The organism is Pirellulales bacterium (assembly GCA_019694455.1).
GTDB lineage: Bacteria > Planctomycetota > Planctomycetia > Pirellulales > JAEUIK01 > JAIBBY01.
Genome location: JAIBBY010000022.1, coordinates 1 through 81,523, shown reverse-complemented (window position 1 = coordinate 81,523; position 81,523 = coordinate 1). Strand labels below are relative to the sequence as shown.

The following is an 81,523-nucleotide window of genomic DNA, read 5'->3' as shown; positions in this document are numbered from 1 at the left end:
GTCGAACTGATCTCGCCGATCGCCATGGACGATGGCGTTCGCTTCGCCATTCGCGAAGGCGGCAAGACGGTCGGTTCGGGCGTGGTCACCAAGATCTTGGAGTAAACGACAACGCGCGATGGGAGCGTCGCCGCCACCGCGGGGCGATGCTTCGTTAGCAGAAAACCAACGCGGCCCGGCGACGGGCCGCGTCTTTTGGCCCCCGCCGGGCCGAGCTAGGGGTGTAGCTCAATTGGCAGAGCGCCGGTCTCCAAAACCGGAGGTTGCGAGTTCGATTCCCGCCGCCCCTGTTGGCCGCTTGCGGTCGTTGGGTTGGGATGCCCGCGACGTGAACAAGTTGGCTTAAGTTAGGACAACGAGTGCGGGCCACGCCCGCAGGTGGAGCTGATGGCTTCCAAGGACGAAACAATCGCTGGCAATCCGATTCTGCGTGCGCTGTTCCAAACGGGACTCTACAAGCGCAGTCAGGGTCGGATGATGCGGCAGATGACCTTTGCGGCGCTAGCCTTGGGATGCGCGCTGGGCTGTTGGCGACTCATGGTTTATCTGGAGCCGTCCGGCCGTCGCGAATTGCAATACCTGGTGCCGGCCGCGCTCTTGGCGCTCGGTCTGTGGATTTGCTACCGCGCGGTGAACGTGCCGCAATTCGCTGACTTTTTGATTGCGGTGGAAGCCGAGATGAACAAGGTATCGTGGCCCACGCGCGACGTGCTGTTCCGCAGCACGTTCGTGGTGATGTTCACGATCTTCTTTTTGGCTCTCACACTGTTCTTGTACGACTTTTTTTGGAGCTATCTGCTGACGTTCCTCGGCGTGACTTCCTGAGCCGAGCGCGGCGCAGCGGATCGTAGTGCAAGCCCATACGTATGGAAGGGGAATCGAACGTGATCGACGAGTCGCAAACCACGCCGGGCGAGGAGCCACGAGCCGCTGCGACACCGTCGGAGGAGATCGGCGCGATGAGCAGCGCTGAACCTCAGGCGGTCGACGCCGCGCGCGAACCCCAGGTCGAAGCCGAGTCGGCGGCGCCCGAGATCGTCGAGACTGTGGCCGCGGAGCCGGCGGCGAAGCCCACCAAACCAGCCAAGGCGACAAAATCCGCCAAGCCTACCCCCTTGCCGGAGCCCGATGAGCCGGAAGGCGATCCAAACAACAAAGATTGGTACATCCTCAAGGTGCAGAGCAACCGCGAGGACACCATTGCCGACGGGTTACAGCGCCGCGTGGCGATTGCCGGACTGCAAGACTATTTCGGGGAGATCATCGTCCCCACCGAGATGGTCACCGAGTTCAAGAACGGCAAAAAGAAGGTCGTCAAACGCAAGTTGTATCCGGGCTACATCGTCATTCACATGTCGATCACCGAGGAAACCTGGTTCCTCGTCCGCGATACCCCCGGCATCGGCGACTTCACGGGATCGGGCGGCAAGCCAATTCCCATGCTGCCGCATGAAGTCTCCAAGCTGATCGCCAAGGAAGAAGAAAAGACCGAGGAGCAGCCGCGGCTGAAGATCAGCTTCAAATCGGGCGATCGCGTGAAGATCAACGAAGGCACCTTCGAGAACTTCGAGGGAGAGGTCGACAACATCGACCAAACCAACGGTCGCGTGACGGTGATGATCAACATTTTCGGCCGCTCGACCCCTGTGGAACTCGAATATTGGCAGATCGAATCGATCTGACGCGCGCAGCAAACCACCATCGAACCCAGCGCCGCGCAATGCGGCAATAGCACGAATCCGAGAGCAAAATGGCCAAGCAACTTGTCGCGGAAGTGAAATTTCAGGTCCCTGGCGGACAGGCGACTCCAGCGCCGCCGGTCGGCACCGCTCTGGGCCGGCACGGCATCAATCTGGGCCAGTTCGTCTCGCAATTCAACGAGCGCACTCGCGATGCGGGCGGCATGCCGATCCCCGTGGTCGTGCGGGTCTTCAATGATCGCAGCTTTGACTTCGTGACCAAGAGCCCACCGGCGGCCGCGCTACTCAAGCAGGCGGCGGGCATTGCCAAGGGATCGGGGGTGCCCAACAAAGACAAAGTCGGCACGGTCACCCGCGCCCAGGTGGAAGAAATCGTGAAGACCAAGATGGCCGACCTCAACTCGCGCGACGTCGATCATGCCCGCCGCATGGTCGAGGGCACTGCCCGCAGCATGGGCCTGAACGTCGAAGGTTGACCAGCCCGTTTCGCACACTCAATCGATCTATTTCAGCGACTCATAGAACAAGCACAACTCATGGCCAAACAATCAAAACGCATGAAGGGCCTGGTTAAGAAGGCGCCTCCCAAGACCACGATGGCGCTGCCCCAGGCCGTCGCCTTGCTGAAGCAATTCAACAACACCAAGTTCGATCAAACCGTCGAAGTCGCCATGCGACTGGGGGTCGACGCCAAGCAGGCCGATCAGATCGTGCGCGGCTCGGTCGTGTTGCCGCACGGCATTGGCAAGAGCCTGCGGGTGGTCGTGTTCGCCAAGGGGGATCTGGCCGACCAGGCCAAGGCCGCCGGCGCGACCGAAGTTGGCGCCGAGGATCTGGCCAAGAAGATTCGCGAAGGTTGGACCGACTTCGACGTCTGCATCGCCGCTCCCGACATGATGGGGCTGGTGGGTCCGCTGGGTAAAGTGCTCGGTCCGCGCGGCCTGATGCCGTCGCCGCGCGCCGGCACTGTCACTCCGGAAATCTCCAAGACCGTCAACGAGTACAAGGCCGGCAAGGTCGAGTTCCGCAACGACGCCGGCGGTGTGGTGCATGGCGTGGCGGGCAAGCTGAGCTTCGACGCCGACAAGTTGGCCGAAAACATCCGCGCCTTCATCGACTACGTCTTGAACATCAAGCCGACGGCGATCAAGGGCCAGTATGTGAAGAGCATTACCATCAGCGCCACGATGAGCCCAGGCATTGGGGTGGCGGCCTGATCCGATTGTAGGGAAGACCATGAACGAAGCTCGCGCCGCGATGGCCAGTTGGCCCCTTGCCGACGAGCGACGAAACAGTAAAGTGCGTGTCCCATGAGCAAATACGTAAAAGAACTAATGACCGGCGATCTGCGCGAGCGGCTCGACGGAATCCAGGATTGCCTGCTGGTGAGCGTCGCCGGTATGGACGCCAATCGTAGCCACCGGCTGCGAATGGAGTTGCGCGGCAAGCAAATGCACCTGATGGTGATCAAGAACAGCTTGGCGCGCCGTGCTGTCGAAGGCACGTCGCTCGCGCCGGCGTTTCACGGACTGGCCGGGCCCGCCGCCGTCGTCTGGGGCGGAACCGACATTGTCGATCTGGCCAAAGAAATCACGCGCCTGGCCGCGGACAAGCAGTACGACAAGTTGCACGCCCGTGGCGGCGTGATGGACGGCGCGCCGCTGTCGGCGGGCGAGGTCGAGCAGGTCAGCAAATGGCCCAGCCGCGAAGAGCAACTGTCGATACTGGTCGGCCAGATCTTGGGACCAGGCGCCACGCTAGCGGCTCAACTCACCAGCGTGGGCGGCGCGCTAGCCAGCCAAATCAAAGAGAAGGCTGCTGGCGCCGAGGCCGCTACCGAACCGGCGGCCGAAACTGCGGCCGATCCACCGCCGGCTGCTGCTGATGCCCCTGCGCCCGAGGCAGGGGCCTAACCCAGGCGGCCCGTGCGCGGGGCGGCAACCCACCAAGCAATCCATTCAACCACTTCACCATAAGCTACTTCAACATCGGCCCAACCATCGACGAGTCGCCAGCCGATTCGTGCCGCGCGGGCAAGAGAGCGAGAAAGGACGAGGACCCCCATGGCCACTGATTCCGCGACCAAAGAATTTTCCACCTCCGCCAAGGAGCTTGGCGACCGCATTGTCGGTCTCACGCTCAAGGAAGCGAAGGAGTTGAGCGACTACCTCGAAGACGTACATGGCATCAAGGCCGCCGCTGGCGGTGGCGTGATGATGATGGCCCCCGGCGCTGGCGCGGGTGGCGGCGCGGCCCCGGCCGCCGAGGAAAAGACCGAGTTCGATGTTGTTCTCGAAGCCCACGGCGACAAGAAGATCAACGTCATCAAGGTGGTGCGAGCGGCCACGGGTCTGGGCCTGAAAGAGGCCAAGGATCTGGTCGAAGGCGCCCCGAGCAAGGTGAAGGAAGGCATGTCGAAGGAAGACGCCGCCAAGCTCAAGAAGGAGCTGGAGGAAAACGGCGCCACCGTCTCCATCAAATAGCCGTTTGGCAGCATCCTGCGTGCCGAACACGAAAAATGTTTGAGCATAAGGGTTGTTTTTGTTGGAACATTCGTAACAATTGACGTTGCGTCCTTAATTAGGCCGGCGGCCACGGAAGCGGCGTCGTTGGCCTAGGTAGACCCGCTTGGCTTGTTGCGCCCGCAATATGGATGGGCTTATTTTCGCTGGCGCGCTGCGCTGGAGCGAACAACCGACTTGCAGGCCGCAGGTCGATTGTTCCGCGTCGAAGGCGTGTGCGGTGGCGATATGGCCCTGCGCCCCTCGAACTGTGTCTGCGCCTTCCTCTCCCGCGGCAGTGGCTTTGGTTGGGACCACTGGCTGCGGTTCACGTTGGTCTTGCTCGGCCCTTCGGCTGACTTGGTCCGTTAGATCTTAAGGAGCGAGATTTCCATGCCAGTTCCGGCAGAACGTCGCATTCGTCCGCAAGAGATTCGTCGGTTTGGCTCGGGGCTCGAGAGCTTCTCGATTCCTGATCTCACGGAAATTCAAACCAAGAGCTACGACACCTTTTTGCAATTCGAGGTCCCGCAGGAAAAGCGAAAGGACCACGGCATCGAAGGGGTGCTGCGCGAAATCTTTCCGATCGAAAGTTACGACAAGACGCTGCGCCTGGAATATCTGCGCTACGAGCTAGGCAAGCCGCGCTACGAGCCCGACGAGTGCCGCCAGTTGCGGCTCACCTATGGCCGCCCCTTCAAGGTCTGGCTGCGGCTCACCAAAGAGCAGCCGATTGAAGAAGAGGTTTATCTCGGCGACATGCCAATCATGTTGGGCGGCGGCGAGTTCATCATCAACGGCGCCGAGCGCGTCGTCGTCAGCCAGTTGCATCGCAGCCCCGGCATCGACTTCGTCAGCGAGCTCGAAGGGGGCGACAAGCGCATGCACAGCTGCCGCATCATCCCCGAGCGCGGCAGTTGGATCGAACTGAACGTCACCAAGAAGGACAGCCTGAGCGTTCGCATCGACCAGAGCGGCAAATTCTCGGCCATGACCCTGCTGCGGGCGATGGATTCCAAGTCCGGCACCAACGCCGAACTCATCCGCATGTTCTACGACACCTCGACCGAGACGATTCACGACGGTCGCAGCGTCGGCAAGATCGAAGGCAAGATCGCCGTCAACGACATCGTATATCCCGCCAACTCCGATCGGGCGGGCGAGGTGCTTGTCGAGGCGGGGCAGCGAATCACCAAGAACGCGGCCGAACTGATCTGCTCGTCGGGCTTGTCCAGCGTCGAGGTGATGCCCAACGTCAAGGATCCGCTGATCTTCAATAGCCTGGCCGAAGACGCGACCAACAGCCACGAGGAAGCGCTGCTCAAAATTTATCAGCGCTTGCGGCCCGGCAATCCGCCGCAATTGGAAAAGGCCCGCGCCCTGTTCCACGAAAAGTTCTTCGACACCAACCGCTACCGGTTGGGGCGCGTCGGACGCTTCCGCATCAATCGCAAGCTGGGGCTCACCGTCAACGAAAACGAAATGACGCTGCGGCCAGAGGATTTGATGGCGTCCATCAAATACCTGCTGAATCTGCGCAGCAACGACGACGCCTCGGAAGTGGACGACATCGACCACCTCGGCAATCGCCGCCTGCGCACCATCGACGAGTTGGCGGCCGACGAATTGCGCAAAGGCTTCTTGAAGCTGCGCCGCACCGTGCAGGAGCGGATGAGCCTCAAGGACATCGAGGACATGACGCCGCGCAGTCTGATCAATCCCAAAAGCGTCTCGGCGGCGATCGAATACTTCTTTGGCCGCGGCGAATTGTCGCAAGTGGTCGATCAGACCAATCCACTGTCGATGCTCACCCACGAGCGTCGCTTGTCGGCCCTGGGCCCAGGCGGTTTGAACCGCAAGCGCGCCGGCTTCGAAGTCCGCGACGTGCACATTTCGCACTACGGGCGCATTTGCCCGATCGAAACGCCGGAAGGCACGAACATCGGTTTGATCTCCAGCTTGGCCATCTATTCGACGGTCGACGAGTACGGCTTTTTGGTCACTCCCTATCGCGAAGTGAACAAGGGCAAGCTCACCGAGGAAGTAGTCTGGCTCCGCGCGGATCAAGAAGCCGAAGCCTTCGTGGCCCCGGCCGACGCGCCGATCGAAAAAGGCAAAATCCAGGGCGACACGATCATTGCCCGACATCGCGCCGACTTCGAGATGGTGCCGGTCGACAAGGTGCAATACATCGATGTGGCGCCGTGCCAAATGGTGGGCGTCTCCGCCAGCCTGATTCCCTTCTTGGAGCACGACGACGCCAACCGCGCGCTCATGGGATCGAACATGCAGCGGCAAGCCGTGCCGCTGCTCTTGGCCGAGCCGCCGATCGTCGCCACTGGCATGGAACGCGATGTCGCCCGTAACTCGGGCATGCTTGTTCGCGCCCGCCGCAAGGGGACGATCACGCACGTCGACGCCTCGCGGATCGAAATTGGCGACGATGTGTACCCGCTGCGCAAGTTCGTCGGACTCAATGAGCGAACCTGCCAAAACCAAAAGCCGATCATCAAAGTGGGCCAAAAGGTGGAAAAAGGCGAGGTGATCGCCGACGGCGCCGCCACCTTCCACGGCGAGCTGGCCCTGGGCCGCAATGTGCTGGTGGGCTTCATGTCGTGGGACGGCTTCAACTACGAGGACGCCATCATCATCAGCGAAGAGCTGGTGCAAAACGACACCTACACCTCGATTCACATCGAGGAGTTCGACATCGAGATTCGCGAGACCAAGCTGGGCCGCGAAGAATTCACCCGCGATATTCCCAATGTCAGCGAAAAGGCGCTGCGCAATCTCGATGAGAGCGGCATTGTGCAGATCGGCACTTATGTGCGGCCGGGCGATATCCTGGTCGGTAAGGTGTCTCCCAAGAGCAAGACCGAGCTGACGCCGGAAGAAAAGCTGCTGCACGCCATCTTTGGCCGCGCCGGCGAAGACGTGAAGAACGATTCGCTCGAAGTGCCCTCGGGCGTCGAGGGAATCGTGATCGACACGCAAAAGTTCTCGCGCCGCATGAGCCTTTCGGACGACGAGCGCCGGCAGTTCGAAAAGGCCCTCAAAGACGCCGAGGCCGAAGGCAACAGCAAGATCGCCCAGATCTTTGGCGAGATGGTGGGCGAGATCGAAAAGGTGCTCCAGCGTCAGCTCACCGACGAAGACGGCAACGCCATGGTGCGCGACCAAGAGTCCAAGTTCGTGGCCGAGCAGGCGGGCCGGTTCCGCTTGGACAACATCGAAATCCGCAGTCCGCAGCGTAAAGCGGATGTGGAAAAGCTCTATAAGACGATGTGGCCGCAAGTGGAGCTGGCCATCGACGAGCGCGACCGCAAGCTCAACTCGATGAAGCGCGGCGACGAGCTGCGCAGCGGCGTGCTGCAAATGGTCAAGGTCTACATCGCCACCAAGCGCGTGGTGAGCGTGGGCGACAAAATGGCCGGCCGGCACGGCAACAAAGGCGTGGTGGCCAAAATCCTGCCCCGCGAGGATATGCCGTTTCTGGCCGATGGCACTTCGCTGCAGATCATGCTCAACCCGCTCGGCGTGCCTAGCCGTATGAACGTGGGTCAGATTCTCGAAACGCACCTCGGTTGGGCGGGCGCCAAGCTCGGCTTTCAGGCGATTACGCCAGTGTTCGACGGCGCCAGCGAAGGCGAAATCAACGAGTGTCTCGACGTGGCCAAGCTGCCCAAGCACGGCAAGTCGCGACTCTACGATGGCCGCACCGGCGAGCCGATGGAGCAAGAAACCACGGTGGGCTACATCTACATGATGAAGCTGCACCACCTGGTCGACGACAAGGTGCACGCCCGATCGACCGGTCCTTACTCGCTCATTACTCAGCAGCCGTTGGGCGGCAAGGCGCGGTTTGGCGGCCAGCGCTTTGGCGAAATGGAAGTCTGGGCGCTGGAAGCCTACGGCGCCGCGTACATCCTGCAAGAACTGCTCACCGTCAAGAGCGACGACGTCGAAGGCCGCACCAAGATTTACGAATCGATGGTCAAGGGCGAGAACACGCTCGAGGCCGGCACGCCGGCGAGCTTCGACGTGCTCACCAACGAAATCCGTGGACTGGCCCTCAACATGCAGTTGGAAAAGCGCCGCGTTTAGTCGTACCGTCCCCTTGCCACTACCTACCGAACACGCCACCGCAAGGTGAACTCCCTCCCAGGAGAATATCAGTGAGTATCGCCGAAGGCTCTTACGATCGCATCAACGACTACGCCTCCGTCAAAATCAGCCTCGCGCGCCCGCACGACATTCGTAGCTGGTCGTTCGGCGAGGTGAAGAAGCCCGAAACGATCAACTATCGCACCTACCGTCCTGAAAAAGACGGCTTGTTCTGCGAGCGCATCTTTGGCCCGGAAAAAGACTGGGAATGCGCCTGCGGCAAATACCGCGGCATGAAGTACAAGGGCATGATCTGCGATCGCTGCGGCGTGAAGATCACGCACAGCCGCGTGCGCCGCAAGCGGATGGGCCACATCGAACTGGCGGCCCCGGTCGTGCATATCTGGTTCTTCAAGGCGATGCCCAGCCGGTTGGGTAATTTGCTCGACATGAAGACCACCAGCATGGAAAAGGTGATCTACTTTCAAGACTACGTCGTCATCGATCCCAAGGACACGCCGCTGAAGGAGCGTCAGCTTCTCACCGAAGAGGAGTACCGCAGCGCCCGCGAGCAATACGGCGAAGGCTCATTTGAAGCCGACATGGGCGCCGAGGCGGTGCGCAAGCTGCTGATGAAGCTCGAGCTGGTGCAGCTCTCCAAGGATCTGCGCGTGGCGCTCAACGAGACCGGCTCCAAGCAAAAGCAAAAGGACTACATCAACCGACTCAAGATCGTCGAGTCGATTCGCGATAGCGACAACCGCCCCGAGTGGATGGTGCTCGACGTCATTCCGGTGATTCCCCCCGATCTGCGCCCGCTGGTGCTGTTGGATTCCGGCAACTTTGCCACCAGCGATCTGAACGACTTGTATCGTCGTATCATCAACCGCAACAACCGCCTCAAGAAGCTGGTCGACCTCAACGCCCCCGAGGTCATTATTCGCAACGAGAAGCGCATGTTGCAGCAATCGGTCGACGCGCTGTTCGACAACAACCGCTGCAAGCGACCGGTGCTCGGCTCCAGCAATCGCCCGCTCAAGTCGCTCACCGACATGATCAAGGGCAAGCAAGGGCGCTTCCGCGAAAACCTGCTCGGCAAACGCGTTGACTACTCGGCGCGCAGCGTCATCGTGGTGGGTCCGAGCCTGCGACTGCACCAGTGCGGCCTGCCCAAAAAGATCGCGCTGGAGCTGTATCAACCGTTCATCATCCGCCGCTTGCGCGAGCTTGGTCACGCCGACACGATCAAGAGCGCCAAGAAGATGCTCGAGCGCAAAGACGAGGAAGTCTGGGATATCCTCGAAGAGGTGATTCACAATCATCCCGTGATGCTCAATCGCGCTCCCACCTTGCACCGCATGGGCATTCAGGCCTTTGAGCCGGTGCTGGTCGAAGGCAACGCGATCAAGTTGCATCCGCTGGTGTGCAAAGGCTTCAACGCCGACTTCGACGGCGACCAGATGGCGGTGCATTTGCCGCTATCGATCGAGGCCCAGGTCGAGGCGCACACGCTGCTGATGTCGACCAACAACATCTTCAGCCCCGCCAACGGCGCGCCGATCATCAGCCCCTCGCAAGACATCGTGATGGGTTGCTACTACATGACCATGGGCGTCCCGGTCGCCAAGGGCGACAACATGGTCTTCAGCTCGCTCAACGAGGTGCAGCTAGCGCACTCGCTGGGCGTGGTGCACACGCACGCCAAGATTCGCGTCAAGCTGCCGCCAACACGGCGGCTGAAGACCGAGGGAGACGCCGAGCCGGCACCGCCAGGCCAGATCATCACCACCACGGTGGGCCGCGTGATCTTCAACATGCACCTGCCGCAGGGCATGCCGTTTTACAACATTCCGATGCGGTCCAGCGAGTTGTCGAAGGTCATCTCCGACTGCTACCAAATGCTGGGTCGCCGCAAGACCATCGATCTGCTCGACGAAATGAACCACATGGGTTTCCGCTGGAGCACCCAGAGCGGTTTGTCGTTCGCCACCGATGATCTGATCACCCCCCCCACCAAGGCCAAGATCATCGCCGAGGCGGAAAAGAACGTCCTCAAGATTCACAAGCTGTACCAACGCGGCGTGATCACCGAGGGTGAGCGTTACAACCAGATTCTCGACGCCTGGACCCACGCCCGCGAACGCATCACCACCGAGATGATGGCCGAGCTGGAAACCGACTACCGCAGCGATGGCTACGTCAATCCGATCTTCCTCATGGCCCACTCCGGCGCCCGCGGCGGCGTCGAGCAGATTCGCCAATTGGCGGGCATGCGCGGTTTGATGGCCAAGCCGTCCGGCAAGATTATCGAAACGCCGATCAAGGCCAACTTCCGCGAGGGGCTCACCGTGCTGGAGTACTTCAGCTCCACTCACGGCGCCCGCAAGGGTTTGGCCGACACGGCGCTCAAGACGGCCGACTCGGGTTATCTCACCCGCAAGTTGGCCGACGTGGCGCAAAACGTGGTCATCACCATGCACGATTGCGGCACCACGCAAGGCATCACCAAGGGGGTGATCTACCGAGGTGAAAAGGTCGAAGTGCGGCTGGCCGACTCCATCCGCGGCCGCGTTAGCCGGCAGAACATCGTCAACCCCATCACCGACGAGGTGATTGTCGGCGAAAACGATCTGATCACCGCCGAGGTTGCTCGGCGCATCGAGGAACTGGGGCTGGAACGTATCCAAGTCCGCAGCGCCATGACCTGCGACGCTTCGCTCGGCGTGTGCCGATTGTGCTACGGCATGGACCTGTCCACCGGGTCGCTGGTGGAAGAGGGCATGGCGGTCGGCATCATCGCCGCGCAAAGCATCGGCGAGCCGGGCACCCAGCTCACCATGCGCACGTTCCACATCGGCGGCACCGCCGCTCGCGCGGTGGAAGAGAGCGAACTGCGCTCCAAGAAGGCGGGCGCCGTGCAATGCACGCGGCTCAAGGTGGTGCGCAACGACCAAGGTCAGCAAATCGTGCTCAGTCGCAACGGCGAAATCGTGATCCTCGATCCCAAGGGCCGAGAGCTGGAAAAGTACGAGATTCCCGCTGGCGCCACCCTCCTGGTCGAGGAGAACCAAGAGGTGCAGCCCGGCACGGTGCTCTGCCAATGGGACCCCCACTCGATCCCGATCCTCGGCGAGGTTGGCGGCCGCGTCCGCTTCGAGGACATCATCGAGGGCGAAACCATGCGAGCCGAAAAAGACCCCAGCGGTCACGTCCGCCGCATGATCATGGAGCACAAGGGAGACCTGCACCCGCAGATCATTCTCGAAGACACCAGCGGCAAGATTCTCGACTTCTACTACCTGCCGGAAAAGGCGAATCTCGAAGTCGAGGAAGGGCAACTAATCTCCCCCGGCACCTTGCTCGCCAAGCAAGCTCGCGAAGTCTCCGGTACGCAGGACATCACCGGCGGTCTGCCGCGCGTGACCGAAATCTTCGAGGCGCGCAAACCCAAAGACCCCGCCGTCATCGCCGAGATCGACGGCACGGTGGAACTGCTGGGCGAACGCCGCCGCGGCAAGCGAACGATCATCGTGCGCAGCGAGTCGGGCATCGAGCGTGAGCATCTGGTTTCGCACGGCAAGCACTTGCGAGTGCATGCCGGCGACTTTGTGCGGGCCGGCGAGGCGCTGGTCGACGGTCCTTTGGTGCCGCACGACATCTTGCGGATCTCGGGCGAAGAAGCCGTGCAGCAGTATCTCACCCGCGAAATCCAGAACGTCTATCGCAGCCAGCGCGTGGAAATCAACGACAAGCACATCGAGATCATCGTGGCGCAAATGTTGCGCAAGGTGAAGATCGAGTCGGTCGGCGACACCAGTCTGCTGCCGGGCAGCATCATGGACAAGTTCGAGTTCCGCGCGGCCAACCAAAAGCTGCAGCAGTGTGTGCGCATCTCCGAAAAGGGAGATGGCGATTTCGAAGTCGGCGCCATTGTGCCCAAGGACGCGCTGGAGCAGGTGAACGCCCAGATCGAAACGTTGGGCGGCGAGAATGTGCGCGGCGCGCGGCCCAAGCCGGCCACTGCCAGCACGCAACTCCTCGGCATCACCAAGGCGGCGGTGCAAAGCGCCAGCTTCATCTCGGCCGCCAGTTTCCAGGAGACCACCAAGGTGCTCACCGAGGCGGCTTTGGCCGGCAAGGTCGACAAGCTGGTGGGGCTCAAGGAAAACGTGATTCTCGGTCACCTCATTCCCGCCGGCACCGGCTTCCGCTCGTATCAAGAGTCGGAAGTTCGGATTCGGCCCGAGGCCTTGCAGGCGATTGCCGCCGAGAAGTCGAGCTTGCTGGAACGCGAGTTCCCGCTGCTGGCCGACGGCGCCGAGACCGACAATGGGCAAAAGTCGACCGCCGGCGACGGCACGGCCGCCTTGGAAGCGATTTTCCGCGGAGCGGAGCCGCAGCCCGGCGCCAATCCCTAGTTCGACCGACCGGATCCTCGCTTGACAGGCGGCCCGGTTCCGATAGTTTATTTGATTCGCGCGAGTTTCGGCCCCCGGTCCGACCCGCGCCGGCAATCGGTTCGTCCGCTACCGACATGCGGTCCTGCGGGCGCAAAAGAAAACTGCGAGAGATGAATGCCCACGATCAACCAATTGGTGCGTAAACGACGCAAGAAGCCGCGGCGGTTCAGCAAATCGCCAGTGCTCGAGTCGTGCCCGCAAAAGCGCGGCGTCTGCCTTCAGGTGAAGACCATGACGCCGAAGAAGCCGAATTCCGCGCTCCGCAAGATTGCCCGCGTCCGGCTCTCCAATGGCAAAGAAGTGACTGTCTATATCCCGGGCGAAGGCCACACGCTGCAAGAACACTCCATCGTGCTGGTCCGCGGCGGTCGCGTTCGCGATCTGCCGGGGGTGCGCTATCAGGTGGTTCGCGGCGCCCTCGACACGCTCGGCGTGCAAGGTCGCAAGCAGTCGCGTAGCCGCTACGGCGCCAAGAAGTCGTAGCCTCCCGTCTGACTAATTAACATTCTGCCTCGAAAACACGCAGGACTTCCCTCATGGGCTCCATTACCGCCAGCCGCAAGTCGCTTCGCCCCGACCCCCGCTTCGACTCGTTGCTGGTTTCCAAATTCGTCAATTGCCTCATGTGGGACGGCGAAAAGAGCACCGCGCAGCGCGTTTTCTACGATGCGATGGATCAAATTCACGAGCGCTCGGGCAACAACCCGATCGACGTGTTCAATCAGGCGATCGAGAACGTCAAGCCAGAAGTGGAAGTGCGCAGCCGCCGCGTCGGCGGCGCCGCCTACCAGGTGCCAATGCAGGTGAATCGCAATCGTCAGCTTTCGCTGGCGATCCGCTGGATTCTCCTGGCCGTGCGTGAGAAGAAGGGTCGCCCCTCCTCGCAGAAGCTGGCCGACGAGTTGTTGGCCGCGTACAAGCGCGAAGGCGCCGCCTACACGCGCCGCGAGAATGTGCATCGCATGGCCGACGCCAACAAGGCGTTCGCGCATTTCGCCTGGTAAGCTCGAACATTCGCACGCCGCGCCGGATTGCAATTCCCGCGCGGCGTTTCTTTTGCGCCCCGCCAACATCAACTGAGGTTGCCGACAAAACGCAAGTCCACAGTCTGGCGCCGCGAGTCTTGAAAGGGGATTCTCCCTGGGCAGCAGGCGCCGGCCGCCTCGCCACACCCTCCAACCCCTGCCTGGCCTCGTCATGGCTCGCGATCTCAAGCAAATTCGCAACATCGGCATCATCGCCCATATCGACGCCGGCAAGACCACCGTCACCGAGCGGATGCTCTTTTACACCGGCGCCACCCACAAGATGGGAGAGGTCGACAAAGGGACCACCATCACCGACTTCGACCCCGAGGAGCAGCAGCGCGGCATCACCATCAACGCGGCCTGCGTCACCTTTCAGTGGAAAGACGTGGCCGTGAACCTGATCGACACGCCCGGGCATGTCGATTTCACCGCCGAGGTCGAGCGCAGCCTGCGCGTGCTGGATGGCGGCGTGGTGGTGTTCAGCGCCCGCGAAGGGGTCGAGGCGCAGAGCGAAACGGTCTGGCGCCAGGCCGACAAATACGGCGTGCCGCGGATCGCGTTCATCAATAAGCTCGATCGCGAAGGCGCCGACTTCGAGGGAACGCTCGACGAGATTCGCGAACGCCTGGAAGCGAACCCCGTCGCCGTGCAGATACCGGTCGGCGCGGGCCCGCCCCATCAAGCCAACGCCTTTCGCGGCATCATCGACCTGGTGGAGATGAAGCTGCTCACGTTTCCGCCCGAGACCAACGGCGCGCGGGTCGAGACGGCTGAAATTCCGGCCGACATGATCGACGAGGCGCAGCTCTGGCGCGAGCAGCTAGAAGAACAGCTCTTCAACTTTTCCAACGAATTGGCCGAACTCGTGCTGGCCCAGGAGCCGGCGCCGCCAACGCTCATTCGGCAAGTGCTCCGCGACGCGGCGCTGCACCGCCTGGCGGTGCCGGTGTTCTGCGGCTCCGCGCTCGATCACATTGGGGTGCAGCCACTGCTCGACGGCGTGGCCGACTACCTGCCCAGCCCGCTCGACGTGCCGCCGGTCGAAGGCGTCAATCCCAAGAAGAAGGGCGCCGTCGAACGCCGCAAACCGTCTCCCGACGAACCATTTTGCGGGCTGGTGTTCAAGATCGAAGCGGCCCGCCACGGCGATCTGCATTTTGTGCGCGTGTACTCCGGGCAACTCAAAGGCAACTCGCGTGTCTACAACCCCGGCAAGGACAAGAAAGAGAACGTCAGCCAGTTGTGGCACATCCAGGCCGATCGCCGCGCGCAGGTCGAAACGGTCGAGGCGGGAGACATTGTCGGCGTGATCGGCCTGCGCGCCAGCATCACCGGCGACACCATCTGCGATTCGCAGCACCCCATCTTGCTGGAGACGATTCAGTTTCCGGAAACGGTGATCTCGATGGCCATCGAGCCAGAAAGCTCCGCCGAGCGCAAAAAGCTTTCCGACACGCTGGAGATGATGAAGCGGCAAGATCCCACGTTTCGCGCCAAGGAGAACGAAGACACCGGCCAAACGCTCATCAGCGGCATGGGCGAGTTGCACTTGGAGATCATCAAGAACCGCTTGCTCCGCGACTACAACCTGAACGTGCGCGTCCACAAGCCACGCGTCAGTTATCGCGAAACCATCGAACGCGCGACCGAAGTGGTTGGCGAATGCCAGCGTCAACAAGCGGGCCAAACGCTGTACGCGCAGGTGAAGCTGCGCATCGCGCCTCTCACCCTGGGCGAAAAGCCGATCGTCGTCGACGCGACCGGCGCGGCCGAGGAGCAGATTCCGGAACTCTGGATGCCGGCGGTGATGGAAGTGCTGCGCGAGCAAGCGGCGGGGGGCGGGTCGCTGGGCTATCCGCTGATGAAGACGCATTTCACCGTCGTTGGCGGCGACTGGCGCGAAGGCGAGTCCAGCGAACTGGCCTTTCGCATCGCCACGGCCGACGCCTTTCAAAAGGCGATTCGCGGCGCCGGCGTGGTGCTGCTGGAACCGATCATGAAGCTGGAGATCACCACGCCCGAGGACAACTTGGGCGACTTTGTCAGCGACTTGCAGCAGCGGCGGGCGATCATCCATCGCACTCAAATGCGCGGCAAAAACGCGCTCGTCGAGGCCGAGGCCCCGTTGGCCAACTTGTTCGGTTATTCCAGCGCCATGCGGGGGCTCAGCCAGGGACGCGCAAGCTGCTCCATGGAGCCAGCGGCCTACGGACCCGCCCCGCCCGAGGTCCTCAAGGAATTTTTGTGAGTATTCCCTGCGAGCAGCGGTATTTCTTGCAATTTGCAGGCGTTGACAGTCTATCGGGGAACCCTTAACATTTTTGATTCGCCCATGAGCGTGGGCCCCATGCAGTGGGAAGTTTTCGCAAGTTGGCCCGCTGCGGGCTTGGTTGAAAGTCGTGTTGGGAGCGTATTGTGGCTGGTCATTCGAGTGAGACGATTCGCATCCGTATGGAAGCCTACGATCATGCCGTGCTCGATCAAAGCGCGGCCGAGATCGTCGATACGGCCAAGCGAACCGGCTCAGAAGTGCATGGCCCCATTCCGCTGCCCACACGCATCGAGCGCTACACCGTCTTGTCGAGTCCGCACGTCGACAAAAAGGCGCGGCAGCAGTTCGAGATTCGCACGCACAAGCGGCTGATCGACATCGTGCGATCGACCGCCAAAACGATCGAAGCGCTCAACAAGCTCAGCTTGCCCGCGGGCGTGGATATCAAGATCAAGGCTTCCAGCAGGCATTAATCAAAATACTCCAGGCGCCAGAGCGCGATCGGGCCAGAACCTGGGCCCGCGTGCTTCAGTCGCTTGGTTGCTGCGGCAATCGGGTGGTTTTCGCAGATATGAAATGGAAGCTCGACGGGTAACGAGAGGCATTGCCTCTGGGTCCCGCGAGCAGCGCAAAAGTCGAGGCAACGACGATGGCGATCGGATTGCTCGGCCGTAAGGTCGGGATGACTCAGATATTTGACGAGACCGGCGAGGCGATCCCGGTCACGGTATTGGCTGCCGGTCCCTGTCATGTCCTCCAGTTGCGCACCGCCGACAGCGATGGATATGCCGCCGTTCAATTGGGCTTTCTTGATAAGCCCCGCCGCTTGGCCAGTCGCAGCGAGCGCGGCCATGTCGCCAAGCTCGATAGCAAGCAACAAAAGCGCCGCTCCGCTGCGGGCGCGACTGCCGTGGCCAAGGCCGACTGCGAGCCCAAACGATTCATTCGCGAGATCACCGGCGAAGTGGGCGACGTGCAGGTTGGCCAGGAACTCAAGGTCAACGTCTTTGAGGGGGTCGCCGCCGTCGATGTGATCGGCACCTCCAAGGGGCGCGGCACCGCCGGCGTGATGAAGCGGCACAATTTCAGCGGCCAGCGCGCGTCGCACGGCGTCAAGAAGGTGCATCGCCACGCGGGCTCGATCGGCCAAAGCCAGTTTCCGGGGCACGTGCAAAAGGGGCGTCGCATGGCCGGCCAGTACGGCAACGCGCAGTGCACGGTGCGCAACCTGAAGGTGGTGCGGATCGACGCCGACAACAACCTGCTGTTGGTCCGTGGCGCGGTGCCGGGGCCGAACGGCGGGTACGTCCTCATTCGCGAGTCGAACAAGCTATAGGCAAGGCGATTGGCGCACCGGCGCTGATCGAAGGGATAGGATCGAGCGAGTCATGGCAAGTCTGCCCATTTTTGATCGAACTGGTCGCGAGGTTGGCAAGTACGACCTCGACCCCGCGCAGCTCGCGCCGCGCGTCAATCGGCAGCTCCTGCACGACGCCGTGGTCATGTATCAGGCGAACCTGCGACAAGGCAGCCACCGCACCAAGACCCGCGCCGAGGTGGCCGGGTCGACCAAGAAGCTGTATCGCCAAAAGGGGACGGGCAACGCCCGCGCCGGCTCGCGGCGCAGCGGCACGCGTCGCGGCGGCGGTCACATCTTCGCCTTGCGTCCGCGCGATTATGGCTACCGGTTGCCCCGCAAGGCGCTGCAGTTGGCCACGCGGATGGCCCTGGCCTCCAAGCTGCGCGACGAGCAGGTGGTGGTGATCGACGATCTCAAATTCGAGTCGCCCCGCACCAAAGACATGGCGCTGGTGCTCAAGGCGCTCAAGATCGACGGCAATCGCGTGCTGGTCGCCACCGCCGATCACGACGTCAACGTGTACAAGAGCGCTCGCAACATCGAGCAGGTGTCGGTCTCGCCGGCCGCTGATCTCAACGCCTACACCGTGCTTGCGGCGCGGCGGCTGCTGATTACTCGCGCCGCGCTCGACGCGATTCGCGACAAGGCCGCGCAGGCTTCGACTGGCGCCAAGGCGACTGCATAGAACAAACGAGGAAGTCATGGCCAAAGAGCAAGCAACCCCCACCGCGGCGCCGCCGGCTCCACCCGAGTCGCTGGCCGGCGTGCAACTCAAGTCGCATCAAGTGCTGTTGCGCCCGCTGGTCACCGAGAAGGGCATGCACCGCTCGACGCGGCAAAACGCCTACTCCTTTCGGGTCAATCCGTTGGCGACTAAAGAAGACATTCGCCGCGCCGTCGAAGAACTGTTCAACGTCAAGGTATTGGGCGTCAACACGCAGAACCGCAAGGGCAAGCCGCGTCGCAATCGTTTTCGCGTGGGGCGCACCGGCGATTGGAAGAAGGCGATTGTCAAGCTCCACTCCGAGCACCGCATCGACTTCTTCTAAACACTGACACACGTAGACAGAGATCACACTGCCATGGGCATCCGTCGCTACAACCCCACATCGCCAGGCCGCCGCGGCGCGTCGGTGAGCGATTTTGCCGACCTGACTCCCGGCGCCAAGCCGGAGAAGAGCCTGCTGCGCCCGCTCAAGAAGACCGGTGGCCGCAACAACCAAGGCAAAGTCACCGCCCGTCATCGCGGCGGCGGCCACAAGCGAGCCTACCGCCTGGTGGACTTCAAACGCGATAAAGACGGCGTGCCGGCTCGCGTCGACTCGATCCAGTACGATCCCAATCGCTCGGCCCGCATCGCCTTGTTGCACTATGTCGACGGCGAGAAGCGCTACATCCTGGCCCCGCAGGGCCTGGTGGTCGGCGCCACGGTGCAAAGCGGCGCCGAAGCGCCCCCAAACGTCGGCAATAGCCTGCCGATGAGCGCTATCCCGCTCGGCCTGACAATTCACAACATCGAGATGAAGCCCGGTCGCGGCGGACAAATCTGCCGCTCCGCCGGCGCCAGCGCCGTGTTGGCGGCCCGCGACGCGAACTGGGCTCAGATCACGCTGCCCAGCGGCGAAATCCGCCGCATCCCAGCGATCTGCCGTGCCACCATCGGCGCCATCGGCAACGCCGATCACATGAACATCACGCTTGGCAAGGCAGGGCGCAAGCGCTGGCTGGGCCGCCGCCCGCATGTGCGCGGCACTGCCATGAACCCCATCGATCACCCGCACGGCGGTGGCGAGGGACGCACCAAGGGTGGACGGCATCCGGTGAGTCCCACGGGCAAGCCCACCAAGGGCGGCAGCACCCGCAAGCGTCGCAAGCCGTCGAACGCCGCGATTGTGCGACGTCGCCGCTCGCGTCGTTACGGCATTATCAAGATTGGCTAACTTTGGCAGTGATTACCAAATCAAGAAGCACTGACGGTCGAGAGTTGAGAAAGTCTCGTCCCTAGGCAAAACAGTCGGCAAACAGGAATCTCATGGGAAGGTCGTTAAAAAAGGGCCCGTACGTCGACGCGAAGTTGTACCTCAAGGTCGACCGCCTCAACTCGGATGGCGCCAAGCGCGAGCTCAAGACCTGGGCCCGGGCCTGCACCATTGTGCCGGAGTTTGTCGGCCATACTTTCTTGGTGCACAACGGCAAGGTGCATCAAAAGGTGTTCGTCACCGAGGAAATGGTCGGGCATAAGCTGGGCGAGTTCGCCCCCACCCGAACCTTCCGCGGCCACGGCACGAAGGGCAAGAAGTAGCAGATAACCGCGTCCGCCTGCCGGACCGCGCTGAGGAAATCGATCATGGCATACGAAGCAACACACCGATTCGCCCGCATGAGCGCCCAAAAGGTGCGGCCGTTGGCGAACTTGATTCGCGGCAAGTCCGCCGACGACGCGCTGAACATTCTGCGCTATCAGCCGCAGCGCGGCGCGCGGCTGCTGGAAAAGGTCCTCAAAAGCGCGCTGGGCAACGCCGAGGATCAACGAGCTGCCAACCCCAATCACCTGGTCGTGATCGACGCTCGCGTCGATGGCGGCCCCATGTTCAAGCGCATTCGACCGCGTGCCCGCGGCATGGCTTTTATGATCAAAAAGCGCACCTGCCACATCAAAGTGGCGCTCGACGCCAAGTAGTTTCGACGCCCAATCGTTTCATTCATACCTCGCCGACCGGCATTCACACTCGCCAAGAAAACCGAGCTAAGCATGGGCCAAAAAGTCAATCCACGCGGCTTTCGCGTCGGCATCATGGAAGGCTGGAAGAGCCGCTGGTATGCCTCCAAGAAGGAGTTCAGCGAGCTACTGATCGAGGATTTCAAGATCCGCAAGTTCATCAAAGGCAAGTATCGCTTCGCCGGCATTCCGCAAATCCAGATCGAGCGCACCCGCGACGAGGTGAAGGTGATCCTGTTCACCGCGCGGCCCGGCGTGCTCATTGGCCGCAAGGGCCAGGAGGTCGAACGGTTGCAAGAAGAGTTGCAGGGCCTGATCGGCCGCCGTGTGAACATCAAGATCGAGGAGATCACGCGCCCCGAGATCTACGCCCAACTGGTGGCTGAGGACATCGCCGACCAATTGGCCAAACGCTCCAGCTTTCGCCGCACCATGAAGCGGGCGATGGAGCAAACCATGGACGCGGGCGCTAAAGGCATCAAGATTCAACTCGCCGGCCGCTTGGGCGGCGCCGAAATGGCTCGCTGCGAAAAGCAGAGCGCCGGGTCCATTCCGCTGTCCACGTTGCGGGCAAAAATCGATTACGGTTTCACCGAGGCCAAGACGCCGCAGGGGCATATCGGCGTGCAGGTGTGGGTGAACCAAGGCATGTATCAAGACGAGGAGACGGCTCATGGCGCTGATGCCCAAGAGGGTCAAGCACCGAAAAAGCCAAAGAGGACGTATAAGAGGTGACGCGCAGCGTGGCAACCGGGTCGTCTTTGGCGACTTTGGTTTGCAAGCCACGCAAGGCGGTTATCTCAGCGCGCAGACCATCGAGGCCGGCCGTATCGCGGCGCAGCAATATCTGCGCACCGAGGGTCGCCTTTATATCCGCGTGTTTCCGCACAAGCCCATCACCTCCATCCCCCTGGAAACCCGCATGGGTAAAGGCAAGGGAGAGCCGGAGTATTGGGCCGCGGTGATTCGTCCGGGAACCGTGCTGTACGAGATCGGTGGCGTGTCGGAAGAAGCCGCGCGGCTGTGCCTGCAGCGGCTCGCGCACAAGATGCCGATGTCGGTGCGGTTCCTCAAGCGTCGTCCCATGCATGGAGCCTAGCCGCCAATGAGCAAAGCCAGCGAATTGCGAGAAATGAGCGACGAGCAACTGGGCCTGATGCTCCAGGAGACGTCGGAAACGCTGTTTCGACTGCGCATCCAGTCGCAGACCGAAAAGCTCGACGCCCCCAGCGAACTGCGCAAGCATCGCCGCCTGATTGCCCGCATCCATACCGTCAAAAACCAGCGCGCCCGGCAGCAGGCCGCGCAGAACTAACCGAAGGAAACAGCTTGCCGCGACGGCAAGTTGGCAGGAACCGCAAGCCATGCCCAAGCGAATTTTGATCGGCGTCGTCACCAGCGATAAGGCGACCAAGACCCGGCGCGTGGAGATTCAGCGCTTGGTGAAGGATCCGCAGTACGGCAAGTACGTGCGGCGGCGCACCGTTTGCCATGTGCATGACGAAAACAATGAGTCCGCGCAGGGCGACACGGTGGAGATCGTCGAGACGCAGCCGCGCAGCCGCACCAAGTGCTGGGATCTGGTCCGCGTGGTCGCCAAGAACCGCGGGGTGGACATTGCCGCCATGCGGGCCGCCGCCCGTGCCAAGACAGAGTCGGAAATCGAGTCGGCTTAGCAGCGCCCCCGCCAGACCCAGGCAAGATTTTAGGTAGTCAACCATGATTCAGATGCAAACCCGGCTCGATGTGGCCGACAACACCGGCGCCAAGGAAGTCATGTGCTTCAAGGTGCTCGGCGGCACCCACCGTCGCACGGCCGGGCTGGGCGATATCGTCGTGTGCAGCGTCAAGAGCGTGATCGCCGGCTCCGACATCAAGAAGGGGGCCGTGGTCAAGGGGGTCATCGTCCGCTGTCGCAAACCAACGCGGCGCAAGGACGGCAGCTATGTGCGGTTCGACTCCAACGCCCTAGTAATCATCGACAACGACAAAAATCCTCGCGGCACCCGCATCTTCGGCGCGGTGGCCCGTGAGCTCCGCGACCGCAATTTCATGAAGATCGTCAGCCTGGCGAGCGAGGTGGTGTGATGCATCTACGAGTCGAAGACATGGTCGAGGTTCGCACCGGCGACGATCGCGGCACGCGCGCCCGCATCTTGAAGGTGCTTCCCGACGCCGGCAAGGTGGTGGTCGAAGGGGTCAACCGCGTTTACAAGCACGTTCGCCGCAGCCAGCGGAACCCGCAGGGCGGCCGCTTGTCGAAGGAAATGCCGATCCGCGTGGCCAATGTGCTGCTGGTCTGCAAGTCGTGCGGCGCCGCGACGCGCACCGGCGCCCGGTATCTGGACGACGGCAGCAAAGAGCGGTTTTGCAAGTCGTGCGGCGCGGGCAATGGCCAGGTCGCCCCCGCCCGAGCCCGTTACGCGAAATCGGCGAAGAAATAAGAGGATACGAACGTGGCTGCCAAAGAGAAGCAAGACAAACCCAAGGCCGAGAAGGCCGACAAGCCCAAGAAGACCAAGGGGGGCGACGAGCCCGTCTCGGCCAGCACCGCCGTGCCGCGGCTGAAGCAGAAGTACCTGCAAGAGGTGCTACCGGCGTTGGCCGAGAAGTTTGGCCGCACCAATGTGCTGTCGCTGCCGCATCTCGAAAAGATCTCCGTCAACATGGGCGTCGGCGCCGCGATCACCGAAAAGAAATATCTCGAAGAGGCGCAAGCGGCGCTCACCCAAATCTGCGGCCAAAAGGCGATTATCACCAAGGCCCGCCAATCGATCGCCGGCTTCAAGCTCCGCGAAGATCAGCCAATCGGTTGCAAGGTCACGCTCCGCGGCAATCGCATGTGGGAGTTCTTGGATCGTTTGGTCTCGCTGGCGCTGCCGCGTGTGCGCGACTTTCGCGGTGTGAACCCCAACGCCTTCGACGGCCACGGCAACTACAGCATCGGCCTCTCCGAGCAATTGGTGTTCCCCGAACTGAATCCTGACAAGTACACCCGCCAGCAAGGCATGAACATCACGCTGGTGTTTTCCACCAACAGCAACGACGAATCGCGCGAGGCGCTGCGGCTGTTGGGACTTCCGTTCCGCACGGCCGACCAATCGGCTGGCGCGGCGTAGCATTGTTCCGTTTCTGATTAGCCCGAATATCCTTTACCGCTGGATTGACAGGAAGCCGCATGGCGAGCAAGTCAAAGATCGCGAAAGCCAAGCAGACGCCCAAGTTTTCCACCCGGCGCGTCTCGCGGTGCAAACTATGTGGCCGGCCTCGTGCCGTGTATCGCAAGTTCGGCGTGTGCCGCATTTGCTTCAAGAACTTGGCGAACGAAGGCCTGATTCCTGGCGTTAAGAAGTCGAGCTGGTAAGCGCTGGCGCGCAAAGCAAGAGGATCCAGATTCCTATGATGACCGACCCTATCTCCGACATGTTGACCCGCATTCGGAATGCGGTGCGTGTCGAGCGTCCTGCCGTCGAGATGCCGCTGTCGAAGGTCAAGCGGGGTGTGGCCGAAGTGCTCAAGCGCGAAGGCTACATCTGGGATTTCGAGGAGGTCGAATCGGCGCCCGCGCGGCAACTGCGGATTCACCTCAAGTACGGACCCAACGGCGAACGCCTGATTCGTCATATTCGCCGCGTCAGCAAGCCCGGCCGTCGCATTTACAGCCGCTCGGCCGAGCTGAAGCCCGTCCTCAACGGCCTGGGCATCCGCATCATCAGCTCCAGCCGCGGCGTGATCAGCGATCGCGAGGCGCGCCAGCGCAACCTGGGCGGCGAAGTCCTCTGCGAACTTTGGTAGTCCCCGAAACGCGAAGCATCCCCCTCCGGTTAAACCGACCACGAATCAATAGCCTGCCGAGCCACGAATCATGTCACGCATTGGAAAACTGCCGGTTGCCGTGCCCGACGGCGTCAAAGTCCAACTCACCGACAGGTTGATCCAGGTCGAAGGCGCCAAGGGCAAACTGGAATTCGCCCATCGTCCCGAGGTGAAGGTGGCTTACGACCAGGCCGCCAAGACGATTACCGTCACCCGCGAGAACAACGAGCGGTTGTCGCGCGCCCTGCACGGCCTGACCCGCGCCTTGATCCAAAACATGGTGCAAGGCGTGTCGAAAGGGTATGAAAAGAAGCTGGAAATCGTCGGCGTCGGCTACCTGGGAGCGATCTCGGGCAACGTCCTGCAAATTCGCGCCGGCTACGCCAACGAAGTTCACAAGCAGATCCCCGCAGGGCTCAAGGTGACCTGCCCCGATCAAACGCACGTCGTGATTCAAGGCGCCGACAAGCAGTTGGTGGGCCAGTTCGCGGCCGAAGTGCGTGCGATTCGCAAACCAGAACCGTACAAAGGCAAGGGCATCCGCTACGACGGCGAACAGGTCCGTCGCAAGGCCGGCAAGGCGACGATCAAATAACGTCCCGCTGGCGCGAGTCGACGGCCCCGATGTCACGAGAGCGAAGGTAAACCGCAGTGAACCACGAAAAAACAATTGCCAAGCAACGCCAGCGCCGCCGTTTCCGCGTGCGCAAGACAATTCGCGGAGACGAGCAGCGCCCGCGCTTGACCATCCACCGCAGTCATCAACACATTTACGCTCAAATCATCGACGACGATGGCGGCCGCACCTTGGCGGCGGCCAGCAGCATCGAGAAGGATGTGCGCGGCGGCCTCAAGTACGGCGGCAACAAAGACGCCGCGCAGGCGATTGGCCGCTTGGTGGCGGAGCGCGCCCTGGCCGCGGGCGTCAAGCAGGTGAAGTTCGATCGCCGCGAATACAAATATCATGGCCGCGTGGCGGCCCTGGCCGAAGCCGCCCGCGAGGCGGGACTCAGTTTCTAACCGTTCGACAAGAATTGGAGCGCGACCCAGCGTGGCTAACGAAACAACACGTGGCGAGTTGATTGACAAAGTGGTGAAGATCCGCCGCTGCGCCGCCGTGGTCAAAGGCGGTCGCCGGTTCAGCTTCGCCGCCATGGTCGTGGTCGGCAACGGCCGCGGCAAGGTCGGCTGGGGCTACGGCAAGGCGAACGAAGTCCCCCCGTCGGTCGAAAAGGCGGTCAAGGACGGCAGCCGCAGCATGAAAGAAATCACGCTGGCCGGCGCCACCATTCCGCATGCCGTCAAGGGACGCTACGGCGCCGCCCAGGTCGTGCTCCTGCCCGCCAGCCCCGGCACCGGCGTCTTCGCCGGCGCCAGTGTTCGCGCGGTGTGCGAGGCGGCTGGCATCCACGACATCCTGACCAAGAGCTTCGGCTCCAACAACCCCATCAATCTCGTCAAAGCCACGCTCGACGCGCTGCATCAACTGCGGTCGCCGCAAGACATCGAGCGCCTGCGCGGAGTTTCGCTGGCATGAACATTCACGACGTCCATCAAAAGATCAAAAAGAACAAAAAGCCGCAGCGGCTCGGTCGCGGCGAAAGCTCCGGCACCGGCAAGACCGCCGGCCGCGGCCACAAGGGCCAAGGCCAATTGGCGGGCTGGACCGCCCATCCGGCCTTCGAAGGCGGCCAGATGCCGTTGGTGCGCCGCATTCCCAAACGCGGTTTCAACAACCAATGGGCGCGGATCGTCGTCAGCGTCAACTTGGGCGAGCTCGACGAGTTGTTCTCGGCGGGCGAAGAGGTCACCCCCGAGACCCTCAAGGCAAAAGGCCGCTTGAAGGTCCGCTACGAACTGCTCAAAATTCTTGGCAATGGTCAATTGACCAAGAAGCTCAAGATCTCGGCCCATCGCTTCAGCGCGGCGGCCGCCGAAAAGATCAAGCACGCCGGCGGCGAAGCGGTCATTCTGCCCGGCCCAGCGCCGGTCAAGCGTCCCGAAAAAAGCAAAGGCAAAGCCAAGCGGGCGGCTGCCAGCAAGTAGTCGCGCGGGTCGTGCCCCGATGGATCAGGGCTCGTGACCGCTTGCGCAGCGCGCGAAACGGACTAGAACTATGTGGGAAAAAGTTCGCGTCATCTTCACGATTCCTGAGTTGCGGCAGAAGATTCTGCTCACGCTCCTCTTCTTGGCGATCTATCGCGTGGGCTGGTTCATCCCGCTCCCGATCGTCAACCAGGAGGTGATGCGCAACTTCTTCAAGAACGCCGGCAACCAAGGCGTCGGCGCCATGCTGCAGCAGGTGGCGGTGTTCAGCGCCAGCCAGTTGAGCGAGGCCACCATCTTCGGCCTTGGCATCATGCCGTACATCTCGGCGTCGATTATCTTTCAACTCCTCGGCAGCGTGTGGGCTCCGCTCGAACGGCTGCAAAAAGAGGGGGAAACCGGCCGCAAAAAGATCAACGAGTACACCCGCTACGCCACCGTGGCCATCTGCCTGGTGCAAAGCTGGTTCTATGTCGCCTGGCTCGTGCGTTCCAATTTCGTGCGGGCGGAGTTTCTCACCTCCGGCGGACATCTTTGGTTTAGTTGGACCATCGTGGCGGTGGCCACCATGACTGCCGGCACCGTGTTCCTCATGTGGCTCGGCGAGCAGATCGACGAGTTCGGCATCGGCAACGGCATCAGCTTGCTCATCATGGCCGGCATTCTTGCCCGCATGCCGCAGGCTGGCTACGACCTGATTGCGCCCATTTTGCAAAATGGCATTCAGCTAACCGGCGGTGGCGTGGGCGAAATGGGGGTCGAAACCCTGATCGTGCTCGCCGTGCTGTTTGTCGGCGTCATCATGGGCGTGGTGTTCATCACGCAGGGTCAGCGCCGCATTCCCACCCAAAGCGCCAAGCATGTGCGCGGACGCCGGGTGTTTGGCGGCGGTCGGCAGTATCTGCCGCTGCGGGTCAATCAATCAGGCGTCATGCCGATCATCTTCGCCAGCAGTCTGTTGATGTTTCCGCAGATCATCTTCGCCACGCTGTATCAGAATTTTCCGAACAGCGGCCTGCTGGCCGGGCTCAACGACGCCTTCTCGCGCGGCACCTCGTTCTTTTACAACGTGCTGTACATCGTGCTCATCTACTTCTTCTGCTACTTCTGGACGGCCATCACCTTCAACCCCAAGGACATGGCCAACAACCTCAAGGATTTTGGCACGTTCATCCCGGGATATCGGCCGGGCAAACGCACTGGCGACTACCTCGAAAAGGTGATGATCCGCATCACGTATGTGGGCGCCGGATTTTTGGCCCTAGTCGCCATCTTGCCGACCATCGTCTCCAGTTCGCTGGGCGTGCCGTTTCAGATCGCCAGCTTTTACGGAGGAACCGGCTTGCTGATCGCGGTGAGCGTCGCTTTCGATCTGGTGCAAAAGATCGATAGCCACCTCGTGATGAGAAACTACCGAGGCCTTCTGGAAAAGTAGCCGCCGGACGCCGGTCAAAGCCGGCGTCGCAGGCTCCGAGAGTGCGCCCATGCGGATAGTCTTCATCGGTCCGCCCGGAGCCGGAAAAGGTACCCAATCGGCCAACATGATTCGCGAGCTCGGGATCCTGCACCTGAGCACCGGCGAAATGTTGCGCAAGGCTCAACAAGAAAAAACCCGGCTCGGCCGGCTGGCTAGCGACTACATCAACACCGGGCAACTGGTGCCCGATCCCTTGATTTTGCAACTCATTGGCGAGCGGTTGGTGCAACCCGATTGTCAGCGCGGCTATCTGCTCGACGGCTTTCCGCGTACCCTGGGGCAGGCCAAAGCGCTCGACGAATACCTGCATCAGCAGGGCACTCCGTTGGATGTGGTGATCGAACTGGTGGTCGACGAGGCCGAGTTGACGCGCCGACTGTCAGACCGCGGTCGGTCCGACGACAACCCCGAGATCATTCGCCAACGGCTCCGCTCTTTCCAGGATCAAACCCGTCCCTTGATTCGTTACTACTCCGACAAAGGATTGATGGAGGCGATCGACGCCATCGGTACGACGGAAGAAGTCTTTCAGCGCATCATGCAAGCTATCCAACGCCACACACCCACCGCCTAGAAAACAAACGCCCCCTACCGTGCATACCCTTCGTTCCCCACGCGAGATCGCGCTGATGCGCAAGGCCGGCCTGGTGGTCTGGCAGGCCCACCAGATCGCCCGCGAGATGGTCCGCCCCGGCGTCACCACCGGCGCAATCGACGCCGCCATCGACGAGCACATTGTCAACTGCGGCGGCATTCCGCTCTTCAAAGGGGTGCCGGGCAAAATCCCGTTCCCCGCCGCCTCGTGCATCTCGGTCAACGACGAAGTGGTGCATGGCATTCCCGGTCCGCGCCAGCTCAAAGAAGGAGACATCGTTAGCATCGACATCGGGGTGAAGTTCGATGGCTGGTGCGGCGACTCCGCCTACACCCATCCGGTGGGCCAGGTGGCGCCAGACGTGGCGCGGCTCTTGGACATCACCAAAGGCGCTTTGCAGGTGGCCATTGAAAAGATGGCCACCGCCAAGGTATGGAGCGAGGTGGCCGGCGAGATGGAACGCTATGTCAAAGACGCCAACTTCTCGGTGGTCGAATGTTTCGTCGGCCACGGGATTGGCCGCGACATGCACGAAGACCCGCAGGTGCCAAACTTTGTCAGCGGCTCGCTGCGTCGCAACGGCGATTTCAAGCTGGAGCCGGGGTTGGTGATCGCCGTCGAGCCGATGGTCAACATGGGGGGCAAACGCGTCAAGGCGCTCGCCGACCATTGGACCCAGTCGACTCACGACGGCAAGCCGAGCGCCCACTTCGAACACACGATTGCGATGACGCAAAACGGCCCCTACGTGCTCACCGGCCCCCCCGATCAGCCGGCGCCGTGAGGGTCTAGCGCCGCCAAATGGCGGGACAGCAAAAGCCGCCAGCGAAAACCAACCGGCGGGGAGCAAAAATCACGCCGTAGTGCCTTGCGTTGGAACGGCCAGGACTCATATACTTAGGTGCTTTCGACCTAGCCACTAGAGCGGTCAAGGATTGCGGTCATGAAGGTTCGCGCAAGCGTCAAGCGGATTTGTGAGCATTGCAAGATCGTGCGCCGGCGCGGCGTGGTCTTTGTGGTCTGCAACAATCCACGTCATAAGCAGCGTCAGGGTTAAGATTTAGCGCTTTTTGGCGCCACTAGGGATGCATCGCGGCCCCGCCGCGTAGGGAGAATCGGTTCATGCCTCGTCTGATGGGTGTAGATATCCCGAACGACAAGCCCGCTTGGGTGTCGCTCACGTACCTGTATGGCGTTGGTCCCAAGTCGGCGCTAGAGCTCTGCCAAAAGGCCGGAGTCAATCCGCAGGCCCATGCCCGCGAACTGGCCGAAGACGAGCTGGCCCGCATCTCGGTGCTGCTCGACAAAGATTACACCGTCGAAGGCCAGTTGCGTCGTCAACTGGCGCAGAACATCGCGCGGCTGCGCGACATCAACTGCTATCGCGGCATCCGGCATCGTCGTGGTTTGCCGGTGCGCGGCCAACGAACCAAGACCAACGCCCGTACCCGCAAGGGCCCCAAGAAGACCGTGGCCGGCAAGAAGGGCGTGAAGGACCTCCGCTAATCGCGGCCAGGTTCGGCAAGTTTTAGCGAAGTCATCACACAGGGAGTTCAATCGAGTGGGTAAGGCAGCAGCGAGCTCGGCCGGCGCCAAACGTCGCAAGACGCGGCGCAACGTCACCGCCGGCATCGCCTACATCAAGGCGACCTTCAACAACACCACGGTCACCATCACCGACACCAAGGGCGACACCTTGTGCTGGTCGAGCGCCGGCACGGCGGGCTACAAGGGAAGCCGCAAGAGCACTCCCTTCGCCGGCCAGATGGCCGCGCAGCAAGCCGCTGAAAAGGCCTCCAAGTTCGGCGTCAAAGAATTGGACGTGCGCGTGCGCGGGCCAGGTTCCGGACGCGAGAGCGCCATCACCGCGCTACAGGCCGCGGGCATGACCATCCGCTCGATCGAAGATATCACCCCGCTGCCGCACAACGGTTGTCGCCCTCCCAAGAAGCGCCGCGTCTAAACTCCGCTATTTCGCCGCGCGGCAAACACGCTCGCCGGCCCGCATTACACCCCACAACTCACCTTTGCAGTCGATCAAGGTTTAGGTACTCATGGCTCGTCACGTTGGTCCGGTTTGCCGGCTCTGTCGCCGCGAAGGCCTCAAGCTGTTTCTCAAAGGCAATCGCTGCGACACCCCCAAATGCGCGGTCGAGCGCCGCAGCTCGCCCCCCGGCATGAACCAGTCGCGTCGCGCCAAGCTCACCGACTACGGCGTGCACCTGCGCGAAAAGCAGAAGGTCAAGCATTACTACGGCGTGCTGGAGCGCCAGTTCCGCACCTATGTCACCATGGCCGAGCGCTCCAAAGGCAACACCGGCAGCACGCTGATGAGCCTGCTCGAGCGCCGCCTGGACAACATCATCCATCGCCTCGGTTGGGGGCTGAGCCGCGCTCAGGCCCGCCAGTTGGTCAATCACGGCCATGTTACGATCAACGGCCGCCGGGTCGACATCCCCAGTTATCTGGTCCGCGCCGGAGACGTGATTCGCGTCAAAAATCGCCCCAAGAGCGTGCAATTCGTGCAGTCGAACATGGCCGAGAATCAGCGCCAGGTGCCCGACTTCTTGAGCGTGATCGAAGGCGACCTGCCCGAGGGAATTGTCACTCGCCTGCCCGACGCCGAAGACGTGTCGCTGCCGGTGCAAACGCAGTTGATCGTCGAGTTGGTGTCGCGCTAGTCAACACGCCCCGCGACGAACCGCACACAACGCCCGTTACAAACAACACACAGTCTGGCCCCGCCTGGGAGGCGCGGCCATTCGCCTTTGCAAATGGAGACGGTCCATGCGTATTCGATGGCGTGGTCTCGAACTGCCCAGTCAAGTCGCCGCCGAGCGCGCGACGTTGTCGTCGACCTATGGCAAGTTTGTCGCCGAGCCGTTCGAACGCGGCTTCGGATCGACCATCGGCAATAGCCTGCGCCGCGTGCTCTTGTCCAGCCTGGAGGGGAGCGCCGTCACGCAGATCAAGATCCACGGCGCCCAGCACGAGTTCACCACCCTGCCGGGCGTGGTCGAGGATATGACCGACATCGTCCTCAACTGCAAGTCGCTGATCTTCAAGAACTACAGCGAACAGACCAAGGTGGTGCGGATCGAAAAGAACACCAAGGGGCTGGTCACCGGCGCCGACGTCAAGACCGACGAGGCGGTGGAGGTGATCAACAAAGACCACGTGATCGCCACCCTCACGCAGGACATCCCCTTTGTGATGGAGATGGTGGTCGAGAATGGCCGCGGCTACGAGGCGGTGGCCGAGCGCGACCAGCAATCGCAAGAGATCGGCATCATTCCGGTTGACGCCGTCTTTAGCCCGGTGATCCGCGTCCGCTACGAGGTGGAAGAAACCCGCGTGGGTCAAAAGACCAACTACGACAAGCTGACGCTCGAAATCTGGACCAACGGCACCGTGACGCCCGAGATGGCGCTGGTGGAGGCGGCCAAGATTTTGCGCAAGCACATCAACCCGTTCGTGCAGTACGCCGAGTTGGGCCCCTCGGTCCATGCCGAGCCGCGCCGCGGCGGCGCCGGCGACGCCGCGCTCGAGGCCAAGCTGGGCATGAGCCTCTCCGAGCTCAACCTCTCGGTCCGCGCGATGAACTGCCTCGAGTCCGAGAACATCCACAGCCTCCGCGATCTGGTGCAGCGGGCAGAGGAGCAACTCCTCGAAGTGCGCAATTTCGGCGATACCACGCTCAACGAAGTCAAGGAAAAGCTGACCGACCTGGGCCTGCGGCTCGGCATGCGTGTCCCGGCCGGGTCGCGCTGATCGACATCAGCATTCCGCCTAAGTTAAAAATCACAGTCCGCGAAATTATCCGACGGGATCGATCGCCATGAGACATCGCAGAAAAGGCCGAGTGCTCGGCCGCTCCCCCAGCCATCGCAAGGCCATGTACCGCAACATGGCGTCCAGCCTGCTGCTCACCGAGCTCGAGCCGATCGGCCTCGATAACGATCCCAAGATCAAGGGTCGCATTGTCACCACGCTGCCCAAGGCCAAGGAAATTCGGCCTTACGTGGAAAAGTGCGTGACGATCGCGCGCCGTGCGCTGCCGCACCTGGAGAAGGCGGGCCAGTTCGCCGCCAAGGACGAGCGCGGCACGCAAGGCTGGAAGGCCTGGCGCGAGAGCGATCAACACGCCAAGTGGGTCGCCGCCATGGCTCCGGTGGTCGCCGCCCGGCGCCGCGCCCTGCGGTTGTTGGGCAACAAAGACGCCGTGCGCGTCTTGTTCGATTCGGTGGCGCCCCGCTTCGTCGATCGGCCCGGAGGTTACACCCGCATCCTCAAACTCGCCAAGCCGCGGCTGGGCGATGCCGGCGCGCGGGCGATCATCGAGTTTGTCGGTGTCCGCGATCGCGTCACGCAGCGCGCCCCGGCGCCAAAGTTCGAAGGCGAAACGGCCGACGCCCGGTAGTCCTGCCGTGGCGCCGCCAACACGCGAGTCACGGATGACTTGGCACGCGGCTCAAACCGGCTTCGACTTCACCGCCGCCATCCGGCGAGTCTGCGACGATCTGACCAGTCGCCTGCCCGAGCTGGCGCACATCGACGTCGCGCGGGTGGCCATCGCCTGGAGTCGCGCCCGCAACGGCCGCGCGCACGGCCTGCAAGCCTCGCTCACGCCGCTGCGCTTCGCCGGCGGCGAATTGCAATCGCTCCGCGGTCGCCGGCGCTGGACGCTGCAGCGCCTCTTTGACCCCGCGGGCGCCGAGTATCTTTACATCCTGCGGTTCTACCTGCCGCGCTTCTTGCAGCAACCGCTGGCCGAAAAACTCTGCACCATCGTGCATGAGTTGTGGCACATCGGCCCCGCCTTCGATGGCGACCTGCGGCGCTTCGCCGGCCGCTGCTACGCCCACAGCCGAAGCGAGCGCGACTACGACGACCTGTGCCGCGCCCTGGTGGAAAAGTGGCTGCGCCTCGCGCCCCCGGCGGAGCTTTATGACTGGCTCGCCGACGACTTCGCCGCCCTCTGCCGCCGCCACCAGCGCGTGACCGGGCAGGTCATTCCCGCGCCGAAGCTCATTCGGCTTTAGGGGTTAAGCCAAGCGGTCACATCCCGCGCTCCGTTGAGCCATTGGCGGTCTTGGCCGACGGACGCGCTGGAATCTCGTTGCTGGCTGAATGGCCCACAATTAAGATCGCTTTGACTTGGTTTGGCCAATTTTCTCGTCTTTCTGGTGATATTTCATGTGGGAATTTTTCACGAAACATACACGACGATTGACGCGCAGTCGCGACCGTGTTGAAGCCCACATGACCTTTGGCCAGACCTCGCTCGGTCGCAGCCTGTCGCGCACGGGCCTGTTGCTCAAAAAGCAGCTTTGGATTTGGCCGATCGTGGCAGTTTTCCTTTTGGCGATCGTCGGCTACGTGATTAACCGTTCGATCCACCAAACGATGGAGGACAGCCTGCGGTCGGAGTTGCAAGCCCTCATGAATATCGAGCGCTCCATGCTCGAAAAGTGGTTCGCGGTGCAGGAATCGAGCGCCGTGGGGTTGGCCAACAACACGGATGTCCGCAAACACGTGAATCAATTGCTCACGGCCGCCGATCAACCTGCTCCCAGCGCTCCCGACCAGGCCGCCAGCTCCGCTGGCAACAGCGAAGCGCGACTGCAATTGGAAAAGGAGTTAGAGCCGGGCATGTCCGCCCACGACTTCGTCGCATTCATGGTGGCCGATCGCGAGTTGCGCATCGTGGCGGCGACCGCCACCGAACTCGTCGGGCAAGTCATTCCGCAATACGCCGGTTTTCTTGCGCGCACGCTGGATGGAGAGCCGACCGTCTCCAATCCCATGCCCAGCGTAGTGGTCCTCAAGGACGCTACGGGGCGCACACGAACCGGAACGCCCACGATGTTCGTATGCGCGCCGATCCGCAACGATAGTTTTCAAGTCGTCGGCGTGTTGGCGTTTCGCATTCGCCCGGAGAAGGAATTTACTTCGATTCTGCAGCTTGGCCGGATTGGTCAAACGGGTGAAACCTATGCCGTCAACAAGGACGGCTTGATGGTCTCGAATAGCCGGTTTGACGAAACTCTGATTCTGCTGGGCCTTTTGCCCGATGAGGATTTGGCCGCGTCAATCTTGAATCTGCAGGTTCGCGATCCCGGTGGCGACATGACCCAGGGATTTCGCCCCAAGGTCCGGCGGCGAGAGTTGCCGCTTACCAAGATCTGCGCCGCGGCCGTGGCCGGCACGTCGGGAATCGATATGCAGGGCTATCGCGACTATCGAGGGTCATATTCGGTGGGCGTTTGGTCCTGGTTGCCCAAGTACCAGTTGGGGCTCATCACCGAAGTTGACACCGGCGAGGCCTATCGTCCGTTGGCGATCTTGAAGCGGGCGTTCTTCGCGATGTTCGCTCTGCTGGGACTGGGGGCGCTGGCGATTTTCGTGTTCACGATCATTGTGGCGCGTCTCCAACGCAAAGCCCAGAAGGCCACCATCGAAGCCAAGCAACTAGGACAATACCGCCTGTTGGAGAAGATTGGCGCCGGCGCGATGGGGGTCGTCTACATGGGGCAACACGCCATGCTCCGCCGCGCCACGGCGATCAAACTGCTCGATGTGGAACGGGTCAACGAGGCGTCGATCAAGCGGTTTGAACGCGAGGTGCAGATCACCTGCAAACTCAACAACCCGCACACCGTCGCGATTTTTGATTACGGTCGAACTCCGGAGGGCGTGTTTTATTACGCGATGGAGTACCTCGACGGACTCAATCTCCAAACCTTGGTCGAACAGTACGGTCCCCAGCCCGAGGGTCGTGTCGTCAGCATTTTGCGCCAAATCTGCGCCTCGCTTTTCGAAGCGCACTCGCTGGGTCTGGTGCATCGCGATATCAAGCCGGCGAACATCATGCTCAATCGCCGTGGCGCCGAGCCCGATGTGGTCAAGGTGCTCGACTTCGGCCTCGTCAAAGCCATCGACGAAGAGAAGGAAGGGCGCGAGGGCGGCAGCGAGATGTCTGGCACGCCGCTCTACATGTCGCCCGAATCCATCCAAACGCCAGATTCGGTCGATGCTTGCAGCGACCTGTATGCCGTGGGCGCGGTGGGTTACTTCCTGGTGACCGGTCAAACGGCGTTCAGCGCCCAAACGCTCCGCGAGCTTTGCCAACAGCACCTCACGGCGATCCCCGAGTCCCCCTCACGGCGATTGGGTCGGTCGATCTCCGCCGAACTCGAGCATGCGATCCTGGCCTGTCTGGAAAAGAGTCGCGCCAAGCGACCGCAGACGGCGCGCGATCTGGCGGCAATGCTCAATCGTGTCGCTTCGAATTGGTCATTGGACGACGCGGAGGCTTGGTGGAGTCGTCACGAACGCGGTCAAGCGCGCCCTCCACAATCTTCGGCCGCCACCGGCCAGGAAACCGCCGCTAATCGGAACGCGGCGACCGCCGCTTCTGGCAGCACCTCGTTCACGACAGAGGTGGGAACCGCGTCCTCCAGTTTTGACCAGACCGCGTTTTTTGAGCCGCCCGATGCGCGTCCAAAAGACAACTAGCCACGCCCACTGATTTCGACATTTCCCAATTCTGGAAAAAAGCCGTGCGCGGCGGCGCGAGCGCTGCCGCTTCGTCGCCGATCTCGATCTGCGTTCGCGTCAGCGAAATCGCCGTGAGCGACGCCACCAAAAGAATATAGAGAACGGTTGTTTTGCCACTGCCTTTGGTCTCTGCCTTGTCTCCCAGCACGCGCGCTAGTCCCACGATGCCGACCAGCAGCAGCACCCCGTCGCCGGTCAGCCACCACGCCGCCCCCACCGCCAGCGCGGCCAGCAACCTCTGGGCGCGCGACATGGCGTGAAAGCCTCGCCCGCCGTCCAGCGAGCCAAGCGGCATCAGATTAAACAGGTTGATCCACGCTCCCACGCCCGCGATCGCGGCAAACACCGGCAATTCGGTCGCGCGCCACAGGCCCAGCGCCACCAGTGCGGCCCCCAGTCCGTAGATGGGCCCCGCCAGGCCGATCGCCGCGTCCTCCTTGGGATTGACCACCTGCTGCTGCATCCGAATCAACGCGCCCAGCCCCGGGATGAACATCGGCGCGCCGGCGCGAAATCCATAACGCCGCAGCGCAAAGACGTGCCCCATCTCATGCACATAGATCGACAGCACCATCCCCAGCGCAAACTTCCAGCCCCACATCGTCCAATACGCGCCCAGCGACAGGAGCATGGTGAACAGCGTGGTTCCCTTGGTGAGCCCCAGCAACAGCGCTTTGAGCTTCCACAACAGCAAGCCCAGCGCGCCCACGCCCGCCGCCAATCGTAGCGCGGGTGACTGGCGTTCGGCCGACGCGGCCCCGCTGCCGCGCTCGATGCGACTGCCCAATTCCGTGATCTTCGCCGCGACCACCTGATGTTGCCGCGAATCCGCCGGCAGCAATTCCAAGGCCTCGCGCCAGGCGGCCATGGCGGCGGTCGCATCGCCGCGGTCGCTGGCGGCGTTCGCGGCCAGTGCGAGTTCAGACAGCCGATCGGCGTATACCAGGCGACCGCAGCCAGGGCAGGCCCGCATCGCCGGCGCCAATTCACTGCCGCACTGTCGGCAGATCGCCACGATTTCGGCGGGAATCGTCAAGGCGATTCTCCAGCGGCCGCAATATCATCCGCAGGCGTCGGGCCCAACTGATAGGGTCCGGAGATCGCCAGCGGGCGGCGCGCATTGAACTTCCACGCCTCCCACAGCGCGAAGCCTACGATCAACAGTCCAATCGGGTTCTCGGCGCCGCTCAGCACCGGCACGGCCAGCGAAAACAAAAAGGCCAGCGCCGCAATCATCGCCAGTGCGGTCACCAATTCGCCGGCGGTTATCGGCCGTTCATCCGCTACTGGGGGCGCTGCGGCCGCTGCGTCTTTGGCCGCTTGATTCGCGGCGGGCGCGTCGACCTCCACTGCCGCCGCAGCATCGCCTGCGGCTTGTTGTTCATTGGCAGCTTGGGCCATCGGATCGGCGGGCAGCGCATTAGGGTCAGCCGCCGCTTGGTTCTCTGGCGCGGCGCTGAAGGCCGCCTCGAAAATGTCGGGCATGTAGTTCGCCGCGATGCAGCAGTAGGTGATCGTCACCGCCAGCAGTTGATATCCCAAACCGCCTTGGTTTCTCGAACCCCAACGCACTCCCTTGCCCACCATGTAGCCCACCACCACGGCGATCAAGCCGACTTCGATCTGGGCAAGGCGCCGCACAGCGAACCATACGATCATGCCGACAAGGCCCGCTGCCAGTCCCATGACCGACGCCTTCGCAAACCGGCCGATCCTGGTGCCGGCGACCGGGGCGTTCAACTGCTCGCGGCAAGCGGGGCAGACCATCGAGTCGGCGATGGCGTAATACGTGTCGGCGATGGGCTGGTCGCAGAGAAAACAGTTCCGACTGCGCGATTCGGCCGACCCTTCATCGCCCGCCGGTTCGACAGTGTGGAATTGCAGTTCGTTAGCCGAGTCCACAGGCGGCGACGAGTCCGGCATATTTACCCCGATCATGGTTGGCGCGGCGCTACCAATAACGCCTTGGCCGAGTGGCGCGCCAGTGTGCGCGCCGGCCGACGGGCGAACGGAGCGTAGCCAAGAATATATACCAGCTCCGCGCGCCCCGCCAATCCGCGGGCAAATCCGTATTGCCGAACTGTAGCAACGGCCAGCCGGCGCTATGCCGCCGCCGACTTTGGCCGCAGTAGCAGCGTCACCAACAGCGACGAGGCCTCGAGCGCCCGCAAGGCGTGCGGCTCGCGCGCGGCGAGGTACAGCATGCTGCCAGCGATCAGCTCCACCGTCTTGCCCATCGTCGTGAAGGCGATGCGCCCTTCCAGGCACTGCGCGGTCATTTCGTCGGGCGCCTGATGCGTGGCGATCTCATGTCCCGCCGGCAGCGCCAGCCGAATCACCTCCAGCGCGTCGGTTTTCACCAAGGTGACCGTCTGCTGCTTACTCAGCCCCGCTCCCCACGGGCGAACGTCGATCAAGTTGCCCGCTTGGGCGTGCTCGATGGCCATCACTCTGACTCCGAAATGAATGTCCCGTTTTTAGCCCTGCCACGAAGATCACCAAAGCCACCGCCCCAAAGAAGAAGATGGTGTCCCCCGGCACCCGCATCCAGCGCAGGTTTTGCATGATCGGCGTCTGCATGAAGTCGCCGCTGCGAGCATACCAATAGCCTTTGTCCACCGAGGCCCAGGTTTGCATCAGGCCGACCGGCAACAAGCTCAGCACGCACATGGCGAACAGGCCGATGTTGAGCGACCAGAACGAGAACCGCAGCAGGCCGTCTTTCCATTCCACGCCCGGGATCAGCGCCCGCAGGCAGACCAGCATCAGGCCGATGCCCAACAGGCCATACACCCCGAACAGCGCGGCGTGACCGTGGACCGGCGTGGTGTTCAGCCCTTGCATGTAATAGAGGGCGATCGGCGGGTTGATCATGAAGCCAAACAGGCCAGCGCCCACCATGTTCCAGAAGGCGACCGCCACGAAAAAGTAGATCGGCCATTTGTAGCGTTGCACCCACGGCGTGACGCTCGAGCGGCGCAGGTCTTCCATCGCGTCAAAGCCCACCAAGGTGAGCGGCACCACCTCTAGCGCGCTGAACACCGAACCCCAGGCCAGCGCCACCGTCGGCGTGCCCGCGAAGTACAGGTGATGGCAGGTGCCGATGATGCCGCCCGCGAGAAAGATGGTGGCCGAGAGCAAGGCGGCCGCGGCGGCGATGCCGGGGCGCACCAGGCCCAGCCGCATGAAGAAGAACGCGATGACCGTGGTGGCGAAGACTTCGAAGAACCCTTCCACCCACAGATGCACCACCCACCAGCGCCAATATTCGACGATGGTCAAATGCGTGTGCTGTCCCCAGGTCAAGCCGGCGCCATAAAAGAGCGCAATGGCCGCGGTCGCCACCAACAGCAGCGAGACAAGCTGCTTTTGCCCCCCCTCGCCGCGCACGGCAGGCCACAACACGCGCACCATCAGCACCAGCCACAGCAACAGCCCCACCATGAGCGCCAGTTGCCATACGCGCCCCAGTTCGACGTATTCATACCCCTGATGCCCCAAATAGAACGAAACTTTATCGGACAGGTGGTTGTGTACGCTCAACCATTCGCCGGTCAGCGAGCCCACCACCACCAATAGCAGCGCCAAGAACAGCACGTTCACGCCGAGCGCCTGCCCCTTGGGCTCGACGCCGCTGACCAACGGGCCAATGAACAGCCCCGCCCCCAGCCAGGCGGTGGCGATCCAGAACAAACCAATCTGCACGTGCCAAGTACGGGCAACGCTATACGGCAGGAACTTGGATAGCGGAAAACCGTAGAAGCCGTCCCCTTCCACGCCGTAGTGCGCCACGAGCACACCCATGAGCATCTGCACCAGAATCAACGCTGCGACAATCCAAAAGTATTTCACCGTCGCGCGCTGCGAATCGGTGGCCTTCCAGCCACCCAAAGGATCGGTGTCTGGCAGCCGCGGCTCGGCCTCTTCCGAACGCCGAGCGGCGTACCACCACACCATGCCGGAAATGCCCGCCAACAGCACAATGATGCTCACGCCGGTCCACACCACCGACTCGCCAGTGGGGCGGTTGCCTACCAAGGGTTCGTAAGGCCAGTTGTGGGTGTAGGTGATGTGATCGTTGGGCCGGTTGGTGGTTGCGGCCCAGGAGGTCCAAAAGAAAAACGCCGCCAGGTTGCGCAAGCGCGTCGGATCGGTCACCGCGCCAACCGGAATGGCATAGTCGGACTCACCTTCGGAGAACACCTGGGAGTAGTGCTCCAGGTTGTTCTGGAACGCGGCGGCGCGGACCGGGTCGATCGTCACATCGCCAGTCGCGGGATCGTAGGTGTTTTTGCGGATCGAAGACTCCAGGCGGCCCTGCAACAGCGCCTTGTGCTCGGCCGACAATTCGTTGTAGGGCTTCTTGAATTCGTCGTTGGCCCAGCGGTTAAGAATGAACTCCGCCTCGCGATGGAGCCAATCGGCGGTCCAGTCGGGCGCCGTGTAGCTGCCGTGCCCCCAGATGGAGCCGACCTGCATGCCCCCCATCGACTGCCATACGTTTTGGCCCGCGGTGATTTCGCCCGGCTGGATCAACACGGTCCCCTCGGTGGTGACCACCCGCTGTGGGATGGGCGGCGCTTCTTGATAGATCCGCGTGCCAATCCAACCGAGCACCAAGAACGACAGCACCATCACGAGAGTGAAACCAATCCACAGTCGTCGCATTTACTGGACCTTTCCTAGCTTTTTCTGTACTCGCGTCACTGCGAGGTTGAAGATGTTTGACGGCCTAGAACGTCAAAGATGGGACAGTCCACGATCGCTGCTTGATGTTGGCATTCGGCCAACACGCCGGCCAGCTTTTGGCGCATCGCGTCGAGCTCGTCGATCTTCTGGTTGATGTCGGCCAGCCTGGCCTCCGCTAACGCCCGCACATGCACGCAGCGCGAGTTGGCGTCGAACCACAATCGCAGCAGCTCGCGAATTTCACTCAGCGAGAAACCCAACTGCTTGCTTTGCCGGATGAACTGCAAACGCTGCACCGCGGCGTCGTCGTACTGCCGATAGCCCGAGGGGCGACGCGCTGGCGCCGCTAGCAAACCCTCTTTCTCGTAGTAGCGAATGGTCTCGATGCCCACGCCCGAAAGGCGTGCGACGTCGCCGATTTTCAAGAAACGCACCGTAAAACCTCCTGCATGTGGAGATTATGGACTGTGGAGTATACTCCAGGGTCAATAGCCTCCCGGCCAGAAAGTTTCTGATTTGCGTTTTTTATAAGCCTATTGGACCACGGGTGTTGCCGCGCCGAGGCGCGCAGCGGCTATTTTTGCCGCGGCGCCGATTTATGCGGTCGCAAAGACAATGCGGTGCCGGTAGCTGCCGGTCGCGGGGTCGAGCTCGATCAGGCGGCCTCCCCGTTCCAGGTCGCCATAGCCAGACCAACCAGACACCCGGCCATAGACCAGTTCCACGCCTTCCCAATCGCCGCAGTAGTCGTTCTGGTGATCGTGGCCGCTGAAGATGGCGCGGACACGCTGCGCGTTCTTCAGCCTGGTGAAGGTGCCTCCCTGGTCGCTCTCGAAACAAACCCGCTCGCCAAAGATGCCGCGAAACGCATGCGCGTCTTGCAATTTATGGAACTCGACCACCGGGATATGAATCATCGCCACGGCCGGGCAGGCGATCTCGCGCTCGCGGTCGCGTTCTAGTTGGCGGCCGTACCAGTCAAGCTGGCGCCGGCTCACGTGCTTGCTGCCCGCGCGAGAACCCGAGTCAAAGCAATAGATCGTCCACATGGGGCGCTCGGCGCCCGGCGCCACCACATCCAGCCGGTACGAGTACTCGCGGTGGTCATCGGCGTCGAAGTAGCCGAAGGTCGCCTGCTTGAGACGCTGGCGATAATCCTCGGTCGAGACGGCGCCAATATCGTGATTGCCGAGCGAATGCGCCCACGGCACGCCCAGCCCATCCATAAAATCGATCGCCTCATAGCTCACGCGCGGGCCTTGATCGTTGTTGACAAAGTCGCCGGTGTGGTTGATGAAGTCGGGTTGATGCTGCTTTACCATCGCCGCGATCAGATCGAAGCTGCGCTGATCCAGTTCCTTGGCCTTGGCCGAGGGGCTGCCAAAATGAGTATCGGTGATCTGCAAGATGCGCAACGGCCGCGGCGACTCGGGCTGAAAGATCAGGTCGAAGTGGTCGGTTTCGCGCTGGCGAACTTCCAGCGCTTGCTTGGGACTGGCGTCAGCGGCCCGGGTCAACCCGGCGCAAGCGGTCACGGTGGCGGCGGCCAAGAACTCACGTCGGCGCATATGCGGTTACTCCTCACCCAGGTCGACGGCGGCAATATCGCCTGACAGTGTACACCGAAAATAGCGGGACACTGAATTGCGCCCCAGGAGAGTGAAAAATCCCGCCAGCGCGCGCCTTGGCGGCGCTAGCCCGCCGCGCGGCCGAAGATTAGGCCAACCGGGCAGTTGGACCAAGTGGAGACGAAGGGGATCGAACCCTCAACCCCTGCCTTGCAAAGGCAGTGCTCTCCCAATTGAGCTACGTCCCCGTGTGACAATTCTTGCGCCGGCGTCGTCGCCGGCCAGGCTGCGAATCGCCCCGCTGGGCCGCTGGCGAGTGCAGCAAATGGGAAGTGGGCGCACCAAGATTCGAACTTGGGACCTCGTCCTTATCAGGGACGCGCTCTAACCAACTGAGCTATGCGCCCGAAGCGACCGCCTGGGACCCCCACGACGCGGCAAGCGCGGTCGGAACCCTAGGCAATGCACAACTTTAGCCCACTTTTCCAGAAGGAAAGAGCTAATTCTAGGTACTCGGGTTCGCCTGTCAACCGAACGACCGGCGCGGCCGCGCTGGTCGCCCAGCGGCCAGATATCTGCCGGCAATCTCCCACTTTCTAGCGGGCAGCGGCAAAAAAAGAACGCTGCGCCTCGCTTCCAGGCCATGGCACGTCATTTGTACCGCGTTGCCAATGGAATGTATCCATTGAGCCACAAAATACGGAGAGCAACTGCCGTCATTCGCGATTCGACAAACGAATCGAGCGATCAACCGCCGGGGCGTTTATCACCGGCTCCACGGCGACACCAAAGAGCAAGTCGCGCCAGAAGTGAACGATCTTGATCGTCGTTTGGATCGCGCCGCGGCTAGCTTGTCGACAATAGGAGGAAGAACATGATTTCTGCACAGATGCAGGCGCTGCGAGAAAAGATCATCGATCCGGCGAGCAGCCCCTTGCCGGAGGAGGGACGTGCCCAGTTTATCGCCACCGCGCGAACAGAAATGACCCATTGGCTTCAACTCATGGGGGGCAGCGCGCTGGTCGGCATCGGACTCTCGCGCCGCTCGCTGACTGGCTTGGCCCTGGCTGGCATGGGGGGCTACCTGGCATGGCGCAGCTTCCAAGAACTGTATGGCCCCTGCCTGGAGGGCGAGCTCGACGAGGTTCCACGCCAGGGCAATCTCGAGTGCTCGATTGACGAAGCCTCTTGGGAATCGTTCCCCGCCAGCGATCCGCCCGCCTACAACACCTCCACGGCCTAACGCATCTCTATTTATCAAGACGGCCTCGAAGTGGTTTCAAACTCGGATCGTCTCCCACGTCCAATGACGATCGCTGGTTTGTCGCACGGCGCCAGGGCTATGCCCAAGATCGGCCACCAGCGCTTGCATCTCATCGAGCGACAGCGCCGCGGTCAGCGAGTCGGCGAACAGCGCTCGCTGCGGGGGCGTGGCGGCGGCGGCATGCAGGTCGACCAGTCGTGACAACTCCCCCCGCGTGCCCGGTCGCAGCAGGTCGCGCACAAAGATCGCCCCTCCCGGCTGGGTCACGCGCAGCGCCTCGGCCAGCACCGCTCGTGGCTCGGCGATGTGATGCACGATCGAATTCGACATCACGGCGGCAAAGGCCGCGTCAGGATACGGCAACCGCTTGGCGTCGACGCGGGCAAGCTCGATGCGGCCGGTTAGCTGCGCGGCGGCTACGTTCTTTCTCGCCAAGGCCAGCATGCTATCGGCGGCGTCGATGGCGACCACGCGGCAAGTGGCCACGCGCTGGCAAAGCGCGATCGGTATCTGCGCCGTGCCGGTCCCAAGATCCAAGATTTTCATACTTTGTGATGGTGGCGCAACGCGGTATGACGATGCGGCAACCGTGGCGGATGAACTGCTCCGTAGCGCCGCCAGAAAATCATCCACAAAGGCGCGGTTGACCGCCCCGTGGTCCATCTGGTCGTACTGTCGCGCCTCGTCGGCGCTGTCCATGACTTCGGGTTCCAATACGCGGTCGAGCATTGCTTGGCGCTCACGGCAGACGGCGGCGGCGTAACGACTTACAACAATTGTAAGAAATTCTGGGCGGCGGCCGTAATAAACTCTCCCCCCAAGCGTCTAATCATCTGGAGAGCGACGCAGGGGCGAACCGCAAACGGCGCCGCATGAGCCCAACCACACCAGCCGCAAATGACGAGCGCCAGCAAGCATGGGTCGAGCATGCGCTGGCCCAATACGAACGGCGATTGACGATCTTCGCCTGGCGGATCGTGGGTGAGCGCGAGTTGGCGCGCGATGTCGTGCAGGACACGTTTTTGAAACTGGCGCAGCAGGACCGCGCCGCGCTCGATGGCCATTTGGGGGCCTGGCTGTACACCGTCTGTCGCCGCCGAGCGCTCGATGTTTGCCGCAAGGAGTCTCGCATGCAAACCGTGTTGGATAGCGACGCCATCGGCCAGCCCGTGGCAGACAAACAAATCTCGCCACTGGAACGCCAAGAGGAGGCGGGGCGCGCGCTGCGACTGGTGGCCGCCTTGCCGCCACAGCAGCAGGAGGCGGTGCGACTCAAGTTCGAGCATGAGTTGTCGTATCGCGAGATCGCCGAGGTGATGGAGATCTCGGTGAGCCATGTCGGCGTGCTGCTGCATCACGCCTTGCGGCGACTGCGCAGCGAACTAACTCCACAGTGAACTGGCAACGTCGGAAACGCGAGAGAATTCAAACTAAGCGAGTCCACAGCATCCCTGAGTGGGGAAAATATCATGTCGACCTACCTCGATGATCCGCGCATCACCGCCTATGTGCTGGGCGAGTTGAGCGAGAGCGAGCGAACCGAGTTTGAAGCCGCGCTGCGCGACGCGCCCGAGTTGGCGGCCGCCGTCGCCGCGACCAACGAAACGGCGGCGCTACTGCGCCGCGAGTTGGCGATTGAGTGCGAGACCGCGCGGCCGCTGCCAGCCGCGGGCTTGGCGCAAGCTGTGCTCGGCGCCGTCGAGAGCGCAGGGCCTGTCGTCGCCAGCCCCGCCATTCAAGTCGCCCGGCCACTACGAACAACCGGCTTGCTGCGGCGCCGGTATCTGCTGCCCGCCGTGACCGCGGTGGCTGCCGCCGGCGTGGCGGCGGCGCTCTGGCTGCCGAGTGTTCAAACCGTAACGGAGCGCTCTAAATCAATGGCGAGGAAGTCGGGCGAGGAGGTGAATTTCAAACGGCGATCCATTCTCAATAGTCCTGTCGCCATGCCGACGGCCACTTCGCCGTCGAAGGACCGCGCCGATGCGCCAGCAACACCGCCCGCCGCGCAATCATCCCAGGTCTTGGGGCGCGCATTGCAAGAGCCGCCCGCGCCAAAGTCTGCCGCGCCGGCGCCGCCCTATCTAGTACGGGAGGCAATTCCGCTCGGCGAAGCCCCGGCCGTTGGCTATCCAGAACGACAGTATTGGCACGCTACTGCTAGGCGGAACGTCGCAGCTCAGATCAAGGGCGCTACGCCGGCCAGTAGCTATAGCAGTGATCTGGGTCTTGGTTTCGGGACGGTTGCAGAGGGGGAACGGGGCGTCAGCAATCAGCCTGCTCGCGAGTCGTATTATGTCGGCGCGCTCAAACTCAGTCCTGACGCCGACGGTGTCGATAAGCTTGAGCGATTTCGAGCATCGCCCCCGCGCCCCGACGTGGCGCCTCTCGACCACGAGCACAACACCGAAGCGTACGCGCGGATCAACGACAATCCGTTCCATGCCGTCGCCGATCAGCCGCTATCGACCTTCTCGGTCGATGTCGACACCGCCAGCTACTCGAACATGCGCCGCTTTCTCACCTCGGGCATGCTGCCCCCCCCCGACGCAGTGCGGATCGAGGAACTGGTCAACTACTTCGACTATCACTACGAGGGACCGACAGGCGAGCATCCCTTTGCCACGCACATGGAGGTGACCGCCTGCCCTTGGAACGCGGAGCATCGGTTGGTGCGCATCGGCTTGCAGGGACGCGAGATGCCCGCCGCTGAGCGGCCAGCGGCGAACCTGGTGTTTTTGCTCGACGTGTCGGGATCGATGGACGCGCCGAACAAGATGCCGTTGATGAAGCAATCTTTGCGGATGCTGGTCGAGCGGCTGACCGAACGCGACCGCGTGGCGATCGTGGTCTATGCCGGCGCCTCGGGCCTGGTGCTCCCCTCGACCACCGCCAACAACCAAGACACGATTCTCTCGGCGATCGAGCAGCTTCAGCCCGGCGGGTCGACCAACGGCGCCAGCGGTATTCAACTGGCTTACGAGACGGCGGTGCAGCACCTGGACAAGGAGGGAATCAATCGCGTGATTCTCTGCACCGACGGCGATTTCAACGTGGGCGTCACCAACGAGGGAGAACTAACGCGTCTGATTGAAGAAAAAGCCAAAACCGGAGTCTTCTTGAGCGTGATGGGTTTTGGCATGGGCAACTTCAAAGACTCCATGCTCGAAAAGCTGGCCGACTGCGGCAATGGCAACTATGGCTATATCGACACGCAAAACGAAGCCCGCAAGTTGTTCGGCGAACAGCTTGAAGGGACGCTGGCGACCATCGCCAAGGACGTGAAGATTCAGGTGGAGTTCAATCCGACCCACGTCGGCGGGTATCGCCTGCTGGGCTATGAGAATCGAAAGCTGGCGGCCGAGGACTTCAACAACGACCAAAAAGACGCCGGCGAGATTGGCGCCGGGCACACAGTGACGGCGCTGTACGAGATCGTGCCGGTCGGCAAACCGATCCAGCCGGGCGTTGATCCGCTCAAGTATCAACCCACGCGTCCGGCGCCAGACGCGGCAGCAAGCGACGAACTGTTGACGCTCAAGTTGCGCTACAAGCTGCCGCAGGCGGACACAAGCAAGCTGATCGAGCAGCCGCTCAAGGACGATGGCCGCGGCTTTGCACAGGCCAGCAAAGACACGCAATTCGCCGCGGCGGTGGCGCTGTTCGGCATGCTCCTGCGTCACTCAGAGCATGTTGGCGCCGGTAACTACGGCGCGGTGCTAGAAATCGCCGAGTCGGCCAGCGGCGACGACGTCACAGGCTATCGCCGCGAGTTTGTCGAACTGGTGAAAAAGGCTCGCCAGTACGCCGGTCAATGATGGTTGTAACCGCTTAAGGCGCGTCGGCCGGTTGCTGAGCCAGTTGATAGACGTGGTTGGCGAACGCCTCGGCATGATTGGGCAGTTGTCGCGCGAGCCGCGCCGACAACGGCTCGGCTGCGCCGTCGCGGCGCAGCACATTCAAATAGTCCTTGAGTACCGGCGTTGCTTGCGGTTGCCCTTCGAGCAGCAAGTGAACCCAGGCCCACGACTCGGCATAGTCAAGCTGCGTCATGCCCGCCGCGCTCAAGAGCGACTCCAGCCGCCGCATATCGGGGCGCCAACCGCCTGCGGCCAACTGCTGCGACAAGGCCTCGACATGCGGGCGGTTGAACCCCCGCCGGCCCCGTGGCACTTCAAAATATTCGGCCAGTCCCTCGTCGAGCCAGAGCGGCAAATTCGGCACGACCGCATGCAGATAGCCGTGCGCCACCTCGTGCCGCAAATCCTCGGCCACGCGGTCTCCCCAGTGAGCGTACACCGTTAGCTGGGTGTCGGTCTCGACAAAGAAGGCCCGCCTCTGCGGAAAGCTGGGAAAGCGCTGTCGCATGAACGCCGCGAACTTGTCGGCGTTGTCGAACAGGTAGACGTGAATCGGCTCGTCCGAGGTGGGCAGCGCCAACTTGACCGACAGGTCGTAGCGCTGCACGGCAAGCTCTTCGACCAGGCGATGCTTCTTCGGCAACGCGAACGTGCTCGAAACCACCAATTGATCGCGAACGATGGCCGTCTGGTCGGGCAGTGTCGGGGGCAGATCCGAGAAACGAGCGCAGCCCGCCAGCGCGCAAAGCCCTGCTACGATCATTGCGCGAACCGCCGAGATGGATGATTGATCGAGCATGGGCAAGATCTCGCAACTCGCTAGCCGGCCTTGCGGTGCTTGGCCAATGCCTGCTCGTGACATGCGCTCACCAGCCGCGCGAACTGCACCGACCAGTTCGCCACGCTGTAACGCTCTTCGACGGTGCGCCGCGCCTTGCGCCCCATCTCGCGCCGCAGTTCAGGCCGCTGCGCCAAAAGTTCAACCCGATCGGCCCATTCGCGCGGCGATGTGACCAAAAATCCGTTCTCGCCGTCAACGATCATCTCGCGATGCACGCCAATCGGGCTGGCGATCACTGGCAGACCCGCCGCCAGGTATTGCAGCACCTTGAGCCCGCACTTGCCGCGTGTCCAATCGTCTTCGGGCATCCAGGCCATGCCAATATCGGCGGTGGCAAGATCGGCGGCTTCCGTTTCCCGCGACCAGGCGCGCAGTTCGACCTCGATGCCGCAATCGGCGGGAAAGACGTCAGACACCACACGCAGTCGCAGGCCAGGCAGTCGCTCGGCCACGGCGGCCAGCAGCGGACGGGCGCGATCGAGATAGCCAACTGTCGAGCGCTGTCCGATCCACACCAGGCGCGCTTCGGCGCCGGCGCTGGCGTGTGTCGCCATGGAATACTGCCGCGGATCGACACAGGTCGGCGACAGTTTCACGCGGTCAGGTGGCACGCACGACGCGGCATGGTCGAAGAGATAGCTATTGGCGGCGATTATGGTGTCCGCCGCTGCCGCCGTGGCGCGGAACCGCGCCAACCGCGAGCGGCTCACCAGTCCCTTGGGCGAAAAGCTGTCGCGCAAAAATACCGCGTCGTCGAAGTCGAATAGCAGTACCCGCGCTTGGCGACGCAGGTACGTCAATTGCCATCGCTGCAACAAGCGCCGCTGCAGCAAAACGACATCGGCCGTGCGTGCCGCGCGAAACTGGGCCAGCCGCTGCCAGGCGCCGTCGGCAAGCGGCACCGCTTCCAGTTGCCAGCCCGCAGCGGCAAGCGCGGCTGAGTACGTCTCCAGGCGGTACCGAAAACAAACGTGATCGGGCGCCTCGGTGAGCGCGACCAGTCGCATAGCATTCCCTTGCGGTGCGTCGGTGATTGCCCCTCGGTGGCCCCAGCCGGCTCGGCATGGCGGGCAAAATAGGGTAGGAGCTTAGCAACCTGCCGGGATTTGCAGAAGCCCGACCGCCCGTCGATTGCCGAGCCTTCCAGGCAACCGGTGGCCGCCAACGAGTGGCGTGTTAAACTTTCCACGCTAATTGCCCGCACAGTACGCCATAAACGAGCCAATTGAGCCATGACGCGCAACGAGGAACTGCCCGCCGATCTACGCGAATCGATGGTGTCGACCGGTGACGTCCGCTTGCACGTGGTCGAGGCGGGCCCCACCGATGGGCCGCTGGTCATCTTGCTACACGGATTTCCCGAGTTCTGGTATGGCTGGCGGCGCCAGATCGGTCCGCTGGCGGCGGCGGGTTATCGAGTGCTGGCGCCGGATCAGCGCGGCTACAACACCAGCGACAAGCCGGGCCGGGTCCGCGACTATGCCATCGACCTCTTGGCGCGCGATGTGGTGGGACTGATCGACGCCTGCGGACGGCAGCGCTGCAGTCTGGTAGGGCACGATTGGGGCGCGGCCGTCGGCTGGTGGACGGCCATGCGCTATCCTCAGCGACTCGATCGGCTGGCAATCTTGAATGTGCCCCATCCGATTGTGATGCGGCGGCAACTGCGGCGCAGCTTTTCGCAGTTGCGCAAGAGTTGGTACATGTTTTTCTTTCAATTGCCCTGGCTCCCCGAAAAGCTGCTGTCGCTGCGGCGGTACGGATCGGCGCTCGATGGGCTACGTGGGACCAGCCGGCCCGGGTCGTTCACCGACGCGGACCTTCTGCAGTATGTCGACGCCTGGTCGCAGCCGGGCGCCATGACCTCCATGATCCACTGGTACCGCGCCATGCTGCGAATCCCTCCCGACAAGCTGGAGTCGATTCGAGTGCGCGTGCCGACGCAGATCATCTGGGGCGCGCAAGACCGCTTCCTCGGCGCGGACATGGTCGAGCCCAGCGCCGCCTTGTGCGACAACGTGCGCGCGCACCTCTTGGAAGAGGCCACCCACTGGGTGCAGCACGATGAATTCCAAGAGGTGAACGACCTCTTGCTCCATTTTCTGGCGGAGCGGTTCGAAGAGTTGCCCGTCGAACATCACTAAACCAGCCACGCAGCTTCTCCAGGTTTCGCAGCTTGATGGCGGCAATCGCTGCCCGACCTCGACCTTGACGCGCTTTGATCCCAGCGGCATCATCTGCGGCCCGTCGGATTGCCGCTGGTCGGCCGCAATGGCAAGGACGCCACGCGCGCGGCCCGCGACCATCGACGCAGACAGAAGGAGCCGAGCGATGAATTTTTACACGTGGGTTCGCGAAGGGGTGAAGCGCGCCATTCTGCTGGGCTTCGCCGACGCGATTGAGCAAATTGGCGTCCCGCACGAAAACGACGACGCCGGGCAGCAACTGCTGGCCGTGCTACGGCAAGGCAAAACGCTCGAAGCGCCGGAACGGGCGCCGGCTGCGACCACCGGCCGGAAACGCCTGGGACGCTCGCTCGACGAGATCGTCAAGAACCCGGCGCCGGCCGCGAGCTGAACCAGGGGCGCGGGCTAATCGTTCCGCCGCCGCCATTTCTATCTGGCGACCGCGCTATTCGATTGCCAGATTTGCCCCGCGAGCAGAGCGCGCAGTAAATTATAGATGCATGTCGGCGGACACCTGTGTGTTCGGCGGCGCGCCTCCGATTGAACTCGGCGCGGTAATCTTCACGTGGGAATCAACTCGTGATTGCTTCCAATGAACTCTGTCTCGCGCAGAAGTTCGTCAACGACTACACGGTTGATCCAATCCTGCCCGAGCATTTTGAAACGGAGGCCTGCGAGCGCTTCTTGACTGCTGGGATCACAGCGCACAAATGGCTCTGTCGCGCCGAGGAATCACTGCACGCCGCGGTGGAGCACGGCATTACACCGCATGATCCCACCTTGGACGAAGCCATCGAAGGGCTCTATCGACGCTGGCTGGCGGCCTGCGAGCGCGCCGAGTCATGGATCGACGCGAATTGGGACCACGGGACGAACCTAGAACAGTTGTCAGAGTTGCGCGCCTGCTGTGATGCGGTCCGCGCCCGGCTCGAGGATCGAAGCTGGTTGAAGCAATCGAGCAAGGCGGTAAAAGAGGGATTCGCGTCGGAGCCTTGGTAAGTGCAACGCGGACAAATCTATACCCTGCCTCCCGACGAGGACGGCAAAGAACGGCCCGTGGTGATTGTCTCCAGGGATAATCTGAACGCCGGCCATTCGGTGCTTGCGATACCATTCACTTCGCAACAACTGGACAAGCGCGGCAAACAGCCGTGGTGCGCGCTCTTTCGGGCTGGAGAAGGCGGGCTTAGCAAAGATTGTGTCGCACGCTGCGATCAGATCACGCTGTTTCGCAAGGCCGACATCAATACCTCCAAGCCGCCTCTGGGCCGGCTCACCGCCGCACAGATGCAACGTATCGTCGACGCCGTTCGCCATGCAATTCGCGACGACACGTTGCATGTTTAATCGTCGCTGCTGGCAACCATTTGGCGAATTCGCCCCGGTTCTGCGAGCGGGTTGAAGAAACCCGCTTTACCCCTTGGCGCGAACCACCTGCGCCCGATTCGGGTCTTGCGTGCCAGCGAGGGCGATCATCAGCGGATTTTCCGCTGATTCGCCGGCCCTGCCGCGCCAGGGGGCGCCTTGACCCTGCGGCACGCGCTGGCGGACAATCGGGGTTTCCCTTGCGCAATCCCTGCCGCCAGTGTGGATAACCCCCTGATGCCCGCCTCGTCCTCGGTTCCCGACGTCTCTGGTCGCTTTGGCTCCTACGGGGGCCGCTATGTGCCAGAAACGCTCTCCAAGGCGCTCGACGAGTTGGTGGCCGAGTACGAGCTAGCAAAGCGCGACGCCGATTTTCAGCGCGAACTGGCCGATTTGTATCGGCACTATGTCGGCCGGCCGTCGCCGCTGTATCACGCGCAGCGCTTGAGCCAACTGGCCGGCGGCGCGCAAATCTACCTCAAACGCGAAGACCTCAATCACACCGGCGCGCACAAAATCAACAACACGCTCGGCCAGGCGCTGTTGACCCTGCGGATGGGCAAGCGCCGTGTCATCGCCGAGACCGGCGCCGGACAGCACGGCGTGGCGACCGCCACCGCCTGTGCGCGGTTCGGGCTCGATTGCGTGGTTTACATGGGCTCAGAGGATATTCGCCGTCAAAACCTCAACGTCTTCAACATGCGCACCATGGGCGCCGAGGTGCGGCCCGTCGACACCGGATCGCGCACGCTGCGCGACGCCATCAACGAGGCGATGCGCGAATGGATGAGCAGCGTGGAAACGACTCACTACATTCTGGGTTCGGTCGTAGGGCCGCATCCGTTCCCGGTGATCGTGCGCGACTTTCAGTCGGTGATTGGTCGCGAGACCATCGATCAATGCCGCGAACAGCTCGGACGTCTCCCCGATGCGGTGGTCGCCTGCGTGGGCGGCGGTAGCAACGCGGCGGGCATGTTTTATCCCTTCGTCGAACATGGCGAGGTGGAGCTGGTCGGCGTTGAGGCGGGCGGCCGATCCAGCGAGCCGGGCCAGCATGCGTCGCCGCTGTCGTTTGGCCAGCCCGGAGTGCTGCATGGAAGCCACAGCTACGTGATGCAGGACGAAGACGGGCAGACTTGCGATGTGCATTCGGTCTCCGCGGGGCTCGATTACCCCGGCGTGGGTCCGGAGCACAGCTATTGGAAAGACACCGGCCGCGTGCGTTACACGGCCTGCCGCGACGACGACGCGCTGGCCGCGTACAGCACCCTGGCCCGGCACGAAGGCATTTTGCCGGCGCTCGAGAGCAGTCACGCTGTGGCCGAGGCGCTGCAATTGGCCCGTGGACGCGATCCGCGACAGGCGATCGTGGTGTGCCTGTCGGGGCGGGGCGACAAAGACGCGTACGAAGTGGCGCGCCTGCGTGGCGAATCGATTTGATTATTTAGCGATGACAACCGCTCAAGGCGTGCGCTACAGCGCTGCTTGAGTTGAAATGGTTGGCGAACTCCCAGAAGCGAGCGCGAAGATATGCCGGCCATCGACGATCTGTTTAGCTCCCTCCGCGCCGCGCGCCGCAAGGCGCTGATGCCGTTCATCACCGCGGGCGATCCCGATCTCGACTTCACGCAAGCGCTAGTGCGCGAGCTGGCCAGCCGCGGCGCCGACCTGTGCGAGATTGGGTTTCCGTATAGCGACCCGATCGCCGATGGTCCCGTCATTCAGGCTTCGTACACACGAGCTTTGGACAAGAAAACCAAGGTCGCCGACATCCTCGGCGCCATCGCGCGAGTCGAATTGTCCAGACCAATGCCGCTGGTGGCGATGGTCAGCTACGCCATCATCTATCGGCAAGGGATCGAAAAGTTCGTGGCTGCGGCGCAGCGCGCGGGGCTTGCCGGCGCCATCGTGCCCGACCTGCCGGCCGAGGAATCGCAGGGGCTGGCCGCGCTCTGTCGCGCCCGCGAGTTCAGCCTGATTCAATTGATTACCCCCACCACCACCAGAGAGCGCGCGCTGCGCATCGCCGATTCGACCACCGGCTTTATCTACTATGTCTCCGTGGCGGGCATCACCGGCGAACGCGCCGCCCTGCCGAGCGAACTGATCGACAATGTGGCTTGGCTGCGTGGCCAGACCGATCTGCCGATCTGCGTGGGTTTTGGCATCAGCACGCCCGACCATGTGCGGCAGTTGGCGCAAGTGGCCGATGGGCTGATTGTCGGCTCGGCGATTGTGCGGCGCGTGGCCGAGGCGGCAACCCGTCCGCGGGCCGACGTTTTGCGCGAGATTGGCGATTATGTCGCCAGCCTGATCGCCGCGCTGCCCCAGTAGCCTGGGGCGGGCGATCAGTCGATATTGACCCGGCCAAATTGGGCTACGTACTATGGCTGATGGGTGATAGCAACAGGCCCCAACGCAAGGGTTGCCGATGTATCCCTATCGCAGTCAGAATCCGCTGCAAAAATTCTTTGCCGGGTTGGCTGAGCAGACGTTCGAGTCGCGGCTGGGCGTCGCCGATCCGCCGCTGATCGATTATCTGGCCGAACTGTTAGTGCGGTTCGCGCGCTGCGACGCGATGTATGGCCTCCGCAACCTGGCGGGGCGTCGCCTGGAAGAAGTCGCCGAAATGTTGGTCGAGGCCGACCAGCGCGTGGGAGACGCGCGCCGCGCCATGCACCGTCAAATCGGCGACCTCACTCTATTCTGGTCCGGCGTTTATCCCGAGGCGCTGCGCCGCCTGCAAGCCGTCGATCGCAAGGATCATCTGCTCGATTATCCCGCGCAAGGCAAACGGGCGTACCACATCGCCAGCACCATCCCCACCGACAACGAGCCCCCCGCGGCCGAGGTGCTCGAGCGGCTGAGCCGCGAGTTCGAAATGTGCGTCTACGGACTGGGAGAGGTTCGCCGCCAATGGGAGCAAGAGGCAGACGGCGGCGGCGAGGCCCCCGCCCGACTCTGGATTTGATCGGCTCTCGGGTTGACAAGCTGCCGCCGCGGACGATTGGAAACCAGCGGCGACGGCTGGCTCAACCCGGGCGGGGAACAACCTAACTGCTTGCCGAACAGGACGGTTCGGTGGCCATCTCTCCCCCGGCCTGACTTTGCCAGTTCCCTGGCGCACCGGTAAAGGCCGACGGTCCAAGTTTTGCTCTCCCGCATCTTGGGGGCACAGGAATGAACTTATTTGGGGTGGCGAGCGCGTGGATTGCGCGCAGCTCAAAGTGGAGTCGGCCGGTGATTTTCGATAAAAGCGCAGGTTGCGCCGCCACTAGAGACTCTTCTGATCCGCCACGTGCCATGACAACAACCGATAACGAGGCGCCGCCAGTGGAATCGCTACGAATCTTGGTGGCAGAGGACACTCCGGCGAACCAATATTTGTTGACGCGATTGTTGACAGCGCGCGGCCATCAGGTGCGCTTGGCAGAAGATGGTGTCGAAGCGGTAAATCTGTTTACAGCCGAGCCGTTCGACGTGGTGCTGATGGATCTGCACATGCCGAATCTGGACGGCTTCCAAGCCTCCAGCGAGATCCGAGAACTGGAGCGCGCTCGCAAGACGCACGTGCCGATCATCGCCGTCACGGCCTATGTTTCGATCGATAGCCGTGCGCGTTGCCTGGACGCCGGCATCGACGTATTGATGCCCAAGCCAATCAATACTCGAGAGTTCATTGAACTTATCGAGCAATTTCCACGGCGCCACGACAGCCCCATCTCCGGCAACCCATCGTCGCTCGGCAGCCAAGATCTCTAACGTGTCTCGGCAGAGGCGCATGCCATCTGCGGCGAGCATTTCTCCCCGAAATCGTTCGCCCCACTGCGAGACGCATGTTACACTTGGGGCCGCGCATTCGCGCCACGGGTCGAGCAGGGGCTCACTGCTCAGATTTCGTCCGTCGGACACCGGACAGAGGAGACCCGCCATGATTGCGCGCCGAGCTTTTGCGCTCGCCCTGGGGCTATCGTTTGTCGCACCCGCTGTTCTCGCCCAGACTGTTGTGCCGCCGCTCTACACGACTCCGGTCGCCAGCGACCTGGACAACCCGCTGTTTGTCACCGCGCCGCCCGGCGACAGTTCGCGCCTCTTCGTGGTCGAGCAGCGCGGCAAGATCAAGATCATTGAAAACGGCGTCCTGCAGTCGACGCCGTTTCTCGACCTGACCGCGGCGGTGGGACAAACCGGCAATGAGCAGGGACTATTGGGTCTGGCCTTCGATCCCAACTACGCCACCAATCACAACTTCTATGTCAACTACACCGATCGGTCCGGCGACACGCGCGTGGCCCGTTATCAAGCGTCGGCCAATCCCAACCTGGCGCTGACCACCGAGAGCCGGTTGCTCTACATCGATCAGCCCTATTCCAACCACAATGGCGGCTGGATTGGCTTTGGGCCGGACAACTACCTCTATGTGGCCAGCGGCGACGGCGGCAGCGGCAACGATCCGCAAAACCGCGCGCAGAACCTCAACAGCCTGCTCGGCAAAATGCTGCGCATCGATGTCTCGCGCGACGACTTCCCCGCCGACGCCGCGCGCAACTACGGCATCCCGGCCGGCAACCCGTTTGTGGGCGCCACCGGCGCCGACGAGATCTGGGACTACGGCCTGCGCAATCCCTGGCGCAACAGTTTCGATCGCGCGACGGGCGATCTCTACATCGGCGATGTGGGACAGGGAGAACGCGAAGAAATCAGCTTTCACGCCGCGGGCGCGGCGGGCGGAGTCAATTTTGGCTGGCGTATCTTTGAAGGATCACTCCCCACCGGCATCGATCCCGACACCATTAATCAAACCCCGCCCATTCACGAGTACACGCACGACGACGGCTACTCGGTGACCGGCGGCTACGTCTATCGCGGCGACGCCATCGAGGGTCTGCCCGGCACGTACTTGTTTGGCGACTATGGCAGCGGCCGAATCTGGTCGTTCCGCTACGACGGCGCGACGAAGAGCGATTTTCGCGAGTTGACCAGCGAACTAGGTGAGATCGGCTCGATCGCTTCCTTTGGCGAGGACGCCAACGGCGAGTTGTATGTCGTGAGCCTCAGCGGCAGCGTCTATCGCATCGATGGCCGACTGCTGGGAGACGCGACGGGCGATCGCCAGGTCGATGGCGCCGACTACACCGTGTGGGCCGATAACTTCCACGGCTCGGGTGGTTTCGACAGCGGCGACTTCAATCGCGATGGCGCGATCGACGGCGCCGACTACACCATTTGGGCCGATCGCTTCCAGCCAGGATCGGCCGTGATTCCCATTCCCGAGCCTCCGGCCGCGCATTTGGCCTGGCTGGCGGCCGGCGCCGGCGGATGGACGCTGTGCTGGCGACGGCGGCGGGGACTCGCTTCTGGTTGAATGGCGCCGATAATGGAGGGGTCGGGGTTCGATCGCCTCCTTGAACTCGGTGGTCTTGATGATCGCACGCATCGCTTGGCTGCGCAGTTGCCTGATGCTGGCGATCGCGCTGGCCTGCGCGCGCGCGGCAAACGCCACGGTGGTGGTGATGTCGAATCGATCGGCTGCCGCCGTGCCATTCTCTGTTTCGCAATCGATCGAGCGCGACGGCAAGTCGACCCCCGTGTCGCGCAAGTTCAACCTGGGCTCCGGCGAGCTGTTGCCAATCGCTGTTTTGCCGCATATTCCCATCAGCCTCGATTTCGAGTCCGCTGGTCATCCGCTCCACTACAACCTGGAGGGAGATTCGACCTATTATTTCGCCAACACCACTCTGGGCGGCGTGAATCTCGAGCAGATCGGCATTCCGCAGGTGATGCAGGTCGAAAGCGAAGTCACGGCCGCGACCAGCGCCGCTCATCCGCGCAAGCGGTTGCCGGGGCTGGCGACGATTCCGGTCAAGCTGCTGGTGGACGACGACGAGCGGTCCAGTCGCGACCAATGGGAACCGCGGGTGCGCAAGCGGCTGGCCGCGGCCTCCAAGATACTGGAACACGTCTGCCGCATGCGTTTCGAGGCAGTGGCCGTCGAAACGTGGGATTCCGACGACAAGGTGAACGACTTCAATCAATCGCTCGCCGAGTTCGAGCATGAGGTGCTGCCCGCCCCAGGCAGGCTGGTGATCGGCTTCACCAGCCAGTACGAAGACACCCGCGGCCCCACCAAGTTGGGCGGCACCCGCGCCGCTTTTTATCCCTACATCCTGCTGCGCGAGTGGAGCAAGTATTACGCCGAGCCCGAGCGGCTGGAACTGTTGGTTCACGAATTGGGGCATTATCTCGGCGCGGTGCATAGTCCCGAACCCAATTCGGTCATGCGACCGATGCTCGGCGACAAGCGCTCGCGGCTCAAGGCGTTTCAGATCAATTTCGATCCGGTCAACGCGCTGGCCATGTATTTGATCGGCGAGGAGTATCGCGCGCGCGGCAATGTGCGCAAACTCACCGAATTGACCCCCGTGACGCGGCGCAAATTGTTCAACATCTACAGCGAGATCAACCGCGCCCTGCCCGGCGATCCGGCGGCCGAACAATACTTGATGTTGCTCGGCGACGTGTCGCATTTGAGCGAAGAAATGCGGCGCAAGCTGAACACATCTCCCGCTGCCCGCTAGGCCGCGGCGCCGTCCCGCATCAACGAACCAGGAGAAACTCCCTTGGCCGAGACAGATGTTTCATCGCCGCCCCACGCGGCGTCGGCGGTCGGCGACGACGCGGTGCTCACTCCAGCACAACTCGCCGAGGCCAAGGAGTATGGCCATAGGCACCTGCTGGCGGGGCTCGCCGATATGGCGGTGGATGTGGTCTATCTGACTATCGCCGCGCTCGTCTTGGCCGTGCCGCTCGATCACTGGTTGGCCCACTACGTGGCTAGCGACACTTTGCGGCTGATCGCATTGTTTCTGATCGTGCTGGCCCTGCACGAGTGCCTGTCGTTCCCGCTCTCGCTCTATTCGGGCCATTGGCTCGAACAGCGCTACGGGCTTAGCCGCCAGTCGCTCGGCCGCTGGGTGTCGCGGCACTTCAAGCAACTGGCGCTCGGGGTGGCGCTGAGCGTCACGCTGTTCGTCGCCCTGTTCTGGGTCATCCGCTGGACCGGCCCCTGGTGGTGGCTGGCCGCGGCGGCCGGCTTTTTTGTCGTCAGCGTGCTCTTGAGCCAACTGGCGCCGGTGCTCATCCTGCCGCTGTTCTACAAGATCGAGCGATTGGACAGTCCCGTACTCGCCGAACGCATGGAGCGCCTGGCGCACGGCACCGGCCTGTCGATCGAAGGGGTCTACCGCATGCAAATGAGCGACGAAACCGCCAAGGCCAACGCCATGTTGGCCGGTATGGGAAGCACGCGCCGCGTCATCATGGGCGACACCTTGCTCGATGGCTTCACCCCCGACGAGATCGAGGTGATCTTTGCCCACGAGATTGGCCACCACGTGCATCGGCACCTGCACAAGTTGATTGGGCTGGGCCTGCTATTCGCCATTGCCGGTTTTTGGCTGTGCGACAGGGTCTTGGCGGCGTGGGTGACGCGTGTCTCGGGCGAGTTGAACTACGCCGAGTTGCCGGTGAACGCCATGCCGCTGGTGGTGCTGGTGCTGACCTTGTTCTTCATGGGGGTCGGACCGCTGCAAAACCTGATCAGCCGCCACTTTGAGCGCCAATGCGACCGCTACGCGCTGGTTCGCACTGGGCTGCGGGAGGCATATCAAAGCGCTTTTCGCAAATTGGCCCGCCTCAATAAAGACGATCCCGAGCCGAATAGGTGGGAGGTGCTGTTGTTTCACAGCCACCCGCCAGTCGGCGAGCGGCTGGCGGCAGCAGATTTGTAATCGCCTGGATGTAAGCCCCGGCTGCCAGCACGACGCTGGCAGCAGGGGCAATCTCTGGGCCATGGCGCTCGTAGGGACTGCGATGGCCACCACCACGTTTGACCGCCACCAGCCGGCGGCGAAATCGAGAGACGTAAACGAACGGGACGACCGCCGATCGTCCGAGCGACAATCGCAGTTCGCCTTGCCGCGCGGCCTGGTCGGACATGCGGCGGGCTGGATCATGGCGGTGAAGAACCGTCCCATGAATCGGCTGGCGGTGGAGTTGCTCGATCCCGACCCGGCCGATCGAATCCTCGAAATCGGCATCGGCGCCGGCGCCGCGTTGCAAATGCTTGCGCGGCGCGCGGGCCCCGGCCGAATCGCCGGCGTCGATCCTTCGGCCACGATGCTAAAGCAAGCTCGCTGGCGCAATCGCCGCGCGGTCGCGGCCGGCGTCGTGGAATTGCGGCAGGCGGACGCGGCCCGCTTGCCGTTCGACGACGGCAGTTTCGCCAAAGTGTTCGCTGTGAACAGCTTTCACTTGTGGCCAGCGCCGTTGGCCGGTTTGGCCGAGGCGCGGCGGGTGTTGACGCCCGGCGGTATGCTTCTGTTGGCGCTGCGCATGTCGCTGGCCAAACCGACTTGTTTCTCAGCGCCGGGCCTCACCGAGGCCCAGGTACAACACGCGGCCCAGCTTGCGCAGCACGCCGGATTTCAGGACGTGCGACTGTTGCGGCGCCGCGCGGGCCGCCAGACCACCTGCCTACTCGCCTGGTGCTGAAGCGCTGCCCGCGCGTTGACCAGTTGCGGAGCGCTGTCGTACACTCATGGCCAACTTGCGGGTGGCCGATTCAAGTGGTTAGCCCGCAAACGTTTGGGGCCAGATTCCGCAATTTGGCGAAAGCAAAGGCAACGGCCATGAGCCATGGTGGCGCTAGCGGCACCGAATTCGAAACGATGCGCGGGCGAAATTATCCCGCCATTCGGCAGTTCACGGTCTTTCTGGAGAATCGTGTCGGGCAACTACTGGAAGTGGTGCGCCGCTTCGAGGGGAGCAAGGTGCGGATTGTCGCCCTGTCGATTGTCGACGCCACCGAGTGCGCTTTTGTGCGGTTCGTGCTGAGCCATCCCGAGCAAGGGCGCGAAATTCTGGAGCGGGCCGGTCTGGCCTTGATCGAAAGCGATCTGATCGCGGTCGAGTTGCCCAACGTCAGCCAACCGCTGGTCCGTGTCTGCACGGCGCTATTGCAGGCCGAGGTGAACATCATCCAAACCTACGCGCTGCTGGCGCGCCCTGGCGAGCGCCCCGCCGTGGCCCTCATGGTCGACAACATCGAGATGGGACTCGACACACTCGCCGGCAAGGGATTCACATTGCTCAGCGAAGGCGACCTGGTCGGCGAGGATTGACGCTGCTGCGTCAGTTGGGGGGCAAGAGCGACGCGCCCGCCGGCTCTCGATACAGCTGCCCCTTGTGATACAGCGCCAGTCGAGCCTCGATGGCCGCCAGTCGCCGCGCGTTCTGCGGCTGCGCTAAAAGTCCCACGGCCCGCTGCGCCGCCTCGGTGGCGCCCGCGAAGTCGCCTTGATCGGCCCGCGCCGCGGCCAGCGCGTCCAGCGCCAGCGCATCGTCAAAGTTGGTCGCCACGCACAATCGATGCGCTAGCGTCACGGCCTCTTTTCCGTTGCGCAAGTTGGCATCGGCCGCCGTGGCCCAAATCCAGGCTAGCCGCCGCGCCCCTTCGCGCCATTGGGGCTGGCGACCGAGCGCGGCGGTATAAACCGCTACGGCCTCGGCAGGCTTCCCGTCGCGCAACAGCGAAATGGCCAGGTTGTTCGCCGCGTCGATCGAGTACGGATCGATCGCCAGCGCTTTTCTCAAACTGGCGATGGCCTCCGCGCGACGCCCCAGCGTGTCGAGCAAGACGCCGCGATTGGCCAGCGTGACCGGATGTTCGGAGTCGATGGCCAGCGCGCGATCGCAGTGCAATAGCGCCTGCCGCGCGTCCCCTTGCCGCAACAGCGCCACGGCCAGATCGTTCTCGGCCTCCACCGAGCGCGGATTGAGGCGGATCGCGGCGGTAAACGCCTCGTTCGCTTCGGCAAGCTGCCCGCGATTCATCCATTCGGCGCCAAGCCGCGTGGCCTGAGCCGACAGATTGCGATCGCGCGCGGCCCCCAGCACCGCTCGACGAAACAGCGCCACCGCGTCAACGTGGCGGCCACCTTTCAAGTGCACCTCCGCCAGAAACGCGGGCACAATCCGCGAGTTCGGCGCCAGCGACAGCGCTTGCTCATAACAGCTTGCGGCCTCGTCCAACCGCCCTGCCGCTGTGAGCGCAGTCGCCAGATAAAACAGCGGCTCCACGACCAGCGGATTCTCAAGCGCCGACTGGCGTCGTTCGGCCAGCGCCGACTCGCGCTGGCCGGCACGTTCAAACTGCTGCGCGCGATCTTCGCGGGCGTAGACGCTGCGCGGATTCGCCGCCAAGGTGAAATCGGTCCAGGCGCGACCGTTTCGCCAGACCGCTGTCTGATCAAAACTCAAAACCGCGAGCATGCCCAGCATCGCCCCGACACCTCCTACGAGCGCGCGGCGCGGTGATCGCGCAACCAACCAAGCCAACGCCAGCGCCGGGCCGAGCATGGCCAGATACATATAGCGGTCGGCGACCGTGGAAACGCTTTGATAGGCAAACGGGACCAACCCCAACACCGGCGCCAGCGCCGCCAATGACACTAAAAGCAAGGCCAGCCACTGCCGCCGATTCGGCAACCATGCGACCAGCGCCAACAGCGCGGCGGGCAGCAGCCACGAGATCCAAACCGTCTTTCCCCGCGCAAGCTCCGTAACGCCGCGACCATAATCGGGGCAAAGCCAGACCGGCCAAATGAGCTTGCGCAAATAAAACGAAATGGCGTCGGCCGCAATGAATGGCCGCATGGCGATCGCCGGCGGCTCAAAAGTGATGGCGCTCCCCGACTGCGCGCCGCGCGTGACCAAGAGCGCGGCCGCGGCCATCGCGAACCACAATGCCAGTGGTGGCGCGATCTCGCGCCAAGGCCGATCCAGAAAATAGCGCGCCAGTAGCGCGGCGATCACCGGCAGCGCGGCGACGCTCGGCTTGGACAAGAGCGCCAGACCAAACGCCACGGTCGCCGCCGCGTAATGCCACCACTTACCTCCCGAGCCGCGCGCGTGTTTTCGTTTGCCGTGTCGGCCGGACGCATCGCGGCCAGCCTCCACAAAACGCAGATACTGCCACAGCGCGGCCAATCCCAAACTGGCGCTGAGCAGCCCCTTGTTTTCAGTCACCCAGCCCACGCTCTCCACTTGCAAGGGATGCAGCGCAAAGAGCAAGGCGCCCAGACAGGCGGCCAGGTCGCTCTGCGTGAGTCGCCGCGCGATGACAAACACCAACACCGCGCACGCCGCGTGCAGTAGCACGCTGCCCGCGTGAAACACACGCGGGTCGAATGCCACCCGAGCGCCGCGACGCGGCGCCTCGCCGGCCGGCCACGCCAACAGCGCCTCCGCGCTCCAAAACGTGTAGGTCGCGGGGATATACAACCCCAGATACGGCTCGCGCCAGAAGCGAGCCACGTGCCGCAGACTCGGCGGATTCAATTGCGGATTGAGCAGAATGTTGTCGGGGTCGTCGCGCCCTAAAAAGTCGAAGCCGATCACGCGGCCAAACACCAACAGTGTAACCAATGCCACCAGCGCCGCGGCCAACCACGGCGCCATTCGCTGCCAGCGCGGCGCGTCGGCGACCGACTGGCTCGATTCGCTGGAACGGGACGCGGATTTTTGGGTGGTGGCGGGCACAGGTCAGCGCGTTTCTGGGGCCCTAACTTGAAATCCAAGCCACCACGATAATTGCCGCGCCCGCGAGCGACCAGCGGCGCCTATTTAAGCAGCGGTCGCAGCGCCTTGGTCCACGCCTCGTAGCCGGCGGCGCTCAGGTGCAGTCGATCGGGCGCATAGTATTTGTCGATGGGCTGGCCCTGGTCGTCGAGCAGCACCGCGGCCAGATCGACGAATGTTAATCGTGGCGCTTGCTGGCAATACTCCTCGATCAACCGGTTCGCGCGCTCTTGGGTGTCCAGCAACTTGATGCGCGCGGGACTCGGCTTGATCGCCAGAAACAAGATCTTCGTCTCGGGCAAGGCGGCAAACACCTGATCGGCGAACGCCCGGAAGTCAGCCAGCACTTGCTGCGGCGTCTCGCCGGCGGCCAGATCGTTGTCGCCCGCGTAGAACGCGATCAACCGCGGTCGATACTGGATGACGATGCGGTCGGCGAACTCGAGCACGTCGCTCGCCTGCGAACCACCGAAGCCCCGATTGGTGATGGCCAAGTCGGGAAACGACTCCTTGGTGTCCCATAGGCGAATGCTTGAGCTACCGACGAAGACGATGCCCCCCGGCGCCGGCATGTTCTCTCGGTCGATCGACTCGAAGCGCGCGATGGCGCCTTCCCAAGCGTTTCCGTCTGGCTCCTTGGCCGCGGTGATTGCGGCGAGAGTCGCCAGCAGCATGGTCCAAACAACAACGCAAGCAGCTTTCATGAGGTCGCTCCCAGGGCGGGGTCGGGCAGTCGAACAAAGAATAACAAGATCGCCGCCACCCCCGCCAGGCAAGCGCCGAGTGAGAACGGCACGCCGGCGCCATATTGTTTGTAGAGCCAACCAAACACCACGCTGGCCGGAAACGCCGCCACGCCGGTGGCAAAATGAAACCATCCAAACGCGGCGCCCCGCCGATGGGCGGGCGCAAGGTTGCCCACCAGCGCCCGCTCCGCCGGTTCGGCCAATGCGAAAAAGAGCGCGTAGGCGATGAACAGTCCCCAGATTTGCCATTTCTGACTGGCAAAGGCGAACGCCAGATAAACCGCCGCGTACACGATCCAGGCAATGACCAGCAGCGGCCGCGCGCCGAACTGGTCAATCCATTTGCCGGCCACCAGGCTGCCGTAGCTCTTGACGATGCTGAACAACGACCACAAAAGGGGAATGGCCGTCAGGCTAATCCCCAGGTCCTGCGCCCGGACAATCAAGAACACATCGCTGGAGTTGCCCAGCGTGAACAGCACCACGGCGATCAAATACAGCGCGTAGTTACGGCCCAACGGCGCGCTTGCGGGCACGCCCGGTTGCGGTGTCTCCATCGACCCCTGCGCCGCTTGTTTGCGCCGCGGTTCGCGCAGGCCAAAGACCACAAGCAGCACCACCGCCAGGCCGGGCACAATCGTCCACAAAAACAGCCCGCGCAAGGCGCCCGGCCACAGCCACAGGAACGCCGCAGCCAACAGTGGGCCAATAGCCGCGCCGAGATGATCCATCGCCTTTTGAAAACCGAACGCGCGGCCGCGCTCGCCCGTGGGCGTCGAGTCGACGATCAGAGCGTCGCGCGGGGCGCCGCGAATCCCCTTGCCCGCGCGATCGGCCAATCGCAGTCCGACGAGTTGCGCCGGCGCGGTGACCAGCGCCCCCAACGGTCGCGCCAAAGCCGCAATGACGTAACCGCTCACCACCAGCGGTTTGCGCATGCCGAGGCGATCAGACCAGTTGCCGCTTGCCAGCTTCAGGAGGCTGGCGGCCGTTTCCGCCGCGCCTTCCATTAGCCCCAGCGTCACTTCGCTGCCGCCAAGCACTCCCTTCACGAAGGCTGGCAACAGCGGATAAACCATCTCGCTGGCGATGTCGTTTAACAGGCTGGTGCAGCCCAGCACCCGCACATTGCGCGCTAGCGGCGCGGCCTGCTCGCTGGTCGCCGAGCGGCCCGCGTTCATTGACCCGCGCGCGGCCGGGCCGAGCGCACGTAATCGATGAGCCGTCGCACATTGTCGGGCGCGGTTTGCGGCAGCACGCCATGCCCCAGGTTGAAGATATGACCCGGTCGGCCAGCCGCCTGATCGATAATCTCCTGAGCGCGGCGCTCGATTTCGGCGGGTTCGGCAAATAATACGGTCGGGTCAAGATTGCCCTGCACCGCGCGGTCGTACCCCACGGCCTGCCAGGCGTCGTCCAGTCGCACGCGCCAGTCGATGCCGATCACGTCCCCCCCCGCCTCCGACAACAGCGGCAATAGCGCCGGATTGCCGGTGGCGAAGTTGATGACCGGCACGCCGCGCTTGAGATGCCCAATGAGTTGCCGGGTGTACGGAAGCACGTAGCGGCGGTAATCGTCGACGCTGAGGCAGCCGACCCAGCTATCGAAGATTTGCACTGCCTGCGCGCCAGCGGCGATCTGCGCGTTGAGATAACGCGCCACGCTGCGCGCGAGGCGCTGCATTAGCTCGCGCCAGGCGCCCTCGTCGCGATACATCAGCGTCTTGGTATGCAGGTAGTTGCGGCTGCCCCCTCCTTCCACCGCATAGCTGGCCAGAGTGAACGGCGCGCCGGCAAAACCGATCACCGGAATCTCAGTGCGCAGGCCGGCGCGGGTTTGTCGCACCGTCTCCATCACAAAGCCCAGCCGCTCGACGCTCTCCAATTCCACCACGCGTTCGACATCTTGCGGTTCGCGGACCGGGTTGTGAATCTGCGGCCCTTCGCCCTGCGCGAACTCCAGGTCAAATCCCATCGGCTCCAGAATCGGCAGCAGATCGGAGAAGATGATCGCCGCGTCGACCCCCAGCCGCTCGACGGTGCGAATCATCACCTCGGCCGACAACGCCGGATTCTTGCACAACTCCAAAAAGGTGGTCTTCGCGCGAATCTCGCGATACTCGGGCAGGTAGCGCCCCGCTTGGCGCATGAGCCAGATTGGCGTGTGCTCGGTTGGCTCGCGGCGGCACGCCTTCATAAAGGGGCTGTTGTACCAAGGCTGGTCCCCGGCCGGCGCCGCGGCCGGTTCGGCGGCAAAGATCGCTGCGATTTCGCGCTTCCAGCTCAACAGTTGCGCAGCGCGTTCCGCCGACTCCATCACCAAATGCCCCATCTTGGGATGACTTGGTTCCAGGTCGACCACCAGACCGTTCTCGCGCAGCGTCTCGCTGGTAGTCGGCCCGATTGAGGCGATGACAACGTGCTCCAGCGCTTCGCGCAATTCGCGCGTTATTCCCTGTTCGGCCGCCATGTGCAACAGATTGACCACTTGCTGACCGCTGGTGAACAGGGCCACGTCAATTCGCCGCGCAATGATGGCGCGAATGTTTTCCACCAGCGGCGCGGTGTCTTCGGGCAGGTCGTAGTCATACACCTTGACGCGCAGCACCGTGGCGCCGCGCGCTTCGAGTCCGGCGATCAGACTGGGATTGGGCTGACCATACTCCTGCACGGCCACGGTATGGTTGGCGATCGAGGCGCGCTCGTCGATGATCTTGAGCACCTCGCGCCAGGTGTTGGGCTCGGGCGCTTGCAGCGTGGGCTGTATGCCTAGCTCGCGCAACACGACCAACGGTTTGGGACCGCGCACAATCGTCGTCACGTCGCTGAGCGCGTCGAGAAACCGCTGCCGATCGACATGGCGTTCCACGGCGGTCACCAGCGCCCGCGTCCCCACGCCGGTCAGCAGGATCACCAGATCAACCTGTCCCGTGAACAACCGATTGGCAAAGTCGACCGCGCCCCGCGCATCGGCCAGCGGCGACTCGCGCATCGAGGGACTGATGCTTGGCACGCCGCCAAAGCGTTCAACCAGGCGAGCCATGTCCTCCGCGCGGCGGCTCTCGAAAGCCGCCACGCGCAAACCTTGAAAATTCGGAGTTTCCGTCACAAATGGCCTCAGTGCGCCGATTGAGAGGCCCCTGCCGTCGCTGCGCACGGGGGGCAAAGCACTCATGCTAGCCCACCAGCGGCACGATCAAAAGAGACGCCCGCCAAGGCGCCGGGCACGGCCAGCAAAAGCAATACTTGTGCGGCCGCGCGTCGGACTTGCGGCCGTGCAAATTCTGGAGAGTTACTACCATGAGCGCGCGATTCACCTGGGCCGTTCCCCCGGCGATCCTGTTCGCGCTCTGCCTCCTGTATCGCGCCACGGCGCTGCCCCCCCCCGCCGCGCCCTCGGTGTTGCTGACGCGCGATACCCCGGCGGTCATCGCGCCGCGCTACAACGATCCGCGCGTGGCGACCAATGAGCAATTGGCGCGGGCGCTCGATCGGCTCAAGCCGCCGGCTGGCGCGCCAAACACCAACCACATCATCCACGCGCTGCGCCTCTGGGGGCCGAACGCCGATTTCGGCGACGCGCGATTCTTAAGCGGCCCGGCGATGCTGGCCTATCTGACCGACGATCGCGCCTTTCAGCAGATGGCGGGAGAAGCCGCCGCGCCGCTACTCGTCATGGAAAAATCAGGACGCATCATAGTACGACCCTGGACCGCCGATCACCCTGCCGCCGCCACCGCGTCGGTGCATGTCGACGATCTCTTGGCGACCCTTGGCGAATGTGGTCTACCGCTCGCTGCGCCAATCGTCACCCGCACAGGCGCCGGCACGGTGCGCGATTTGCTCCTCGGCTCGCTGGGGCGCTATCACCTCAATCAACTGGAATTTGAGTGGACGACCATCAGCTTTGCCCGCTATGCCTGTCCCGCGCGCTGGTGGATCAACGATTACGGGCAGCGGATCAACATCGATGATCTGCTGCGCTTGCTGATCGATCTGCCGCTGCGCGACGGTGTCTGCGCCGGGACGCACCGGTTGGAAGCGCTGGTCGTGCTGTTGGCCGCCGATGAGCGCGCCCGTGCGCTCAGCGACCGGCAACGGCGGCGCATTGTGGCGCATCTTTCGGAGGTCAGCGGGCTGTTGATGAGCACGCAGTCGCCAGAAGGCTACTGGCGGCGCGAGTGGCAGCGGCCGGCCACAACCAACGCGACCACGCCGCTTGCCGATCGCATCTTGGCCACGGGGCATCATTTGGAGTGGCTGGCGCTGGCGCCCGAGGCCGCGCAACCCTCGCGCGAGTGTATTGTCCGCGCCGCCCAGTGGCTGGCGCGGTCGATGATCGAGGTGGACCAGGCCACGCTATCAGCCGAATACGGACCCTTTTCGCATGCGGCGAGGGCACTCTGTCTGTGGAGATCGCAAGAGCCGTTTCAAGCCTGGCGCGCGGCGCAATCTCAGTTGGCGCGCCGACAAACTCCGCCGCAACACGCCGACGAATAAAGCGCCATGCAAGTATTCACAGACAATTCGCCCGCATTAGATTTCCCACCCCGCAGCGGAGTGATTCAGGGTTGGAGCGTGCTGCCGCGCATCGGGCGCGGCCCCATGGTCGCGGCGCTAGGGATTGCAGTGGTGGCGCTAGTGGCCAGCTTGGCCCCGCTGCCAACCGAAACTTGGAACGCTGTCGCCCAGGGGCGCTGGCTTGTCGAACACCGCGCGCTGCCTGCCAGCGACCCGCTGGTCGCCTCCACCGTGCGGGCCGCGACGAATCAGCACCAGTGGCTGGCGCAGTGCGCGTTGTATGCGGTCGCGGCGAGGTTCGGCGGCGATGGCCTCTTGGCGCTGCGCGCGCTGGCCATTGCGGCCACGGTGGCGCTGGCGATGGTGGCGGCGCGGCGCCGCGCCGGTTCGACGCATCTGGCCACTCCGGTCGCGCTGGCGGCCATGCTGCTAATCTGGCCCGCGCTCGGCGGACCTGGCCCACAGATATTGGGCATGGCGGCGTTTGCGGCGCTCTTGGTCGCCATCTCGCCGCCGCAATCGCGGCATGCGCTACCCTATTGGTTGCCACTTTTGTTCTTGCTCTGGGCCAACTGCGATCGCTCGGCGGCGCTCGGCTTGGCGGTGTTGGCATGCTGGCTGCTCGGGCGACGAGTAGACCATCGCTGGCGTCGCATCGGCAATGCGCTGACCAGACGCGATCTTTGTTTAACCTTGGCGGCCGTAGCGTGCGCCGGCTGCGCGCCGCTGGGACTTCGCGGCCTGCTGGGTTCGGGCGCCGGCTCGCCACTCTCCATGGCGTCCCCCGGTAGCTGGGGATTCGCCATATCACTCGCGCTGTTGGCGATTGTGTTGCGTTGTAGTCCGGCGCCGTTTCGTCTGGCGGAGGCGTTGCCTCTGTTGCTCGTCGGCGCCGCCACCGCCACTCATACGGAGTGGTTGCCAATTTGGTCGCTTACGCTCGCCTGGGCGCTTGCTCCGCATGCGCTGCGTATCATTCACGAGTTTCATGGCGATGAACGGCTTGCGCTAGCCGACACCGCGCCGCGCACCATGCTCAATACCGGCGTCGCCACCGGCGCCCTGTTCGCCGCAATGGTCTGGTCGCCGCCACTGGCGGCCCTGATCAGCGGGAACCCGCGACCGCTGGCGACAATCGTGTCTGCCGACACGCCTTACTTTGTTGGGCAGGCAGTCCGCCGCGAAGATCTCGCCGGCAACTGCTTTGCCCCGCGAGACTGGTCGGGCTACTTGGCTTGGCAGTCTGGCGGCAAGTTACGGCCGCTGTTGTTAAACGAAGCCACAGCGCCGCTGGCGGCGAGGCAAGACTACCAGGCGCTGGCCAGCGGCGCGGCGGCATGGCTCGATGTGGTCGACCACCGCCAATTGCGGTATCTGGTGATCGACCGCGCCCGTCAGTCATTCTTGCATCGCGCCGCCGTCGCCCACCCGCGCTCGCGCGTCGTGTATGAGGACCGGCAAGGGACGGTGCTGGAGATTCGGCCGCCAGCCGTGCAATAGCCCCGCCTGCCAGACGGAGTAGAATCGTTGGGCAGCGTGCAGGCCGCGCCGACACGCTACAGGGGCCATCCATTCGCAGTTCAGGAAGCCGCGCGCGTGATTCACGAAACGATTGGCCGCATCGCCAATGGCCAAGACCTGACGCAAGAAGAAATGGCCACCGCCATCGACGAGGTGATGCGCGGCCAGTGCCGCCCGCAGGAAATCGCCTTGTTGCTCACTGGCCTCGCCATGAAGGGGGAGACGGTCGAAGAGATTGCCGGCGCCGCCACGGCCATGCGCCGCCACATGACTCCCATTCGCAGCCAACGCGCCAATCTGCTCGACACCTGCGGCACCGGGGGCGATGGCTCGGGCACGTTCAACATCAGCACCGCGACCGCCATTGTCGCGGCCGCCGCCGGGGTGGCGGTCGCCAAGCATGGCAATCGCCGCGCGACCAGTCGCAGTGGCTCGGCCGATGTGCTGATCGCGCTGGGCGTGAACGTCGAGATTGAGGTGTCAAGAGTCGAACAATGCCTGGACGAGTTGGGCCTCTGTTTTTGCTTTGCGCCGCTCTTGCACCAATCGATGCGGCATGTGGCCGAGGTGCGACGGCAATTGGAGATGCCGACCATCTTCAACCTGCTCGGCCCGCTTACCAATCCGGCCGGCGCGCCGTATCAATTGCTGGGCGTGGGGCACGACGATCGCCGACCGCAACTGGCCCAGGCGCTGGCGTTATTGGGCACGCGGCGAGCGCTGGTGGTGTGCGGCGCCGACGGTCTGGACGAAGTGACCCTCGCCGACAACACGCGCGTGACTGAAGTAAGCGAAGCGACCACGCGCGAATTCGATTGGACGCCCCAGGTATTCGGACTGGAGCGATCGAGCCTGGCGCCCCTCTCTGTGTCGGGTCCTGCCGAGAGCGCGGAGATGATCCGCACCGTGCTCGCAGGTGAGGCTGGTCCGGCGCGCGACATCGTGGTCATCAACGCGGCGGCGGCGCTGATCGCGGTCGAGCGCGTCAGCGATCCGCGACAGGCGGCCGAGCAAGCCGCGGCAGCGATCGATTCCGGCGCCGCGCGCGATGTGTTGCGCCGTCTGATCGAACTGACCAACGCTTGACGCGCGCCGGCAGTTGGCCAAGTGGCCACGAGCGCTATAATTGGGCTTGTCCCATTTCTTAGCGCCCCGCGGAATCATCGAATGAGCATCGCCGCCAAACCGGCCACGCTGAGCGAACTACGCGACAGCGGCTGGGTCTCGAAGTCGGTCAAGCAGGAGATCTACGACAACTTTCTGGCGGCGCTGGCCCGCGGCGACGAGCTGTTCCCAGGCATCATCGGTTACGAAAACACCGTGATCCCTGAGATCAACATCGCGCTGTTGTCGCAGCACGACCTGTTGTTTCTCGGCGAGAAGGGACAGGCCAAGAGCCGTTTGATGCGCTCGCTGACGCGCTTTCTCGACGAAGAGATTCCATACGTCGATATTCCCGAGGCGCCGTTTCACGAAGACCCCTATCGTCCGCTCACCGGCGTGGTGCGGCGCTTTCTCGCCGAGACGCCCGACGAGCAAGTGCCGATCGGTTGGTGGCCGCGCGATCAGCGCTACGCCGAGCGGCTGTCTCCCGGCACCAAGTTCGCAGATCTGATCGGCGAGATCGACCCGGCCAAACTCGCGGGCGGGGTGAGCATGGCCGCCGAAGATTCGTTGCACTTTGGTCTGATTCCGCGGATGCACCGCGGCATCTTCGCCATGAACGAACTGCCCGAACTCGACGAATTGGTGCAGGTCGGCCTCTTCAATATTCTGGAAGAGCGCGACGTGCAGATTCGCGGCTATCCGGTCAAGTTCGATATCGACGTCTTGATCTTGTTCAGCGCGAATCCCTCGACGTTCAACCGCTCGGGCAAGGTGATCCCGCAACTTAAGGACCGCATTGGCTCCGTGATCCACACGCACTACCCGGTCGACCGCGATCAAGGCATCCAGATCATGGAGCAAGAGGCGGCGATCGATCTGGGGGGCGATTTTCCGGTGCATGTGCCGTATTTCATGCGCGAGGTGATCGAGGAAATCAGCCGCGTCGCGCGCAAGTCGAAGTTCGTCGATCATCAGTCGGGCGTGAGCGCGCGGTTTTCGATCGCCAACTATCGCACCATGGTGGCCAGCGCTCGGCAGCGCGGCGTACGCTTGGGGGAACGCCCCGCCGTGCCGCGCATCAGCGATCTGGGGCACCTCTACGCATCGAGCCTGGGCAAGCTGGAGCTCGACCTGATGAGCAGCCATCAACTCAGCGAGCGCCAAGTGCTGGACGCGATCATCGCCGACGCGGTGAAGAACGTCTTCGAGGAGTACGTCGACAAGCACGGGCTCGACGAGATCGGCGAGATCTTCGGCCAAGGAGTCAAGATCGAGGTGGGCGACCTGTTGCCTAGCTCGCAATACGCCCAGCGGCTGCAGCGCGTGCCGCCGGCCTGGGAAAAGGCTTTCGAAGTCAACGCCTCGAGCGAACCCGCCATGCGGGCGTCGTGCGTCGAGTTTGTGCTGGCCGGTCTCTATGCCAGCGAGCGCGTCAGCCGCTCGCAGCAGCACGGCCGCATCACCTACGAGATTCGCTAGCCACCGGTCCGCGGCTTAGGCGGGGTTCGGCGGCGTCGCGGCGTTGGGGGTGCTGCTCAGTTGCGACAGCACTTGCAAGACGCCGTTGAGATGGGCCAACCGAGGTCCAAACCGATCGACGAACTCGGTGAGCATGAAGTCCCCTTCCAGCAGCACTTCGGGATCGCCGTTCACCTCGTCGGTCAGCCGTTCGAGGAACTCGGTCTGCACGCGCGATAGCGCCTCGGCCGCAGCGCGGCATGCCTTGGCCAGACGCGGGTTGGATTGCTTCCACTGACGCAGTTCCAACGCGCGTTGTCGCTGCGCGGACCCCAATTGGTTCACCAACTCTTCAAGCAGTTCGTTGTGCCGGTCCTGGCCAGCCACCACCTGCCGCAGAAGTTGCGAAACCTCCGACGAGTCTTCGTCGGAGATCGGGTTGGTGGCCGCGGTGATGTCGACTTGCGTGAAAAGCGCCGGGTGCCGAGATTCTTGCGTCATGATGGGAATGATTGCGAGTGCCCGAATGAATTTGCCAGTGCCGAGTATAAACAGCCGCTGCGCCGAGCGTCGAGTAGCGCGCCCAAAACTCGCGCGGCAAATTCTTGCTAGCGGCCAACTTGCTCTCGCAGCATTGACAGAACCCGCCCTCCCAATTACGCGCAAACTGTAGCGATTGTGCATGGTCTGCCGCCGTGGTCTGCGCATTCCGGGGAAAACGCGACCCAAGATCACCTCGCCCAGCAGGGGGGCTCAAGTCGAAAACCCGTCTGCCCGATGCTACTTGCGGCGCTTCGCGCGCCGTCGGAACCCGTTGGGGCGCAAGGCGCCTCTGGCAACGCAGGGAAGCTTTGCATGACGTCGAGCGACACAAAGTCGCCAGCGGCACTCGGTTTTCTCACAGTGATCCAGCGCGAGCCTCACGGGCTGTTCGGCGGCTATCTGCTGCTGAATTTAGCCGGCCGCCCGCTGGAGTTTCATTGCACGGCGCCGCTCAAGCCCAATCGGGCGCAAGAAATTTTGTACGGCCCCACGTTGGAGCCCTTTTTGTACGGCGAACACATCGGCCGCGCGCTGATCGAAAAAAGCAGCCTGCAGCCAATCGCGATCTGCACCAATCGCGAGGCCGCCCTGGCCGTGCGCGAGTTTGTCCGCGCGCCAGTCGCGCTGGTGCTGGCCAGCGATGCGGCCGGCGCAACCGATGCCGCGACTGGGCCCACTTGGCGCATCGACGGCCCCCAGCGCCCGCGCGCCGCGCTACATCGCGTGGTGATCGGTCGCCAACAATTAGGCGTCAAGGCCGCCTGGCAATCCGACGAGTCGGCGCTCGTCGAGCGACTGCGCCAACTGGCCGACGATTTTGACCTGGCCGAACCGTTCGCGCGCATCGAAGAAGCGATTGACGAAGCGCAGCGAGCCGGCCGATGACGCCTGCCACAACGGACCTGCTTACGATCGGCGGTGGCTGGGCGCCGGCGCTCGCTGCGCCGCTGTTGCTGCCGACTGGCGACTGGCGACCAGTCGAGCCGACCGCCATCACCCCCCAATTCGCGCCGCCCGCAATCGCCGTGGCGACGCAATTGCCGGCGTCCGCTGGGCCGCCGCCAGTGAGCAGCCTGCTGCGTTTGTTGGCGCCGCCAAACCTGCCGGCGATTACCAGCGTGCGATTCGCCGCCCCTTGCGAGCCGCCCCCCGCCAGCGCCACGCCGCCCCCCGCTGCGCGACCGCCGCGCCCGGCAGGCGCCGCCTATGTGCGGCTGCGAGCGCCGGCCGACGCGATCAAGCTCGAGGACCGCCTCTACTACGTGCTGCAGCCGCCGCTGGAAGTTTGGATGGCGGGGCATCAACTGGCGGTCCCCTCGCACCCCTTCCCCTACCAACTCGAAGGGGTGGCGTTTCTCTACCCGCGAGTGGCGGCCCTGCTGGCCGACGAAATGGGGCTGGGCAAGACCATGCAGGCCATCACCGCCATGCGCCTGTTGCTCCGCGCGGGCGAGGTGCGCAGCGTGCTGGTCGTCTGTCCCAAGCCGCTGGTCACCAACTGGCAGCGCGAACTGGCGCAATGGGCGCCCGAAATACCGATCAGCGTGATTGGCGGCGATCAGGAGCGCCGCGCCTGGCAATGGCGCGAGGTCGACGCGCCGATCAAGATCGCCAACTACGAGCTACTGGTGCGCGATCGCGATCTGGTGCGCACGCTGCGCCCCGCCTTCGACCTGGTGGCGCTCGACGAAGCGCAGCGAATCAAAAACCGCGCCAGCGCCACGGCGGAGACGGCGCGATCGATCCCGCGGCGCCGCAGTTGGGCGCTCACCGGCACCCCTATCGAGAACAGCGCGGAAGACCTGGTCGGGATTTTTGAGTTTCTTTCGCCCGGTTATTTGTCGAGCGACATGAAGGCCTCGCGGCTCGGCAAGCTGGCCAGCGACTATTTGCTGCGGCGGCAAAAGGAGCAGGTGCTAAAAGACCTGCCCCCCAAGCTGCTGCGCGACGCCGCGCTGGAACTAGGCCCCCACCAACGCGAGACATATCGTCTGGCCGAAGAAGAAGGGGTGCTGCGACTGACCGCCATGGGTGAAGGCGCCACCATTCAACACGTCTTCGAGTTGATCCTGCGGCTCAAGCAAATCTGCAACTTCGATCCCGCCACCGGCGAGAGCGTTAAGTTCGATCGGCTCTACGCCGACCTCGAAGAGGTGGTCGCCAGCGGGCAAAAGGCGATTGTCTTCAGCCAATGGGTCTCCACGCTGCAGACCTTGTCGCAGCGGCTAGCCAGCTTTCGCCCCTTGGAGTTTCATGGACAACTGCCCTCAGCGCAGCGCGATGGCGTGCTAGAGACGTTTCGCAACGACAAGCATCGCCCGATATTGCTCATCAGCTACGGGGCCGGCGGGGTGGGCCTCAATCTACAGTTCGCCAGCTATGTGTTTGTGTTCGACCGCTGGTGGAACCCCGCGATCGAAGATCAGGCGATCAACCGCGCGCATCGCATCGGCGCGCAGTCGCCCGTGACCGTCACGCGGTTTCTTGCCGCCAGCACGATTGAAGAACGCATCAACGAAGTGCTGGAGCAGAAGCGCGAAATCTTCGACCTCGTGCTGGCCGGCGCCGAGTCGGGCGTGAAAGAAGACTTGGGGCTCAGCCGCGACGAAATCTTCGGCCTGTTCAATCTGCGCTGTGCCGCGACGGGGCGCTTGGCCGCGTAGCAAAATGCGGCGCCGGCGGCGTCGAGTCGGCCGCCGCGGCAAGCGCTGGCAACCCGATCGTGAAGGTCGCCCCCTGTCCTGGCTCGCTCGTTACTGCCAGTGTCCCGCCATGCAAGCCGACGACAATGCGCCAGCACTTGGCCAGTCCCATGCCCAGGCCGCGCCCCGCCGACCGCCCCGAATAAAACGGATCGAACAAGTGCCGGCGCGTCTCGGGCGATATGCCTTCGCCATGATCGCGCACCGCAAAGAGCGCCTCCGGCGCGCCACCAACGCTTTGCCTCACGCATAAAGAGATGTCGATTGTGCTATTCGGCGCAAACTCCAGGGCGTTGTCGACCAGCGTCCGTAGCGCAACCACCAATTGCCCCTCGTCGGCCCGCGCCAGCACCGGCGCCTGTGGCAGATCGACGTTCAACTCAGCCGTGCCCGGCGCCGGCTGTCGCCCCGTTTCGATAGCGGCTAGTTCCACCACGCGCCGAAGGTCGACCGTTGCAAGCTCGGGCAGCGGCGGCCGCGCGAACAGCATCAGGTCCAGGATCATCTCATGCACGCGCCGCGCTTGCGCATGGATCGTGGCCAGATCGCGGCGTCGGTCGGGGTGCTTCTCCCCCGCGAGCAAGAGTTGTGCGCGGCCGGAGATCACCGCCAAGGGGTTGTTGATCTCATGTCCGGCGCCAGCAGCGAATTCGGCCAGCGATTCGAGCTTTTCACGTTCGAGCGCGGCCACGAATTCAGCCTCGATCGCCAATTGCCGCCGCAATCGCCGCGCCAGCGCCGCCAGCGAAATGCCTTCGCGATCCGCCGGCTCGCGCGTTTCCAAAGCAGCTAGCCGGCTGGCCAGTTCGCCGTCGTTGGTCATTGCCAAGGGTTCCGACGAGAGCAATTCCACGGCCCGCTCGGCAATCCAAGCCGGCAAATCGGCCGTGGTGTTCGCGTGTTGTCGCGCGTGACACTCTGACCACAGCGCCAGCGATTCGTCGTTCGCCAGCGCCTCGGCCAGAATGGCGGTGGCGTCTGGCCCCGGCTCGATCATCGCTTGGGCCAATGCGGTCGCCGCGCGCGCAGCGCACGGCAAATAGTAGACTCGCTCGCCGATCTGAATGCCGGGCAATCGCTGCATCAGGACAATTTCGCCAACCGTTGCACTTCGCTGGCAGGTGGAGAGCAAAAAAAAAACAGCCGAGGGCGAATGCGCCTCGGCTGTGAGTTTAGCGATAGTGCGGCAAATGGGCGAACGGTCCGTCAGGGCCGTCGGCTTGCTGTTAGCCCGCAGTGGCCGCCGCTTCGATGTCGAGCGACTGGCAGATGCGATCCATCAGGGCGTCGATCTCAAACGGTTTGTGCATGAAGTCGTTGGCGCCCGCGGCACGCAACTCGTCGATCTTGTTCGACTCGACCATGCCCGAGATGCAGATGATCCGCACATCGTCCATCGTCTTGTCGGTGCGCACGCGCTGGCAAACTTCCTTGCCGTTGATGTCCGGCAGCATGACGTCGAGCACGATCAGGTCGGGATGATACTCCTTGACCATCATGCCGGCATCGAAGCCGTTGTTGACACTGCGGACTTCAAAACGGCCATCGCGGTCGAGCACATCGGTGATTAGCTCAACCAATTCGCGATCGTCGTCGACGACCAGAATCTTGCGCTTGCCGCTTTCCAGGGCGTCGGTCGGGATGCCGTTGTCCCGCATGAACATGTACAGCTCATGCCGGGGGATTCGACGGAATCGGCTTCCAGGCACCCTGAATCCCTTCAATTGCCCAGAGTCAAAGCAACGAATGATGGTTTGCTGGCTAACCTTACAAATTTTTGCCGCTTCGCCGGTTGTGAATACCGTCTTCATAGTTGGTTCCTACCACCCCTCTCCCTAGCCGATGGCAAGGTACGTAAGAGCGGGAATCCCGGTAGCTCCCTAACGCAAGGAGGTCGCGATTCCTGAATCATCCGTGTGCGACTGCCACCCTCGGAGCCCGGCCTTCAGGTCCGTAATCCGTTCAGTCGGGGTGGCTTCCGCAATCGATAGGCTCATCCGGTCCTTCCAGGTTTACCGAATTTGCCAACCGTGGGCATTATAACGGCGACTAATGCTGAGTCAATATCGGTTTTCAGCGCGTAAGTTCATGTCACCAATAGGATTAAGTCGATTGGTAAAACTTTGTGACAAAAAACAGGAAGCCTCCGTCAGAGAGGTGAATGGGGCAAAACAAGTCGCATCAATTGGCTTGGCGACCATTCCAATCAGCCCCGCCCAAGCTGCCCACAACCGCCCTCGCGCCCCTATTTTCTCCCCTCTAGGTGTACTATCACCAGCGCCAAATCGGCCGGCGTGATCCCGCTGATCCGCCCCGCCTGCGCCAAGGTACGCGGGCGCACTCGCGTCAGCTTCTCGCGCGCTTCGATCCGCAACTGCACCACCCGCGCATAGTCGAAGCTATCGGGGATTCGCTTTTCGGCCAGCCGCCTCTGACGATCGATGTCGATCTGTTGGCGGGCGACGTAGCCTGAGTATTTCAGGTCGTTGGTCACTTGCTCCGCCACTTCAGTGGTCACTTCCGCCAACTCCGGCAGATACGCGGCCAGGTCGCTCCACTCCGTCTCCGTGCGCCGCAGCACGCGCGCGAGCGGGGTTTCGCCAAACCGCGCGCTTTCGAGCCGTTGGGCGACTCGCGCAATCTCGGCTTGCTTGGTCGAATAGCGCTGCCAGCGCTCGTCGTCAACCAACCCCGCGCGGCGACCAACTGGCGTCAGTCGGCGGTCGGCGTTGTCGTGACGCAGCAACAAGCGGTATTCGGCGCGACTGGTGAACATGCGGTACGGCTCATCCACGCCGCGGGTCACCAGGTCGTCGATCAATACGCCGATGTACCCCTCGCTGCGGTCCAGCACCAACGGATCGGCGCCCGAGAGCGCTAGCGCGGCGCTTGCGCCCGCGATCAATCCCTGGGCAGCGGCCTCTTCATAGCCGGTCGTGCCGTTGATCTGCCCCGCAAAATACAGACCGGCCACGCGCTTGGTTTCCAAAGTCGGCGTCAACTGCTCGGGCGGCGCGAAGTCGTACTCCACCGCGTAGCCATAGCGCATGATCTGCGCCCGCTCCAAGCCAGGTATCTGGCGGAACATCTGGTCCTGCACGTCGCGCGGCAGGCTGGTCGAAATGCCATTGACGTACACCTCTTGCGTGCGGCGCCCCTCCGGCTCAAGAAACAACTGATGTCGATCCTTATCCGCGAATCGCACCACTTTGTCTTCGATCGAAGGGCAATAGCGCGGGCCGGTCGATTGAATCTGCCCGCTGTACATCGGCGCGCGATGCAGATTGGCGCGAATCAACTCGTGAACCGCTTCGTTGGTGTAGGTGATCCAGCACGGAACCTGTTCTTGCTCGACGCGCTGATTGAGAAACGAGAAGGGCCGCGGGTCGTCGTCGCCCGGCTGCAGCTCGGTGCGGTCATAGTCGATGGTGCGGCCATTCAGTCGCGCCGGCGTGCCGGTCTTGAATCGCCGCAGGTCAAAGCCCAGTCGCGCCAGCGCCTGGCTGATGCCGGTCGTCGTTCCTTCCCCCGCGCGGCCCCCCGGCGTCTTCGCCTCGCCGGTGTGCATCACCGCCTGCAAAAACGTGCCGGTTGTGATGACCACCGCGCGGGCACGATAGATCGCGTCGCCGCGCACCCGCACACCGGTCACGCGCTGCTCGCATTGCGGCGCGGCCTCAATGCACGGTTCGACCAGCAAGTCCTCAACCGTTTCTTGTCGCAGCGCCAGCAGGGGTTGCTCCTCGACGATGCGCTTGATTTCGAGTTGATACGCCCGCTTGTCGGCCTGCGCCCGCGGGCTGTGCATGGCCGGGCCCTTGCGCCGATTGAGCATGCGGAACTGGATGCCCGTGGCGTCGATGGCCCGCCCCATGGCGCCCCCTAGGGCGTCGATTTCGCGGACAATCTGCCCCTTGGCGACGCCGCCGATGGCCGGATTGCAGCTCATCTGGCCGACAGTGTCGCAGCTTGTGGTCAGTAGCGCCGTATTAGCGCCGATCCGCGCGGCCGCCAGCGCCGCCTCGACACCCGCATGACCGGCGCCGACCACCACCACATCAAAATCGTAAACGCTCGTGCTCATCACCGCATGATACCGGACCGGCGCGCGGTTAATCGCTCAAAATGCCGCGATCCAACAACAACGCCGTGCCGGTCAGGTTCGACCGCACGGCGTTGTGGGGAAGCTAATGGAAATACGCTCGATCAGGCAGCGTCCGGCTTGGTCTGGGGCGTGTACTCGTGCTCGCGCTTGCGCAGCACCTTGGCCTCCAGAATCTTGTCTGGCTTGCCCGGCTTTTGCGGATCGGCGGTCTTGAGCTTCACCAGATTGTCATACCCCTCGATCACGCGGCCAAACACGGTGTGTCCGCTCTTCATGTCGGCCGACGGATTGAGATGCGGTGTCGGCCGAAAGGTAAGAAAAAACTGCGAGCCGCCCGTGTCGCGCCCGGCATGCGCCATGCTGAGCGTGCCGGCGAAGTGATTGCGGTGATTCGGCTCAAAGCACTCGCAGGCGATGGTGTAGCCGGGGCCGCCCGAACCGTCTCCCTTGGGATCGCCTCCTTGGGCCATGAAGCCGTGGATGACGCGATGGAAGCTCAGGTTGTTGTAATAGCCCTTCTCCACCAAATGGATGAAGTTGGCCACTGAGTTAGGAGCTTCGTTCTCGAACAGTTCCAGCACAATGTCTCCCTGCGTCGTCTTCAGCAGCACGCGCGGCAGGTCGTCGGCCTTGGCCTCCGCGGCGCGCAGTTCTTGCTCCTTGGCCCACATCTCGCGATAGGCGGGAATCTCCCCCTGATACAGCTTGCCCTGCTCGCCGAGCGCCTTGTTTTCTTCGGCCAGTTTGAAGTACTTTTCCGCCGCGTCGAAGTCGTTCAGCGCAAAGGCCGCCGTGCCCGCCAGTTCGTACAACGCGGGATTGGGAAAGTTGTTCTCGATCAGCGCCTGGGCCACATCAAACGCCTGCTGATAGCGGTCGTTCTTGATGTCCGAATCGACTCGCGAGATCAAAAACTGCGACACCTCTTGGTTCTTGTTGGGGTGCGCCTTGTACGCCCCCAGCGTGGCCTCGAGCAGCTTCGGCGCCATCGCCTCGCCTTGCGCGATCAGCTTGTTGTATTCTTCTTCGATCGGGGCGCGCTCGGCCGGCTTGGCCACTTTGTAGCGCACTTGCAGTTCGCGCAATTGCTTCAGCAGATCCTTCCAGGCCTGGATCTGCTCGCGAAACTCGGGCGTCGTCCCTTCATCGGGCGAAGTCGCCGGCGCCGCCGCTGGCGCCTCCGCGGGCTTTTGCTCGGGTACGGCCACTGCTGCCGGTTCTGCGGCCGGTTCTGTCGCCGCCGCGGCCGGATCGGCCGCTTTTTCCTCCTGCGCACGTACCACAGCGGACATGCCGCAAGCTGCCACGATCATCAAAACCAAACCAAGGCTGAACCGCATCGGTGAATTTCCCTTATAGCTCTGGATTTCGCGTAAGTCGGCGATGGAATGCCACTATCATAGGAAACGTCACGCGAGCTTCCAGGGTTCGACTGGCGATCTGCCCTCGAGATTTCCACCACCCACGCACAACAACCCCTATGGCCAAACGCGCAAAACCTAAAAATCCCCGCTTTGCCGGCGGACGCGGCGATCGACCGCCCCTGGCCGGTCTGCGGATCATTGGTGGGCTGTTTCGCGGCCGCAAACTCAAATACAGCGGCGACGAGCGCACCCGGCCAATGAAAGATCGCGTCCGCGAGGCGGTGTTCAACTTAGTCCAGAGCGACGTCAAGGGGCGCCAGGCGATCGACCTGTTCGCCGGCACCGGCGCCTTGGGACTGGAGGCCATGAGCCGTGGCGCCGAGCGTGCCGTGCTGATCGAGCGCCATC

The 81,523-nt window shown here is 63.0% G+C and carries 84 protein-coding genes and 3 tRNA genes; 67 read left to right on the top strand and 20 right to left on the bottom strand.

Features of this window, described 5'->3' with window-relative positions:
* The 44 genes from K1X71_11090 to K1X71_10875 all read left to right on the top strand — a co-directional run.
* A partial coding sequence (locus tag K1X71_11090) for an elongation factor Tu (GenBank protein MBX7073681.1) occupies positions 1-105 on the top strand: 105 nt, incomplete at its 5' end.
* 112 nt (positions 106-217) lie between these two features.
* Positions 218-290 (top strand) — tRNA-Trp (locus K1X71_11085).
* Positions 291-387: 97 nt separating this feature from the next.
* Positions 388-825 (top strand): preprotein translocase subunit SecE, encoded by a 438-nt coding sequence (gene secE, locus K1X71_11080; protein ID MBX7073680.1) that lies wholly within the window; start codon positions 388-390, stop codon positions 823-825.
* A gap of 134 nt (positions 826-959) precedes the next feature.
* Positions 960-1,682, top strand: coding sequence for a transcription termination/antitermination protein NusG (gene nusG / locus K1X71_11075; GenBank protein MBX7073679.1), 723 nt, complete (start codon positions 960-962; stop codon positions 1,680-1,682).
* Between the two features lie 68 nt (positions 1,683-1,750).
* On the top strand, positions 1,751-2,176 hold the full coding sequence (gene rplK / locus K1X71_11070) for a 50S ribosomal protein L11 (GenBank protein ID MBX7073678.1): 426 nt from the start codon (positions 1,751-1,753) through the stop codon (positions 2,174-2,176).
* Positions 2,177-2,236: 60 nt separating this feature from the next.
* Entirely contained in the window at positions 2,237-2,917 is a 681-nt protein-coding gene (gene rplA, locus K1X71_11065) for a 50S ribosomal protein L1 (GenBank protein ID MBX7073677.1), read from the top strand.
* A 93-nt stretch (positions 2,918-3,010) separates the two neighbouring features.
* The gene (gene rplJ / locus K1X71_11060) at positions 3,011-3,613 is read left to right on the top strand and encodes a 50S ribosomal protein L10 (GenBank protein ID MBX7073676.1); all 603 of its coding nucleotides are present in this window, start codon (positions 3,011-3,013) and stop codon (positions 3,611-3,613) included.
* A 150-nt stretch (positions 3,614-3,763) separates the two neighbouring features.
* Positions 3,764-4,183, top strand: coding sequence for a 50S ribosomal protein L7/L12 (rplL, locus tag K1X71_11055; GenBank protein MBX7073675.1), 420 nt, complete (start codon positions 3,764-3,766; stop codon positions 4,181-4,183).
* Positions 4,184-4,594: 411 nt separating this feature from the next.
* Positions 4,595-8,305 carry a DNA-directed RNA polymerase subunit beta gene (rpoB, locus tag K1X71_11050; protein MBX7073674.1) on the top strand — a complete coding sequence of 1,237 codons (3,711 nt, stop codon included), beginning with the start codon at positions 4,595-4,597 and terminating at the stop codon, positions 8,303-8,305.
* Positions 8,306-8,376: 71 nt separating this feature from the next.
* Positions 8,377-12,723: a DNA-directed RNA polymerase subunit beta' gene (gene rpoC, locus K1X71_11045; protein MBX7073673.1), complete on the top strand. Its 4,347-nt coding sequence runs from the start codon at positions 8,377-8,379 to the stop codon at positions 12,721-12,723.
* A 156-nt stretch (positions 12,724-12,879) separates the two neighbouring features.
* Complete coding sequence (gene rpsL, locus K1X71_11040) at positions 12,880-13,248, top strand: 30S ribosomal protein S12 (GenBank protein ID MBX7073672.1); 369 nt, start codon at positions 12,880-12,882, stop codon at positions 13,246-13,248.
* 53 nt (positions 13,249-13,301) lie between these two features.
* Complete coding sequence (gene rpsG / locus K1X71_11035) at positions 13,302-13,769, top strand: 30S ribosomal protein S7 (GenBank protein ID MBX7073671.1); 468 nt, start codon at positions 13,302-13,304, stop codon at positions 13,767-13,769.
* Positions 13,770-13,962: 193 nt separating this feature from the next.
* Entirely contained in the window at positions 13,963-16,041 is a 2,079-nt protein-coding gene (gene fusA / locus K1X71_11030) for an elongation factor G (protein ID MBX7073670.1), read from the top strand.
* Positions 16,042-16,208: 167 nt separating this feature from the next.
* Positions 16,209-16,538, top strand: a complete 330-nt coding sequence (rpsJ, locus tag K1X71_11025; GenBank protein ID MBX7073669.1) for a 30S ribosomal protein S10 — start codon at positions 16,209-16,211, stop codon at positions 16,536-16,538.
* 209 nt (positions 16,539-16,747) lie between these two features.
* A complete protein-coding gene (rplC, locus tag K1X71_11020) occupies positions 16,748-17,401 on the top strand; it encodes a 50S ribosomal protein L3 (GenBank protein ID MBX7073668.1) in 654 nt (217 codons plus the stop codon).
* A gap of 52 nt (positions 17,402-17,453) precedes the next feature.
* Positions 17,454-18,110 (top strand): 50S ribosomal protein L4, encoded by a 657-nt coding sequence (gene rplD / locus K1X71_11015; GenBank protein ID MBX7073667.1) that lies wholly within the window; start codon positions 17,454-17,456, stop codon positions 18,108-18,110.
* A 16-nt stretch (positions 18,111-18,126) separates the two neighbouring features.
* On the top strand, positions 18,127-18,474 hold the full coding sequence (gene rplW / locus K1X71_11010; protein ID MBX7073666.1) for a 50S ribosomal protein L23: 348 nt from the start codon (positions 18,127-18,129) through the stop codon (positions 18,472-18,474).
* Positions 18,475-18,507: 33 nt separating this feature from the next.
* Positions 18,508-19,365, top strand: coding sequence for a 50S ribosomal protein L2 (gene rplB / locus K1X71_11005; GenBank protein MBX7073665.1), 858 nt, complete (start codon positions 18,508-18,510; stop codon positions 19,363-19,365).
* Positions 19,366-19,457: 92 nt separating this feature from the next.
* A complete protein-coding gene (gene rpsS / locus K1X71_11000; GenBank protein ID MBX7073664.1) occupies positions 19,458-19,727 on the top strand; it encodes a 30S ribosomal protein S19 in 270 nt (89 codons plus the stop codon).
* 45 nt (positions 19,728-19,772) lie between these two features.
* Positions 19,773-20,105 (top strand): 50S ribosomal protein L22, encoded by a 333-nt coding sequence (gene rplV, locus K1X71_10995; GenBank protein ID MBX7073663.1) that lies wholly within the window; start codon positions 19,773-19,775, stop codon positions 20,103-20,105.
* Between the two features lie 72 nt (positions 20,106-20,177).
* Positions 20,178-20,879 (top strand): 30S ribosomal protein S3, encoded by a 702-nt coding sequence (rpsC, locus tag K1X71_10990; GenBank protein MBX7073662.1) that lies wholly within the window; start codon positions 20,178-20,180, stop codon positions 20,877-20,879.
* Positions 20,818-21,243, top strand: a complete 426-nt coding sequence (gene rplP, locus K1X71_10985) for a 50S ribosomal protein L16 (protein MBX7073661.1) — start codon at positions 20,818-20,820, stop codon at positions 21,241-21,243. Before rpsC ends, rplP begins: the two co-directional genes overlap by 62 nt.
* 6 nt (positions 21,244-21,249) lie before the next feature.
* Positions 21,250-21,459: a 50S ribosomal protein L29 gene (rpmC, locus tag K1X71_10980; GenBank protein MBX7073660.1), complete on the top strand. Its 210-nt coding sequence runs from the start codon at positions 21,250-21,252 to the stop codon at positions 21,457-21,459.
* A 49-nt stretch (positions 21,460-21,508) separates the two neighbouring features.
* Positions 21,509-21,820: a 30S ribosomal protein S17 gene (rpsQ, locus tag K1X71_10975; protein MBX7073659.1), complete on the top strand. Its 312-nt coding sequence runs from the start codon at positions 21,509-21,511 to the stop codon at positions 21,818-21,820.
* A gap of 43 nt (positions 21,821-21,863) precedes the next feature.
* On the top strand, positions 21,864-22,232 hold the full coding sequence (gene rplN, locus K1X71_10970; protein MBX7073658.1) for a 50S ribosomal protein L14: 369 nt from the start codon (positions 21,864-21,866) through the stop codon (positions 22,230-22,232).
* Positions 22,232-22,588 carry a 50S ribosomal protein L24 gene (gene rplX / locus K1X71_10965; GenBank protein ID MBX7073657.1) on the top strand — a complete coding sequence of 119 codons (357 nt, stop codon included), beginning with the start codon at positions 22,232-22,234 and terminating at the stop codon, positions 22,586-22,588. Before rplN ends, rplX begins: the two co-directional genes overlap by 1 nt.
* Positions 22,589-22,699: 111 nt before the next feature.
* Positions 22,700-23,263 (top strand): 50S ribosomal protein L5, encoded by a 564-nt coding sequence (gene rplE / locus K1X71_10960; GenBank protein MBX7073656.1) that lies wholly within the window; start codon positions 22,700-22,702, stop codon positions 23,261-23,263.
* Between the two features lie 59 nt (positions 23,264-23,322).
* Positions 23,323-23,508: a type Z 30S ribosomal protein S14 gene (locus tag K1X71_10955; protein ID MBX7073655.1), complete on the top strand. Its 186-nt coding sequence runs from the start codon at positions 23,323-23,325 to the stop codon at positions 23,506-23,508.
* 35 nt (positions 23,509-23,543) lie between these two features.
* Entirely contained in the window at positions 23,544-23,939 is a 396-nt protein-coding gene (rpsH, locus tag K1X71_10950) for a 30S ribosomal protein S8 (protein MBX7073654.1), read from the top strand.
* Positions 23,940-24,009: 70 nt separating this feature from the next.
* Positions 24,010-24,555 carry a 50S ribosomal protein L6 gene (gene rplF / locus K1X71_10945; GenBank protein ID MBX7073653.1) on the top strand — a complete coding sequence of 182 codons (546 nt, stop codon included), beginning with the start codon at positions 24,010-24,012 and terminating at the stop codon, positions 24,553-24,555.
* A gap of 56 nt (positions 24,556-24,611) precedes the next feature.
* Positions 24,612-24,980, top strand: coding sequence for a 50S ribosomal protein L18 (rplR, locus tag K1X71_10940; GenBank protein MBX7073652.1), 369 nt, complete (start codon positions 24,612-24,614; stop codon positions 24,978-24,980).
* Positions 24,925-25,497 carry a 30S ribosomal protein S5 gene (rpsE, locus tag K1X71_10935; GenBank protein ID MBX7073651.1) on the top strand — a complete coding sequence of 191 codons (573 nt, stop codon included), beginning with the start codon at positions 24,925-24,927 and terminating at the stop codon, positions 25,495-25,497. Before rplR ends, rpsE begins: the two co-directional genes overlap by 56 nt.
* On the top strand, positions 25,494-26,006 hold the full coding sequence (gene rplO / locus K1X71_10930; GenBank protein ID MBX7073650.1) for a 50S ribosomal protein L15: 513 nt from the start codon (positions 25,494-25,496) through the stop codon (positions 26,004-26,006). Before rpsE ends, rplO begins: the two co-directional genes overlap by 4 nt.
* A 70-nt stretch (positions 26,007-26,076) precedes the next feature.
* On the top strand, positions 26,077-27,441 hold the full coding sequence (secY, locus tag K1X71_10925) for a preprotein translocase subunit SecY (protein ID MBX7073649.1): 1,365 nt from the start codon (positions 26,077-26,079) through the stop codon (positions 27,439-27,441).
* 49 nt (positions 27,442-27,490) lie between these two features.
* Positions 27,491-28,057: an adenylate kinase gene (locus K1X71_10920; GenBank protein ID MBX7073648.1), complete on the top strand. Its 567-nt coding sequence runs from the start codon at positions 27,491-27,493 to the stop codon at positions 28,055-28,057.
* Between the two features lie 55 nt (positions 28,058-28,112).
* Positions 28,113-28,862: a type I methionyl aminopeptidase gene (gene map / locus K1X71_10915; GenBank protein ID MBX7073647.1), complete on the top strand. Its 750-nt coding sequence runs from the start codon at positions 28,113-28,115 to the stop codon at positions 28,860-28,862.
* A 159-nt stretch (positions 28,863-29,021) separates the two neighbouring features.
* Positions 29,022-29,135, top strand: a complete 114-nt coding sequence (rpmJ, locus tag K1X71_10910) for a 50S ribosomal protein L36 (protein ID MBX7073646.1) — start codon at positions 29,022-29,024, stop codon at positions 29,133-29,135.
* Positions 29,136-29,200: 65 nt separating this feature from the next.
* Positions 29,201-29,584 (top strand): 30S ribosomal protein S13, encoded by a 384-nt coding sequence (gene rpsM / locus K1X71_10905; protein MBX7073645.1) that lies wholly within the window; start codon positions 29,201-29,203, stop codon positions 29,582-29,584.
* Positions 29,585-29,639: 55 nt separating this feature from the next.
* Positions 29,640-30,041, top strand: coding sequence for a 30S ribosomal protein S11 (gene rpsK, locus K1X71_10900; protein ID MBX7073644.1), 402 nt, complete (start codon positions 29,640-29,642; stop codon positions 30,039-30,041).
* Positions 30,042-30,132: 91 nt separating this feature from the next.
* Positions 30,133-30,759 (top strand): 30S ribosomal protein S4, encoded by a 627-nt coding sequence (rpsD, locus tag K1X71_10895; GenBank protein MBX7073643.1) that lies wholly within the window; start codon positions 30,133-30,135, stop codon positions 30,757-30,759.
* A 106-nt stretch (positions 30,760-30,865) separates the two neighbouring features.
* Positions 30,866-31,849 carry a DNA-directed RNA polymerase subunit alpha gene (locus K1X71_10890; protein ID MBX7073642.1) on the top strand — a complete coding sequence of 328 codons (984 nt, stop codon included), beginning with the start codon at positions 30,866-30,868 and terminating at the stop codon, positions 31,847-31,849.
* A 67-nt stretch (positions 31,850-31,916) separates the two neighbouring features.
* Complete coding sequence (locus K1X71_10885) at positions 31,917-32,498, top strand: 50S ribosomal protein L17 (protein MBX7073641.1); 582 nt, start codon at positions 31,917-31,919, stop codon at positions 32,496-32,498.
* Positions 32,499-32,532: 34 nt separating this feature from the next.
* Positions 32,533-33,120 (top strand): hypothetical protein, encoded by a 588-nt coding sequence (locus K1X71_10880; GenBank protein MBX7073640.1) that lies wholly within the window; start codon positions 32,533-32,535, stop codon positions 33,118-33,120.
* 154 nt (positions 33,121-33,274) lie between these two features.
* The gene (locus tag K1X71_10875; GenBank protein ID MBX7073639.1) at positions 33,275-35,596 is read left to right on the top strand and encodes a serine/threonine protein kinase; all 2,322 of its coding nucleotides are present in this window, start codon (positions 33,275-33,277) and stop codon (positions 35,594-35,596) included.
* Here the strand turns inward: K1X71_10875 and K1X71_10870 are convergent.
* The 8 genes from K1X71_10870 to K1X71_10835 form a co-directional block, all read right to left on the bottom strand.
* Positions 35,511-36,674 carry a hypothetical protein gene (locus K1X71_10870; protein ID MBX7073638.1) on the bottom strand — a complete coding sequence of 388 codons (1,164 nt, stop codon included), beginning with the start codon at positions 36,672-36,674 and terminating at the stop codon, positions 35,511-35,513. The genes K1X71_10875 and K1X71_10870 overlap by 86 nt on opposite strands.
* Positions 36,671-37,540: a hypothetical protein gene (locus K1X71_10865; GenBank protein MBX7073637.1), complete on the bottom strand. Its 870-nt coding sequence runs from the start codon at positions 37,538-37,540 to the stop codon at positions 36,671-36,673. The genes K1X71_10870 and K1X71_10865 overlap by 4 nt, the downstream gene beginning before the upstream one ends.
* Before the next feature lie 200 nt (positions 37,541-37,740).
* The gene (locus K1X71_10860) at positions 37,741-38,085 is read right to left on the bottom strand and encodes a cupin domain-containing protein (protein MBX7073636.1); all 345 of its coding nucleotides are present in this window, start codon (positions 38,083-38,085) and stop codon (positions 37,741-37,743) included.
* Complete coding sequence (locus tag K1X71_10855) at positions 38,018-40,306, bottom strand: nitric-oxide reductase large subunit (GenBank protein ID MBX7073635.1); 2,289 nt, start codon at positions 40,304-40,306, stop codon at positions 38,018-38,020. Before K1X71_10855 ends, K1X71_10860 begins: the two co-directional genes overlap by 68 nt.
* A 35-nt stretch (positions 40,307-40,341) precedes the next feature.
* Entirely contained in the window at positions 40,342-40,761 is a 420-nt protein-coding gene (locus K1X71_10850) for a heavy metal-responsive transcriptional regulator (GenBank protein MBX7073634.1), read from the bottom strand.
* Positions 40,762-40,923: 162 nt separating this feature from the next.
* Positions 40,924-41,895, bottom strand: coding sequence for a metallophosphoesterase (locus K1X71_10845; GenBank protein ID MBX7073633.1), 972 nt, complete (start codon positions 41,893-41,895; stop codon positions 40,924-40,926).
* Positions 41,896-42,070: 175 nt separating this feature from the next.
* A tRNA-Ala gene (locus K1X71_10840) sits at positions 42,071-42,143 on the bottom strand.
* A gap of 85 nt (positions 42,144-42,228) precedes the next feature.
* A tRNA-Ile gene (locus tag K1X71_10835) sits at positions 42,229-42,302 on the bottom strand.
* 467 nt (positions 42,303-42,769) lie between these two features.
* Here K1X71_10835 and K1X71_10830 point away from each other — a divergent pair.
* Positions 42,770-43,138, top strand: coding sequence for a hypothetical protein (locus tag K1X71_10830; GenBank protein MBX7073632.1), 369 nt, complete (start codon positions 42,770-42,772; stop codon positions 43,136-43,138).
* Positions 43,139-43,174: 36 nt separating this feature from the next.
* On the opposite strand, the gene K1X71_10825 is transcribed toward K1X71_10830, so the two are convergent.
* Entirely contained in the window at positions 43,175-43,888 is a 714-nt protein-coding gene (locus K1X71_10825; GenBank protein ID MBX7073631.1) for a class I SAM-dependent methyltransferase, read from the bottom strand.
* Between the two features lie 143 nt (positions 43,889-44,031).
* On the opposite strand from K1X71_10825, the gene K1X71_10820 reads away from it, so the two are divergent.
* Both K1X71_10820 and K1X71_10815 read left to right on the top strand, forming a co-directional pair.
* Entirely contained in the window at positions 44,032-44,556 is a 525-nt protein-coding gene (locus K1X71_10820) for a sigma-70 family RNA polymerase sigma factor (protein MBX7073630.1), read from the top strand.
* 546 nt (positions 44,557-45,102) lie between these two features.
* Positions 45,103-46,974, top strand: coding sequence for a VWA domain-containing protein (locus K1X71_10815; GenBank protein ID MBX7073629.1), 1,872 nt, complete (start codon positions 45,103-45,105; stop codon positions 46,972-46,974).
* Between the two features lie 13 nt (positions 46,975-46,987).
* Here the strand turns inward: K1X71_10815 and K1X71_10810 are convergent, their stop codons facing one another.
* Together K1X71_10810 and K1X71_10805 are read right to left on the bottom strand one after the other, a co-directional pair.
* Positions 46,988-47,815, bottom strand: coding sequence for a DUF1570 domain-containing protein (locus K1X71_10810; GenBank protein MBX7073628.1), 828 nt, complete (start codon positions 47,813-47,815; stop codon positions 46,988-46,990).
* Positions 47,816-47,835: 20 nt separating this feature from the next.
* Positions 47,836-48,864 (bottom strand): glycosyltransferase, encoded by a 1,029-nt coding sequence (locus K1X71_10805; GenBank protein MBX7073627.1) that lies wholly within the window; start codon positions 48,862-48,864, stop codon positions 47,836-47,838.
* 225 nt (positions 48,865-49,089) lie between these two features.
* On the opposite strand from K1X71_10805, the gene K1X71_10800 reads away from it, so the two are divergent.
* The 13 genes from K1X71_10800 to K1X71_10740 all read left to right on the top strand — a co-directional run bounded on the left by K1X71_10800 (position 49,090) and on the right by K1X71_10740 (position 60,590).
* Positions 49,090-50,001, top strand: coding sequence for an alpha/beta fold hydrolase (locus tag K1X71_10800; protein ID MBX7073626.1), 912 nt, complete (start codon positions 49,090-49,092; stop codon positions 49,999-50,001).
* Positions 50,002-50,188: 187 nt separating this feature from the next.
* A complete protein-coding gene (locus tag K1X71_10795) occupies positions 50,189-50,434 on the top strand; it encodes a hypothetical protein (GenBank protein MBX7073625.1) in 246 nt (81 codons plus the stop codon).
* Between the two features lie 188 nt (positions 50,435-50,622).
* Entirely contained in the window at positions 50,623-51,042 is a 420-nt protein-coding gene (locus tag K1X71_10790; GenBank protein MBX7073624.1) for a hypothetical protein, read from the top strand.
* Entirely contained in the window at positions 51,043-51,390 is a 348-nt protein-coding gene (locus K1X71_10785) for a type II toxin-antitoxin system PemK/MazF family toxin (GenBank protein MBX7073623.1), read from the top strand.
* A gap of 255 nt (positions 51,391-51,645) precedes the next feature.
* Positions 51,646-52,848 carry a tryptophan synthase subunit beta gene (trpB, locus tag K1X71_10780; GenBank protein MBX7073622.1) on the top strand — a complete coding sequence of 401 codons (1,203 nt, stop codon included), beginning with the start codon at positions 51,646-51,648 and terminating at the stop codon, positions 52,846-52,848.
* 90 nt (positions 52,849-52,938) lie between these two features.
* Positions 52,939-53,742, top strand: a complete 804-nt coding sequence (gene trpA / locus K1X71_10775) for a tryptophan synthase subunit alpha (protein ID MBX7073621.1) — start codon at positions 52,939-52,941, stop codon at positions 53,740-53,742.
* A 97-nt stretch (positions 53,743-53,839) separates the two neighbouring features.
* Positions 53,840-54,379, top strand: coding sequence for a hypothetical protein (locus K1X71_10770; protein ID MBX7073620.1), 540 nt, complete (start codon positions 53,840-53,842; stop codon positions 54,377-54,379).
* Positions 54,380-54,711: 332 nt separating this feature from the next.
* Complete coding sequence (locus K1X71_10765; GenBank protein ID MBX7073619.1) at positions 54,712-55,170, top strand: response regulator; 459 nt, start codon at positions 54,712-54,714, stop codon at positions 55,168-55,170.
* 169 nt (positions 55,171-55,339) lie between these two features.
* A complete protein-coding gene (locus K1X71_10760; GenBank protein MBX7073618.1) occupies positions 55,340-56,773 on the top strand; it encodes a PQQ-dependent sugar dehydrogenase in 1,434 nt (477 codons plus the stop codon).
* Between the two features lie 58 nt (positions 56,774-56,831).
* Entirely contained in the window at positions 56,832-57,986 is a 1,155-nt protein-coding gene (locus K1X71_10755; GenBank protein ID MBX7073617.1) for a matrixin family metalloprotease, read from the top strand.
* Positions 57,987-58,028: 42 nt separating this feature from the next.
* Positions 58,029-59,198 (top strand): M48 family metallopeptidase, encoded by a 1,170-nt coding sequence (locus K1X71_10750; protein MBX7073616.1) that lies wholly within the window; start codon positions 58,029-58,031, stop codon positions 59,196-59,198.
* A gap of 82 nt (positions 59,199-59,280) precedes the next feature.
* Positions 59,281-59,961 (top strand): class I SAM-dependent methyltransferase, encoded by a 681-nt coding sequence (locus K1X71_10745; protein MBX7073615.1) that lies wholly within the window; start codon positions 59,281-59,283, stop codon positions 59,959-59,961.
* A gap of 137 nt (positions 59,962-60,098) precedes the next feature.
* Positions 60,099-60,590: an acetolactate synthase gene (locus K1X71_10740; protein ID MBX7073614.1), complete on the top strand. Its 492-nt coding sequence runs from the start codon at positions 60,099-60,101 to the stop codon at positions 60,588-60,590.
* 10 nt (positions 60,591-60,600) lie between these two features.
* Here the strand turns inward: K1X71_10740 and K1X71_10735 are convergent, their stop codons facing one another.
* The 4 genes from K1X71_10735 to hemE all read right to left on the bottom strand — a co-directional run bounded on the left by K1X71_10735 (position 60,601) and on the right by hemE (position 66,969).
* The gene (locus tag K1X71_10735) at positions 60,601-63,009 is read right to left on the bottom strand and encodes a tetratricopeptide repeat protein (protein ID MBX7073613.1); all 2,409 of its coding nucleotides are present in this window, start codon (positions 63,007-63,009) and stop codon (positions 60,601-60,603) included.
* Positions 63,010-63,089: 80 nt separating this feature from the next.
* Positions 63,090-63,752: a hypothetical protein gene (locus K1X71_10730; GenBank protein ID MBX7073612.1), complete on the bottom strand. Its 663-nt coding sequence runs from the start codon at positions 63,750-63,752 to the stop codon at positions 63,090-63,092.
* Positions 63,749-64,975 carry an MFS transporter gene (locus K1X71_10725; GenBank protein ID MBX7073611.1) on the bottom strand — a complete coding sequence of 409 codons (1,227 nt, stop codon included), beginning with the start codon at positions 64,973-64,975 and terminating at the stop codon, positions 63,749-63,751. Before K1X71_10725 ends, K1X71_10730 begins: the two co-directional genes overlap by 4 nt.
* Positions 64,972-66,969, bottom strand: coding sequence for a uroporphyrinogen decarboxylase (hemE, locus tag K1X71_10720; protein MBX7073610.1), 1,998 nt, complete (start codon positions 66,967-66,969; stop codon positions 64,972-64,974). Before hemE ends, K1X71_10725 begins: the two co-directional genes overlap by 4 nt.
* Positions 66,970-67,094: 125 nt before the next feature.
* Between hemE and K1X71_10715 the strand changes: the two genes are divergently transcribed.
* The 4 genes from K1X71_10715 (at position 67,095) to K1X71_10700 (ending at position 72,422) form a co-directional block, all read left to right on the top strand.
* The gene (locus K1X71_10715; GenBank protein ID MBX7073609.1) at positions 67,095-68,294 is read left to right on the top strand and encodes a hypothetical protein; all 1,200 of its coding nucleotides are present in this window, start codon (positions 67,095-67,097) and stop codon (positions 68,292-68,294) included.
* A 6-nt stretch (positions 68,295-68,300) separates the two neighbouring features.
* Positions 68,301-69,815, top strand: coding sequence for a hypothetical protein (locus K1X71_10710; protein ID MBX7073608.1), 1,515 nt, complete (start codon positions 68,301-68,303; stop codon positions 69,813-69,815).
* 99 nt (positions 69,816-69,914) lie between these two features.
* Positions 69,915-70,922, top strand: coding sequence for an anthranilate phosphoribosyltransferase (trpD, locus tag K1X71_10705; GenBank protein ID MBX7073607.1), 1,008 nt, complete (start codon positions 69,915-69,917; stop codon positions 70,920-70,922).
* An 81-nt stretch (positions 70,923-71,003) separates the two neighbouring features.
* Positions 71,004-72,422 carry a magnesium chelatase gene (locus K1X71_10700; GenBank protein MBX7073606.1) on the top strand — a complete coding sequence of 473 codons (1,419 nt, stop codon included), beginning with the start codon at positions 71,004-71,006 and terminating at the stop codon, positions 72,420-72,422.
* A gap of 15 nt (positions 72,423-72,437) precedes the next feature.
* On the opposite strand, the gene K1X71_10695 is transcribed toward K1X71_10700, so the two are convergent.
* The gene (locus K1X71_10695) at positions 72,438-72,902 is read right to left on the bottom strand and encodes a hypothetical protein (protein MBX7073605.1); all 465 of its coding nucleotides are present in this window, start codon (positions 72,900-72,902) and stop codon (positions 72,438-72,440) included.
* A 354-nt stretch (positions 72,903-73,256) separates the two neighbouring features.
* Here K1X71_10695 and K1X71_10690 point away from each other — a divergent pair, with 354 nt between their 5' ends.
* Positions 73,257-73,829, top strand: coding sequence for a hypothetical protein (locus K1X71_10690; GenBank protein ID MBX7073604.1), 573 nt, complete (start codon positions 73,257-73,259; stop codon positions 73,827-73,829).
* On the top strand, positions 73,826-75,607 hold the full coding sequence (locus K1X71_10685) for a DEAD/DEAH box helicase (GenBank protein ID MBX7073603.1): 1,782 nt from the start codon (positions 73,826-73,828) through the stop codon (positions 75,605-75,607). The genes K1X71_10690 and K1X71_10685 overlap by 4 nt, the downstream gene beginning before the upstream one ends.
* Here the strand turns inward: K1X71_10685 and K1X71_10680 are convergent.
* The 4 genes from K1X71_10680 to K1X71_10665 all read right to left on the bottom strand — a co-directional run bounded on the left by K1X71_10680 (position 75,567) and on the right by K1X71_10665 (position 80,422).
* The gene (locus K1X71_10680) at positions 75,567-76,730 is read right to left on the bottom strand and encodes a HAMP domain-containing histidine kinase (GenBank protein MBX7073602.1); all 1,164 of its coding nucleotides are present in this window, start codon (positions 76,728-76,730) and stop codon (positions 75,567-75,569) included. The two genes, K1X71_10685 and K1X71_10680, sit on opposite strands and share 41 nt — an antisense overlap.
* A gap of 142 nt (positions 76,731-76,872) precedes the next feature.
* Entirely contained in the window at positions 76,873-77,457 is a 585-nt protein-coding gene (locus K1X71_10675; GenBank protein ID MBX7073601.1) for a response regulator, read from the bottom strand.
* A 434-nt stretch (positions 77,458-77,891) separates the two neighbouring features.
* Positions 77,892-79,730 carry a tRNA uridine-5-carboxymethylaminomethyl(34) synthesis enzyme MnmG gene (gene mnmG / locus K1X71_10670; protein ID MBX7073600.1) on the bottom strand — a complete coding sequence of 613 codons (1,839 nt, stop codon included), beginning with the start codon at positions 79,728-79,730 and terminating at the stop codon, positions 77,892-77,894.
* A gap of 122 nt (positions 79,731-79,852) precedes the next feature.
* A complete protein-coding gene (locus tag K1X71_10665) occupies positions 79,853-80,422 on the bottom strand; it encodes a peptidylprolyl isomerase (GenBank protein ID MBX7073599.1) in 570 nt (189 codons plus the stop codon).
* 809 nt (positions 80,423-81,231) lie between these two features.
* On the opposite strand from K1X71_10665, the gene K1X71_10660 reads away from it, so the two are divergent.
* Positions 81,232-81,523: RsmD family RNA methyltransferase (locus K1X71_10660; GenBank protein MBX7073598.1), on the top strand; the 292-nt coding region annotated here is incomplete at its 3' end.

Coding starts and splice junctions, on each gene's coding strand:
- secE (MBX7073680.1), top strand. CDS start 388: ATGGCTTCCAAGGACGAAACAATCGCTGGCAATCCGATTCTGCGTGCG.
- nusG (MBX7073679.1), top strand. CDS start 960: ATGAGCAGCGCTGAACCTCAGGCGGTCGACGCCGCGCGCGAACCCCAG.
- rplK (MBX7073678.1), top strand. CDS start 1,751: ATGGCCAAGCAACTTGTCGCGGAAGTGAAATTTCAGGTCCCTGGCGGA.
- rplA (MBX7073677.1), top strand. CDS start 2,237: ATGGCCAAACAATCAAAACGCATGAAGGGCCTGGTTAAGAAGGCGCCT.
- rplJ (MBX7073676.1), top strand. CDS start 3,011: ATGAGCAAATACGTAAAAGAACTAATGACCGGCGATCTGCGCGAGCGG.
- rplL (MBX7073675.1), top strand. CDS start 3,764: ATGGCCACTGATTCCGCGACCAAAGAATTTTCCACCTCCGCCAAGGAG.
- rpoB (MBX7073674.1), top strand. CDS start 4,595: ATGCCAGTTCCGGCAGAACGTCGCATTCGTCCGCAAGAGATTCGTCGG.
- rpsL (MBX7073672.1), top strand. CDS start 12,880: ATGCCCACGATCAACCAATTGGTGCGTAAACGACGCAAGAAGCCGCGG.
- rpsG (MBX7073671.1), top strand. CDS start 13,302: ATGGGCTCCATTACCGCCAGCCGCAAGTCGCTTCGCCCCGACCCCCGC.
- fusA (MBX7073670.1), top strand. CDS start 13,963: ATGGCTCGCGATCTCAAGCAAATTCGCAACATCGGCATCATCGCCCAT.
- rplC (MBX7073668.1), top strand. CDS start 16,748: ATGACTCAGATATTTGACGAGACCGGCGAGGCGATCCCGGTCACGGTA.
- rplD (MBX7073667.1), top strand. CDS start 17,454: ATGGCAAGTCTGCCCATTTTTGATCGAACTGGTCGCGAGGTTGGCAAG.
- rplW (MBX7073666.1), top strand. CDS start 18,127: ATGGCCAAAGAGCAAGCAACCCCCACCGCGGCGCCGCCGGCTCCACCC.
- rplB (MBX7073665.1), top strand. CDS start 18,508: ATGGGCATCCGTCGCTACAACCCCACATCGCCAGGCCGCCGCGGCGCG.
- rpsS (MBX7073664.1), top strand. CDS start 19,458: ATGGGAAGGTCGTTAAAAAAGGGCCCGTACGTCGACGCGAAGTTGTAC.
- rplV (MBX7073663.1), top strand. CDS start 19,773: ATGGCATACGAAGCAACACACCGATTCGCCCGCATGAGCGCCCAAAAG.
- rpsC (MBX7073662.1), top strand. CDS start 20,178: ATGGGCCAAAAAGTCAATCCACGCGGCTTTCGCGTCGGCATCATGGAA.
- rplP (MBX7073661.1), top strand. CDS start 20,818: ATGGCGCTGATGCCCAAGAGGGTCAAGCACCGAAAAAGCCAAAGAGGA.
- rpmC (MBX7073660.1), top strand. CDS start 21,250: ATGAGCAAAGCCAGCGAATTGCGAGAAATGAGCGACGAGCAACTGGGC.
- rpsQ (MBX7073659.1), top strand. CDS start 21,509: ATGCCCAAGCGAATTTTGATCGGCGTCGTCACCAGCGATAAGGCGACC.
- rplN (MBX7073658.1), top strand. CDS start 21,864: ATGATTCAGATGCAAACCCGGCTCGATGTGGCCGACAACACCGGCGCC.
- rplX (MBX7073657.1), top strand. CDS start 22,232: ATGCATCTACGAGTCGAAGACATGGTCGAGGTTCGCACCGGCGACGAT.
- K1X71_10955 (MBX7073655.1), top strand. CDS start 23,323: ATGGCGAGCAAGTCAAAGATCGCGAAAGCCAAGCAGACGCCCAAGTTT.
- rpsH (MBX7073654.1), top strand. CDS start 23,544: ATGATGACCGACCCTATCTCCGACATGTTGACCCGCATTCGGAATGCG.
- rplF (MBX7073653.1), top strand. CDS start 24,010: ATGTCACGCATTGGAAAACTGCCGGTTGCCGTGCCCGACGGCGTCAAA.
- rpsE (MBX7073651.1), top strand. CDS start 24,925: ATGGCCGCGTGGCGGCCCTGGCCGAAGCCGCCCGCGAGGCGGGACTCA.
- rplO (MBX7073650.1), top strand. CDS start 25,494: ATGAACATTCACGACGTCCATCAAAAGATCAAAAAGAACAAAAAGCCG.
- secY (MBX7073649.1), top strand. CDS start 26,077: ATGTGGGAAAAAGTTCGCGTCATCTTCACGATTCCTGAGTTGCGGCAG.
- K1X71_10920 (MBX7073648.1), top strand. CDS start 27,491: ATGCGGATAGTCTTCATCGGTCCGCCCGGAGCCGGAAAAGGTACCCAA.
- map (MBX7073647.1), top strand. CDS start 28,113: ATGCGCAAGGCCGGCCTGGTGGTCTGGCAGGCCCACCAGATCGCCCGC.
- rpmJ (MBX7073646.1), top strand. CDS start 29,022: ATGAAGGTTCGCGCAAGCGTCAAGCGGATTTGTGAGCATTGCAAGATC.
- rpsM (MBX7073645.1), top strand. CDS start 29,201: ATGCCTCGTCTGATGGGTGTAGATATCCCGAACGACAAGCCCGCTTGG.
- rpsD (MBX7073643.1), top strand. CDS start 30,133: ATGGCTCGTCACGTTGGTCCGGTTTGCCGGCTCTGTCGCCGCGAAGGC.
- K1X71_10890 (MBX7073642.1), top strand. CDS start 30,866: ATGCGTATTCGATGGCGTGGTCTCGAACTGCCCAGTCAAGTCGCCGCC.
- K1X71_10885 (MBX7073641.1), top strand. CDS start 31,917: ATGAGACATCGCAGAAAAGGCCGAGTGCTCGGCCGCTCCCCCAGCCAT.
- K1X71_10880 (MBX7073640.1), top strand. CDS start 32,533: ATGACTTGGCACGCGGCTCAAACCGGCTTCGACTTCACCGCCGCCATC.
- K1X71_10875 (MBX7073639.1), top strand. CDS start 33,275: ATGTGGGAATTTTTCACGAAACATACACGACGATTGACGCGCAGTCGC.
- K1X71_10860 (MBX7073636.1), bottom strand. CDS start 38,085: ATGGCCATCGAGCACGCCCAAGCGGGCAACTTGATCGACGTTCGCCCG.
- K1X71_10855 (MBX7073635.1), bottom strand. CDS start 40,306: ATGCGACGACTGTGGATTGGTTTCACTCTCGTGATGGTGCTGTCGTTC.
- K1X71_10845 (MBX7073633.1), bottom strand. CDS start 41,895: ATGCGCCGACGTGAGTTCTTGGCCGCCGCCACCGTGACCGCTTGCGCC.
- K1X71_10830 (MBX7073632.1), top strand. CDS start 42,770: ATGATTTCTGCACAGATGCAGGCGCTGCGAGAAAAGATCATCGATCCG.
- K1X71_10825 (MBX7073631.1), bottom strand. CDS start 43,888: ATGCTCGACCGCGTATTGGAACCCGAAGTCATGGACAGCGCCGACGAG.
- K1X71_10820 (MBX7073630.1), top strand. CDS start 44,032: ATGAGCCCAACCACACCAGCCGCAAATGACGAGCGCCAGCAAGCATGG.
- K1X71_10815 (MBX7073629.1), top strand. CDS start 45,103: ATGCCGACGGCCACTTCGCCGTCGAAGGACCGCGCCGATGCGCCAGCA.
- K1X71_10810 (MBX7073628.1), bottom strand. CDS start 47,815: ATGCTCGATCAATCATCCATCTCGGCGGTTCGCGCAATGATCGTAGCA.
- K1X71_10805 (MBX7073627.1), bottom strand. CDS start 48,864: ATGCGACTGGTCGCGCTCACCGAGGCGCCCGATCACGTTTGTTTTCGG.
- K1X71_10800 (MBX7073626.1), top strand. CDS start 49,090: ATGACGCGCAACGAGGAACTGCCCGCCGATCTACGCGAATCGATGGTG.
- K1X71_10795 (MBX7073625.1), top strand. CDS start 50,189: ATGAATTTTTACACGTGGGTTCGCGAAGGGGTGAAGCGCGCCATTCTG.
- trpB (MBX7073622.1), top strand. CDS start 51,646: ATGCCCGCCTCGTCCTCGGTTCCCGACGTCTCTGGTCGCTTTGGCTCC.
- trpA (MBX7073621.1), top strand. CDS start 52,939: ATGCCGGCCATCGACGATCTGTTTAGCTCCCTCCGCGCCGCGCGCCGC.
- K1X71_10770 (MBX7073620.1), top strand. CDS start 53,840: ATGTATCCCTATCGCAGTCAGAATCCGCTGCAAAAATTCTTTGCCGGG.
- K1X71_10765 (MBX7073619.1), top strand. CDS start 54,712: ATGACAACAACCGATAACGAGGCGCCGCCAGTGGAATCGCTACGAATC.
- K1X71_10760 (MBX7073618.1), top strand. CDS start 55,340: ATGATTGCGCGCCGAGCTTTTGCGCTCGCCCTGGGGCTATCGTTTGTC.
- K1X71_10755 (MBX7073617.1), top strand. CDS start 56,832: ATGATCGCACGCATCGCTTGGCTGCGCAGTTGCCTGATGCTGGCGATC.
- K1X71_10745 (MBX7073615.1), top strand. CDS start 59,281: ATGGCCACCACCACGTTTGACCGCCACCAGCCGGCGGCGAAATCGAGA.
- K1X71_10740 (MBX7073614.1), top strand. CDS start 60,099: ATGAGCCATGGTGGCGCTAGCGGCACCGAATTCGAAACGATGCGCGGG.
- K1X71_10730 (MBX7073612.1), bottom strand. CDS start 63,752: ATGAAAGCTGCTTGCGTTGTTGTTTGGACCATGCTGCTGGCGACTCTC.
- K1X71_10725 (MBX7073611.1), bottom strand. CDS start 64,975: ATGAACGCGGGCCGCTCGGCGACCAGCGAGCAGGCCGCGCCGCTAGCG.
- hemE (MBX7073610.1), bottom strand. CDS start 66,969: ATGAGTGCTTTGCCCCCCGTGCGCAGCGACGGCAGGGGCCTCTCAATC.
- K1X71_10715 (MBX7073609.1), top strand. CDS start 67,095: ATGAGCGCGCGATTCACCTGGGCCGTTCCCCCGGCGATCCTGTTCGCG.
- K1X71_10710 (MBX7073608.1), top strand. CDS start 68,301: ATGCAAGTATTCACAGACAATTCGCCCGCATTAGATTTCCCACCCCGC.
- K1X71_10700 (MBX7073606.1), top strand. CDS start 71,004: ATGAGCATCGCCGCCAAACCGGCCACGCTGAGCGAACTACGCGACAGC.
- K1X71_10695 (MBX7073605.1), bottom strand. CDS start 72,902: ATGACGCAAGAATCTCGGCACCCGGCGCTTTTCACGCAAGTCGACATC.
- K1X71_10690 (MBX7073604.1), top strand. CDS start 73,257: ATGACGTCGAGCGACACAAAGTCGCCAGCGGCACTCGGTTTTCTCACA.
- K1X71_10685 (MBX7073603.1), top strand. CDS start 73,826: ATGACGCCTGCCACAACGGACCTGCTTACGATCGGCGGTGGCTGGGCG.
- K1X71_10680 (MBX7073602.1), bottom strand. CDS start 76,730: ATGCAGCGATTGCCCGGCATTCAGATCGGCGAGCGAGTCTACTATTTG.
- K1X71_10675 (MBX7073601.1), bottom strand. CDS start 77,457: ATGAAGACGGTATTCACAACCGGCGAAGCGGCAAAAATTTGTAAGGTT.
- mnmG (MBX7073600.1), bottom strand. CDS start 79,730: ATGAGCACGAGCGTTTACGATTTTGATGTGGTGGTGGTCGGCGCCGGT.
- K1X71_10665 (MBX7073599.1), bottom strand. CDS start 80,422: ATGTGGGCCAAGGAGCAAGAACTGCGCGCCGCGGAGGCCAAGGCCGAC.